At 74.8% G+C, this 113,089-nt stretch carries 103 protein-coding genes, 1 tRNA gene and 2 riboswitches (2 of these 106 running past the window's edge); of the genes, 60 read left to right on the top strand and 44 right to left on the bottom strand.

Going from position 1 to position 113,089, the window contains the following annotated elements; translation table 11 throughout:
• On the bottom strand, positions 1-423 hold the beginning of the coding sequence (locus tag ABGB11_RS09260) for a helix-turn-helix domain-containing protein (RefSeq protein WP_347630870.1). Its footprint begins 3,291 nt before the window's first position; the window shows 423 of its 3,714 coding nt (coding positions 1-423); it begins with the start codon at positions 421-423; its stop codon lies off the left edge, out of view.
• Between the two features lie 260 nt (positions 424-683).
• Between ABGB11_RS09260 and ABGB11_RS09255 the strand changes: the two genes are divergently transcribed.
• From ABGB11_RS09255 to ABGB11_RS09210, 10 genes are all read left to right on the top strand, one after another.
• Positions 684-5,225 carry a tetratricopeptide repeat protein gene (locus ABGB11_RS09255; protein ID WP_347630868.1) on the top strand — a complete coding sequence of 1,514 codons (4,542 nt, stop codon included), beginning with the start codon at positions 684-686 and terminating at the stop codon, positions 5,223-5,225.
• An 8-nt stretch (positions 5,226-5,233) separates the two neighbouring features.
• A complete protein-coding gene (locus ABGB11_RS09250) occupies positions 5,234-6,211 on the top strand; it encodes a sigma-70 family RNA polymerase sigma factor (protein WP_347630866.1) in 978 nt (325 codons plus the stop codon).
• A gap of 121 nt (positions 6,212-6,332) precedes the next feature.
• Complete coding sequence (gene pcaH / locus ABGB11_RS09245) at positions 6,333-6,998, top strand: protocatechuate 3,4-dioxygenase subunit beta (protein WP_347630864.1); 666 nt, start codon at positions 6,333-6,335, stop codon at positions 6,996-6,998.
• Positions 6,999-7,550 (top strand): protocatechuate 3,4-dioxygenase subunit alpha, encoded by a 552-nt coding sequence (gene pcaG, locus ABGB11_RS09240; RefSeq protein ID WP_347630862.1) that lies wholly within the window; start codon positions 6,999-7,001, stop codon positions 7,548-7,550. It begins immediately after the preceding gene.
• Entirely contained in the window at positions 7,540-8,721 is a 1,182-nt protein-coding gene (gene pcaB, locus ABGB11_RS09235) for a 3-carboxy-cis,cis-muconate cycloisomerase (protein WP_347630860.1), read from the top strand. Before pcaG ends, pcaB begins: the two co-directional genes overlap by 11 nt.
• Positions 8,718-9,494, top strand: a complete 777-nt coding sequence (gene pcaD, locus ABGB11_RS09230; RefSeq protein ID WP_347630858.1) for a 3-oxoadipate enol-lactonase — start codon at positions 8,718-8,720, stop codon at positions 9,492-9,494. The genes pcaB and pcaD overlap by 4 nt, the downstream gene beginning before the upstream one ends.
• Entirely contained in the window at positions 9,491-9,880 is a 390-nt protein-coding gene (gene pcaC / locus ABGB11_RS09225) for a 4-carboxymuconolactone decarboxylase (protein WP_347630856.1), read from the top strand. Before pcaD ends, pcaC begins: the two co-directional genes overlap by 4 nt.
• Before the next feature lie 28 nt (positions 9,881-9,908).
• A complete protein-coding gene (locus tag ABGB11_RS09220) occupies positions 9,909-10,721 on the top strand; it encodes an IclR family transcriptional regulator (protein WP_347630854.1) in 813 nt (270 codons plus the stop codon).
• Positions 10,722-10,780: 59 nt separating this feature from the next.
• Entirely contained in the window at positions 10,781-11,938 is a 1,158-nt protein-coding gene (locus ABGB11_RS09215; protein ID WP_347630852.1) for a 4-hydroxybenzoate 3-monooxygenase, read from the top strand.
• Positions 11,939-12,132: 194 nt separating this feature from the next.
• Positions 12,133-12,918 carry a phosphatase PAP2 family protein gene (locus ABGB11_RS09210; RefSeq protein WP_347630850.1) on the top strand — a complete coding sequence of 262 codons (786 nt, stop codon included), beginning with the start codon at positions 12,133-12,135 and terminating at the stop codon, positions 12,916-12,918.
• Here ABGB11_RS09210 and cphA read toward each other — a convergent pair.
• Positions 12,915-15,554 carry a cyanophycin synthetase gene (cphA, locus tag ABGB11_RS09205; RefSeq protein WP_347630848.1) on the bottom strand — a complete coding sequence of 880 codons (2,640 nt, stop codon included), beginning with the start codon at positions 15,552-15,554 and terminating at the stop codon, positions 12,915-12,917. The two genes, ABGB11_RS09210 and cphA, sit on opposite strands and share 4 nt — an antisense overlap.
• A 2-nt stretch (positions 15,555-15,556) precedes the next feature.
• Positions 15,557-16,390, bottom strand: coding sequence for a cyanophycinase (locus tag ABGB11_RS09200; protein ID WP_347630846.1), 834 nt, complete (start codon positions 16,388-16,390; stop codon positions 15,557-15,559).
• 92 nt (positions 16,391-16,482) lie between these two features.
• On the opposite strand from ABGB11_RS09200, the gene ABGB11_RS09195 reads away from it, so the two are divergent.
• Positions 16,483-17,130: a QsdR family transcriptional regulator gene (locus tag ABGB11_RS09195; RefSeq protein WP_347630844.1), complete on the top strand. Its 648-nt coding sequence runs from the start codon at positions 16,483-16,485 to the stop codon at positions 17,128-17,130.
• A 91-nt stretch (positions 17,131-17,221) separates the two neighbouring features.
• Positions 17,222-18,580: an AarF/ABC1/UbiB kinase family protein gene (locus tag ABGB11_RS09190; RefSeq protein ID WP_347630842.1), complete on the top strand. Its 1,359-nt coding sequence runs from the start codon at positions 17,222-17,224 to the stop codon at positions 18,578-18,580.
• Between the two features lie 76 nt (positions 18,581-18,656).
• Here the strand turns inward: ABGB11_RS09190 and ABGB11_RS09185 are convergent, their stop codons facing one another.
• Both ABGB11_RS09185 and ABGB11_RS09180 read right to left on the bottom strand, forming a co-directional pair.
• Positions 18,657-19,502 carry a siderophore-interacting protein gene (locus ABGB11_RS09185; RefSeq protein ID WP_347630841.1) on the bottom strand — a complete coding sequence of 282 codons (846 nt, stop codon included), beginning with the start codon at positions 19,500-19,502 and terminating at the stop codon, positions 18,657-18,659.
• A gap of 76 nt (positions 19,503-19,578) precedes the next feature.
• Positions 19,579-20,691: a serine hydrolase domain-containing protein gene (locus tag ABGB11_RS09180; RefSeq protein WP_347630839.1), complete on the bottom strand. Its 1,113-nt coding sequence runs from the start codon at positions 20,689-20,691 to the stop codon at positions 19,579-19,581.
• Between the two features lie 221 nt (positions 20,692-20,912).
• Here ABGB11_RS09180 and ABGB11_RS09175 point away from each other — a divergent pair, with 221 nt between their 5' ends.
• From ABGB11_RS09175 to ABGB11_RS09155, 5 genes are all read left to right on the top strand, one after another.
• Positions 20,913-21,686: a cyclase family protein gene (locus tag ABGB11_RS09175; protein WP_347630837.1), complete on the top strand. Its 774-nt coding sequence runs from the start codon at positions 20,913-20,915 to the stop codon at positions 21,684-21,686.
• The gene (locus ABGB11_RS09170) at positions 21,683-23,362 is read left to right on the top strand and encodes a thiamine pyrophosphate-binding protein (protein ID WP_347630835.1); all 1,680 of its coding nucleotides are present in this window, start codon (positions 21,683-21,685) and stop codon (positions 23,360-23,362) included. Before ABGB11_RS09175 ends, ABGB11_RS09170 begins: the two co-directional genes overlap by 4 nt.
• 191 nt (positions 23,363-23,553) lie before the next feature.
• On the top strand, positions 23,554-24,390 hold the full coding sequence (locus ABGB11_RS09165; RefSeq protein ID WP_347630833.1) for an MIP/aquaporin family protein: 837 nt from the start codon (positions 23,554-23,556) through the stop codon (positions 24,388-24,390).
• 37 nt (positions 24,391-24,427) lie between these two features.
• Positions 24,428-25,945 (top strand): glycerol kinase GlpK, encoded by a 1,518-nt coding sequence (gene glpK, locus ABGB11_RS09160; protein ID WP_347630831.1) that lies wholly within the window; start codon positions 24,428-24,430, stop codon positions 25,943-25,945.
• Positions 25,945-26,817, top strand: coding sequence for a serine protease (locus tag ABGB11_RS09155; RefSeq protein ID WP_347630829.1), 873 nt, complete (start codon positions 25,945-25,947; stop codon positions 26,815-26,817). Before glpK ends, ABGB11_RS09155 begins: the two co-directional genes overlap by 1 nt.
• A gap of 12 nt (positions 26,818-26,829) precedes the next feature.
• Here the strand turns inward: ABGB11_RS09155 and ABGB11_RS09150 are convergent, their stop codons facing one another.
• Positions 26,830-27,618: a SigB/SigF/SigG family RNA polymerase sigma factor gene (locus ABGB11_RS09150; RefSeq protein ID WP_347630827.1), complete on the bottom strand. Its 789-nt coding sequence runs from the start codon at positions 27,616-27,618 to the stop codon at positions 26,830-26,832.
• A gap of 167 nt (positions 27,619-27,785) precedes the next feature.
• On the opposite strand from ABGB11_RS09150, the gene ABGB11_RS09145 reads away from it, so the two are divergent.
• From ABGB11_RS09145 to ABGB11_RS09125, 5 genes are all read left to right on the top strand, one after another.
• Positions 27,786-28,217: an SRPBCC family protein gene (locus tag ABGB11_RS09145; protein ID WP_347630825.1), complete on the top strand. Its 432-nt coding sequence runs from the start codon at positions 27,786-27,788 to the stop codon at positions 28,215-28,217.
• Positions 28,218-28,344: 127 nt separating this feature from the next.
• On the top strand, positions 28,345-28,830 hold the full coding sequence (locus ABGB11_RS09140; RefSeq protein ID WP_347630823.1) for a CrcB family protein: 486 nt from the start codon (positions 28,345-28,347) through the stop codon (positions 28,828-28,830).
• Positions 28,827-29,189 carry a fluoride efflux transporter CrcB gene (gene crcB, locus ABGB11_RS09135; RefSeq protein WP_347630821.1) on the top strand — a complete coding sequence of 121 codons (363 nt, stop codon included), beginning with the start codon at positions 28,827-28,829 and terminating at the stop codon, positions 29,187-29,189. Before ABGB11_RS09140 ends, crcB begins: the two co-directional genes overlap by 4 nt.
• A 216-nt stretch (positions 29,190-29,405) precedes the next feature.
• Positions 29,406-30,299 (top strand): polysaccharide pyruvyl transferase family protein, encoded by an 894-nt coding sequence (locus tag ABGB11_RS09130; protein ID WP_347630819.1) that lies wholly within the window; start codon positions 29,406-29,408, stop codon positions 30,297-30,299.
• A gap of 55 nt (positions 30,300-30,354) precedes the next feature.
• Positions 30,355-30,756 (top strand): DUF2267 domain-containing protein, encoded by a 402-nt coding sequence (locus ABGB11_RS09125; RefSeq protein WP_347630817.1) that lies wholly within the window; start codon positions 30,355-30,357, stop codon positions 30,754-30,756.
• Here the strand turns inward: ABGB11_RS09125 and ABGB11_RS09120 are convergent, their stop codons facing one another.
• Genes ABGB11_RS09120 through ABGB11_RS09075 form a run of 10 tightly spaced genes read right to left on the bottom strand, consistent with a single transcriptional unit; the run spans position 30,757 to position 41,381 of the window.
• Positions 30,757-31,713, bottom strand: coding sequence for an NAD-dependent epimerase/dehydratase family protein (locus ABGB11_RS09120; RefSeq protein WP_347631316.1), 957 nt, complete (start codon positions 31,711-31,713; stop codon positions 30,757-30,759).
• 10 nt (positions 31,714-31,723) lie between these two features.
• Complete coding sequence (locus tag ABGB11_RS09115) at positions 31,724-32,677, bottom strand: glycosyltransferase family 9 protein (RefSeq protein WP_347630815.1); 954 nt, start codon at positions 32,675-32,677, stop codon at positions 31,724-31,726.
• Positions 32,668-33,345, bottom strand: coding sequence for an SDR family oxidoreductase (locus ABGB11_RS09110; protein WP_347630813.1), 678 nt, complete (start codon positions 33,343-33,345; stop codon positions 32,668-32,670). The genes ABGB11_RS09115 and ABGB11_RS09110 overlap by 10 nt, the downstream gene beginning before the upstream one ends.
• Positions 33,342-34,739: a PfkB family carbohydrate kinase gene (locus ABGB11_RS09105; protein WP_347630811.1), complete on the bottom strand. Its 1,398-nt coding sequence runs from the start codon at positions 34,737-34,739 to the stop codon at positions 33,342-33,344. Before ABGB11_RS09105 ends, ABGB11_RS09110 begins: the two co-directional genes overlap by 4 nt.
• A complete protein-coding gene (locus ABGB11_RS09100; protein ID WP_347630809.1) occupies positions 34,736-35,338 on the bottom strand; it encodes an SIS domain-containing protein in 603 nt (200 codons plus the stop codon). Before ABGB11_RS09100 ends, ABGB11_RS09105 begins: the two co-directional genes overlap by 4 nt.
• Positions 35,338-36,555: a glycosyltransferase gene (locus ABGB11_RS09095; RefSeq protein ID WP_347630807.1), complete on the bottom strand. Its 1,218-nt coding sequence runs from the start codon at positions 36,553-36,555 to the stop codon at positions 35,338-35,340. The genes ABGB11_RS09100 and ABGB11_RS09095 overlap by 1 nt, the downstream gene beginning before the upstream one ends.
• The gene (locus tag ABGB11_RS09090; RefSeq protein WP_347630805.1) at positions 36,552-37,547 is read right to left on the bottom strand and encodes a glycosyltransferase; all 996 of its coding nucleotides are present in this window, start codon (positions 37,545-37,547) and stop codon (positions 36,552-36,554) included. The genes ABGB11_RS09095 and ABGB11_RS09090 overlap by 4 nt, the downstream gene beginning before the upstream one ends.
• On the bottom strand, positions 37,544-38,566 hold the full coding sequence (locus ABGB11_RS09085) for a glycosyltransferase family 9 protein (RefSeq protein WP_347630804.1): 1,023 nt from the start codon (positions 38,564-38,566) through the stop codon (positions 37,544-37,546). The genes ABGB11_RS09090 and ABGB11_RS09085 overlap by 4 nt, the downstream gene beginning before the upstream one ends.
• The gene (locus tag ABGB11_RS09080; protein WP_347630802.1) at positions 38,563-40,092 is read right to left on the bottom strand and encodes an HAD-IIIA family hydrolase; all 1,530 of its coding nucleotides are present in this window, start codon (positions 40,090-40,092) and stop codon (positions 38,563-38,565) included. The genes ABGB11_RS09085 and ABGB11_RS09080 overlap by 4 nt, the downstream gene beginning before the upstream one ends.
• Complete coding sequence (locus ABGB11_RS09075) at positions 40,089-41,381, bottom strand: carbamoyltransferase C-terminal domain-containing protein (protein WP_347631314.1); 1,293 nt, start codon at positions 41,379-41,381, stop codon at positions 40,089-40,091. Before ABGB11_RS09075 ends, ABGB11_RS09080 begins: the two co-directional genes overlap by 4 nt.
• 117 nt (positions 41,382-41,498) lie before the next feature.
• Between ABGB11_RS09075 and ABGB11_RS09070 the strand changes: the two genes are divergently transcribed.
• The 4 genes from ABGB11_RS09070 to ABGB11_RS09055 all read left to right on the top strand — a co-directional run bounded on the left by ABGB11_RS09070 (position 41,499) and on the right by ABGB11_RS09055 (position 44,125).
• Positions 41,499-41,557: transfer RNA gene (locus tag ABGB11_RS09070), tRNA-OTHER, on the top strand.
• Positions 41,558-41,955: 398 nt separating this feature from the next.
• Positions 41,956-42,843, top strand: a complete 888-nt coding sequence (locus ABGB11_RS09065) for a glycosyltransferase (protein ID WP_347630800.1) — start codon at positions 41,956-41,958, stop codon at positions 42,841-42,843.
• 10 nt (positions 42,844-42,853) lie between these two features.
• A complete protein-coding gene (locus ABGB11_RS09060; protein ID WP_347630798.1) occupies positions 42,854-43,696 on the top strand; it encodes a glycosyltransferase family 2 protein in 843 nt (280 codons plus the stop codon).
• A 24-nt stretch (positions 43,697-43,720) separates the two neighbouring features.
• Positions 43,721-44,125 carry a hypothetical protein gene (locus ABGB11_RS09055; protein ID WP_347630796.1) on the top strand — a complete coding sequence of 135 codons (405 nt, stop codon included), beginning with the start codon at positions 43,721-43,723 and terminating at the stop codon, positions 44,123-44,125.
• Between the two features lie 22 nt (positions 44,126-44,147).
• Here ABGB11_RS09055 and ABGB11_RS09050 read toward each other — a convergent pair whose 3' ends face one another.
• Together ABGB11_RS09050 and mgrA are read right to left on the bottom strand one after the other, a co-directional pair.
• Complete coding sequence (locus tag ABGB11_RS09050) at positions 44,148-44,414, bottom strand: DUF6343 family protein (RefSeq protein ID WP_347630794.1); 267 nt, start codon at positions 44,412-44,414, stop codon at positions 44,148-44,150.
• Positions 44,415-44,474: 60 nt separating this feature from the next.
• The gene (mgrA, locus tag ABGB11_RS09045) at positions 44,475-45,500 is read right to left on the bottom strand and encodes an L-glyceraldehyde 3-phosphate reductase (protein ID WP_347630792.1); all 1,026 of its coding nucleotides are present in this window, start codon (positions 45,498-45,500) and stop codon (positions 44,475-44,477) included.
• Positions 45,501-45,599: 99 nt separating this feature from the next.
• On the opposite strand from mgrA, the gene ABGB11_RS09040 reads away from it, so the two are divergent.
• The 3 genes from ABGB11_RS09040 (at position 45,600) to ABGB11_RS09030 (ending at position 52,059) form a co-directional block, all read left to right on the top strand.
• The gene (locus ABGB11_RS09040; RefSeq protein ID WP_347630790.1) at positions 45,600-48,914 is read left to right on the top strand and encodes a HEAT repeat domain-containing protein; all 3,315 of its coding nucleotides are present in this window, start codon (positions 45,600-45,602) and stop codon (positions 48,912-48,914) included.
• A gap of 90 nt (positions 48,915-49,004) precedes the next feature.
• Positions 49,005-51,062: a phenylacetic acid degradation bifunctional protein PaaZ gene (gene paaZ / locus ABGB11_RS09035; protein ID WP_347630788.1), complete on the top strand. Its 2,058-nt coding sequence runs from the start codon at positions 49,005-49,007 to the stop codon at positions 51,060-51,062.
• Positions 51,063-51,132: 70 nt separating this feature from the next.
• The gene (locus ABGB11_RS09030) at positions 51,133-52,059 is read left to right on the top strand and encodes a LysR family transcriptional regulator (protein ID WP_347630786.1); all 927 of its coding nucleotides are present in this window, start codon (positions 51,133-51,135) and stop codon (positions 52,057-52,059) included.
• Here ABGB11_RS09030 and ABGB11_RS09025 read toward each other — a convergent pair.
• From ABGB11_RS09025 to ABGB11_RS09015, 3 genes are read right to left on the bottom strand one after another with little or no spacing between them, the layout of a single operon-like run.
• Complete coding sequence (locus ABGB11_RS09025; protein ID WP_347630784.1) at positions 52,037-53,179, bottom strand: Glu/Leu/Phe/Val dehydrogenase; 1,143 nt, start codon at positions 53,177-53,179, stop codon at positions 52,037-52,039. The genes ABGB11_RS09030 and ABGB11_RS09025 overlap by 23 nt on opposite strands.
• A complete protein-coding gene (locus tag ABGB11_RS09020) occupies positions 53,172-54,317 on the bottom strand; it encodes an FAD-binding oxidoreductase (protein WP_347630782.1) in 1,146 nt (381 codons plus the stop codon). The genes ABGB11_RS09025 and ABGB11_RS09020 overlap by 8 nt, the downstream gene beginning before the upstream one ends.
• An 8-nt stretch (positions 54,318-54,325) precedes the next feature.
• Entirely contained in the window at positions 54,326-55,864 is a 1,539-nt protein-coding gene (locus ABGB11_RS09015) for an aldehyde dehydrogenase family protein (protein WP_347630780.1), read from the bottom strand.
• Positions 55,865-56,074: 210 nt separating this feature from the next.
• Between ABGB11_RS09015 and ABGB11_RS09010 the strand changes: the two genes are divergently transcribed.
• Positions 56,075-58,201, top strand: a complete 2,127-nt coding sequence (locus ABGB11_RS09010) for a thiamine pyrophosphate-dependent enzyme (protein WP_347630778.1) — start codon at positions 56,075-56,077, stop codon at positions 58,199-58,201.
• Here the strand turns inward: ABGB11_RS09010 and ABGB11_RS09005 are convergent.
• The 4 genes from ABGB11_RS09005 to ABGB11_RS08990 are packed head-to-tail and all read right to left on the bottom strand — an operon-like array spanning position 58,185 to position 62,820.
• A complete protein-coding gene (locus tag ABGB11_RS09005; protein WP_347630776.1) occupies positions 58,185-58,919 on the bottom strand; it encodes an ABC transporter ATP-binding protein in 735 nt (244 codons plus the stop codon). The genes ABGB11_RS09010 and ABGB11_RS09005 overlap by 17 nt on opposite strands.
• The gene (locus ABGB11_RS09000) at positions 58,916-60,694 is read right to left on the bottom strand and encodes a branched-chain amino acid ABC transporter ATP-binding protein/permease (protein WP_347630774.1); all 1,779 of its coding nucleotides are present in this window, start codon (positions 60,692-60,694) and stop codon (positions 58,916-58,918) included. The genes ABGB11_RS09005 and ABGB11_RS09000 overlap by 4 nt, the downstream gene beginning before the upstream one ends.
• On the bottom strand, positions 60,691-61,590 hold the full coding sequence (locus tag ABGB11_RS08995; protein WP_347630772.1) for a branched-chain amino acid ABC transporter permease: 900 nt from the start codon (positions 61,588-61,590) through the stop codon (positions 60,691-60,693). The genes ABGB11_RS09000 and ABGB11_RS08995 overlap by 4 nt, the downstream gene beginning before the upstream one ends.
• A 24-nt stretch (positions 61,591-61,614) precedes the next feature.
• Positions 61,615-62,820, bottom strand: a complete 1,206-nt coding sequence (locus tag ABGB11_RS08990) for a branched-chain amino acid ABC transporter substrate-binding protein (RefSeq protein WP_347630770.1) — start codon at positions 62,818-62,820, stop codon at positions 61,615-61,617.
• Between the two features lie 160 nt (positions 62,821-62,980).
• Here ABGB11_RS08990 and ABGB11_RS08985 point away from each other — a divergent pair, with 160 nt between their 5' ends.
• The 7 genes from ABGB11_RS08985 (at position 62,981) to ABGB11_RS08955 (ending at position 69,445) form a co-directional block, all read left to right on the top strand.
• Positions 62,981-63,958: an ornithine cyclodeaminase family protein gene (locus tag ABGB11_RS08985; RefSeq protein ID WP_347630768.1), complete on the top strand. Its 978-nt coding sequence runs from the start codon at positions 62,981-62,983 to the stop codon at positions 63,956-63,958.
• A 79-nt stretch (positions 63,959-64,037) separates the two neighbouring features.
• Positions 64,038-64,649 (top strand): XRE family transcriptional regulator, encoded by a 612-nt coding sequence (locus tag ABGB11_RS08980; RefSeq protein ID WP_347630766.1) that lies wholly within the window; start codon positions 64,038-64,040, stop codon positions 64,647-64,649.
• Between the two features lie 87 nt (positions 64,650-64,736).
• Entirely contained in the window at positions 64,737-65,894 is a 1,158-nt protein-coding gene (locus tag ABGB11_RS08975; RefSeq protein WP_347630764.1) for an FAD-binding oxidoreductase, read from the top strand.
• Complete coding sequence (locus ABGB11_RS08970) at positions 65,891-66,157, top strand: (2Fe-2S)-binding protein (RefSeq protein WP_347630761.1); 267 nt, start codon at positions 65,891-65,893, stop codon at positions 66,155-66,157. The genes ABGB11_RS08975 and ABGB11_RS08970 overlap by 4 nt, the downstream gene beginning before the upstream one ends.
• The gene (locus tag ABGB11_RS08965; RefSeq protein WP_347630759.1) at positions 66,154-67,506 is read left to right on the top strand and encodes an NAD(P)/FAD-dependent oxidoreductase; all 1,353 of its coding nucleotides are present in this window, start codon (positions 66,154-66,156) and stop codon (positions 67,504-67,506) included. Before ABGB11_RS08970 ends, ABGB11_RS08965 begins: the two co-directional genes overlap by 4 nt.
• On the top strand, positions 67,503-68,444 hold the full coding sequence (locus ABGB11_RS08960) for a dihydrodipicolinate synthase family protein (RefSeq protein ID WP_347630757.1): 942 nt from the start codon (positions 67,503-67,505) through the stop codon (positions 68,442-68,444). The genes ABGB11_RS08965 and ABGB11_RS08960 overlap by 4 nt, the downstream gene beginning before the upstream one ends.
• On the top strand, positions 68,444-69,445 hold the full coding sequence (locus ABGB11_RS08955; protein ID WP_347630755.1) for a proline racemase family protein: 1,002 nt from the start codon (positions 68,444-68,446) through the stop codon (positions 69,443-69,445). The genes ABGB11_RS08960 and ABGB11_RS08955 overlap by 1 nt, the downstream gene beginning before the upstream one ends.
• A 4-nt stretch (positions 69,446-69,449) precedes the next feature.
• On the opposite strand, the gene ABGB11_RS08950 is transcribed toward ABGB11_RS08955, so the two are convergent.
• From ABGB11_RS08950 to ABGB11_RS08935, 4 genes are all read right to left on the bottom strand, one after another.
• On the bottom strand, positions 69,450-70,829 hold the full coding sequence (locus tag ABGB11_RS08950; protein ID WP_347630753.1) for an NADP-dependent succinic semialdehyde dehydrogenase: 1,380 nt from the start codon (positions 70,827-70,829) through the stop codon (positions 69,450-69,452).
• A gap of 69 nt (positions 70,830-70,898) precedes the next feature.
• Positions 70,899-71,930, bottom strand: a complete 1,032-nt coding sequence (locus ABGB11_RS08945; protein ID WP_347630751.1) for a lactonase family protein — start codon at positions 71,928-71,930, stop codon at positions 70,899-70,901.
• Positions 71,931-72,020: 90 nt separating this feature from the next.
• Positions 72,021-73,010 (bottom strand): hypothetical protein, encoded by a 990-nt coding sequence (locus ABGB11_RS08940; RefSeq protein WP_347630749.1) that lies wholly within the window; start codon positions 73,008-73,010, stop codon positions 72,021-72,023.
• An 11-nt stretch (positions 73,011-73,021) separates the two neighbouring features.
• Positions 73,022-73,825: an acyl-CoA thioesterase domain-containing protein gene (locus tag ABGB11_RS08935; protein ID WP_347630747.1), complete on the bottom strand. Its 804-nt coding sequence runs from the start codon at positions 73,823-73,825 to the stop codon at positions 73,022-73,024.
• A 194-nt stretch (positions 73,826-74,019) separates the two neighbouring features.
• On the opposite strand from ABGB11_RS08935, the gene pgi reads away from it, so the two are divergent.
• On the top strand, positions 74,020-75,651 hold the full coding sequence (gene pgi / locus ABGB11_RS08930) for a glucose-6-phosphate isomerase (protein ID WP_347630745.1): 1,632 nt from the start codon (positions 74,020-74,022) through the stop codon (positions 75,649-75,651).
• 59 nt (positions 75,652-75,710) lie between these two features.
• Here the strand turns inward: pgi and ABGB11_RS08925 are convergent, their stop codons facing one another.
• The 6 genes from ABGB11_RS08925 to ABGB11_RS08900 all read right to left on the bottom strand — a co-directional run bounded on the left by ABGB11_RS08925 (position 75,711) and on the right by ABGB11_RS08900 (position 79,807).
• Positions 75,711-75,968 carry an EF-hand domain-containing protein gene (locus ABGB11_RS08925; RefSeq protein WP_347630743.1) on the bottom strand — a complete coding sequence of 86 codons (258 nt, stop codon included), beginning with the start codon at positions 75,966-75,968 and terminating at the stop codon, positions 75,711-75,713.
• Positions 75,969-76,068: 100 nt separating this feature from the next.
• Complete coding sequence (locus tag ABGB11_RS08920; protein ID WP_347630741.1) at positions 76,069-76,806, bottom strand: sugar isomerase domain-containing protein; 738 nt, start codon at positions 76,804-76,806, stop codon at positions 76,069-76,071.
• Complete coding sequence (locus ABGB11_RS08915) at positions 76,799-77,236, bottom strand: PTS sugar transporter subunit IIA (protein ID WP_347630739.1); 438 nt, start codon at positions 77,234-77,236, stop codon at positions 76,799-76,801. The genes ABGB11_RS08920 and ABGB11_RS08915 overlap by 8 nt, the downstream gene beginning before the upstream one ends.
• Positions 77,233-77,535 carry a PTS sugar transporter subunit IIB gene (locus ABGB11_RS08910; protein WP_021598663.1) on the bottom strand — a complete coding sequence of 101 codons (303 nt, stop codon included), beginning with the start codon at positions 77,533-77,535 and terminating at the stop codon, positions 77,233-77,235. Before ABGB11_RS08910 ends, ABGB11_RS08915 begins: the two co-directional genes overlap by 4 nt.
• 28 nt (positions 77,536-77,563) lie before the next feature.
• Entirely contained in the window at positions 77,564-79,000 is a 1,437-nt protein-coding gene (locus ABGB11_RS08905) for a PTS ascorbate transporter subunit IIC (protein ID WP_347630737.1), read from the bottom strand.
• Positions 79,001-79,102: 102 nt separating this feature from the next.
• The gene (locus ABGB11_RS08900) at positions 79,103-79,807 is read right to left on the bottom strand and encodes a GntR family transcriptional regulator (protein WP_347630735.1); all 705 of its coding nucleotides are present in this window, start codon (positions 79,805-79,807) and stop codon (positions 79,103-79,105) included.
• 224 nt (positions 79,808-80,031) lie between these two features.
• Here ABGB11_RS08900 and ABGB11_RS08895 point away from each other — a divergent pair, with 224 nt between their 5' ends.
• Together ABGB11_RS08895 and ABGB11_RS08890 are read left to right on the top strand one after the other, a co-directional pair.
• The gene (locus ABGB11_RS08895; RefSeq protein ID WP_347630733.1) at positions 80,032-81,363 is read left to right on the top strand and encodes a hypothetical protein; all 1,332 of its coding nucleotides are present in this window, start codon (positions 80,032-80,034) and stop codon (positions 81,361-81,363) included.
• Positions 81,364-81,432: 69 nt separating this feature from the next.
• On the top strand, positions 81,433-82,548 hold the full coding sequence (locus ABGB11_RS08890) for a carbohydrate kinase family protein (protein ID WP_347630731.1): 1,116 nt from the start codon (positions 81,433-81,435) through the stop codon (positions 82,546-82,548).
• Between the two features lie 29 nt (positions 82,549-82,577).
• Here the strand turns inward: ABGB11_RS08890 and ABGB11_RS08885 are convergent, their stop codons facing one another.
• On the bottom strand, positions 82,578-83,522 hold the full coding sequence (locus ABGB11_RS08885) for an AraC family transcriptional regulator (RefSeq protein WP_347630729.1): 945 nt from the start codon (positions 83,520-83,522) through the stop codon (positions 82,578-82,580).
• Positions 83,523-83,603: 81 nt separating this feature from the next.
• On the opposite strand from ABGB11_RS08885, the gene ABGB11_RS08880 reads away from it, so the two are divergent.
• Positions 83,604-84,452: an NAD(P)H-binding protein gene (locus ABGB11_RS08880; protein ID WP_347630727.1), complete on the top strand. Its 849-nt coding sequence runs from the start codon at positions 83,604-83,606 to the stop codon at positions 84,450-84,452.
• Between the two features lie 32 nt (positions 84,453-84,484).
• The gene (locus tag ABGB11_RS08875) at positions 84,485-84,988 is read left to right on the top strand and encodes an anthrone oxygenase family protein (protein ID WP_347630725.1); all 504 of its coding nucleotides are present in this window, start codon (positions 84,485-84,487) and stop codon (positions 84,986-84,988) included.
• Between the two features lie 7 nt (positions 84,989-84,995).
• On the opposite strand, the gene ABGB11_RS08870 is transcribed toward ABGB11_RS08875, so the two are convergent.
• A complete protein-coding gene (locus tag ABGB11_RS08870) occupies positions 84,996-86,429 on the bottom strand; it encodes a prolyl oligopeptidase family serine peptidase (RefSeq protein ID WP_347630723.1) in 1,434 nt (477 codons plus the stop codon).
• An 80-nt stretch (positions 86,430-86,509) separates the two neighbouring features.
• On the opposite strand from ABGB11_RS08870, the gene ABGB11_RS08865 reads away from it, so the two are divergent.
• Positions 86,510-87,076 carry a winged helix-turn-helix domain-containing protein gene (locus ABGB11_RS08865; protein WP_347630721.1) on the top strand — a complete coding sequence of 189 codons (567 nt, stop codon included), beginning with the start codon at positions 86,510-86,512 and terminating at the stop codon, positions 87,074-87,076.
• Positions 87,077-87,110: 34 nt separating this feature from the next.
• Positions 87,111-87,974 carry a metallophosphoesterase gene (locus tag ABGB11_RS08860; protein ID WP_347630719.1) on the top strand — a complete coding sequence of 288 codons (864 nt, stop codon included), beginning with the start codon at positions 87,111-87,113 and terminating at the stop codon, positions 87,972-87,974.
• Here ABGB11_RS08860 and ABGB11_RS08855 read toward each other — a convergent pair.
• From ABGB11_RS08855 to ABGB11_RS08845, 3 genes are all read right to left on the bottom strand, one after another.
• Entirely contained in the window at positions 87,971-88,558 is a 588-nt protein-coding gene (locus ABGB11_RS08855; protein ID WP_347630717.1) for a TetR/AcrR family transcriptional regulator, read from the bottom strand. The genes ABGB11_RS08860 and ABGB11_RS08855 overlap by 4 nt on opposite strands.
• A gap of 110 nt (positions 88,559-88,668) precedes the next feature.
• Positions 88,669-90,393 (bottom strand): phosphomethylpyrimidine synthase ThiC, encoded by a 1,725-nt coding sequence (thiC, locus tag ABGB11_RS08850; protein WP_347630715.1) that lies wholly within the window; start codon positions 90,391-90,393, stop codon positions 88,669-88,671.
• Positions 90,389-90,502, bottom strand: a riboswitch (TPP riboswitch). It overlaps the preceding gene by 5 nt.
• A 95-nt stretch (positions 90,503-90,597) precedes the next feature.
• Positions 90,598-91,644, bottom strand: coding sequence for a hypothetical protein (locus tag ABGB11_RS08845; RefSeq protein WP_347630713.1), 1,047 nt, complete (start codon positions 91,642-91,644; stop codon positions 90,598-90,600).
• Between the two features lie 182 nt (positions 91,645-91,826).
• Here ABGB11_RS08845 and ABGB11_RS08840 point away from each other — a divergent pair, with 182 nt between their 5' ends.
• From ABGB11_RS08840 to ABGB11_RS08830, 3 genes are all read left to right on the top strand, one after another.
• Positions 91,827-92,447, top strand: a complete 621-nt coding sequence (locus ABGB11_RS08840; RefSeq protein ID WP_347630711.1) for an ATP-binding protein — start codon at positions 91,827-91,829, stop codon at positions 92,445-92,447.
• A gap of 103 nt (positions 92,448-92,550) precedes the next feature.
• On the top strand, positions 92,551-93,255 hold the full coding sequence (locus ABGB11_RS08835; protein ID WP_347630709.1) for a CDP-alcohol phosphatidyltransferase family protein: 705 nt from the start codon (positions 92,551-92,553) through the stop codon (positions 93,253-93,255).
• Entirely contained in the window at positions 93,252-95,750 is a 2,499-nt protein-coding gene (locus ABGB11_RS08830; protein ID WP_347630707.1) for a mannose-1-phosphate guanyltransferase, read from the top strand. The genes ABGB11_RS08835 and ABGB11_RS08830 overlap by 4 nt, the downstream gene beginning before the upstream one ends.
• A 23-nt stretch (positions 95,751-95,773) precedes the next feature.
• Here the strand turns inward: ABGB11_RS08830 and ABGB11_RS08825 are convergent, their stop codons facing one another.
• Positions 95,774-97,114, bottom strand: a complete 1,341-nt coding sequence (locus ABGB11_RS08825) for a PLP-dependent aminotransferase family protein (RefSeq protein ID WP_347630705.1) — start codon at positions 97,112-97,114, stop codon at positions 95,774-95,776.
• 92 nt (positions 97,115-97,206) lie between these two features.
• On the opposite strand from ABGB11_RS08825, the gene ABGB11_RS08820 reads away from it, so the two are divergent.
• The 8 genes from ABGB11_RS08820 (at position 97,207) to ABGB11_RS08785 (ending at position 103,050) form a co-directional block, all read left to right on the top strand.
• Positions 97,207-97,845, top strand: coding sequence for a LysE family translocator (locus ABGB11_RS08820; protein ID WP_347630703.1), 639 nt, complete (start codon positions 97,207-97,209; stop codon positions 97,843-97,845).
• A 42-nt stretch (positions 97,846-97,887) separates the two neighbouring features.
• Entirely contained in the window at positions 97,888-98,766 is an 879-nt protein-coding gene (locus ABGB11_RS08815; protein ID WP_347630701.1) for a DUF881 domain-containing protein, read from the top strand.
• Between the two features lie 22 nt (positions 98,767-98,788).
• On the top strand, positions 98,789-99,121 hold the full coding sequence (locus ABGB11_RS08810; RefSeq protein WP_347630699.1) for a small basic family protein: 333 nt from the start codon (positions 98,789-98,791) through the stop codon (positions 99,119-99,121).
• Positions 99,118-99,879, top strand: coding sequence for a DUF881 domain-containing protein (locus tag ABGB11_RS08805; protein ID WP_347630697.1), 762 nt, complete (start codon positions 99,118-99,120; stop codon positions 99,877-99,879). The genes ABGB11_RS08810 and ABGB11_RS08805 overlap by 4 nt, the downstream gene beginning before the upstream one ends.
• A gap of 312 nt (positions 99,880-100,191) precedes the next feature.
• Positions 100,192-100,722 (top strand): FHA domain-containing protein, encoded by a 531-nt coding sequence (locus tag ABGB11_RS08800; protein WP_021599255.1) that lies wholly within the window; start codon positions 100,192-100,194, stop codon positions 100,720-100,722.
• Positions 100,723-100,749: 27 nt separating this feature from the next.
• Complete coding sequence (locus tag ABGB11_RS08795; protein ID WP_347630694.1) at positions 100,750-101,481, top strand: MerR family transcriptional regulator; 732 nt, start codon at positions 100,750-100,752, stop codon at positions 101,479-101,481.
• Positions 101,482-101,623: 142 nt separating this feature from the next.
• Complete coding sequence (locus ABGB11_RS08790; protein ID WP_021599257.1) at positions 101,624-102,094, top strand: bifunctional nuclease family protein; 471 nt, start codon at positions 101,624-101,626, stop codon at positions 102,092-102,094.
• A gap of 350 nt (positions 102,095-102,444) precedes the next feature.
• Positions 102,445-103,050, top strand: coding sequence for a MerR family transcriptional regulator (locus tag ABGB11_RS08785; RefSeq protein ID WP_347630693.1), 606 nt, complete (start codon positions 102,445-102,447; stop codon positions 103,048-103,050).
• A gap of 27 nt (positions 103,051-103,077) precedes the next feature.
• On the opposite strand, the gene ABGB11_RS08780 is transcribed toward ABGB11_RS08785, so the two are convergent.
• Positions 103,078-105,579 carry a lysylphosphatidylglycerol synthase transmembrane domain-containing protein gene (locus tag ABGB11_RS08780; RefSeq protein ID WP_347630691.1) on the bottom strand — a complete coding sequence of 834 codons (2,502 nt, stop codon included), beginning with the start codon at positions 105,577-105,579 and terminating at the stop codon, positions 103,078-103,080.
• Positions 105,580-105,848: 269 nt separating this feature from the next.
• A riboswitch (glycine riboswitch) is annotated at positions 105,849-105,943 on the top strand.
• 167 nt (positions 105,944-106,110) lie between these two features.
• Here ABGB11_RS08780 and gcvP point away from each other — a divergent pair.
• Together gcvP and ABGB11_RS08770 are read left to right on the top strand one after the other, a co-directional pair.
• Complete coding sequence (gene gcvP, locus ABGB11_RS08775) at positions 106,111-108,981, top strand: aminomethyl-transferring glycine dehydrogenase (RefSeq protein ID WP_347630689.1); 2,871 nt, start codon at positions 106,111-106,113, stop codon at positions 108,979-108,981.
• Positions 108,982-109,074: 93 nt separating this feature from the next.
• On the top strand, positions 109,075-110,205 hold the full coding sequence (locus ABGB11_RS08770) for a tetratricopeptide repeat protein (protein ID WP_347630687.1): 1,131 nt from the start codon (positions 109,075-109,077) through the stop codon (positions 110,203-110,205).
• Here the strand turns inward: ABGB11_RS08770 and ABGB11_RS08765 are convergent.
• The gene (locus tag ABGB11_RS08765; protein ID WP_347630685.1) at positions 110,202-110,627 is read right to left on the bottom strand and encodes a PPOX class F420-dependent oxidoreductase; all 426 of its coding nucleotides are present in this window, start codon (positions 110,625-110,627) and stop codon (positions 110,202-110,204) included. The two genes, ABGB11_RS08770 and ABGB11_RS08765, sit on opposite strands and share 4 nt — an antisense overlap.
• Before the next feature lie 50 nt (positions 110,628-110,677).
• Here ABGB11_RS08765 and ABGB11_RS08760 point away from each other — a divergent pair, with 50 nt between their 5' ends.
• Positions 110,678-111,295, top strand: coding sequence for an alpha/beta family hydrolase (locus tag ABGB11_RS08760; RefSeq protein WP_347630683.1), 618 nt, complete (start codon positions 110,678-110,680; stop codon positions 111,293-111,295).
• 97 nt (positions 111,296-111,392) lie between these two features.
• Here ABGB11_RS08760 and ABGB11_RS08755 read toward each other — a convergent pair whose 3' ends face one another.
• Entirely contained in the window at positions 111,393-111,596 is a 204-nt protein-coding gene (locus ABGB11_RS08755) for a DUF5999 family protein (protein WP_347630681.1), read from the bottom strand.
• Positions 111,597-111,876: 280 nt separating this feature from the next.
• On the opposite strand from ABGB11_RS08755, the gene ABGB11_RS08750 reads away from it, so the two are divergent.
• Positions 111,877-112,605, top strand: a complete 729-nt coding sequence (locus ABGB11_RS08750; protein WP_347630679.1) for a (Fe-S)-binding protein — start codon at positions 111,877-111,879, stop codon at positions 112,603-112,605.
• 95 nt (positions 112,606-112,700) lie between these two features.
• Positions 112,701-113,089: the 5' portion of a lactate utilization protein B gene (locus tag ABGB11_RS08745; protein ID WP_347631312.1), read on the top strand. Its footprint extends 988 nt past the window's final position; the window shows 389 of its 1,377 coding nt (coding positions 1-389); the start codon lies at positions 112,701-112,703; its stop codon lies beyond the right edge, outside the window.

The raw sequence follows: 113,089 nt of genomic DNA, 5'->3' as shown, positions 1-113,089 counted from the left end.
GCCGTCGAGGTCACGGACGCGCTCCACCAGGGCGGCCGTCAGGGTCTCGCGGCCGAAGTACCAGGCGGCGTCCTCGGACTCGAAGCGGGCGAGGCCGCGGTACGGGACGACCGCGGGCCGGCGTCCCGGCGTCCGCCGGACCCTGCGCAGCGCGTCCAGCCAGGACTCGGCCTCGGCGCCGGTCACCCCGCAGGCGCGCAGCAGCGCCGGGAGCCGGTCGGGCCGCGGCGGCGGAAGGTGGCGGCCGGCGAAGTAGTCGCCGGCGCTCGCGTCGGGGATCCCGGACGCCCGCGCGACCTGCCGGACGGTCAGGCCCGCGGCCTCCCGGAGCAGGGTGAGCTGCGCCGCGAAGTCCTGCCGGGTCACGATCCGCCGGGGGTCGGGTCCGCCCGTCCCGTCTTCCGCCGGGTTGCGCGCCGCCATGTGCACCCCCGTGGTCAGCCGGTGCCGTCCGCCGCACCGATTGACACACGGAGTCAGGCGCCCTGTCTGGGGCGGATGACACATATCGTCCGCTCCCGGCCACGACTCTCCGTGCCCGGGCGGCGGCGTTCGCGTGACGGCCGCTGTACGGGGTTGTACGGGCATTCGGGGCGGCGTTGCCATCGCCGCAGGCAGGGCGGTCTGCTGAGGAGGACCCCGCTCATGACAGGTGAGGCCGCACCCGGCCATGAGGAGGCGACGTGATCGACGCCACGGACCCCGACGACGGCGCGGAGACCGCGCCGGACAGCCCGCACGCACCGGCGCCCCGCCCGACCGCCTGCTTCCACGACCAGGTCCACGCCGACGACCTCGTCGCGGGCGACAAGATCGTGCACTATCCGGCGCCGCGGTTCGCGCCGCCGATCCGCCAGCTTCCCGCGGCGCCCCGCGACTTCGTCGGGCGGGAGGAGGAGCTCGCCGCGCTGGACGCCGCCTTCGCCTCGGCCCGGGAGCGCGGCTCGGCGACCGTGGCGCACATCCACGGGATGGCGGGCGCCGGGAAGACCGCGCTCGCCCTGCACTGGGCCCACCAGCACGCGGGCCGCTTCGACGACCAGTTCTTCCTGGGCATGGACGGGCCGGCAGCGCGGACGCCCGGACGGGCGCTGCGGCGGTTCCTGGAGGACCTCGGCGTCGCGGCCCGCGACATCCCGTCCGACGAGGCCCGGTGCGCCGCGCTCTTCCGCTCCCTGGTCGCCGACCGCCGCGTCCTCGTCGTCCTCGACGACGCGGCGGACGCCGACCAGGTCGTGCCGCTGGTCCCGGGCGGCGCCGGGTCACTCGTCGTGGTCACCGGGCGGACGCGGCTGGAGGCGCTGAGCGCCCGCTTCGGCGCCGTCTCGATCCCGGTCGGACCGCTGTCCATCGCCGACTCGTGGCGGCTCCTCGCCCGGCTGCTCGGCGGCGAGCGCGGCAGGCGGGAACCGCGGGCGATGGCCGACCTCGCGGAGTCCTGCGCCCGGCTGCCGCTGGCGATCAGGATCGCCGCGGTCGGGCTGGAGGCGGGCCCCTTCGACTCCGTCGCCTCCCTCGTCGGGGAGCTGACGTGCGGGGGCAGGCTGGACGCCCTGGCGCTCGACGGCGATCCCGAGCTCGCCCTGCGCTCCGCGTTCGACCTGTCCTACGACAACTTAACGGACCGCGAGCAGGACGCGTTCAGGCTGCTCGGCCTCATGCGCGGCCTCGACTTCGGCGACGAGAGCTTCGCGGCGCTCCTGGCCGTGACCGTCCGGGAGGCCCGGGGGGTCCTGCGGGGCCTCATCCGCAAGCACCTCGTCGAGCCCGGGACGGCCGGCCGGTTCCGCCTGCACGAACTGCTGGCGGAGTACGCCGCGGAGCGGCTCGCCCGCGAGGACGGGCCGGGGGCCGAGGCGGCCGCCGGGCGGCTCAAGCGCTGGTACCTGACCCGGCTGCGCGAGGCGGCCGCGGCGATCGCGCCCACGGCGGGCGGGCCGGCGTCCGGGGCGGCGGGGGGAGCCCCGCGCCCGGCCGAGCCGGCGCTCGCCTGGTTCGAGCGGGAGCGGGTGGCCGTCATCGCCGTCGCCCGGCGGGCGGCCGAGGGCGCCGGGGCGCACCTGGCCTGGCAGTTCGCCGACGCGCTGTTCCAGCTGCTCCGGCGCGACAAGCACGCCGCCGACAACCTGGCGATCCACCGGCTCGGGCTGGCCGCGGCGCGCGCCGCCCGGGACCGGCACCCCGAGGCGCTGATGCTCGACCAGCTCGCCGTCGTCCACTGCGACGCGGGGGACCACGCGGAGGCCGCGAAGGAGGCGAAGGAGGCCTACGAGATCTTCACCGAGCTCGGCGACCACCGCCGGGCCGGCTGGGCCCTCAACACCCGCTCGCGCGTCGAGCGCCAGTGCTCCCGCTACCAGGAGGCGCTGGAGTACGGCGAGCGGGCGCTCGCCGTCCTGACCCGGGAGGGCGACCGGCACGGCATCGCCCAGGCCCTGGAGCAGATCGCGCAGGTGCACTGGCGGCTCGCCCACTACCGGACGGCGCTGCGCCACGCCCGCGAGTCGCTGCGCGTCCACCGGGAGCTGGGCGGCGTCGCGGGGGAGGCCGACGCGCTGGACATGATCGCCCGCATCCTGCGCCGGCTCGGCCTGACGGGCCACGCCCTCCGCTACGCCGAGCGGGCGCTGGCCGCCCGCCGCCGCCTCGGCGACCGCCGCGGGCAGGGCGCGGTCCTCGACGGCATGTGCCGCGCCCTGCGGCGCGGCGGACGGCTGAAGGAGGCGCTGGAGTGCGCGCGGGAGTCGGTCGCCGTCCGGGAGGACATCGGCGACCTCACCGGGCTCGCGGCCAGCCTGCTCGGGCGCGCCCAGGTCCTGGAGAACCTGGGGGACTGCCCGGCGGCCTTCGACGACGCCTCCCGCGCCCTGCGGATCTGCCGGGACGTCGGCGACCTGTACGGGGAGGCGGAGTCGCTCTGCACCATCGCGGTCTTCCACCACGACTCCGGGCAGTACCAGGCGGCGATGCGGCACGCCCGGCACGCCCTGGCCATCAGGAAGCGGATCGGGGACGAGCACGGCGTCGCCTCCGTGCTCAACCTCATCGCCCTCGTGGAGCGGCGGCTCGGCCGGCACGCCGACGCCCGCCGCGACGTCGAGGCCGCCCTCGCCCTCCAGCGGAGGATGAAGGCCGGCTCCGGCCTCGGCAGGACGCTGAACAACCTGGCCGAGATCGAGCGCAGCGCCGGCCGGTACGGCGAAGCCCTCGCCCACGCCCGCGCCGCGCTCGAACGGCACACCCGCAAGGGCGCCGGCCGCGCCGCCCGCATCGGCCAGGGGGAGAGCCTCGCCACCATCGCGCGGATCCAGTGCCGGATGGGCGAGCACCGGGCGGCCCGCCGCCATGCGGAGGAGGCGCTGCGCCTCCAGCAGGACACCGGCGACCGGCCCGGCCAGGGCGTGACGCTGGACGTCCTCGCCCGGCTCGCCATACGCACGGGCCGGTACCGCGAGGCCGCCCAGCACGCCAAGGAGTCGCTGCGCATCCGGCGCGAGATCGGCGACCGCCGCGGGGTGGCCGAGAGCATCGCCAAGATCGCGCTCGTCCGCTGGCACCAGAGCCGCTACGACGAGGCCCTCGCCCGCGCCGAGGAGGCCCTGGCGATCCAGCGCGAGATCGGCGACCTCGCCGGGGCCAGCCACGCCCTGTACGTCCTCGCCCGCATCCACGCCCGCACCGCGCGCTACGCGCGGGCCCGCGAGTGCGCCCAGGAGTCGCTGGAGATCTGCCACCGGACCGGTGATCGGCACGGGGAGACCGACGACCTGCTCACGCTGGCGCACATCGACCGCAGGCAGGCCCGGTACGCCCGCGCGCTGCGGACGGCCCTCGGCGTCCTGGACGCGAAGCGGGAGATGGACGACCGCGCCGGGGAGGCCGAGGCGCTCGCGCTCATCGGGCGGCTCCAGGAGCACCTCGGGCACCACGACGAGGCGCTCGCGCGCCTGGGCGAGGCCCTCGCGATCCAGCGGGAGGCCTGCGACCGCAACGGCGAGGCGGAGACCCTGGAGGCCATCGGGTTCGTCCACTACCGGCTGGCCGACTATCCGGCGGCCCGCCGCGTCATGAAGAGCGCCCTGCGGATCGAGCGGGCCATCGGCGCGCCGGCCGCCGAGGGCCGGACCCTCATCCTCCTCGCCAGGGTGTGCCGGCGGCAGGCCGCGCTCCGGGCCGCCGTCCGGCACGCCCGCCGGGCCATCGGGATCGAGCGCAGGATCGGCGACCTCGACGCCGAGAGCGCGGCACGCGACGTCCTCGCCGGGGTCTACTACGTCCTCGCGCGGTACCGGAAGGGCCTGCACCATGCCGGGCTCGCGCTGCGCATCCGCACCGAGACCGACGACCGGCCCGGCCAGGCGGAGAGCCTCGACACCCTGTCGCGCGGCCACCGCAAGCTGGGCCGCAACGACCGCGCGGTCGGCCTCGCCGAGCGGGCGCTGGCCCTGCACCGGGAGATCGGCGACCGGCGCGGCGAGGCCGACAGCCTGAACACCCTGGCCCACGCCAGGTGGCGGCTCGGCGAGGAGGACGCCGCCCTCGCCGCGGGCCGCGCGGCGCTGCGCCTCCACCGCGAGACCGCCGACCAGTACGGGGAGGGCGAGGACCTCGACCTGCTCGCCCGCATCCACCGCAACGCGGGGCGGTACTCCGAGGCGCTCGAACACGTGACCCGGGCCCTGGCGCTCCGCCGCGAGATCGGCGACCGGCGCGGCGAGGGCGACAGCCTCAACACGATGGCCCGGCTCAAGCGGCGGCTCGGCGACACCGGCGAGGCGCTCGGCTACGCGCGCAGGGCGCTGGCCATCCGGTACGAGATCGACGACCGGCGCGGCGCGGCCGACACCCTCGACAACATCGCCCGGGCGCACGTCGACGCCGGGGACCACGAGGAGGCGCGCCGCCACGCGCTGAGCGCCCTGGAGATCCAGGCCGGCATCGGCGACCGGTGGGGCCGCGGCCGGAGCCTGCTGCTCCTCGGCCGGATCCACCTGGCGCTCGGCCGGCCCGGGGAGGCGCGCGAGCATCTCGCGCAGGCGGAGATCGTCTGCCGCCGGACCGGGGACCGGACCTCGGCCGGCGAGGCGAGGAGCCTGCTGGAACCGCTGCTCGGCCGGGGTGACGGGCGTACCATCGAAGGCGACGCACGTGTTCTGTCGGTGGGGTCGCCTACGGTCGGGGGCGACGGGGCCCGCCGTCCGGGCGATACCGCCGAGCAGAGGTGACGACCACCATGGCGAACAGCACCATCGAGACAGACCGCGACTTCCAGAAGCTCGCCGACCCCTACCGGCGCGAGCTGCTGGCGCACTGCTACCGGATGCTCGGCTCGATCCACGACGCCGAAGACCTCGTGCAGGAGACCTACCTGCGGGCCTGGCGCTCCTACGGCGACTTCGAGGGCCGGTCCTCGCTGCGGACGTGGCTGTACCGGATCGCCACGAACGTCTGCCTGACCGCGATCGACCAGCGCGGCCGGCGGCCCATGCCGACCGGGCTCGGCGGTCCGAGCGACGAGCCGGAGCGGCCCGTCGTGGCCTCCGACGAGGTGCCCTGGCTGGAGCCGGCCCCCGACGGCGTCCTCGGCGCCGACGCCGCCGACCCCGCCACGATCGTCGCCGCCCGGGAGAGCACCCGGCTGGCGCTCATCGCCGCCATGCAGCACCTGCCCGCCAAGCAGCGGGTCGTGCTGATCCTGCGGGACGTGCTGAAGTGGAAGGCCGCCGAGGTCGCCGAGCTGCTCGACACCTCCACCGCCGCGGTCAACAGCGCGCTGCAGCGCGCGCGGGCGCAGCTCGAGGAGCACGCCCCCGTCCGGGACGAGCTGATCGAGCCCACCGACCCCGACCAGCGCGACCTGCTGGAGCGCTACGCCAAGGCGTTCGAGGACGCCGACATCACCGGGCTCATCGAGCTGTTCAAGAAGGACGTCGTCTGGGAGATGCCGCCGTTCCCCGAGTGGTTCGTCGGCGCCGACCACGTCGTCCGCCTCATCATCGCCCAGTGCCGCCCCGCCCCCGGCGACATCAGGATGGTCCCCGCCGCCGCGAACGGGCAGCCGGCGTTCGGGATGTACAAGCTCGACGAGAACGGCGTCCACAGCCCGTACCAGCTGCAGGTGCTGAGCATCACCGACGAGGGCGTCACGCACGTCTCGGTGTTCTTCGACACGAGCCTGTTCCCCGTGTTCGGGCTCCCCGAGCGGCTCTGATCACGCCCCCTTCCCTTCCGCTGACCGGAAACCCGGTGCCGGGGCGCGCGGTGCGGGCTGCCAGTGTGGTGGTCGGCGGCGGTCCCATGGGTACGTCCGCCGGACAGAAGGGAAAGAGCGCATGACGCATCCGCCGTACCTGTACCCGGGATACAAGAGCACTGTGCTCCGCGCGCCCTCGCAAGAGCTGATCATGCCGAAGCTCGGCCCGGACAGCGTCGAGCTGACCTCCCCCGTCTTCGGCCACCAGGAGCTCGGCCGTCGGGACGAGGACCTCACCGCCCAGCACAGCGGCGAGCCCCTCGGCGAGCGGATCATCGTGACCGGCCGGGTGCTGGACGGCGCCGGGCGCCCGGTGCGGGGCGCCCTCGTGGAGATCTGGCAGGCGAACGCCGCGGGCCGCTACGACCACCTCGGCGACGTCCACCCGGCGCCGCTCGACCCGAACTTCACCGGGGCCGGGCGCTGCCTCACCGACGACGACGGCCGCTACCGGTTCGTCACGATCAAGCCCGGCGCCTACCCGTGGGGCAACCACCGCAACGCCTGGCGGCCCGCGCACATCCACTTCTCGGTCTTCGGCACCGCGTTCACCCAGCGGCTCGTCACCCAGATGTACTTCCCCGGCGACCCGCTGTTCGCCTACGACCCGATCTTCCAGTCGATCCCGGACGAGAAGGCCCGGGAGATGCTCGTCTCCCGGTTCGACCTGGACACCACCGTCCCGGAATGGGCGCTTGGCTACCAGTGGGACATCGTCCTCGGCGACACCCCGATGGAGGCCTGAATGAGCACGCCTTCCCTCACCACGCCGTCCCAGACGGTCGGCCCCTTCTTCGGCTTCGCGCTCCCGTACGCGGCGGGGCCGGAGGTCGTCCCCCCGTGGCGGCCCGACGCGATCAGCATCCGCGGGCGGGTGCTGGACGGCGCGGGCGAGCCGGTGCCGGACGCGCTGCTGGAAATCTGGCAGGCCGACGGGGACGGCGAGATCCCGCGGCGGCCCGGCGGGATCGCGCGGGCCGGGCACGGGTTCTCCGGCTTCGGCCGGTGCGGCACCGACGCGGCCGGCGGCTACTGGTTCAGCACCGTCAAGCCCGGCGCGGTCGGCGACGGCGCCCCCTACATCGCCGTGCTGGTCTTCGCCCGGGGGCTGCTCAAGCCCGTCTTCACCCGCCTCTACTTCCCCGAGGACGAGGCCGCCCGCGCGGGCGACCCGCTGCTCGGCGCCGTCCCGGAGGACCGCCGCGGCACCCTGGTCGCCGAACGCGAGGACGAGCGGGAGTACCGGTTCGACGTGCGCCTGCAGGGAGAGGGGGAGACGGTCTTCCTTGGCTTCTGAGGAGCGCGGCCCCGCGCCGGACGCGGGTCTGCTGTCCCCCGTGCGGGCGGGCACGGAGGCGGAGGCCGCCACGAGCGACCTCGCCTTCCTGACCGCGATGCTGGACGCGGAGGCCGCGCTGGCGCGCGCGCAGGCCCGCATCGGGATCGTTCCCGGCGCCGCCGCCGAGGCGATCACCGGCGCGGCCGAGGCGAGCCGGTTCGACCTCGCCGGGATCGCCCGCCGGGCGCGCGCCTCCGGCAACCCCGTGGTGCCGCTGGTCGCCGACCTGCGCGTGCTCGCCGGAAGCGCCGGCGAGCACGTCCACAAGGGCGCCACCAGCCAGGACATCGTCGACACCGGCGCCATGCTCGTCGCGGCCCGCACGCGGCACGTCGTCCTCGCCCATCTCGACCGTGCCCTGGACGCGCTGGCCGGGCTCGCGGCGCGGTACCGCGACACCCCGATGGCGGCGCGCACCCTCGGCCGCCAGGCGCTGCCGACGACGTTCGGCGCCAAGGCCGCGGGCTGGCTCCTCGGCTGCCTGGAGGCCCGCGAGCGGCTGGCCGCGGCCGTGCTGCCCGTCCAGCTCGGCGGCCCCGCCGGGACGCTCGACGCGTTCGGCGACCGGGCGCTCGACCTCGTCGCGGCCTACGCGGAGGAGACCGGGCTGGCGCGCCCCGTCCTGCCGTGGCACACCCGCCGCACCCCGGTCGCCGGGCTCGCCTCGGCGCTCGCGCTGGTCGCCGGCGCGCTCGGCAAGATCGCCACCGATGTGTGGCTGCTGGCGCAGAGCGAGGTCGCCGAGGCCGCCGAGGCCGCGGGCGGCGGCCGGGGCGGCTCGTCGTCGATGCCGCACAAGCGCAACCCGGCGCGGTCCACGCTGATCCGCTCCGCGGCCCTGCAGGTCCCGGCGCAGGTGCAGGTGATCCTCGCCGCGCAGGCCGCCGCGCACGAGCGGCCCGCGGGGGAGTGGCACGCCGAGTGGCAGCCGCTGCGCGAGTGCCTGCGCCTCACCGGCGGCGCCGCGGAGACGGCCGCCGAGCTGCTCGACGGCCTGGAGGTGTCCCCCGAGCTGATGCTGGCCGACCTGGACGACCTGCTCGACGTGCTCGGCGGCGACCCCGGGCCGGGTGCCGCCGCCGTCCTCGTCGGCCAGGCCCTCGACGCCTACCGCAGGAGCCGCACATGACCGCCGCGCCGCCCCGGTACCGCCTGGACGGCCCGCCGGACGCGCCCGTCGTCGTCCTCGGCCCGTCCCTCGGCACGTCCATGGACCTGTGGCTGCCGCAGCTGCCCGTGCTGACCCGCGAGTGGCGCGTGCTGCGCTACGACCTGCCCGGCCACGGCGGCGCGCCGCCGCCGGACGGGCCGGTCACCGTCGAGGGCCTCGCCGGCGGGATCGCCGCGCTCCTGGACGAGCTCGGCGTGGACCGGGCCGCCTATGCCGGGGTGTCCCTCGGCGGCGCGGTCGGGACGGCCCTCGCGCTGCGCGCCCCGGAGCGCGTCGCCGGGCTGGTCCTGTGCTGCACCTCCCCGCGCTTCGGCGATCCGGGGCCGTGGCGGGAACGGGCCGCGCTCGTCCGCCGGGAAGGGGTCGGCCCGGTCGCCGACACGGCGGCCGGACGCTGGTTCACGCCGTCCTTCACCGGGGCGGAGCCGTACGTCGAGATGCTGCGCGCCACCGCCCCGGAGGGCTACGCCGCCTGCTGCGACGCGCTGGCCCTGTTCGACGCGACCGCGCGGCTCGGCGAGATCTCCGCGCCGACCCTGGTGATCGCCGGGGCGCGGGACGTCCCCACGCCGCCGGAGGGCCACGCCGCGCGGCTCGCCGCCGGGATCCCGGGCGCCCGGCTGACCGTGATCGAGGGCGCCGGGCACCTGGCGAACGCGGAGCGGCCGGCGGAGGTCACCGCGGCGATCACCGAGCATCTGGACCGCGTCCGGAGGGGAGCAGGCCGATGAGCGAGGGCATGACCGACGGGAAGCGCCGTGCGCAGGGCATGAGGACGCGGCGGGAGGTCCTCGGCGACGCGCACGTCGACCGTGCCGAGGCCCGCAAGGACGGCTTCACCGCCGACTTCCAGGACATGATCACCCGGTACGCGTGGGGCGAGATCTGGACCCGCCCGGGCCTGGACCGCAAGACCCGCAGCTGCATCACCCTGACCGCGATGGTCGCCGGAGGCCACCTGGAGGAACTGGCCATGCACGTGCGCGCCGCCCTGCGCAACGACCTCACCCCCGACGAGATCAAGGAGGTGCTCCTGCAGACGGCGATCTATTGTGGAGTACCCGCCGCGAACTCGGCCTTCGCCGTCGCCCAGCGGGTACTCACCGAGCAGGAGTGACGGGCGGGAGCCCGGGCGGAGGGGCCAGGTGACGGGTCACAGGGCGGAGCGGGCGCGGCCGGTCAGCGTGGCCGGCAAGGTGATGGCGATCCTGAACGCCTTCGCGCAGGGCGGCGTCCGCCTCAACCTGAGCGAGATCTGCCGGCGGGCGGGGCTGCCGCTCGCGACCGGGCACCGGCTCGTCGGCGAGCTGGCCGCGGGCGGGTTCCTGGAGCGGGTCCCGGACGGGACGTACCGCATCGGCACCCGGCTGTGGCGCATCGGCAGCCAGGCCCCCGCCGTCACCGGGCTGCGCGAGCTGGCCCTCCCGCACATGGAGGACCTGTACGAGGCCACGCACGACAACGTCCAGCTCGGCGTGCTCCGCGAGGACCGCGTGCTCATCGTCGAGCGGCTGCGCGGCACGCGGTCGGTACCGGTCGTCACGCAGGTCGGCGCCATGCTGCCGCTGCACACCACCGGCGTGGGCAAGGTTCTGCTGGCGTACGCGCCGCCCGAGGTGCAGGAGAAGGTGCTGGGCGGGGAGCTGCCCCGGTACGCGGTGCGCACCATCACCGACCCCGCCGAGCTGCGGCGCTGCATCGAGCGGGTCCGCCGCGCCGGGTACTCCCTCACCCGTGACGAGATGACGCTCGGTGCGTCGTCCGTCGGTGCCCCGGTGCGGGACGGTGCCGGCGAGGTGGTGGCGGCGATGTCGCTGGTGGCGGGCTCCCGCGGCGCCGACCTGCGGCGGCTGCTGCCGCCGCTCACCACGGCGGCGCGGGCGCTGTCGCGGGACGTGGCGGCGCACTGGCACGGGCATCCGGACATGTTTTCCGCCGAGCGGAAGACCGGCGCCTGAAGCGGCCGCGACGGGCGCGAGCATCGGCGGGTGAGCGGCGCCGACCACGAGGAGGATCGATGCGTACCCAGGTGGCGATCATCGGAGCGGGCCCCGCGGGGCTGCTGCTCTCCCATCTGCTGCGTCTCCAGGGGATCGACTCGGTGGTGCTGGAGAGCAGGGACCGCGCCTACGTGGAGCACCGGCAGCGTGCCGGGATGCTGGAGCAGGGCACGACCGACGTCCTGCGGGAGAGCGGGGTGGGGGAGCGGCTCGACCGCGAGGGCCTCGTCCACCACGGGCTCGAGCTGCGGTTCGGCGGCGCGGGGCACCGGATCCCGCTGACCGACCTGACCGGCCGGACGGTCACCGTGTACGCGCAGACGGAGATCGTCAAGGACCTGGTCGCCCGGCGGCTGGCGGACGGCGGCGACGTGCGGTTCGAGGCGGAGGCGGTGCACCTGGACGCGTCCGCGCCCAGCGTGACGTTCCGCAGCGGCGGCGCGACGCACACCCTCGACTGCGACTACATCGCCGGCTGCGACGGCTTCCACGGCGTGAGCCGCCCGGCGGTGCCGGAGCTGCGGACGTTCACCCGCGACTACCCGTTCGCCTGGCTCGGCATCCTCGCCGACGTCGCCCCGTCCACCGACGAGCTGATCTACGCCCACCACGACCGAGGGTTCGCTCTGCACAGCCTCCGCTCGCCGCACGTGAGCCGCCTGTACCTCCAGGTGGCGCCGGACGAGGACCTCGCCGCCTGGCCCGACGCCCGGATCTGGGACGAGCTGGCGGCGCGGTTCGCCACCGACGACGGCTGGAAGCTGCACGAGGGCCCGGTCACCGACAAGGCGGTCACGCCGATGCGCAGCTTCGTGGCCGAGCCGATGCGCCACGACCGGCTGTTCCTCGCCGGGGACGCCGCCCACATCGTGCCGCCGACGGGGGCCAAGGGCCTGAACCTCGCGGTGTCCGACGTGATCGTCCTGGCGCGGGCGCTCGCCGAGAGGTACGCGACGGGTTCGGAGACGCTGCTGGACGGCTACTCCGACGCGTGCCTGCGGCGGGTCTGGCGGGCCGAGCACTTCTCGTACTGGATGACCGCGCTGCTGCACACCGACCCGGCCGCGAGCGACTTCGAGCGGCGGCTCCAGCGCTCCCACCTGGACTACGTGGTGTCGTCGGAGGCGGCCAAGACCTCGCTGGCCGAGAACTACGTGGGCCTTCCGATCACCTAGGGAGGACATGCCCGCCCGGGCTTCGCGCGGCCTCCCGGTGAGATGCACGTCACGTAATTTGGCAGCTTCTGCATTTTTGCCGCCTAAGCAAATTTGGTCTATCGTTGGCGTGTCACGCGTCGTTTCCAACGTGGGCGTGGAAGGTGAGAGGCTTCGGCATCTCCTCGACGACGCCGATCCGCGAAGGACACGCAGTGAGCCTCCTCGACCAGCCGCGCAGGGCCCCCGGCGCGCTGTCCCGGCTGCGCAGGCCCGCACGCCCCGGGGCGTCCGGGATCCGCCCCGGCGGGCGGCCGCGGCCCGTCCGCGAGCTGCTGCTGATCATCGTGCTGTTCGGCGCCTACAAGCTCGGACGGCTGCTGGCCAACGGGCGCGTCACCGAGGCCTTCGACAACGCCCACCGGATGTGGCGCCTCGAACGCGTCCTCGGCCTTCCGGGCGAGGCCGGTGTCCAGCACGGCCTGCTGCACAGCGAGTTCCTCGTGTACGCGGCCAACTGCTTCTACGCCTACGTCCACTTCCCGGCGACGGGGCTGTTCCTGCTCTGGGTCTACCTGCGCCGGCCCGTGCACTACCGGTGGGTGCGGCGGGTCATCGTGGCGCTCACGGCGGTGGCGCTCGTCCTGCACCTGCTCGTGCCCCTGGCGCCGCCGCGGATGCTGCCCGCCACGGGGCTCATCGACACCGCCGCCCGCTTCGGCCCCGCCGTGTACGGCGCGCCCGAGACGGACACGATCTCCAACCAGTACGCCGCCATGCCGTCCCTGCACATCGGCTGGGCCGCCGTCATCGCCGTCGGGCTCGTCCTCGCCTCCCGCACGCGGTGGCGGTGGCTGTGGCTCCTGCACCCGGTGACGACCTTCGCGGTCGTGGTCGCCACCGCCAACCACTACTGGATGGACGGCATCGTCGTGCTGATGCTGCTGGCCGTCACCGTCCTGCTGCTGCGGCCCCCGGCGCCGGACGCCCCGCCCGCCTAGCCGGCGGGCTCCGCGCCCAGCGTCTCCAGCAGCTCGGTGACCGGCTCCAGCTTCTCGTACAGCAGCAGGACGGGCTCGCCCGGTCCCGCCATGTCCAGCGCCGACGTCAGCGCGCCCTTCAGGTCGCCCGCCGCGTGGTGGTGCACGTCCGGGCGCCGCTCCCGCAGCCCGTGGACGATCAGCCGGGTCATCTCGCCCGAGCGGCGGCCCCGCAGGTCCTCGTCCTCGTAGACGACGACGCGGCCGAACGTCGCCGCCAGCGCACGCGCGGTCTCGCCGACCAGCTCGTCGGACCGGTCGCCCGGCAGCGTCACCGCGGCGACGCCGGCGGCCCCCCAGCGCCGCTCGACGAACGCACCGACCGCCGCCACCGCCGCGGGGTTGTGCGCGTAGTCGACCAGGACGGGGTTGTCGCCCACCTGGTAGACGCAGCCCCGGCCCGGATTGCGGGTGTGCGGGTCGAACGTCCGCAATGCCCGCGCCACCGTCTCGACCGGGACGCCGAGGGCGCGGGCCGCGGCGGACGCGGCGAGCGCGTTGGCGATCACATGGTCCGCCTGCCCGCCGGAGGAGCCCGCCACCTCGCGCGCCGGCAGGATCCGGGTCGTGCGGTCGCCGCGGACCTCGGTCAGCCAGCCGTCCGCCACGCAGTAGCCGGTGCCTCCGGCGCGGACGTGGCCGGCGAGGACGGGCGCGTCCGCGGCGGGTGCGAAGAACCGGAGCACCGGGTCGCGCCGCAGCACCGCGGGCCGCCGGGCCAGGCCGGCCGCCGCCTCGTCCGCGGCGTTGAGGACGACGTGGCCGCCGCGCCGGACCTCCTCGGCGACCAGGGCCTTGATGTCGACCAGGTCGTCCAGCGACTCGGTGCCGTCCACGCCGAGGTGGTCGCGGGTGATGTTGGTGACGACCGCGACGTCGGCGCGGTCGTAGCCGAGGCCGCGGCGGACGATGCCGCCCCGCGCGGTCTCCAGCACCGCCGCCTCCACCGACCGGTCGCCGAGCACCATCTCCGCCGAGCGCGGCCCGGACGCGTCCGAGGCGTGCACGAGCCGCCCGCCCACGTACACGCCCTCCGTGCCGGTCATGCCGGTCCGCCGCCCGTCCAGCTCCAGCATGCGGGCGATCATCCGGACCGTCGTGGTCTTGCCGTTGGTGCCGGTCACCGACACGACCGGCACCCGCGACGGCGTCCCCGGCGGGTACATCAGGTCGACGATGTCGCCGGCGACGTCCCGTCCCGCGCCCTCGTGCGGCGCCAGGTGCATCCGCAGGCCCGGCGCCGCGTTGACCTCCAGCACGCCGGCGGCGCCCGGCTCGGCGGGCGGCGGCGAGGCGACGTCGGGCAGCCGCAGGTCGATGCCGCACACGTCCATGCCGACGGCCGCCGCGGCGCGCACGCACATCGCGGCGACGTCGGGGTGCACCTCCCCGGTCACGTCCCGGCTCGTGCCGCCGGTGGACAGGTTCGCGTTGCGCCGCAGCCACACCCGCTCCCCGGCCGCGGGCACCGACCCGGGGCCGTGCCCCTGCCGCGCCGCCGTCGCCAGCTCGGTCGGGCCGAGGACGAGCCGGGTCAGCGGCCGGCCGTGGCCCTCGCCGCGCGCCGGATCGGCGTTGACCCGCTCCACCAGCGCCGCCACCGTGCTCGACCCGTCGCCGGTCACGCACGCCGCGGTCAGCTCGGCCGCCGCCGCGACCCGCCCGCCGGCCACCAGCACCCGGTAGTCCCTGCCGGGGATGTAGGACTCCACGAGGACCTCGCCCGCGTCCCCGGCCGCGGACGCGAACGCGGCCACCACCTCCGGCGGCGTGGTCAGCTCGATGTGGACGCCCTCGCCCTGGTGCCCGGCCAGCGGCTTGACGACCACCGGCCCGCCGATCGCGCGCAGCGCCTCCAGCGCCTCGGCCGGCGACGCCGCGACGCGCCCCTCGGGCACCGGGACGCCGGCGTCGGCGAGCACCCGGTGCGCGAGCCGCTTGTCGCCCGCGACCTCCATGCCGATGGCCGACGTGGCGTCGGTCATCGCCGCCCAGACCATCCGCCGGTACCGCCCGTACCCCAGCCGCAGCAGGTTGAGGCCGCCGACCCGGCGCACCGGCACCCCGCGCTCGCGCGCCGCCCGCGCCAGCGCCGCGGTGCTCACCCCGAGCCGCTCCTCCTCGTGGACGGCGGCGATCCGCGCCAGCTCGCCGGACGGGTCGGGCACGAGCCCGGCGAGCGCCCCGTTCACCAGCCGGATCGCGAGGGTGATCAGCCGCTCCACCACCGGGCTGCCCGCCGGCTCGTCGTCCGGGCACTCCAGGATCACCTCGTAGTCGCCCGGCCCGCCCGCGCGCACGGTGCGGCCGAAGTACACCTCGCGGCCGATCCGCCCGGACAGCTCCAGCGTGACGTGCTCGGTGACATGGCCGAAGTAGGTGCCGCGCGCCATCGCCTCCAGCAGCCCGCCGGGGCGGCCGGCCGAGCAGTGGTGCCCGGCCAGGCCCGGCAGCGCGTCCACGAGCCGCTCGGCGAACCCGGGATGGTCGGTGGTCTCGTGACCGGTCAGGCCCTGCAGGTCGAGCCGGGCGATCGCGACCGGGCGGGGGAGGTAGACGTTCGGGCCGCCCAGACGGCGGACGTGGTCGAGGCGCACCGCTACCCCTCCTCGGGCCCGCGCATGGCGCCGATCGCCGGCAGCTTGTCGTTCATCTGGAACGCGCAGCCGGCCGGCAGCAGGTGCAGCGACACGTCGAACATCGCCATCGGCTCGTCGTCGGAGGCCGCGTAGGCGACCGTCGACTGCCCGGCGTCCACGACCGTCACCACGCCCGTCCCGACCACGTCGAACTGGCCGTCGCCGACGACGATCGCGGTGTCCTCGTCGATGCCGACGCCGAGGAGCCGGGTGTCCAGCGCGATCCCGCTCATCAGCCTCGGCAGCCGGCCGCGCTCGTTGAAGTGCATGTCGATCAGCACGTTGTCGAGCAGGCCGAGCCCCGGGCCGACCTTCACGCTGGAGGCCGCGACCTCGTGGCCGTTGCCGCCGAGGATCATCCAGTGGCCCATCGCGGTGGCGCCCGCGCTCGTCCCGGCGATCACCAGGCCCTCCTGGTCGAGCCGCCGCTTGAGCAGGTCGTTGGTCCGCGAGCCGACCAGGGTGCGGATCCGCGACTGGTCGCCGCCGCTGAACAGCACCCCGGTCGCCGTCTCCAGCGCCCGCAGCGTGGCCGCCGCGTCGGCGGCGGCCCGGCCCAGCAGCCGCAGCTCCCGGACCGAGGACACCCCGAGCCGCCCGAACACGGCGGTGTACTCCTCGGCGACCTCCTCGGGCACCTCGGTGGCCGTCGTGATGACGACGATCCGCGCGTCCTCGCCGCCCGCCAGCTCGGCGAACGTCTCCAGCGGACCGGCGCCGCACGTCCGGTTCTCGGCCCCGCCGATGATCAGCAGCCGGCCCTTGCGTCCGGCGCCCCCCTGTTTCTCGTTCACACCTGCCCATTACCCCCGTTCACCCCTGGTAGTCGTCCGATCGCGACATGTCATCGGATCGGCCATCGCCCCGCCTGTGACATGCTGTGCTGATGAGCGGCCTCGCAGCTCCGGACGACCGCGTCCGGCCGCCGTCCTCGCCGTCCGGCCGCCCGGCCGGGCCCGCGGCCGCGCTCGCCGCCGCGTCCGCCCACTACCTGCGCGGCGAGCCGATCGACATGTCGGCGCTCGCGGCCGAGCTGGGCGTCGGGCGGGCCACCCTGTACCGGTGGGTCGGCAGCCGGGAGCAGCTCCTCGGGGCCGTCCTCGGCGAGATGACCGAGCGCACCTACCGGGTCGCCGCGCGGGGCGTCGGCGGCTCCGGCGCCGCGCGGATCCTCACCCTGCTGGACCGGTTCATGCGGGCGGTGGTCGAGGCCGAGCCCCTGAAGGCGTTCACCGAGCGCGAGCCGCGGCTGTTCATCCGGCTGGCCACCATGCCCGGCACCATCGAGGACCGCGCCACCGAGCTGATGGCCAAGGAGCTGCAGGCGGAGATCGACCGCGGGGAACTGCGCGTCCGGCTGCCGACCCGGACGCTCGCACAGGCGATCGTCCGGGTCGCCGACTCGTTCATGTACGCGCACTACCTCGGCGGGAACCGGCCGGAGATCGACCAGGCCCTGGAGGTCGTCGAGCTGCTGCTGCGCCCGTGCGGCACGTCCGGGTGCCGGGAATCCCAGGACGCCTCCGGACGCTGAATCTCTGGCGGGGACGAGTCGTTCCCCGCCGATGGCCTCCGTGAGAGGCTGTATTCATTGGACGCATCGTCGAAAAGAGGACGGCCGGGCCGTGAGTGACATCCCCCGCCGCGCGGTGACGCGCACCGCCAAGCTGGCGAGCCTCCCTCTCGGGTTCGCCGGCCGCACCGCCCTCGGCTTCGGGAAGCGGACGTTCGGGCGGCCCGCCGAGGCCGTCGCGCTGGAGGTGCAGCGCCGCACCGCCGAGCAGCTGTTCGCCGTGCTCGGCGAGCTCAAGGGCGGCGCCATGAAGGTCGGGCAGTTGCTGTCGATCTTCGAGGCCGGGCTGCCCGAGGAGATCGCCGGGCCGTTCCGCGCCAGCCTGACCCGCCTGCAGGAGGCGGCGCCCCCGATGCCCGCGTCCACCACCCATCAGGTCCTCGCCGAGGGCCTCGGCGAGGACTGGCGCGAGAAGTTCGCCGAGTTCGACGACCGGCCCGCCGCGGCGGCGTCCATCGGCCAGGTCCACAAGGCCGTCTGGCACGACGGCCGCACGGTCGCGGTCAAGGTCCAGTACCCCGGCGCCGCCCAGGCGCTGATGAGCGACTTCAACCAGATCTCCCGCCTCAGCAGGCTGTTCACCCCGCTGTTCCCGGGCGTCGAGGTCAAGCCGGTCGTCGCCGACCTCAAGCGGCGGCTGGAGAAGGAGCTCGACTACGTCGACGAGGCTCGCGCCCAGACCGCGTTCCACGACGCCTACGACGGCGACCCCGACTTCGTCGTCCCCGCCGTCGTCGCCCAGTCGGGCAACGTGCTGGTCACCGAGTGGCTGGACGGCACCCCGCTGGCGAAGGTCATCGCCGAGGGCGACCAGGACCGCCGCGACCGCGCGGGCCTGCTGCTCTTCCGCTTCCTGCTGTCCGGCCCCGCCCGCTGCGAGATGATCCACATCGACCCGCACCCGGGGAACTTCCGGCTGCTGGACGACGGCCGCCTCGGCGTCATGGACTTCGGCGGCGCCGCCCGCGTCCCGGCCGAGCTCCAGTGGTCGATCGGCCGGCTCACCCGCATCGGCACCCTCGGCGACCCCGCCGAGATCGTCGACGCGCTCCGCGAGGAGGGCTTCCTCGTCCCGGACGCCGACGTGGACCCCGAGGAGGTCGCCGACCTCATCGGCCCGCACGCCGCCCCGTTCGCCGTGGAGCGCTTCCGCTACTCGCGCGAGTGGCTCCGCGAGCAGACCGCCCGCGGCATCGGGATCGCCTCCGACATGCGCCCGAACGCCCTCGCCCGCCAGTTCCGCCTGCCGCCGCAGTACCTCGCAGTCAGCCGCGCCCTGTCCGGCTGCGGCGGCGTCCTCTGCCAGCTGGAGGCCGAGGGCCCCTTCCGCGCCGAGGTCGAACGCTGGCTCCCCGGCTTCGCCGACGACGACGGCCCCGACCTGGACGGCCGCACCGAAGCCACCGCCTGAACCGCGCTTGACGCCGTGACGAGGGCGAGCCGGACGAGGCGACCGGAGTGAGCGCAGCGAGCGGAGGGTGCCTCTTCTAGGTGAGGGCCTCGGCTTCTTCCCGTTCCATTCGGCGGTTGAAGTCGCGCTTGCCGGACTGCCAGCCGTCCTCGTCGCGGCCGCGGCGCCAGTAGCCGGAGATGGACAGGCGGTCCAAGGGCAGGCCCCGGTCGACGCGCAGGTGGCGGCGGAGCGTCTTGACGAAGTTCGCCTCGCCGTGGACGAAGGCGTGCACCTCGCCGTCCGGGAAGTCCAGCTTCTGGACGGCCTCGGTAAGCAGGTCGCCGACCTGGCCGCCGCCCCGGTGCAGCCAGACGATCTCCGCGGCGCCGGGGGTGGGCAGCTCCTGCTCCTCCTCCGGGCCGGCGACCTCGACGAAGGCGCGGACGGGGGCGTTCTCCGGGACGCGTTCGAGGGAGGCTGCGATGGCCGGCAGGGCGCTCTCGTCCCCGGCGAACAGGTGCCAGCCGGCCTCCGGGCTCGGGGCGTAGGCGCCGCCGGGGCCGTTGAAGTAGAGGTCCTCGCCCGGCCGGGCGGCCGCCGCCCACGGGCCGGCGATGCCCTTGTCGCCGTGGTGGACGAAGTCGATCGTCAGCTCGGCGGACGCGGGGTCCCACGCGCGGACGGTGTAGGTCCGCGTGGCCGGCCACCGCTCGCGCGGCAGCTCCGCGCGGACCCGCTCCATGTCGAACGGCTCCGGATACTCGACGCCGGGGCGGCGGAACACCAGCTTCACGTAGTGGTCGGTGAACTCGCCGGCACCGAACTCCGCGAGCCCTTCGCCGCCGAGGACCACGCGGATCATGTGCGGGGTGAGGCGTTCGGTGCGCAGCACCGTCCCGCGGTGAAGCCTGCGTCCCCTGCGTGCCGGTTCCGTCGCCATGCGCCCTCCGATGATCCGGATCACAGTACTTAGGTCACCCTAACCTGCGATCCGGCCGGAATGTTCCGCCCGGCGCTCATCCGCGGGTGCGGGCGACCTCCGCGGCGACCGCCTCGAACGCGGCGTCGGTCTCCTCCGCGCCGAGGACGGTCGCGAGGGTCGACTTCACGATGACGACGCCGTACCGGGGCGAGACCCAGATGTGCTGGCCGCCGAGGCCGTTGGCGGAGAAGCCGCCGTCCTCGCCGAGCCACCACTGGAACCCGTACCCCTGGTTGAAGGGCGCCGACGGGCGCGTCGAGAGGGCCACCCAGGAGGCGGGGACGACCTGCCGCCCGTTCGCCTTCCCGCCGTTCAGGTACAGGAGGCCGAACCGCGCGAAGTCGCGGTCGGTGGCGTAGTAGCAGCAGTACCCCATGCTGTTGCCGTTGGAGTCGCTGCCCAGATACGCCTTGGACGCCATCCCCGCCGGCGCCCAGATCTTCTTCTGCACGTAGGCGTGGTACGGGACCCCGGTCGCCTCGGCCACGACCCAGGAGAGGACGAACGAGTTCATGCTGGTGTACTCGAACCGCGTCCCCGGCTCCCAGCCGCGCTTCTGCCGCCTGGCCAGCTCGGGCAGCGGATATCCGAGGCTCGCCGCCACGTGCACGAACGGGACGTCGGATGTCTCGTTCCAGGCGATGCCCGACGACATCCGCAGCAGGTCCCGCAGCGAGACGCCGTCGTAGCCGGAACCCTTCAGCTCCGGGACGTACCGGGTGGCCGGGTCGTCGATCGAGTCGATGAAGCCCTCGCCGAGCGCGATGCCGACGGCCGCGGACGTGAACGACTTCGCCATCGACCACGACTGGAAGAGGGTGTCGCGGTTGGTGGTGACGTAGCGCTCGAAGACGATGTCCTTTCCGTCGAGGACGACGAAGCCCTGCGTACCCGTTCGCGCCAGGTAGTCGTCGAGCGTGTGCCGGCGGCCCTCGTAGGCGTAGGTGACCGAGAGGGGCCGGTACGCCTCGCGCAGCTCGACGGGGTCGGACGCGGGGACCAGGGGGTCGAAGCCGGCCGGGCGCTCGGTGACGGAGGCCGGCGGGGGCGCGGGTGGCGTGGGAGGAGCGGCGTGGGCCGGGGGAGCGGTGAGGGCGGCGGTGACGGCGGCTGCGGCGAGCGCGACCGTCCAGGGCCTGCGGCGCATCGGACCTCCGTGGGGCATGATCGGCCGGGGTTCCGCCCCCGATGGTGAGCGCGCGGCGACGCTGCGTCCATGGCGTGATCACACGAAAAGCCGACCCGGATGTGGGGTTTCGGCGAACGCCCTGCGGGCCTGCGCCGGGTGACCCTCCGAACAGGGCCATCTGCGATACGTTCGTTGAGCCCCGCGCGCCCCCTCAGCCGCCCGTGCCGCCCGGAGGAACGATGTCCGTGCTCGCCCAGTTGCTCACCGCCGTCGCCGACGGCTCGGTGGAGATCGTCGACCTGACCGCCCCCCTGTCGGAACGGACGCCGATCCTGCGGCTGCCGGAGCCGTTCGCCAACACCGTCCCGTTCAGGCTGAAGGAGATCAGCCGGTACGACGACCGCGGTCCGGCCTGGTACTGGAACGACATCGAGACCGGCGAGCACGTCGGAACGCACTTCGACGCGCCGGTGCACTGGGCGACCGGCCGCGAGGGCGAGGACGTCTCGCAGGTCCCGCCGGGCCGCCTCGTCGCCCCCGCGGTGGTGCTGGACGCGTCCGCGCACGCCGCCGCCGACCCCGACTTCCTGCTGGAGATCGACCACGTCCGCGACTGGGAGAAGGCGAACGGCCCGCTTCCGGACGGCGGCTGGCTGCTCTACCGGACGGGCTGGGACGCGCGCTCCGGCGACCAGGAGTCCTTCCTCAACGCCGACGAGAACGGCCCGCACACGCCGGGGATCTCGGCGGAGTGCGCCCGGTGGCTCGCCGAGGAGACCCCCGTCCTCGGGCTCGGCACGGAGACGGTCGGCACCGACGCGGGCGGCGCCCATGCGTTCGACCCGCCCTTCCCGTGCCACTCCTACTTCCTCGGCGCCGGGAAGTACGGCCTCACGCAACTGCAGAACCTCGAACGGCTGCCGGCCCGCGGCGCCGTGCTGGTCGCCTCGCCGCTGCCCATCGTCGGCGGCTCGGGCAGCCCCGCCCGCGTGCTCGCGCTGATCGAGCGATGAACGTCGCGCAGGCCGTGGGGGAGGCCCTCGCGCGGCTCGGCGCCGGCACCGTCTTCGGGGTCGTCGGCAGCGGGAACTTCCACGTGACCAACGCGCTCGTCGCGAGCGGCGCCCGGTTCGTCGCGGCCCGGCACGAGGCCGGCGCGGCGACGATGGCCGACGCGTACGCGCGGGTCGGCGGCGGCCTCGGCGTGGTGACCGTCCACCAGGGCCCCGGCCTCACCAACGCGGTCACCGGCATCGCGGAGGCCGCGAAGAGCCGCACGCCGCTGCTGGTCGTCGCCGGCGAGGTCGCCGCCGCGGCGGTCCGCTCCAACTTCCGGGTCGACCAGGCGGCGATCGCGGCGGCGGTCGGCGCCGTCCCCGAGCGGGTCCACACGCCGCAGACCGCGCTGGCGGACGTGGCGCGGGCCTGCCGGACGGCGGTCGCCGAGCGCCGCACCGTCCTGCTGGGGCTGCCGCTGGACGTGCAGGGCGCCGACCTCCCGGACGGCGCGCCGCCCCCGTCCGCGCGGAGCCGGGGGAGACAGGTGCCGCCGCTGCCGGTCCCGCCGCCCGCCGCGATCGCGAGCCTCGCCGACGCGCTGCAGGCGGCACGCCGGCCGGTGTTCATCGCCGGCCGGGGCGCGCGGCTGGCGGGCGCCCGGGACGCCCTCGCCGAGCTCGCTGAGCGCTGCGGCGCGCTGCCCGCGACGTCCGCGGTCGCGCGGGGCCTGTTCACCGGCGACCCGTTCGGCCTGGACGTCAGCGGCGGGTTCGCCACCCCGGCCGCCGCGGAGCTGATCCGCGGCGCGGACCTGGTCGTCGGCTGGGGCTGCTCGCTGACCATGTGGACGACGCGGCACGGCGCCCTCATCGATCGGCGGGCGAAGGTCGTGCAGGTCGACGTGGACGCCCGCGCCCTCGGCGCGCACCGCCCCGTCGACCTCGGCCTGATCGGAGACGCCGCCGAGACCGCGCTGGCGGTGACCGCCGAGCTGGAGGCGCGCGGCCACCGCGCCACCGGCTACCGCACGCCCGAGGTCGCCGAGCGGCTCGCCCGGGAGGGCCGCTGGCAGGACGTCCCGTACGAGGAGCATCCCGAGGACAAGGACGGGGACGGCCCGCGCATCGATCCGCGGACCCTGACGATCGCGCTCGACCGCATGCTGCCGCGCGAGCGCACGGTCGCCGTCGACTCCGGCAACTTCATGGGGTATCCCGCGATGTTCCTGGACGTCCCGGACGGCGACGGCCTCGTGTTCACCCAGGCGTTCCAGTCGGTCGGGCTCGGCCTCGCCACCGCGATCGGCGCCGCGGTGGCCCGGCCCGACCGCCTCACGGTCGCCGCGCTCGGGGACGGCGGTGCGCTGATGTCCGTCGCGGAGCTGGAGACGGCCGTCCGGCTGGGGCTGGGGATGCTCGTGCTCGTCTACGACGACGAGGCCTACGGGGCGGAGGTGCACCACTTCGGGCCCGCCGGGCATCCGCTCGACACCGTCACGTTCCCGCCCGCGGACCTGGCCGCGATCGGCCGCGGGTTCGGCTGCGCGGCGGCGACCGTCCGGCGCCCGGCCGACCTCGCCGCGGTGGCGGACTGGCTCGCCGGCCCGCGGGACCGCCCGATGCTCGTGGACGCCAAGGTCAACCGGGGGAGCCCGGCCTGGTGGCTGGCGGAGGCGTTCCGCGGGCACTAGCACCCACCTGCGATGACCCTGTGTAGTTGTGCGCTCACGGGGAACGATCCCCCTCACGATGATCTTCCAGGGGGTGTGATGGACGGCCCAGGGTGCCCGCATCGCTGTCATGTGTCGGTTGACCCGTCCCGCCGGGCGTACGTACGTTCACGGCGGCCGTGTCCCACGTCACGCGGGCGGGAGGGGACGGCATGACCATGACGCGTCGTCAGAGAATTCCCCAGCTCGCCGCGGAGATGCTCGCGGAGTTCGCCGGCACGATGATCCTCATCCTGTTCGGTGTGGCCGTCGTCGCGCAGGTCGTCGCGGGCGGCACCGCGCTGGGCGACCACGACAGCATCTCCTGGGCCTGGGGCATCGGCGTGACGCTGGGGGTGTACGTCTCCGCGCGGATCAGTGGCGGCCACATCAACCCGGCCGTGACGCTGGCGCTCGCGGTCTTCAAGGGCTTTCCGTGGCGCAAGGTCATTCCGTTCTGGTTCGCCCAGTTCCTCGGGGCGTTCGTCGCGGCGCTGCTCGTCCGGTGGAACTACACCGAGGTCCTGCACAAGTTCGACCCGGGCCTGACGATCAAGTCGCAGCTCGTGTTCTCCACGCTGCCCGGCAACGGGGCGCTGCCAGTCCACACCTGGGGCGCGTTCCGCGACCAGATCATCGGCACCGCGATCCTGCTGTTCCTGGTGCTCGCCCTCACCGACCTGCGCAACGCACCCCCGCTGGCCAATCTCGGCCCGTTCATCATCGGGCTGGTCGTGGTCGGGATCGGGATGGCGTGGGGCACCAACGCCGGGTACGCGATCAACCCCGCCCGCGACCTCGGCCCCCGGCTGGCCCAGTACCTCACCGGGTACGGCGGCGCGTGGCGGGACCAGTACGGGGACTTCTACTTCTGGGTACCGATCGTCGCCCCGCTCATCGGCGGTGTGCTCGGCGCGGGCCTGTACCTCCTGCTCGTGGGCCGGCACATCCCCGAAGAGGAGGAAGGCCCCGGCGGGACGAGGCCAGAGCCGGAGTACGACGTTACCTGACGGGGTTCCCGGCCCCTCCAGCAGAAAGGGAGAGTCCATGCCCGACTTCGTCGGAGCGCTCGACCAGGGCACGACCAGCACCCGTTTCATGATCTTCGACCACGGCGGCAACGAGGTCGCCCGGCACCAACTCGAGCACGAGCAGATCCTGCCGCAGGCCGGCTGGGTGGAGCACAACCCGACCGAGATCTGGGAGCGCACCCGCGCCGTCGTCCAGTCGACGCTGAACAGGGCGGACCTGAGCCACACCGATCTCGCGGCGGTCGGCATCACCAACCAGCGCGAGACCACCGTGGTGTGGAACCGGCGCACCGGCCGCCCGTACTACAACGCGATCGTCTGGCAGGACACCCGCACCGACCGCATCGCCTCCGCCCTCGAACGCGACGAGAAGGGCGACACGATCCGGTACCGCGCGGGACTGCCGCCGGCCACGTACTTCTCCGGCGGCAAGATCCAGTGGATCCTGGAGAACGTCGAGGGCGTCCGCGCGGCCGCCGAGAACGGCGACGCGGTGTTCGGCAACATCGACACCTGGGTGCTCTGGAACCTGACCGGCGGGACGGACGGCGGCGTGCACGTCACCGACCCGACCAACGCCAGCCGCACCATGCTGATGGACCTGGAGACGCTGAGCTGGGACGACGAGCTGCTGTCGTTCTTCGGCATCCCGCGGTCGATGCTGCCGGAGATCAAGCCGTCCTCGGCGCCGGACGCCTACGGGGTCACCCGCGCGGACGGCCCGCTCGGCGGCGAGGTCCCGCTCACCGGCATCCTCGGCGACCAGCAGGCCGCGACGGTGGGGCAGGTGTGCTTCTCGCCCGGCGAGGCCAAGAACACCTACGGCACCGGCAACTTCCTGCTGCTCAACACCGGTACGGAACTGGTCCGGTCCAAGGCGGGGATGCTCACCACCGTCTGCTACAAGTTCGGGACCGACGCCCCCGTGTACGCGCTGGAGGGGGCGATCGCGGTGACCGGGTCGGCCGTGCAGTGGCTGCGCGACCAGCTCGGCATCATCTCCGGCGCGGCGCAGAGCGAGTCCCTCGCGCGGCAGGTGGAGGACAACGGCGGGGTGTACTTCGTCCCGGCGTTCTCGGGGCTGTTCGCCCCGTACTGGCGGTCGGACGCGCGCGGCGCGATCGTCGGGCTGTCGCGGTTCAACACCAACGCGCACCTGGCCCGCGCCACCCTGGAGTCGATCTGCTACCAGTCCCGCGACGTCGTCGAGGCGATGCGGGAGGACTCCGGCGTCTCGCTGGACGTCCTCAAGGTCGACGGCGGCGTGACCGCCAACGAGCTGTGCATGCAGATGCAGGCCGACATCCTGGGCGTCCCGGTGTCGCGGCCCGTCGTCGCCGAGACCACCGCGCTCGGCGCCGCCTACGCCGCCGGCCTCGCCGTCGGGTTCTGGAACAACGTCGACGAGCTCCGCCAGAACTGGAACGAGGACAAGCGCTGGGAACCCACATGGAGTGAGGAGCAGCGGGAGCAGGGGTACGCGGGCTGGAAGAAGGCCGTCGAGCGCACCTACGGCTGGGTGGACGTCGACTGATGGGAGGAATCCGAGGGGTCCAGAGGCTCGGGTGCCTCGCCGCGGCCGTGATCGCCGCCGTGGCGCTGGCCGTCCCGGGCGCCGCGGCGGCCGCCGCGCCCGTATCCGCCCTGCCGGAGGCGCCCGGGAAGCACCGGGCGGGCGTCGACTTCACCGGGATCGTCGCGCTCAGCAACTGCTCGGGTTCGCTCGTCCGCGGGCCGCGCACGCGGGACACCGACGCGGCGCTGGTCCTGAGCAACGGCCACTGCCTGGAGTCGGGGATGCCGAAGGCCGGCGAGGTCGTGGTGTCCCGGAGGTCGTCGCGGACGTTCACGCTCCTCGACCCGTCCGGCGGGCGGACCCTGGGCTCGCTCCAGGCGACGCGGATCGAGTACGCCACCATGACCGACACCGACGTGAGCGTCTACCGGCTGGACACCACCTACGCCGCGATCCAGCGGCGGTACGGGATTCCCGCGTTGCGCCTGTCGACGGCCAGGCCGGCCGACGGCACGCCGATCCGCGTCGTATCAGGCTACTGGCGGACGATCTACGACTGCGCGATCGACGGGACCGTGCACCGGCTGCGCGAGGCCGGCTGGACGTGGAAGGACTCCCTCCGCTACACGCCGCGGTGCCAGACCGTCCACGGCACGTCCGGGTCGCCGGTCATCGACGCCGGGACCCGCCTCGTCGTCGGCGTCAACAACACCGGCAACGAGGACGGTGCGCGCTGCACGTTCAACAACCCCTGCGAGGTCGACCGCAACGGCGCCGTCACCGTCCGGCACGGCACGCACTACGGCCAGCAGACGTACCTGCTCGCCCGCTGCCTCGGCGCCGGCAACGAGGTCGTCCTGGGGAAGGGGTGCGCCCTGCCCCGGCCCTGACGGGCGGGGCGGTCACGACTCCGCCAGCAGGCCCGTGCGGAGCCGGTCCAGGGTGGCGCGGAGCAGCCGCGAGACGTGCATCTGGGACAGGCCGATCTGCTCGGCGATCTGCGTCTGGGTCTTGTTGCCGAAGAACCGCAGGAGCAGGATCGTCCGCTCCCGCTCGGGCAGCTCGTCGATCAGCGGGCGGAGGGCGTGGCCGTCGATGAGGGAGGCCAGGGCCGGGTCGTCCGATCCGAGGTACTCGCCGACGGTGCCGTTGTCGCCGCCCTGCGAGCCGTCGGCGGGCGCCTCCAGGGACAGCGGCCGGTAGGCGTCGCAGGCGATGAGGACCTCGGTGGTCTCCTCCTCGGTGATGTCCATGCGGCCGGAGATCTCCGCGGTCGTCGGGGACCGGCCGTGCTCGCGGGTGAACTCCTGGACCGTGCGCTGCAGGACCGGGCGCAGCTCCTGGATGCGGCGCGTCACGCGGATGCCCCACGTCTTGTCGCGGAAGTGCCGTTTCACCTCCCCGGTCACGACCGGGTAGGCGTAGGTGACGAACCGGTCGCCGATCTCCGGGTCGAACCGGTTGATGGCCTTGACGAGGCCCAGATAGGCGACCTGCTGGAGGTCGTCCAATGGCTCCCCTCGGTTGGCGTACCGGCGCGCCACCCCGCGGATCAGGGGCTCGTGGACGCCGACGATGCGCTCCCGCAGGCGTTCCCGCCGGGGATCGTCCTCCGGGAGCCGGTTCATCTCCGCCAGGAGAAGTTCTGTCTGTCCGTCGTCGAACCGGTGGGCGGACTGCGCCGACGTCATGCGGATGCCTTCCTGTGTCGAGGAGGCGGGCGAGGGCAGGGGGCGATCGCTCGGTCTGATCGCCCTACCCGACGATCGGCGCCTCACACGGACGGGCCGCGCCGCCTGGGACGCCGGGATGAACGAGGCCTGCACGGGTACCCGCCCGGGGGGAGAGGAGTTGGGCCGTGAGCACGATCAGCGAGTCGGTCAACGTCACCGTGCCGATCCGCGTGGCCTACGACCAGTGGACGCGCTTCGAGACGTTCCCGCAGTTCATGAGGGACGTCGAGGAGATCAGGCGGCTCGCCGACGGGACGCTGCACTGGACCGTCCGGATCGCCGGCGTGACGCGCGAGTTCACCGCCCGGATCACCGAGCTGCTGCCCGACGGGCGGGTCGCCTGGACGTCGCTGGACGGCCCGACCCACGCCGGCGTGGTGACCTTCCACCGCCTGGACGAGACGACCACCCGCCTCACCGTCCAGATGGAGATCGACCCGGCGGGCTTCGCCGGACGGGCCGGAGACGGGCCCGGGCCCCTCGGCCGGCGGGTGAAGGCCGACCTGCAGCGGTTCAAGAGGCTCATCGAGGCCCGGCACGCGGCGGGCCGCGGGTAGGCTGGCGGCGGTCCGGGCGACCGGACGGCGGCGGTGGGGCCCGCCGCGCCCGAACCGGGTGAACCGCGGAGCGATCCGCCGACGGTCCCTACCGGTGATCGTCAACGCTGCTGGTAGGAGTGGGCCCGTGTCCGTGCCCGGCCGTCCCGTCGACCCCGACGTCGATCTTCATGTCCCGGCGCAGCGCCGCGAGGTGCGCGAGGCGCCCTGGAGGACGCTCGCGGCGATCTCGGCCGGCGGGGTCCTGGGGGCGCTCGCCAGATCCGGGCTGAGCGACGCCTTCCCGTACCGGCCGGGCGGATTCCCCTGGGTCGTCTTCGGGGTGAACGTGTCGGGATGCCTCCTGATCGGGGCGCTGATGGTGCTCGTCACCGAGGCGGGACGGGCGCACCCGCTGGCGCGGCCGTTCCTCGGCGTCGGGGTGCTCGGAGGCTTCACCACGTTCTCGACCTATGTCGTCGACATCCAGGACGCGGTGACCGCCGGCGCGCCGCTGGTCGGCCTGGCGTACCTCGCCGGGACGCTCCTGGCCGCGCTCGCGGCCGTCTTCGCGGGCGTCCGCCTCACCCGCCTGGCGGCCCGGCGGCTGATCGGCGCGGAGGGCGGCGCGTGACCGTCCTGCTCGTCGCGCTGGGCGCCGCGCTCGGGGCTCCGCTGCGCTACCTGGCCGACCGCGTCGTCCAGGCGCGGCACGACTCGGTGTTCCCGTGGGGGACGTTCACCGTCAACGTCGCCGGGGCGTTCCTGCTCGGCCTCCTCGCGGCCCTGCCGGCCGGCGACGGCGTGCGGGCCTTCGCCGGGACGGGCTTCTGCGGCGCCCTGAGCACGTATTCCACCTTCGGCTACGAGACGCTGCGCCTCGCCGAGGACGGGGCGCGCGCGTACGCCGTGCTGAACGCGGCGGCCTCCATTGCGGCGGGGCTCGCCGCCGCCTGCGTCGGAATGATGATCGCCCGGTCGGCCGCGGGCTGAACGCCTGGTGCGGCCCAGGCTCGCGGCTGGGGGCACATGGCTCCGAGCCGGCGAGTGGGCCGCGAGGTCACTGTCCCCGTTCGCGCCAGTCCGTAAACCGGTAGGTGTCTCAACTGTCACCGCGGGGGGAGTGCCCTCTCCGTCCCTGCGTGCGCGGCACATGGGATGCAGGCCACCGGGTAGCAGCCGAGAGAGACGGCGGAAGGCGGCTGGGCGATGCGCGTGCTGGTGACGGGATGGCCGAGCTTCCTGAACGGCGAGGCGACGGCGGGGGACGTGCTGGCGATGGAGGCGGTGCGGGCGGCGCTCGCCGGGGCGGGGGTCGGCTGCGACCTGGCGTGGAGCCCGGTCTTCCGCCCGGGCGGCCTCGACCTCGACCGCGCCGATCCGGGGGCCTACACGCATCTGGTGTTCGCCTGCGGCCCGCTCCGCGGCCGGCAGATCGAGGATCTGCACCGCCGTTTCGCGCGCTGCACGCGGGTCGCCGTCGGCGTGTCGGTGATCGAGCCACATGACCGGGCGGTCACCGGCTTCGACGCCGTCCTCGCGCGGGACACCCCGGCGGAGGCGCCGCGGCACGACCTCGCGGCGCTGCCCGCGACGCCGTCGGTGCCCGTCGCCGGCGTCGTGCTCGCGCCCGGCCAGGCCGAGTACGGGCCGCGCCGGCGCCATTCCCAGGTCGAGAGCGAGCTGACGGAGTGGCTCGCGTCGCGCGGGTGCGCGCGGCTCCCGCTGGACACCCGGCTGGACCCCCGCGACTGGCGCCTGTTCACGACGGCGGCCGAGCTCGAATCGGTGCTGCGCCGGCTGGACGTCGTGGTCACGACGCGGCTGCACGGCCTCGTGCTCGCACTGAAGAACGGCGTCCCGGCGCTGGCCGTCGACCCGGTCGCCGGCGGCGCCAAGGTGGCCGCCCAGGCGCGGGCGTGGTCGTGGCCCGCCGTCCTGACCGTGCCCGCCTCGGAGCCGGACGGGCGGCTGCTGGACGTGCGGGAGCTGGACCGCTGGTGGGACTGGTGCCTGTCGGCCGAGGGGGCCGGGCGGGCCCCCGCGCTGCCGCCGGACGGGTCCGTGATCGGCGAGTTGCTGGACGTCCTCGGCGTGCGTTAGCCGCCGGACGATTCGGGCAGTCTCTGCATTTCACACGTAGAGAGGAGCGTCCGACATGCGGCACGAGGAGTTCATCGGACAGGTCCAGGACCGGGCCCGCCTCGGGGGGTGGGGCGAAGCCGAGCGAGCGTCCCGCGCGACGCTGGAGACGCTCGGCGAACGGGTGCCGGAGGGCCTCGCCGACAACCTCGCCGCCCAGCTGCCGCACGAGATCGGCGAGCATCTCCGCCGGACGGAGGTCTACGGCGGTGCGGGCTCCGGGGAGCGGTTCGACAGGCACGGCTTCATCGAGCGTGTCGCGATCAGGGCGGGCACGGACGAGGCGAAGGCCGCGTTCCTCGCGCGCAGCGTCCTCAGCGTGGTGGACGACGCCACCCAGGGCTCCATCACCGCCAAGGTACGCCACGCCCTTCCACCCGATATCCGCGACCTGCTGCCCGCAGGCAGCTCCGGCTGATCACGCGGGCTTGGCGACGGGCAGTTCCCGGGCGAACCAGTCGATCGTGGTGCGCAGGCCCTCCTCGATCGTGAAACGCGGCCGCCAGCCCAGCACCTCTTCGGCCAGCGAGGTGTCGGGGCGCCGGACGCGCGGGTCGTCCTCCGGGCGGTCCACGAAACGGATGCCGGACCGCGAGCCGGTCAGCTCGATGATCAGCCGCGCCAGCCCGGCCATGGACACCTCGTACGGGCTGCCGATGTTGACCGGGCCCGGATGCCCTGACGCGGCGAGCGCGAGGATGCCGCGGACGGTGTCGTCGACGTGGCAGATGGAGCGGGTCTGCGAGCCGTCCCCGGTGACGGTGAGGTCCTCGCCGGTCAGCGCCTGCCGCAGGAAGGTCGGTATGGCGCGGCCGTCGTCGGGGCGCATCCGCGGGCCGTAGCTGTTGAAGATCCGCACGATCGCGGCGTCGAGGCCGCGGGAGTGCCGGAACGCCGACGTCAGCGCCTCGCCGAACCGCTTGGCCTCGTCGTACACGCTGCGCGGCCCGACGGGGTTCACGTTGCCCCAGTACGACTCGGGCTGCGGGTGCACCAGCGGGTCTCCGTACACCTCGGAGGTGGAGGCGAGGACGAACCGGGCGCCCTTGGCCTCGGCGAGGTCCAGCGCGTTGCGGGTGCCCTGGCTGCCGACCTCCAGCGTCTGGATCGGGTACCGCAGGTAGTCGGCCGGGGAGGCCGCCGACGCCAGGTGGAACACGTAGCCGACCTCGCCCGGGACGGTCACCGGCTCGGTGAGGTCGCGCCGCAGGAACCGGAAGTCCCGCCGCCCGGTCAGGTGCGCGATGTTGCGCGACGTCCCGGTCAGCAGGTTGTCCAGGCACACCACCGAGATGCCCCGGGCGAGCAGCGCCTCGCACAGGTGGGAGCCGAGGAAGCCGGATCCTCCGGTGACGACGGCGCGTGGATGTCTCATCATGTCCCCTTCATCGGTTCTGGCAGGCGAGGGCTCTCCCGGCGGCCTCGACGACCCGCTCCGCGGGTATCTCCAGCAACCCCGGGCAGGGCTCGTGCCCGTGCGGGTCGCCGCGGCGTCCCGCCCACAGGACGCGGTGCTCGGCGCGGTCCGGCGGTCCCCACCGGCCGGGCGGCGTCGGGCCGAACAGCAGCACCGACGGCGTGCGGAACGCGGTCGCGAGGTGCGCGACGCCGGTGTCGCCGCAGACCACCAGCCGGGCGGCCGCGACGAGCGCGGCCAGCTCCGGCAGCGACGTGCGGCCGGCGAGGTCGGCCGCCCCGTCCAGCCCGGCGAGCCGGACGACGCGGCGGGCGAGGGACGCCTCGCCGCGCCCGCCGGTGACGACGACGCGCTCCCCTGCGTCCCGCAGCGCCGCCGCCACCGCGGCGAACCGCTCCGCGGGCCACCGGCGCGCCGGGAACGCCGCGCCCGGATGGACGACGGCGGCTCCCGGCGCGGGCGACGGCTCGGCGGGGACCGGCAGGTCCAGGTCGCCGGGGTCGGCGTCGAACCCGTACGCCGCGACGAGCCGGCACCATCGGTCCACCTCGTGCTCGGCGGGGTCCCATTCCGGCCCGCCCGGGTGGGCCGGGCGGCAGGCGAACGCCAGCAGCCGGCCCGGGACGAGGCCCGCGAGGAGCCGGTGGCTCTGCGGTCCGCTGCCGTGCAGGTCGACCGCCACGTCCACGGGGCCGGCGTGCCGCAGCGGGGCGTCCAGGCCGGACGCGGGCAGGACGCCGTCGACGGCGCCGGTGGCGCGGGCGAGCGGCGCGAGCGCGGCCGGCGCGGCGAGCGTGATCCGCGCCCGCGGCATCCCGCGCCGCAGCGCCCGCAGCGCGGGCACGGCGGTGAGCAGGTCGCCGAGGCCGAGCGCCCGCAGCACGAGCGCCCGGTCGGCGGTGCCGAGGCCTTCTACGGCCACGACGGTTCTTCGGAGGGGCAGACGACCAGCTCGCGCACCTCGCAGCCGGCCGGCTGGGAGAGCGCGAACACGATGGTCGCCGCGACGTCCTCCGGACGGTTCAGCCTGGCGTCCGGGCCGGGCTTGTACCGGTCGGCGCGGCCGTCGAAGAACGCGGTGTCCATGCCGCCGGGCACGACCATGGTGACGGCGACCCGTCCGGTCATCTCGGCGGCGAGCGCCCGGGTGAACCCGACGACGCCGAACTTGGACGCGCAGTACGCGGTGGCGTCGCTCACGGCACGGAACCCGAGCGTCGACGCGACGGTGACGACCCGCCCGTGCGGCTCGTTCTCCAGGTAGGGGAGCGCGGCCCGGACGACGGCGGCGGTGCCCAGCAGGTTCACCTGGACGACCCGTTCCCAGTCCTCGGCCGGGACCTCGCAGAGCGTCCCGCACGCGTCGATCCCGGCGGCGGTGACGACTGCGTTCAGCCCGCCCGCGGCGCGCGCCAGGCCGTGCACGGCGCGTTCCGCGCAGCGGCGGTCGGCGAGGTCGGCCTGCATGTGCTCGACGTCGTCCTTCGGCGGGTGCCGGTCGAGGACGAGGGGCCGGCCGCCGTCTTCGGCGATCCTGCGCGCGACGGCCGCGCCGAGTCCGGAGGCGCCGCCGGTGATGAGGACGTTCATGACGCGTTTCCCTTCGTCGTGGACAGCAGGCGCGTGGTGGAGCGCCCTTCCAGCAGAGGCAGCAGGACCACCTCGCCGTCGTGGGCCCGGACGGTCTCGGCCTCGGGCAGGTCCGCCCCGGCGTAGTCGGCGCCCTTGACCCACACGTCGGGGCGCAGCCGCTCCAGCAGGGTCGCGGGGGTGTCGTCGTCGAACACCAGCGCGGCGTCGACGTCGCTGAGCGCCTCCAGCACCCGGACGCGGTCGGCGGCGGGCGTGACCGGGCGCGAGGGCCCCTTGCGGCGCCGCACGGACGCGTCGGAGTTGACGCAGACGATCAGGCAGTCGCCGAGCCGCCGCGCCTGCTGCAGCAGGCTGACGTGGCCCGCGTGCAGCAGGTCGAAGCAGCCGCCGGTCGCCACGACCGTGCCGCCCGCCCGCCGCGTCCGCTCGACGACGTCCCACGCGTCCTCGCCCCGCTCGGGCACGAGCCGGGCGGTGCCGGACTCGGCGAGCCGCACCGCGACGGCCGCGGCGGCGCCGGCCCGGACGAACTCCGACGCCTGGCGGACGCCCTCGGTGACGGCGGCGGCCAGGCCGGCGCCGTCGGCGAGCGCTCCGGCGGCCCCGGCCGCGAAGCTGTCGCCGGCCCCGCACGTGTCGCCCCGCGCCGGCCGGGCCGGGGCGAGGAACGGCGCCTCCGACCCGTCGCACAGCAGGGCGCCCGCGGAGCCGAGCGTCACCGCGACGCCCTCGATGCCCCGGGAGCGGCCGAGGTACCGGCCGCGCCGCCCGGCGGCCGACAGTCCGGAGCCGGCGATGTCGGCGCCGTCCGCGGCGGCGAGCCGGGCCGCCTCCTCCTCGTTCGGGGTGAGCAGCCGGGTGCCCGCCACCGGCGGCTCGCCGCGCGGATGCGGGTCCCACACGACGGGCACGCCGGCGGGCAGGTCCTCCAGCAGGGACCGGACGGCGCGGTGCCGGGCGACGCCGCGGCCGTAGTCGGCGACCAGCACGGCGCCGGCCCCCGCGATCGCGTCGGCGACGCGCGGACCGACGGGCCCGTCGAGGGCCTGCCCCTCCCCGGCGTCCAGGCGTGCCACCGACTGGCCTCCGGACCGGATGCGCAGCTTGCAGGGCGTGCCGCCGTGCAGGTGGAACGCGGCGACCTCCACGTGGTCCTCCAGCATCGCGCGCAGCCGCCGGCCCGGCTCGTCGTCGGCGAGTGCGGTGACGAGCACCACCTCCCGGCCCCCGGCCGCCGCCAGCAGCGGCGCGAGGCCCGCGCCGCCCGGGCGGGGGCGCTCCTCGGCCTGCTCGACGACGGGGACCGGTGCGTCCGGGCAGAGCCGGCTGCTGCTGCCGACGATGTCGATGTCCAGCAGGACGTCGCCGACCACCACCAGCGGCGCGGTCACCGGGTCGCCCCGAGCGCCTCGTCGAGCACCCCGCACAGCAGGTGGATCGCGGCGAGGTGGACCTCCTGGACGGTGGAGGTGGCGCCGGCCCGCACGGAGACCGCGTCGTCGCACGCTTCGGCGAGCGGGTTCGGGCCCGGCCCGGTGAGCGCCCACGCGGTCATCCCGAGCAGCCGGGCCTGGCGCGCCGCCGCGACCACGTTGGGGCTGCGCCCGCTGGTCGACAGGCACACCAGCACGTCGCCGGGGCGGCCGTGCGCCCGCACCTGCCGCTCGAACACGCTGACCGGCCCGTAGTCGTTGCCGATCGCGGTGAACGAGGAGGTGTCGGCGTGCAGCGCGATCGCCGACAGCGGGCACCGCTCGTCCTCGAAGCGGCCGACGAGCTCGGCGGTCAGGTGCTGCGCCTCGGCGGCGCTGCCGCCGTTGCCGCAGGCCAGCAGCCGCCCGCCGGCGCGCAGCACGAGGGCCAGCCGGCGCCCCCAGGCCTCGATCGTGGGGACCCGCTCGCGGAACAGCAGCGCCGCCTCGGCGAGCGCCTCCAGCCGCCGGTCGTGGACGGTGGACGCGCGGGTCGGAAGGCTCGGCTCGGCGGTCATCAGGCGGCCACCCCGCTCAGCGCCGCGGCGCGCTGGTACACCTCGGCCGTGTCGGCCGCCACGCGCGCCCACGAGTACCGCTCGCACGCCCGGCCGGCGCTCGCGCGGCCCATCGCGGCGCGCGCGGCCGGGTCGTCCAGCAGCGCCCGGATGGCCGCGGCGGCCCCGTCCGGGTCGCGCGGCGGGACGAGGGCCCCGGTGACACCGTCGGCGACGGTGTCGAGGTGGCCCCCGACGGCGCTCGCCACCACCGGGACGCCGCAGGCCATGGCCTCCAGCGGCACCATGCCGAACGGCTCGTACCAGGGCAGTGCGACCACGAGGCTCGCCGACCGCAGCAGCGGCGGGACCGCGTCCCGGCCGAGCCTGCCGAGGAACTCCACCCGTGCGGACACGCCCGCGTTCCGCGCCGCCTTCCGCAGCCTGCGCACCTCCGGGTCGCGGTTCAGCTCGTCCTGCGGCGGGCCGCCGGCGACCGTGAGCACGGCGTCGGGGAGGTGCGCCAGCGCGCGGATCGCCGTGTCGACGCCCTTGCGCTCGACGAGCCGGGACAGCACCACCAGCCGGTGCGGCCCGTCCCCGCCCGATGCGGAGCCCTCGGGGGTGAACAGGCCGAGGTCGACCCCGCACGGCACCACCCGGACGCGGTCGCGGGGAACGCCCATTGCCGCCAGCTCGGCGACCTCGTCCGAGCAGGTCGCGATGACGGTGTCGGCGGCGCGCCCGATCGCGCGCTCCAGCCGGATGCGCGAGACGGGGCTGGTGTCCCTCCCGCCCTGGTGGCGGCGCTTGACGGTGCCGAGCGCGTGGTAGGTCTGCACCACCGGCACGCGCCGCACCCCGGCGGGCTGCGCGGCCTGGACCGCGGCGAGGCCGCTCATCCAGAAATGGGCGTGCGCGACGTCCGGCGGGTCCGCCGCCCAGCGCCGCTCCAGGTACGTCCCGAAGTCGCGCATCCAGGGGAGCAGGTCGTCCTTGGCGGCGGGCTCGGGCGGGCCCGCCGGCACATGCTCGACGGTCGCGCCGGGCGCGAGCCGCACCCGTTCGGGCAGGTCGCAGGAGTCACGCCGGGTGTAGACGGTGACGTCGTGCCCCTGGCGGCCGAGCTCGGTGGCCAGCTCCGCGACGAACACGTTCTGCCCACCGCCGTCGGCCCCGCCGAGGCCGCCGTCGGCGGCGAGGGGGCTGGCGTGCTCGGAGATCATGGCAATCCTCATCGCATTACCTCCTGGAGAGTTCGCCGCCAGTCCCGCAGGAAGCGCGGCAGGCCGTACCGTTCGACGGCGAAGGCCCGCGCCTCCTTGCCCATCTGGCGCGCGTGCGGCGGGTCGGCGGCCAGGGCCCGCGCCGCGTCCGCCAGGGCGGGGACGCGCGTGGACAGGACCCCGGCCTCCGGTGGCACCGCCTCGACCGCCTCGGTGGTGGCGAGCGCCACCACGGGCAGGCCGAGCATCATGGCCTCGATCAGGGCGAGGCCGAGGGACGTCCACCGGTAGGGGTGGACGTAGACGCGGCGGCGGGCGAGCTCCTCGTGCATGCTCGCCTGCGGCAGGTCCTCGAACGTCCAGAGCGACTCGGGCGGGATGCCGAGGCGGTCCGGGACGCCCGCGACGTTCATGCCGAACAGGTCGAGGGGGACGGCGGCGGCCAGCTCGGCGAGCAGGTCGGTGCCGCAGACGCGGCCCCGGCGCAGCGGGTCGTTGATGACGACGCCGGCCCGCGGCATGCCGGCGGTGTACCGGTAGCCGGGGTCGACGACGCCGTGCTCGATGACCGTGGTCGGCGCGCGGCCGCAGTTCCAGAACAGCCGGTTGAAGTGGGTGACGTGCACGACGGGGATGTCGGAGCGGTCGTGCAGGAAGTGCCGGCTGTCCGGGACGACCTCCTCCGGGAGCCCGATGTCGGACGGGGTGCGGCGGGGCGTGTCGTGCTCGACGTAGACCGCGGGGACGTCCCTCCCGGGGCGCCGCCCGAGCCACTTCTCGACGAGCCGCAGCTCGTGCGGGCGCTGCAGGACGACCGCGTCGACGTCCTCGTCGCGGAGCCGCTCCGGCGGGACCTCGATCGCGCGGTCGGGCCAGTGGAAGGTGTCGGGGCGGCCCTTGCCGTCCGGCCCGCGGCCGGGGGTGACGGGGACGAGCGTGGTCTGCGGGCCGTGCACGAACGACGTCGCCCACGAGCCGTGCACGTGCCACATCAGGACTCTCATCGGGCGGGCACCCCCTCCGCGGCCGGCGGGGCCTTGGCGACCACCTCCACCGCCGCCGCCACCTCCTCCGCGCCGACCGACGCCAGGCACGGGTGCCCGTCGACCGGGCACTCGCGGGCCCGGCTGTCCCGGCACGGCGCCCGCTGGTCGCCGAGCAGCGCCAGCGGGACGCCGAACGGCGCCCACCGCGCCGCCGGCACGGTGGGCGCGAACAGCGACACGACCGGCGTGCCCACGGCCGCCGCGAGGTGCGCGGGACCGGTGTTGCCGGCGACGACGGCGCGCGCGCCCGCCAGCACGGACGCCAGCTCCGGCAAGGTGGTGCGCCCGCCGAGGTCGAGCCCGTCCTCTCCGGCGACGTGCGCGGTGAGCTCCTTCTCGTCCCGGTGGCCCGTGACGGCCACCCGGTGCCCCGCCTCGGCCAGCAGCCGCACCGCCTTGGCGCAGTGCCCCGGCGGCCAGGCGCGCGCGGGCACGGACGTGCCCGGATGCACGACCACGTAGCCGGGCCCGCCGGTGAGGTGGCCGGTGTCGGGCAGCGGATCCCGGACGCGCAGCCGGGTGTCGGCGGGGGAGGGGAAACCGGCGTCCTCGGCGAGCGCGAGCATGCGCAGCGGTTCGGGGACGTCGGTGTCCGGCCGGTGCCGGAGGTCGAGCAGCGAGCCCGGGTAGTCCTCGCTGATGCCGCCGATCCAGGGCGTCCCCGCGAGGCGCAGAAGCAGCGCGAGCGGCAGCGGCGACTGGTGGAACGAGGTGAGGATCAGCGCCCGGTCGAACCCCCGCAGATCCTGGACGAGCCCGTCGATCGAGGCCCGCTCGACGGGGACGCGGTCGGGGTCGATCCAGGGCGCGCGCCACTCGATGACGCGGTCGACGCCGGGCAGCAGGTCGGCGGCGGCGCGCCCGCGCGGCCCGCAGAGCAGCACGACCTCGTCGGCTCGTCCGGCGACCGCCCGCACGGCGGGCCCGGCGAGCAGCACGTCGCCGAGGTTGTCCTGGCGTGCGACGAGGACCCTCATCGGTACCGCCTTCCGCCGAGGACCAGATCGACGGCGGCGTCCAGCGTCGGCGCCGTCTCGGCGGCCAGCGCGATCTCGGCGGCGCGGGTCCGGCCGGTCGGGACGAGGATGCCGCGCGCCCCGGCCGCCGCGGCGGCCTCGACGTCGCCGCCGATGTCGCCGATGACGGCGCAGTCGGAGGGCGCCACGCCGAGCCGCTCGGCCGCGCGCTCGATCAGGCCCGGGCGCGGCTTGCGGCACCCGCAGCCGTCGCCGCCGTCGTGCGGGCAGAACTCCCACACGTCGATGCGGCCGAGGAGCTCCTCGACGCGGGCGTTGACGTGCCGCACGTCGCCGGCCGTGATGCGCCCCTTGGCGACGCCCGACTGGTTGGACACGACGCCGATCCGCACGCCGTGCCGGCGGAGGCGGTCGAGGGCGCGGCGGGCGCCGGGCATCGGCTCGACACGGCCCGGGTCGCCGTTGTAGGGGACGTCCCTGATCAGGGTGTCGTCGCGGTCGAACAGCACGGCCCGCGGCCCGCCCCAGACCCGTGCCCGGCGGTGGACGGCGAGTCCCCGGAGCCGGTGCCGGACGGCGACCGGCGGGATCACGGCGCTGGTGACGAGCATCGTCGTGACCTCGCGGGGTGTCTTCGGGCCCGGCCGGATCCGCTCGGCGGCGAACCGTGCCGTCAGCGCCGTCCAGGCGGCTCCGGCGGCGAGCGCGACGGCCGCGCCGCCCCTGGCGCGAGGTGCCGCGGGGATGGCGGCCAAGGCGGCGAGCCCCGCCGCGGTGGTGAGGACGTGGCGGCGGAGGAGCCCCCGGCCCTCACCGGCCCTGGTACGCCAGGACGTGCCGTGCACGCGCCACATGAGGACGTCGTCGGCGTTCCCGGCCTGGGCCCGCACCGACGCCCAGAACCCGGCCGGACGGACCGGGTGGGTCACCCGCCGCTCCCCGCGGACCAGCGCGTGGCCGGCGTCCAGCGCGCGGAGCGCGAGGTCGGCGTCCTCCCGGTAGGCGCGGCGGAACCGCTCGTCGAAGCCGCCGAGGCCGGCGAGGACGCGGCGGCGGTAGGCCATGTCGGCGGTGATCCAGTCGGCGTCCGCGAGCCCCGCGGTGTTGCGCTCCCAGTCGGTCGGCGGCCGGTCGTCCGGCAGCGGGACGGTGACGCGGCCCTGCGAGCCGGCGGCCTCGGGCGGCAGGGCGGCCAGGTCGGCGGCCAGCCTGGCGGGCCACCCCGGTTCGGGCACGACGTCGTCGTCCAGGAAGGCGACCCACGGCGTCGTGGCGGCGCGCCAGCCGGCGTTGCGCGCGGCGGCGGGCCCGCGGCCCCCGGACCTGATCACCCGCATCTCCGGCCCCGCGGACGGCGGCAGCGGCAGCGGCGCGCCGGGCGCGGGGCGGTCGTCCACCACGATGATCTCGCGCGGCGCGGGTCCCGCCCCGTCCCCCGGGGCGGCGAGCAGCGCGTGCAGGGTCAGCCGCAGGCTCTCCCTGCCGAGCGTCGGGATGACCACGGTGATGACCACGGTGTGGTTCATCGGGCGTGCACCTCCCGGCGCCTCACCACGAACGGCCCGATGGCGAGCAGGTCGACCGGCGCGGAGCCGAAGCACTCCAGCGCGTCACGCGGGTCGTCCGCCATGGGGCGGCCGGCGGTGTTCAGGCTGGTGTTCACCAGGACGGGCAGGCCGGTGCGGCGGCGGAACTCCTCCAGCAGGCGGTGCGCCAGCGGCTCGTCCTCCGCGGCGACCGTCTGGATGCGGGCGGTGCCGTCCACGTGCACGACGGCGGGGATCCGCTCGCGCCACTCCGGTCTCACCCGGTGCACGAAGAGCATGTACGGGCTCGGCAGCGGCCCCTCGAAGATCCCGGCCGCGTGCCCGAGCGCGACCATCGGCGCGATCGGCCGGAACTGCTCGCGGCCCTTGACGTCGTTGAGGCGCTCGACGTTGCCCGCGTGCCCGGGGTGGGCGAGGAGCGAGCGGTGCCCGAGCGCGCGGGGGCCGAACTCCGAGCGGCCCTGGAACCACGCCACGATCTCGTCGCGGGCCAGCGCGTCCGCCACGGTGGCGGCGAGGTCGTCCGGCCGCGCGTAGGGGATCCCGGCGGTGTCGAGCCGGGCGGCGATCTCCCGGTCGTCCCACTGCCGGCCGAGGTCCGGGCCCCGCATCGCCGCGAGCGGGTCGCCGCCGGACCGGGCGACGTGGAGGGCGGCGCCGAGCGACGTCCCGGCGTCGCCGGCCGCGGGCTGGACCCAGATGTCCTCGTAGGGGCCGGCCTCGGCCAGGCGGGTGTTCGCGACGCAGTTGAGCGCGACGCCGCCGGCGAGCATGAGCCGGCGGGAGCCGGTCTGCCCGTGCAGCCATGCCGCGAGGTCGAGGAGCACCTCCTCCAGGCGCGCCTGGACGCTCGCCGCCAGATCGGCGTGGTCGCGGCTCCACTCGCCACCCGGCGGGCGGGCCTTCGCGAGGGCGCCCCAGTCGATCGGAGCGGCCGCGAAGCCCCCGTCGGCGGTCGCGCGCACGTGCTCGCGCAGCTCGTCCAGGAAGCGCGGCTCGCCGTAGGACGCCAGCGCCATGACCTTGTACTCGTCGCTGGAGCGCAGGAAGCCGAGGTGCTCGGTGAGGTCCTCGTACATGAGGCCCAGCGAGTGCGGGAGGCGCTGGGCGCGCAGCGGGGTCAGGGCGCCGCCCTCGTAGGTCCCGGCCAGGTGCGAGTGCGACTCGCCGCGGCCGTCGAGGACCAGCACGTCCCCGTCGCCGGGCCGGGGCGCGGCGAGCGCCGCGGACGCGGCGTGCGCCACATGGTGCGGGACGTACCGGACGATCCCGGGGTCGAGCCCCGGCAGCGCCGTCGCCAGGAAGTTCGGCGCGCGCCGCGCGTACAGGGTCCGCAGCCGCTCCCACTGCGCGTCGTGGCCGTCCAGACCGGGCTCGACGAGGGCGGGGTCGTAGGAGTAGGCGACGGCGTCGAGGTCGCCGGGTTCGAGTCCGGCCGACTCCAGGCACCACCGGGCGGCCTGCTCTGGCAGTTCCCATCCGGAGAACGGCACCGGGCGTTTCCCGTGCTTTCGGCGGCTGAAACGCTCCTCCTCGGCCGCGGCGACGACGGTGCCGTCCGACACCAGTGCCGCGGCCGGGTCATGGAAGATCGCATTGATTCCGAGCACGCGCATGGGAGCCCCGTTTCGGTGCAGCGTCCGGTGATCCGGCGGGTGCCTTCGTCGCAGACACCGGCCTCGAGCGGTCTCGCCGGGGATGTGAATTCCCTATAGGTGATTTCGGCATTGCCGAGAACCGTGGACCTAAACTCCGAAGTCAGAAAAGTCGCAGTTAGTCGAAGTAGCAGGTCATGCGGTATTTGCACACATAGACCGGAATCCGGCGGGTACTCGCGGATTCATGCGCTTCACCATCGTCGTGATCACCCGGGACCGCCGCCGGTCCCTGCGCGCCGTCCTCTCCCGCGCGCGGGAGATCGGGGAGCGGGGGCCGGTCGTCGTGGTGGACAACGCCTCGCGGGACGGGACCGCCGAGGCGGTCGCCGCGGAGTTCCCTGAGGCGGTCCTGATCCCGTCGCCGCGCAACCTCGGCGCCGTCGCCCGCAACCTCGCCGCCGACCACGTCCGCACCCCGTACATGGCGTTCTGGGACGACGACACCTGGTGGGAACCGGAGGCGCCCTCCCGCGCCGCCCGCCTGCTGGACGCGCACCCGCGGCTCGCCGTGGTCACCGGGCTGATCCTGGTCGAGCCCGGCGGCCGCGAAGACCCGATCGTTCCGGAGCTGCGGCACTCGCCCGTCCCCGGGCCGCCGTGGCTGCCGGGTCCCGCGCTCGGGTCGTTCCTCGCCGGCGCGTCCATGGTCAGGACGGAGGCGTTCCGCGCGGCCGGCGGGTTCTCCGCCCGGCTCTGGCTGGGCGGCGAGGAGGAGCTGCTCAGCGCCGACCTGATGGCGCTCGGATGGCATCTGTGCTTCGCCGAGGACGTCGTCGTCCACCACGAGCCGTCCCCGCTCCGCGACCCCCGTCTCCGGCGCCGCCACGGCATCCGCAACACGCTCTGGTTCACCTGGCTGCGCCGCCCCCTGCCCACCGCCGTGCGCCGCACGGCCGGCCTGCTGCGCACCCTGCCGCGCGACCGCGTGACGGCCGCCGCCCTCGCCGAGGCCGCCGCCGGTTTCGCCTGGGTGGCCCGCGAGCGCAGGACGCTCCCGCGCGACGTCGAGGACCGGCTCCGCAGCCTGGAGACGTCCCAGCGAGAATCCACCGCCCGCCGCTACGTCAGCTAGGAGACCCACCGTGCCCGACCCGACGAACGCCGATGTCACCGTCGTGGTCGCGACCCGCGACCGCGCCGGGGAGCTGCGCCGCAGCCTCCGCCGCCACGCGGCCCCGGTGATCGTGGCGGACAACGCCTCCCGCGACGGCACCCCGGCCGTGGCCGAGGCGGCCGGGGCCACCGTGCTCCGGCTGCCGCGCAACCGGGGCGCCGCCGCCCGCAACGCGGGGGCCCAGCTCGCCGCCACTCCCTACGTCGCCTTCGCCGACGACGACTCCTGGTGGGCGCCCGGCGCCCTGGAGCGGGCCGTGGAGATCCTCGACGCCCACCCCCGGACGGCGCTGCTCGCCGCGCGGATCCTCGTCGGCGAGGAGGAGCGGCCGGAGCCGGTGTCGGAGGAGATGGCCCGCGCGCCGCTCGGCCGCCCGGACGGGCTCCCCGGACCGGCCGTCCTCGGGTTCCTCGCCTGCTCCGTCATCGTCCGCCGGGACGCCTTCCTCGACGCCGGCGGCTTCTCCGACGTCCTGCACTTCGGCGGCGAGGAGGAACTGCTCGCGCTCGACCTGGCCGCCGCCGGGTGGGGGCTCGCCTACGTCCCGGAACTGGTCGTCCACCACCATCCGTCCGCGCTGGGCCGCGACCCGGCCGCCCGCCGGCGCCGGCAGGCCCGCAACCGGCTGCTGACCGCGTGGCTGCGGCGCCCGCTCCCGGTGGTCGCGCGGGCCGCCGCGTCCGCGCTCGGCAGCCGGGACGGCCGCGCCGCGCTGGCCGGTGCGGCGCGGGCGCTGCCCTCCGTCGCCGGCGCCCGCCGCCCCGTCCCGCCCGCGGTGGAGGCCGCCCGCGCCCGGCTGAGCGGGTACTGACGTTCGCCGCGGCCGCCCGCCGACATGCAGGCGATCCTGGACGGGCTCGTGCCGATGCCCGCCACGGTGGCCAACGACCGCTGCGACATCCTCGCGTGGAACGCCGCCTACGCGGCGATCCTGCCGCACGTGGCGACGGCCGGGCCGTGCGAGCGCAACTCGATGTGGATGGCGTTCACGCTCCCGCCGTGCTGCAACCCCGCCGTGAACTTCGAGGAGACGGCGCCCGGGCTCGTCGCGGTCTTCCGGCACCGGGCGGTGGGGGAGATCCGCACGCGCACCACGAGCATGGACATCACCGCGTCCCCAGGGGGCCCGGCTCGTCGTCTACACCCCGACCGACGACGAGAGCCGCGACCGGATCGGCTGGCTGCTCGCCAACCCCGAGGCCGCCGCCCCCGACCACCGCCACTGAGCTCCGGCCGCTGAGCACGGCCGGAGCGGGAGCGGTTCAGTGCCGGGTGCGCCGGGCGATGACGACGAGGTCGATCGCGGCGATCACGGCGACCGCCGCGCAGATGCCCGCCGCAGCCCACGTGCCGTCGTCCTCCGCGCCGACGGCGAAGACCATCGCGGCGGCGACCGCGGCCACCAGCGCCACCGCGGACAGGACCGCCCGCAGCCGCAGCGCGCTGCGGGCGTGCAGCGGCTCGTCGCCCCGCGGTCCGCCGTCGTGCCGGCCGGACCCGTCCCTGTCCATGTGCTGGTCGTGCCCCATTGCACCTGGTCGATGCGCACCCGGTCGATGCGTGCGGGGCCGATGCACGCCGGAGCGCGGTCATCCGGCGCTGGAGGCCGCCCAGATGTTGATTCCCGCCTCGACCGCGTCCCGGTCGATCGCGGCGAGCTCGTCCGCGCTGAAGTCGAGCCGGTCGAGGGCCGCGAGGTTCTCCTCCAGCTGCGCGACGCTGCTCGCGCCGATCAGCGCGGAGGTGACCCGCCCGTCCCGCAGCGACCAGGCGAGCGCCATCTGGGCGAGCGACTGCCCGCGCTCCTTGGCGATCTCGTTCAGCTTCCGGACGTGCCGCAGGTTCTCCTCGGTGAGCAGGCTGGAGGAGAACGAGGTGCCCTTGCTGGCCCGGGAGCCCTCCGGAATGCCGTCGAGATACCTGTCGGACAGCATCCCCTGCGCCAGCGGCGAGAAGGCGATGCAGCCGGCGCCCTCGCGTTCGAGCGTGTCGAGCAGCCCGCCCTCGATCCAGCGGTTCAGCATCGAGTAGGACGGCTGGTGGATCAGCAGCGGCGTGCCCATGTCGCGCAGGATCGCCGCGGCCTCGGCGGTGCGCTCGGGCGAGTAGGACGAGATGCCCGCGTACAGCGCCTTCCCGGACCGGACGGCCCGGTCCAGCGCGCCCATCGTCTCCTCCAGGGGCGTCTCCGGGTCGAACCGGTGGCTGTAGAAGATGTCGACGTAGTCGACGCCCATCCGGCGCAGCGACTGGTCGAGGCTGGAGAGCAGGTACTTGCGCGACCCCCACTCACCGTACGGTCCCGGCCACATGTCGTACCCGGCCTTCGTCGAGATGATGATCTCGTCCCGGTACGGAGCGAGGTCCTCCCGCAGGATCCGGCCGAAGTTGATCTCCGCGGACCCGTACGGCGGGCCGTAGTTGTTGGCCAGGTCGAAGTGCGTGACGCCGAGGTCGAACGCGCGGCGCAGGATGGCCCGCTGGACGTCCAGCGGGCGGTCGTCGCCGAAGTTGTGCCACAGGCCGAGCGAGATCGCCGGCAGCAGCAGCCCGCTGCGCCCGCACCGCCGGTAGGGAGTCCGCTCGTACCTGTCGGTGTCCGCCACATATGTCATGGTCACGAGTATTTCAGCAACGTGCGCTTGCCGGATCCGCCCCGCGTCGGCCATGATCGACCCCATGATCTTCAGGAAGGGCGGTCTCCGCCCGGGCCGTTGAGCCCCGCCGAGCCGGTGCTGGAACCGGCCCTCGAAACATTGCCCTGCCCGCTGCGCATGCGGGAGCTGGCACTGCGAGCCCGGCGCCTCGCCGGGACGCCCGAACTCCGCGATCTCCTCGCCGCCCTGTCCGCGGGCGGCCGCCACGAGCGCCGCACGGCCCTGCACATGGCCATGGCGGCACGCGACCTTCCGTACGTGGAGGGCGTCCTCGCCGGGCCCGACATGGCGCTGCGGCGCGCGGCGCTGCGGGCCGTCCGCACGCTGCCCGTCTCCGACGGCGCCGCCGCGGCGGTCCTGGACGACGCGCCGGCCGATCTGCGCCGTGCGTTCTACCGGATGCTCCGCCATTCCCGCCGCGCGGCGCTCGCCGACCGGCTCCTCCCGGACGTGCGCGCCCGCTGGGGCGACCGGGAGGCCGCGGCGCTGCTGCCCGCGTGCACCGGGGAGACGGTCGCGCGGCTCCTTCCCGAACTGGAGCACGCGGTCACCGCGTGGCGGGCCCTCGCCGACCGCCACCCCGGCCCGTTCCTCGCCCGTGCCCGCGACCGGGTCCCGGAATGGGCCTTCTGGCGGCGGTGCAGGGCGGGACTCCAGGCGCTGGGCCGCCGTGACCCCGCCGGACTGCTGGATCTGCTGGAAAGGCCCCGGTCCCCGTGGGCCGTGCGGCAGCTCCCGCAGGCGCTCGTCACGTCCCTGTTCCGGGTGGACGTGGTCCGGGCCGCCCGGTTGGTCCGCCTCACCGGGCGCCGGAACCGCCTTCCGCGCGCGTATTTCGACAACGTCGGCGGTCTTCCGCCGGAGGAGCTCGGCGAGTTCCTCCCGGGTGACCCGTACCGGTTGCGTGAGTTGCTCCAGCATGTACCACCGCGCCGCAGGGCCGAGGTGTACGACGCCGCGAAGGAACGCGCCCCCGATCGGTACAGAGGGCTGGGAGCCCTCCGACTGCTGCTTCTCCTCCCGCCGGAGCAGGCGGCCGGTGAGGCGCTCCGGATGCTCGAATGGCACGGCTCGGTGTGGCATTTGGCGCGGTCCAGGCTGGACGATCCCGAGATCCCGCTGAAGATCACGGCCCACCTCTCCTACGCGGAGGCGGTCGGACCCGTCCGGGAGGCGGCGTTCGAAGGGGACCCGAGGCGGCGCGGCCTCGCCCGCGGCCTCCTCATCGACCTGACCGTCCGCACCGGCGACCCCGCCCTCCTGCACGACCTCGTCGCCGAACTGGTGCGGCGGACGCGGCACGAGCGCGACCCGCACCGCGAGCAGCTGCTCGCCGCCCTGGCCTCCGTGCCGGCCCGGCTCCTGGACGACCCGCTCGCCGGGCCCTTCGCCGACCTCGCCGGCGCCGTCGTCGACGCGCGCGACTCCTCGGCGTCCGCCCGGCGGACGCTGCGCGGTCTCGCGGACCGGGTCCTGGCCCATTCCGGGTCGCCCGCGCTCACCCGCTGGGCGCTGGACGCCTACGCGCGGCTCGTCGCCGTGCACGGGACGGAGGTGCTCGACGGCCACCGACTCGACTGCGTGCTGCCACGCGGGCGGGAGCGCGATCTGGTCGACGTTCTACGCCCCCGCCTGCGGGGCCATGCGGCGGTGGTCGCGCTGGCGGGGGCGCTCGGCCGGCGGGCGTTCGCGCTGCCGGACGTCCAGGACGGCCTGCGCGCCGCGATCCTGGACGCGCCCGAGGACGTCGCCCGCCGCGCCGCCGGCCTGTGGCTGGCCGATCCCGCCCGGCGCGAGCGGCGGGCGGCCGAGCTGCTCGCGGCCGACGCGTCCGCGGTCGTCCTCCCCGGCGTCTGGCGGGCCGTCGCCGGCCGCCGCACCGACCTGCTCTCGCCCGTCCTCGACGGCGACCGCACGGGACGGTTCGAGACGGCGGAATGGGCGCCGCGGGTCGGGAGACAGGACGCGGGCCGCTGGACACCGGCCCAGATCGAGCGGGTGCGCGCGGCGCTCGCCGCGGCCGTGCGGGACGAGCGGCTCCCGGCCGCCGTCAGGACCGAGGCGGTGGCCTCGCTCGGCCTGCTGCCGGACGGCCTCCAGGATCTGGCCCCCCTGGCCGGCCGGCGGGACGACACCGTCCTCGCCGAGGCCGCCCTGGCGGCGATGGCGGCCACCGACCGGCCCGCCGACGCCCTGCCGGTGCTCCTGCGGCACGCCCGGGGAGACCGCTCGCCGGTGGCGACCGCCGCCCTGGGACAGTGCTGCGCGTCGGTCCGGCCGTCGCTCCTCGGGCCGGTCCTCGCCGAGGCGCTCACCGGACCGGACGGGAAGGTGACCGCGCGCAAGCAGGCCGCCCGGCTCCTGGAGAGGCTGCGGCCGCCGGGCGCCGCGGACGCCCTGCTCCAGGCGTGGAACGACCCCGGCCTGCACCGGGACGTGCGGATCGCCGTCGCGACCGCCCTGCGCCACATGCCGGAGGACCCGCGTGCACCGGCCGCGCTCGGCGACGCCGCGGGCCCGTACGCGTCGGAGCCGATGCTGCGCGCGCTCTTCCAGGCCGCGCCCTCGGAGTACGCGCCCGCGCACCGTCCCGCCTTGGCCGCCCTGGTCCGGCGCCTCGGCACGGCGGCGGACGGTCCCGGCGTCCGGTTCCGGGCGTCCAAGGCGTTCGCCGCGTGGGCCCCGTGGTACGCCGAGGGCTTCGACACGGTGTTCACCGCCGTCGCCGACCCCGCCGACCCGGCCGGGGACGCGGAGCTCTCCGTCTTGAACGCTCTGGTGAGAGCGGGTTCGGTGGGCGAGGAGGCCCTGGACGTGCTGGGCTCCCTCCTGGCCGCCGAGCCGGGCGACCGGGCACGCTCGCGTGCGGTGTCCATCGCGCAGACGATCAGCAACCTTCCGGCCGGCCATCGGCACGCGCCGCTGGCCCGCCGCGTGGTGCGGATGCTCGCCGAACGGCCTCTCTACATCGCCCAGGCCGTCGAGGCCGCGCTGGACTCCGGGCGGCTCGCGGAGGACGGCACCCGGGCCGAGCGGATCTCGGACGAGCTCGCCGCGGTGGCGGACCTCCTGCGCGACCGTCCCGCCCTGACCGCCAGGATCGCCGACCGGCGCCTGTTCTCCGCGCTCGGCGGCTACGGCATGCGCAGGGAAGGGGGAACCGCGCGGCTGCTGCCCGCCGCCCGGCTCCTCGCCGGACGCGACGACGCCGTGTCGCACCTGCTCGCCGTCGCCCTCGTCCGGCAGGCGGGCCCCGCCGCCGAGTGGCCGGACGGATGGCGGGACCTCCTGGACGGCCTGCGCCGCTCCGCCCACGTGGAGGTCCGCCAGGACGCCTGGGACGTCGCCCTGCCCCCGGCGGCGCGCGGCTGAAGGCAGCGAGTACACAAACCGCCCCCGGCCCGGCTGTCACCTCTGCGATGCGTGAACGTGGCCGGGAGGTGGCAAGAATGGTCAGGAGATATGGACGAGGAGGTCCCAGTGGTCGTGCTGCGCAGTTACGTGTCGGGTTCATGGCGTGCACCGGAGGACGAGGGGGCGCCGTTGCACGACGCCGTCACCGGGGAGGAGGTCGCCCGCATCTCCTCGGCGGGGATCGACATGCGCGCCGCCCTGGAGTACGGGCGGTCGACCGGCGGCCCGGTATTGAGAGAACTGACGTTCCACCAGCGCGCGGCGTTGCTGAAGGCCCTCGCCTCCCATCTGAGAGAGCACCGGGAGGAGCTGTACGCCCTGTCGGCCAGGACGGGCGCCACGCTGAACGATTCGAAGTTCGACGTCGACGGCGGCATCGGCGTCCTGTTCGGCTACGCGAGCAAGGGCAAGCGCGAGCTGCCGAACGACAGGGTGCTGGTCGAGGGCGACGTCGAGCCGCTCGGCAGGGGCGGCACGTTCGTGGCGCAGCACCTGTGCACGCCGTCCCACGGCGTCGCGGTGCAGATCAACGCCTTCAACTTCCCGGTGTGGGGGCCGCTGGAGAAGCTCGCCCCCGCCTTCCTCGCCGGGGTGCCGAGCCTGATCAAGCCGGCGAGCCAGACCGCCTACCTGACGGCCCGGCTGGTCGAGCTGGTCGTCGAGTCCGGCATCCTGCCCGAGGGCTCGGTGCAGATGGTGTGCGGCGACCCGCGGGACCTGCTCGACCACCTCACCGAGCAGGACATCGTCGGGTTCACCGGGTCGGCGTCCACCGCGCGGCTGCTGCGCACCCACCCGGTGATCGTGGCGAACGCGGTCCGGTTCAACGCCGAGGCCGACTCGCTCAACTGCTCCGTCCTCGGGCCGGACGCGACGCCCGGAACGAAGGAGTTCGACCTCTACGTCAGGCAGCTCGTCACGGAGATGACCGTGAAGGCGGGCCAGAAGTGCACGGCGATCCGCCGCGCGCTCGTCCCGTCCGAGCTGATCGACGACGTGACCGAGGCGGTCCGCGAGCGGCTGGCAAAGGTCACGGTCGGGAACCCGGCCGACCCGGACGTGCGGATGGGCGCCCTCGCGACCCTCGACCAGCGCGACGAGGTCCGGCGCTCCCTCAAGTCCCTCATGGACGCCGGGCGCGTCGTGTACGGCGACCCCGAGCGCGTCGAGGTCGTGGGCGCGGACGCCGAGCGCGGCGCCTTCATCTCCCCGATCCTGCTGCGCGCCGACGACCCCGGACGCGCCGAGCCGCACGAGGTCGAGGCGTTCGGGCCGGTCAGCACGCTGCTGCCGTACGACGGCGCCGAGCAGGCGGTCGAGCTGGCGGCGCGGGGCCGCGGCAGCCTCGCCGGGTCGATCGTGACCGGCGACGCCGAGTTCGCCCGCCGGGTCGTCCTCGGCACCGCGCCCTGGCACGGCCGGCTGCTGGTGCTGAACACCGAGGACGCCAAGGAGTCGACCGGGCACGGGTCGCCGCTGCCCCCGCTCGTGCACGGCGGCCCCGGCCGCGCCGGCGGCGGCGAGGAGATGGGCGGGATCCGCGGGGTCGTGCACCACATGCGGCGCACCGCCGTCCAGGCGGGCCCGGCGATGCTCACCGCGATCACCGGGCGCTGGGTCCCCGGCACCGACCGGACCGTCACCGACGAGCACCCGTTCCGCAAGCACCTGGAGGAGCTGCGCGTCGGCGACACCGCCGCCGGCGGGCCCCGCACGGTCACCCTCGGCGACGTGGAGCACTTCGCCGAGTTCACCGGCGACACCTTCTACGCCCACATGGACGAGGAGGCCGCGAAGGCCAACCCGTTCTTCGGGGGGCGCGTCGCGCACGGCTACCTCGTCGTGTCGTTCGCGGCCGGGCTGTTCGTGGACCCCGCCCCCGGGCCGGTCCTCGCCAACTACGGGCTGGAGAACCTGCGGTTCCTCACACCGGTCAAGCCGGGCGACGAGCTCACCGTCACGCTGACCGCCAAGCAGATCACGCCGCGCGAGGGCGCCGACTACGGCGAGGTCCGCTGGGACACCGACGTCACGAACCAGGAGGGGGCGTCCGTCGCCAAGTACGACGTGCTGACGCTGGTGGCGAAACGACCGCGGCACGGGTGACTATTAACCGAGAGGGAGGACGTCCGCGGGGAGACGGTCACGTTCAGAGATGAACGGGGTGCGCATTCTCATGATCAGTCCCCTGCACATCCAGACGGTGCGCGAGGTCGTCCGCACCGGCTCGTTCGCGGACGCCGCCCGCAACCTCGGGTACACCGCGTCCGCCGTCTCGCAGCAGATCGCGGCGCTGGAGCGCGCGTGCGGCCTGGTGCTCTTCGAGCGCCGGGCCCGCAGCGTGCGGCCGACCAGCGCCGCGTTCCTGATGGTCAGCAAGGGCAACGACGTGCTGTCGGCCCTCGACACGCTGGAGCGCGAGCTGCGCACGGTCGCCAGCGGCGAGCGCGGCGCGCTCCAGCTCGGCAGCTTCCCGACTGCCAGCGCCCGCATCCTGCCGCGGGTGCTGGCGGAGCTGTCCCGGGTCCGGCCCGGCATCGAGATCACGCTGTCGGAGGGCGAGCCGGACGAGCTGCTGCCCGAGCTGCTCGACGGCGACCTCGACCTCCAGCTCGTCTACCGCTACGACCTGTTCCCGCGCACCTGGCCCGACCAGATCGTGGAGACGCCGGTGATGGACGAGAACCTGGTGCTGTGCGTCCCGACGGAGCACCCGCTCGCCGAGGGGCGCACCGCCCGCCTGCGGGACCTGCGCACGGAGACGTGGATCGCGAGCCGTCCGGAGAGCTCCGGCGCGCAGGCGCTGCTGCGGCTGTGCAGCACCGCCGGGTTCACCCCCAACATCGCGTTCCGCAGCAACGACTACGCCGTGGTGTGCGGCCTGGTCGCGTGCGGGCTCGGCATCGCGCTCGTCCCGGCGCTCGGCTGCGTCCCGTCGCCGGGGCTGAAGATGCTGAGGCTCAGTCGCCGCAGCCCGCAGCGGCACGTCACCGTCCTGCGCCGCACCACCAACTCCAACCCGCTCGTCAAGGACGCCATGCGCGGCCTCACCGAGGTCGCCCGCAGCGTCGAGGCGGAGATCAGCGGCGCCACCGGCCCTTGAGCTCCATCGCGGTGCGGACGCGCTCCTGCGCCAGCGCGACCGCCGCCCGGTGCGTGGTGGTGCTCTGCGCGCGGGCCGTGTCGAGCACCGTCACGGTGTTCTCCCGCATCTTCGCCGACACCGCCGTGAACACCGCGTCGGGATCGGGGCGGAACGCCGAGTGGCGGGCGTCCATCGCGAAGCCCGCCGCGACGACGCCGCCCGCGTTGGCGACGAAGTCCGGGACGACCGTCACGCCCCGCTCGGCGAGGACGCGCTGCGCCTCCGGCGCGGTCGGAAGGTTCGCGCCCTCCACGACGATCCTCGCCCGCACGTCCGCGGCCACGCGCTCGTCGATGACGTCCTGCAGCGCGGCGGGCACGAGGACGTCCGCGGGGACGGTCAGCTCCGCGCCCACGTCCAGGAGCCGGCCGCCGTACTCCAGCACGGCGGCGTCGCCCGCCTCGGCCCGCAGGCCGAGCAGCTTGCCGACGTCCAGCCCGTCCGGGTCGTACAGGGCCCCGTGGACGGTCGAGACCGCCACCACCGCCGCGCCCAGCTCGTCCAGCCGCCGCGCCGCCGCGTGCCCGACCGCGCCGAACCCCTGCACCACCACCCGCGCGTCCCGGAGGGACGTGCCGGTATGCCGGGCGGCGGCGTCGGCGGCCTCCGCGACCCCGAAGCCCGTCACGCCGAGCTCGTCGTAGGGCATCCCGCCGAGCGCGTGCGGGGTGCCGACCGCCGCGCCCCGGTCGTCCAGCTCGTCCTGGACGATCGCCGCGTCCCGCTCCGACAGCCCCATGTCGAGGCCCGCCACGTACCGGCGCGGGATCTCCTGGGCCAGCGCCCGGACGAACGACCGCAGGATCGCCTCCCGGTCCGGCGACGCCGGGTCCGCCGCGATGCCGGCCTTCGCGCCGCCGAAGAACAGGTCGACGCCGGCCCACTTGTAGGTCATGACCCGGGCGAGCCGCGCCACCTCCGCGACGGTCACCCTCGGGCTCATCCGCATGCCGCCCTTGCCCATGCCGCGGGCGGTGTTGTCGATGACGAGGACGCCCCGCATCCCGGTCCGGGCGTCGGAGACGCACACGACCCGCTCGGGGCCCCACTCGTCCATCAGCGCGAGCAGGTCAGACACGGTTGATCTCCGGGCGGAGGAGGTCGCCGGCGAAACGCGCGGCGTGCAGGGGGCCGACGTCGGTGAACGGCTCCCGGCCGAGGTACAGGTCGCGGACGACCTCGCCGACCGCCGGCCCTTGCAGGAAGCCGTGGCCGGAGAAGCCCGTCGCGTACAGGAACCGGGACACCGTCTCCTCCTCGCCGATGAGCGCGTTGTGGTCGGGCGTGACCTCGTACAGGCCCGCCCAGCCGCCGGTGAGCCCCACGTCGAGGAGCCGCGGCGCGCGAGCGCCGATCGCCTCGGTGAGCCGGTGGAGCCAGGCGTCCGAGCGGTTCAGCAGGAACCCGGGCCGCTCGTCCGGGTCGGACATGCCGAGCATCAGCCCCTGGCCCTCGGCGTGGAAGTAGAACGACGTGGCGAAGTCGATGGTCATCGGCACCGGGCGGGGCAGGTCCGAGATCGGCTCGGTGAAGACGATCTGGCGGCGCAGCGGCTCCACCGGCAGGTCGACGCCCGCCATCCGGCCGACCGCCGCCGACCACGCCCCGGCCGCGCAGATCACGGCGCGCGTCCCGATGCGGCCCCGGGACGTCCGGACCGCCCGCACCTCGCCGCCCTCGGTCTCGATCCCGGTGACCTCGCAGTGCGTGGAGATCGTCGCGCCGTGCCGCCGCGCGCCGGCCGCGTACCCGAGGACCACCGACTCGGGCGTGCAGTGCCCGTCGTCGGGGGAGAACGCGGCGGCCAGCAGCCCGTCCGCGCTGATCATGGGGGAGAGCCGCCGCGCCTCGGCGGCCGAGACCATCCGGCTGGGGACGCCGAGTGCGTTCTGCAGGGCCACGCTCCGCTCGAACGACGCGACGTCCTCCGGCCGCGACAGCAGGAACAGGTAGCCGACCCGGTGCAGGTCGATCTCCTGCCCGGGGCGGTCGGGGAACCGGGCGAACGCCTCCAGGCTGCGGGCACCGAGCCGGATGTTGACCTCGTCGGAGAACTGGGCGCGGACGCCGCCCGCCGCCTTGCACGTCGAACCCGACCCCAGCTCGTTCCGCTCGAGGAGGAGCACGTCCCGCACGCCCGCCTCGGCGAGGTGGAAGGCGATGCTCGTCCCCATGACCCCGCCGCCGATGACGACGACCTCGGCCGCGCTCTCCACAGGCCCCCCTACAGCCGGAAGCCGAGGTCGGGGGAGATCTCCGGTACGTCCATCTGGGCCTTCTGCAGCCGCCCGGAGGTGTCCCAGTTCATCGACTGCCAGCGGGTGAACTGGTCGAGCACCCACACGCCGGACTGGCGGCTGCCGTTGCCCGACCGCCCGTTCCCGCCGAACGGCAGGTGCGCCTCCGCGCCGGACGTGGAGTTGTTGACGCTGACCATGCCGGCGGAGATCCGCCGCCGGAACGCGAACACCTTGGCCGGGTCGGTCGTGTAGATGGACGCGGAGAGCCCGTAGCCGGGCGCGTTGGCGAGCGCGATCGCCTCGTCCAGGCCGCGGTACGAGGCGACGCCGATGATCGGGCCGAAGGTCTCGTTCATGAACAGCTCGTCGCCGGGGCCGACGCCGTCCACGATCACCGGGTGGTAGTACAGGCCCTCCGCGGCGTCCCCGGCGAAGCCCTCGCGCGGCGCGGCGCCGGTGATCCGCCCGGTGGCGGACGACCCGTGCACGGTGTGGCCCGGCCCGATCCAGCCGAGGACCTTCTCGAACCCGTCCGCGAACCGCTCGCTGATCAGCGGGCCGTACAGGACGTCGCCCGCCGGGTGCCCGACCACCGCGGCCCGGGTCGCCTCGTCCAGCAGCCGGAGGAACTCGGCGTGCACCGACTCGTGGACGATCGCGGTCCCGAGGGACGTGCAGCGCTGCCCGGCCGTGCCGAACCCGGAGAACAGGGCGCCCTCGACCGCCAGCGGCAGGTCGGCGTCCTCCGCGACGACCATCGGGTTCTTGCCGCCGAGCTCCAGGCACGGCGTCTGGAGATGGCGCCCGCACAGCTCGCCGATCCGCGACCCGACCTCGGTGGAGCCGGTGAAGCCGACCTTGTCGACGAGCCCTTCGCCCAGCGCCTGCTCCAGGCCGCGGAACGTCTCCGCGCCGTCGGCGTACATGACGTTGAAGACGCCGTCCGGCAGGCCCGCGTGGGCGAACAGCGCGTAGAATGCCTCGGCGCAGGCCGCCGCGTACTCCGCCGGCTTCCACACGACCGCGTTCCCGCACAGCAGCGCCGGGACGATGTACCACGACGGCACCGCGACCGGGAAGTTCCCCGCCGTGATGACGGTGACGACGCCGACCGGGTCGCGGAACGTGAACAGCTGCTTGTCGGGCATCTCGGACGGGACGGTCTGCCCGTAGAGCCGCCGCCCCTCGCCGAGGAAGAACGCGCACGTGTCGGCGATCTCCTGGACCTCGCCGAGCGCCTCGGCGTACGGCTTGCCGACCTCCCGGGTCACGACGCGGGCGAGCGCCGCCTTGTTGTCCTCGACGAGCCGGCCGATCGCGGCGACCGCCTGCCCGCGGACGGGTGCGGGCACGTCCCGCCAGGCGTCCTGCGCGTCCCGGGCGGCGCGGCAGGCGCGGACGAGGTCGCCGGCGTCCGCGAGGGACACCTCCGCGACCGTCTCGGACGTGCGGGACGGATCGGTCGAGCGGTACGTACGCGGCCCCGCCGGGATCCGGGCGCCGCCGATGACGGAGGAGAGCACGCCTCCAGCGTGAACGGACCGGCGCGCCGGAGCCAAGATCGGGCAGAGCGCGGCTTCCTTATCGCGAGGCCAAGCCCGGCTGAGGCTCTCGCGGGCACGTCGTTAAGCGATCCTTGGCCAACTCCCAACCGGTTCGCGGCCTCCCGCGGGTTGGCTCCGGCCGGGCGGCGTCCGATGCTCGACACGCATTCCCTTCCCGCAGGAGCGCGCATGCCCGAGCCCGCCGACGTCCACTTCCTGGAGAAGGCCGCGACCCTCGAGGCGCCCGGCTCGCCGGCCCCGGACGGGCCGCTCACCGGCGAGCGCTGCCTGGAGCTGTTCGACGCCCAGCTCGGCAGCCGTCACCTGGACCTCGCGGCCCGCCACCTGCGGGCGGAGGGCCACGGCTACTACACGATCGGATCGTCCGGCCACGAAGGGAACGCGGCGGTCGCCGCCGTCCTGCGCCCGGACGATCCGGCCCTCCTGCACTACAGGTCGGGGGCGTTCTTCCTGGAGCGCGCTCGCCGGGTTCCCGGCCAGAACCCGCTCCGGGACGTGCTCCTCGGGCTGGTCGCCGCCGCCGAGGAGCCCATCGCGGGCGGCCGCCACAAGGTGTTCGGGAGCCGTCCGCTGCACATCATCCCGCAGACCTCCACCATCGCCTCGCACCTCCCGCGCGCGCTCGGCGTGGCCTTCGCCATCGAACGGGCCGCCCGCCTCGGCCTGGACGCGCCATGGCCGCGCGACGCCGTCGCGGTGTGCTCCTTCGGGGACGCCTCCGCCAACCACTCGACGGCCGCGGGCGCCATCAACGCGGCGATCAACTGCGGGTTCCAGGGCCTGCCCATGCCGCTCCTCCTCGTCTGCGAGGACAACGGGATCGGCATCAGCGTCCGCACCCCTCCCGGCTGGATCCACGCCGCGTACGGGTCCCGGCCCGGCCTCGCCTACTTCCACGCGGACGGCTGCGACCTCGCCGACGCGTACGCCGTGGCCGCGCAGGCGGCCGGCTGGGTCCGCGAGCACCGCCGCCCCGCGTTCCTGCACCTGCGCACCGTCCGCCTGATGGGCCACGCCGGCTCCGACGTCGAGTCGTCCTACCGGACGCCCGCCGAGATGGCCGCCGACCTCGACCGCGACCCCCTCCTCGGAACCGCGCGCCTCCTGGTCGAGCGCGGCGCGGCGACCGCCGAGGAGGTCGTCGGCCTCTACGAGGCCAAGCGCGCCGAGGTCATGGCCCTCGCCGGGGAGGTCGCCGGCGCGCCCCGCCTCGCCTCCGCCGCCGAGGTCATGGCGCCGCTCCGGCCCGCCGCCGCCGGCCGGGCCGAGGCGCGCGCGGAGGGGGAGCGGGTCACGCTGGCGCAGGCGATCAACCGGACGCTCGGCGAGCTGCTGGACGAGCGCCCGGGGATGGTCGTCTTCGGCGAGGACGTGGCGCGCAAGGGCGGCGTCTACGGCGTCACGCGCGGGCTGATGAAGCGTGCCGGGGCGGCGCGGGTGTTCGACACGATCCTGGACGAGCAGTCCGTCCTCGGCCTCGCGCTCGGCTTCGGGACGGCCGGGATGCTGCCCGTGCCCGAGATCCAGTACCTCGCCTACCTGCACAACGCCGCCGACCAGATCCGGGGCGAGGCGGCGACGCTGCCGTTCTTCTCGTCCGGCCGGTACGGCAACCCGATGGTCGTGCGGATCGCCGCCTACGCCTACCAGAAGGGCTTCGGGGGCCACTTCCACAACGACAACGCCGTGGCCGCGCTCCGCGACATCCCCGGCCTGGTCATCGCCTCACCGTCCCGCCCCGACGACGCCGCGGGGATGCTGCGCGCGTGCGCCGACGCCGCCGAGCGCGAGGGGCGGGTGTGCGCGCTGCTGGAGCCGATCGCGCTCTACCACGTCCGCGACCTGCACGAGGACGGGGACGGAGGCTGGCTCGCCCCGGCCGGGGGGACGGTCCCGATCGGGCGCGCCCGCTCCTACGGCGACGGGCGGGACCTCACGATCGTCACGTTCGCCAACGGGCTGCGCATGAGCCTGCGCGCCGCCCGCCGCCTGGAGGCCCGCGGCGTCGGCTGCCGCGTGCTCGACCTGCGCTGGCTGGCCCCGCTGCCCGTCGAGGACCTGCTGCGCGAGGCCCGCGCCACGGGCGCCGTCCTGGTGGCGGACGAGACGCGCCGCACCGGAGGCGTCGCGGAGGGCGTGCTGGCGGCCCTCGCCGACGCGGGCTTCCAGGGCAGGGCGGCGAGGGCCGCCAGCGAGGACAGCTTCATCCCCCTCGGCGACGCCGCCCGCCACGTCCTGCTGTCCGAGGACGCCATCGAGGACGCCGCCGGGAAGCTGCTCACGTCGTCTCGATGACCGGGTCGCCGCCGAGGTAGGCGGCCTTCACCCGGTCGTCCTGCGCGAGCTCGGCCGCCGGGCCGGACAGGACGATCCGGCCCGTCTCCAGGACGTGGGCCCGGTCGGCGAGCCGGAGCGTCTGGTGGGCGTTCTGCTCCACGATCAGGATCGTGGTGCCCTGGTCGCGGATCTCCCGGACGACCCGGAGCACCTGCTGCGCCGTCTGCGGCGCGAGCCCCATCGTCGGCTCGTCCAGGGCGAGGAGCCGGGGCCGCAGCATCAGCGCCCGGCCGATCGCGAGCATCTGCTGCTCGCCGCCCGACAGCAGCCCGGCGAGCTGCCCGCGCCGCTCGCCGAGGCGCGGGAACATCGCGTAGACCTCCTCCCGGCGGGCCGCGACGGCGGCCTTGTCGCGGCGCCGCAGGTACCCGCCGAGCAGCAGGTTCTCGGCGACGCTCAGGGCCGGGAACACCCGCCGCCCCTCGGGGACGTGGCCGAGCCCGGCCTCGACGACCCGGTGCGCCGCGAGCCGGGTGATGTCGCGCCCGTCGAACTCCACCCGCCCGGACCGGGCCCGGTGCAGGCCGGTGAGCGTGCGGAGCGCGGTGGTCTTGCCGGCGCCGTTGCTGCCGAGCAGCGCGACGATCTCGCCCTCGCCGACCTCGAACGAGATCCCGGCGAGCGCCTCGACCTGCCCGTACCGGCTGTGCAGGTCCTCCACGGCCAGTAGCGTCACCGCAGCACCTCCGTGACGAGGTCGGTCTCCGGGTCGTCCGGCACGCCGAGGTAGGCGGCGATCACCCGCTGGTCCTCCCGGATCTCGGCGGGCGGCCCGACGGCGATCGTCCGCCCGTACTCCAGCACGGTCACCCGGTCGGAGATCGACATGACCAGAGCGACGTCGTGCTCGATCAGCACCACGGCGGTGCCGAGCGCGCTGATCCGGCCGATCAGCTCCATCAGCGCCCGCTTCTCGGTCGGGTTCGCGCCCGCCGCGGGCTCGTCCAGCAGCAGCACCCGCGGGTCGCCCGCGAGCGCCCGCGCGATCTCCAGCCGGCGCCGGTCGCCGTAGGGCAGCCCGCCCGCCGGGCGGTCCGCGGCGTCCAGCAGCCCGGTGAAGTCCAGGCAGCGGCGGACCGCGTCGAGGTCGGCCCGCGACAGCGGGCGCAGCAGGCCGCGGTCCCGGGCGAACCGGCCGATCAGCACGTTCTCCGCCACCGTCATCTCGTCGAACAGCCGGATGCTCTGGAACGTGCGGGCCAGCCCGGCGGCGGCCACGCGGTGCGGCGCGAGGCCCCGGACGCTGCGCCCGCCGAGCACGACCGTCCCGGCCGACGGCGCGAGCATCCCGGTGATGCAGTTGAACGCGGTCGTCTTCCCGGCGCCGTTCGGGCCGATCACGCTCACCACCTGCCCGGCGCCGGCGCGCAGCGCGAACCCGTCCACGGCCGTGACCCCGCCGAAGGCCCGGGACAGGCCGTCCACCTCCAGCAGCGTGCCCGCCGCGGCCGGAAGGTCCGGCGCGGGCCCCGCCTCGGGCGGCAGCCGGAAGCGGCGCGGCCGGTACGGCCACACCCCCTGCGGGCGCAGGATCACGATCAGGATGAGCAGCAGCGCGAAGAACAGGCCCCGGTACTCCTGGACGGTCCGCAGCACCTCCGGCAGCGCGACGATCACGACGGCACCGATCATCACGCCGGGCCGGCTGCCCATCCCGCCGATGATCACCACGAGCAGGATCATCAGCGAGGTGAGGAACGTGAAGCTGGACGGGTCGACGGTGCCGAGCTGCGCGGCGTTCAGCGGCCCCGCGACCGCCCCGGTCACCGCGCCGAGCACGTAGGCGAGCAGCTTCACCCGCCGGGCCGGCACGCCGACCGCCTCGGCGGCGGTGTCGTCGGCCCGGATGGCCCGCCAGGCGTAGGCCAGCCGCGACCGCGCCAGCAGCGCCGTCGCGGCGAGGACGACGACGAAGAAGGCGAGCGCCAGGTAGAAGAAGTCCCGCGGCGTGACGATCTCCCGCCCGCCGACCGTGACCGGCGGGATCCCGGTCAGGCCGTTCGGCCCGCCGGTCACCTCCAGGTTCACCACCGTGATCCGGATGATCTCGCCGAAGCCGAGCGTGACGATCGCGAGGTAGTCGCTGCGCAGCCGCAGCGTCGGGTACCCGATGACCACGCCGGCCACCGCGGCGGCGGCGACCGCCGCCGGCAGGGTGAGCCAGAAGCCCCACTCCAGCTCCAGCATCAGCAGGCCGGAGGTGTACGCGCCGATCGCGAAGAACGCCGCGAACCCGAGGTCCAGCAGGCCCGCGTAGCCGACGACGATGTTGATGCCGAGCCCGAGGATCGCGTAGATCAGGATCGTGCCGGCGACGGTCAGCGCGTAGTCGTCGAGGGTCCCGCCCGCCACGAGCGCCGCCGCGATCAGCAGCGGCCAGCCGCCGTGGCGGACCGCCGCCTGCGCGCCCGCCGGCCGCGCCGCGAGGGACGCCCGGACCCGGGCCCTCACGCGCGCTCCACGACGCGCTCGCCGAACAGGCCGGTGGGTCTCAGCGCCAGCACGGCGATCAGCAGCCCGAAGATGATGACGTCCGTCCAGCGGGACGAGACGTACCCGGCGGAGAACGACTGGACGAGGCCGATGGCCACGCCCGCGACCATCGTCCCCGGCAGGTTCCCGATGCCGCCGAGGACCGCCGCGGTGAACGCCCGCAGCCCGATGAGGAAGCCCATGCCGAAGCTGATCTGCACGTAGTACAGCCCGTACATGACCCCGGCCGCGCCGGCGAGCATCGAGCCGATGAAGAACGTCGTGAGGATCAGCCGCTCGACGTTGATGCCCTGCAGCCGGGCGGCGTCGCGGTCCATCGCGAGGGCGCGCATCGCGGTCCCGGTGACGGTGCGGGTGACGAACAGCCACAGCGCCGCCATCAGCGCCACCGACAGCACGACCAGCGCGAGCTGGCCCCAGGTGACGCGGACGGCGCCGCTGAAGATCCGGCCGCCGTCCAGCGCGTGCGGGTAGGACTTGAACCGGGCGTCGGTGAGCACCTTCACGCCCTCCTCCAGCGCCAGCGAGACCCCGATCGCCGCGATGAGCAGCGCCAGCCGCGGGGACGCCAGCAGCGGGACGTAGGCGGCCCTGGCGATCCCGGTGCCGACCACGCCGGTGGTGAGGGCGCCGACCACCACCGCGGCCACGATGGCGGGCAGCGCCATCCCGCCGGTCGCGCCGAGCGTGGTCAGCGTCCCGAACCCGGCGAACGCCCCGATCATGAACACGTCGCCGTGCGCGAAGTTGATCAGCCGGACCACCCCGTAGATCATCGAGTAGCCCAGCGCGATCAGGGCGAGGAACGCCCCGATCGTCAGGCCGTTCACCAGGTACTGGACGAACTCGCTCATGGAACCCCGTTCGGCTGCGCCCGGTCAGGAGGCCTTGGCGTCCACCCAGGTGGAGCCGCTCCGGTCGAGTTTCTTGTAGGCGGTGAACCCTCCGTCCTTGACCTGCACGGTGATGTAGAGGGGGTCGGTCCGGTCGCCCTTGTCGTCGAAGGTGATGGGCCCGGTGATGCCCGGGAAGTCCTTGATCTTGTGGAGGGCCTCGGTGATGGCGGTGCCCTTGGTAGAGCCGGCGTCGTCGATGGCCTTCGCGACGACCTTGACCGCGTCGTACTCGTACACCGAGAACGGCCCGGGGTCGGCGTTGTTCGCCGACTTGTACGCCGAGACGAACGTCGCGGCGGCCGGCAGGTCCTTGGCCAGCGGCGCGGTCGTGGCGATATAGCCGTCGGCCGCCGAGCCCGCGGTCTTCAGGACGGTCGAGTCGGTCGTCGCGTCCCCGCCCATCAGCGTGAACTCGAGCCCGAGCTGCTTGCGCTGCTTCATCAGCAGGCCCGCCTCGGCGAAGTAGCCGGTGAAGTACAGCACGTCCGGCTTGGTCGAGGCCACCTTCGTCAGGACCGGGCTGTAGTCGGACTGGCCCGGTTGCAGCGCGTCCTCGTAGACCACCTGGCCGCCCGCCTGCTTCACCGAGTTCGCCGCCGCGTCCGCGAGGCCCTTGGCGTAGGTCGTGTTGTCGTGCAGCAGCGCGATCCGCTTCGCGCCGAGCGGCCCGGTCATGAACTTGGCCGCCACGAGGCCCTGGTTGTCGTCCCGCCCGCAGGTGCGGAAGACCTTGCCCTTGCCGGAGTCGGTCAGCGACGGGTTGGTGGAGGCGTCCATCACGAACGGGACGTTGCGCCGCCCGTAGATCGGGATCGCCGGCACCGCGGCGCCGGAGCAGTAGCCGCCCGCGACCGCCACGACCCCGCTGTTGAGCAGCTTCTGCGCGGCCTGCGCGCCCTGCTGGGCGCTGCACTGGTCGTCGGCCTCGACGATCTCGATCTTGCGGCCGTCCACCCCGCCGGCCTTGTTGATCTCGTCGGCGGCGACCTTGGCGGCGGCGAGGATGTCCTGGCCGGCCGAGGCGGAGTCGCCGCTCAGCGGCGCCGGCACGCCGATCTTGATCGCGCCGTCGCCGCCGGAGTCGCCCGAGCCGCAGGACGCGGCGAGCGGCGCGAGCAGCAGGCCGGCGCCGGCGGTGGCGATGAGGCGGAACCGGCGTCCGCGGTCCCGCGGGGTCAGCAGGGTCATCGGCGCCTCTCCGTCACTCGCGGCCAGGGATGGTGAAAGCCTGAAACGTCCAGGCACGGGCGTCGAGACGGGCAAGCATGCGATCTCATGTAGTGATCGGTAAGCACCGCTTGCCCTTTCGGCCTCGACAGCGCGGCGGCGCGGTCGCGAGGATCTCCCCATGGCCGGTGTCCTGCTGCTTTCCGCCGCCGACGTGGCCGCGGTGTTCGACCTGCCCGCCGCGATCGCCTCGCAGCGGGCCGCGTTCGCCGCGCTCGGCCGAGGGGAGGCGCGGCTCGCGCCCCGGGTGCTGCTGGACGGGCCGGACGGCGAGGTCGCGTTCAGCTACGTCTCCCGGCTGCCCGGCACCGGCGCCGTCGCCAAGTTCGGCAGCGTCACCCCGGGGAACGCGGCGCGCGGCCTGCCGACCGTGGCCGCGCTCGTCACCGTCCAGGACCCGGTGGACGGCCGGCCCGTCGCGGTCATCGAGGGCGAGGCCGTGACGACGCTGCGCACGTCCGCGGCGAGCGCGGTGGCGGCCGGGCACCTCGCGGCGCCGGACGCGTCCCGGCTCGCGGTGATCGGCTGCGGCGTCCAGGGCCGCGCGCACGTCCGGGCGATGGCGGCGGTCCGCCCCCTCGGCCGGGTCACGATGACCTGCCGCCATCCCGACACCTGCACCGCCGCCGCCGACCTCGCGGCCGAGCTGGAGCTGCCGGTCGAGACGGCGGCGTCCGCCCGCGCGGCCGTCGAGGACGCGCAGATCGTCGTCACCGCGACCACCAGCGCCGAACCGGTCGTCTCGGGCGAATGGCTCCGGCCCGGCTGCACGGTCGTCAGCGTGGGCTCCTTCGCGCCGGACCGGACGGAGGTGGACGGCGAGACCCTCACCCGCGCCGCGTCCGTCGTCGTGGACGACGTGCCGACCGCGCTGGAGCACGCCGGCCCCGTGGTGGCCGCCGTCCGCGACGGCCTGCTGGACCCGGGCGACGTGCGCCCGCTCGGCCCGGTCGTCGCCGGCCTCGCCGCCGGGCGCGCGTCCGAGGCCGACATCGTCTTCTACAACAGCGTCGGCGTCGGGGTGCAGGACACGGCGGCGGCCTCCGTCATCGTGGAGCGCGCCCGCGAGGCCGGGGTCGGGAGGCTGGTGGACCTCTGAGCCCGGCCGTCCCCGCCCGGTACACTGGCCGTTCGATAGAGCGAACGGCTGGACGGGTGACGGGACGGGGGCGGCGGGCGTGGACGCGTCAGGGGACTCGGTGCGGGACGTGCTGGCCGGCAACCTGCGCCGCGCGCGGCTCCACCTCGGCCTGTCGCTGTCGGAGCTGTCCCGCCGGTCGAGGATCGGCAAGGCCACGCTGTCCCAGCTGGAGGCGGGGGCGGGGAACCCCACCATCGAGACGGTGTTCAGCCTGTCCCGCGCGCTGGAGGTGCCCATCTCCGACCTGCTCGACCGCCGGGAGCCGTCCGGGCTCACCGTGGTCCGCGCGGCCGAGGTGGAGCCGCTGAGCGGCGAGGGCGTCGACCTGCGGCCGCTGCGGGGCATCGAGTCCGGCGGCGCCCTGGTCGAGGTGTACGACCAGGTCGTCCGGGCCGGCCGCAGCCAGGACTCGCTCGGCCACGTCGGCGTCGAGCACACGATCGTGCAGGCCGGGCGCCTCGCCGTTCGGGTGGACGACCGCGACGTGGAGCTCGGGCCGGGCGACTACGTCCGCTTCGACGCGCGGCTGCCCCACCGCTACACGGCCGCCGGGGGGACCGTCCGCTCCGTCCTCCTCCTGGAGTACAGCGCCGACCAGCGGCTTCACGCGTCCCCGGCCGCTCCGTCGCACCTGGTCGAGACCCCCTGACACCGGCCGGCGCTCCTTCGTTGACAGCGCGAGCGGCGCCCGCTTACGCTCGAAACCGTTCGGTTTAGCGAACGATTGGCGGGTCGCATGCGGGTCGTGGTGCTGGGCGCCGGGATCGTCGGCGCGGCCTGCGCCCGCGAGCTGGCCCTGGCGGGCTGCGCGGTCGTCGTCGCCGACCGCGGCGGGCCCGCGGCCGGGACCACCGCCCACGGCGAGGGCAACGTCCTGGTCTCGGACAAGGGACCCGGCCCCGAGCTGGAGCTGGCGAAGCTGTCGCGGGAGCTGTGGCCCGCCGTCCTGGACGGCGCCCCGGGCGCGGCCGGCGCCGAATGGGACGCCAAGGGCGGCATCGTCGTCGCGACCACCGCCGCCGGGGCGGGCACCCTGGCGGAGTTCGCCGGCGCCCAGCGCGCGGCCGGGGTCACCGCCGAGGACCTGGACGCCGCCGCCCTCGCCGCCGCCGAACCCCACCTCACCAAGGACGTCACCGGAGCCGTCCACTACCCGCAGGACGCCCAGGTCCAGCCCGCCGGAGCGGCCACCGCGCTGCTGGGCGCCGCGGTGCGCGCCGGGGCCGCCGTGCGCACCGGATGCGAGGTGCTCGGCGCGGTCCGGCGCGGCGGCCGCCTCACCGGGGTCCGGACCACCGGCGGGACGCTCGAGGGCGACGCGTTCGTCAACGCCGCCGGGCCGTGGTCGGGCCGGGTCGCCGCGCGGCTCGGCGCCCGCCTCGGGGTCGCGCCCCGCCGCGGCGAGGTCCTGGTCACCGCGCCGATGCCGCCGACCGTCTTCCACAAGGTCTACGACGCCGGCTATGTGGGCGCGGTCGGCAGCGCAGACGGTGATCTTCAGGCGTCCGCCGTCGTCGAGTCGACCCGGGCGGGGACCATCCTGCTCGGCTCCTCGCGCCGCCGCGTCGGGTTCGACGACCGGATCCGCCCCGAGGTGCTGTCGGTCATCGCCGCCAAGGCCCTGCGGCTGTTCCCGTCCCTGGCCGGGGTACCGGTCATGCGCGCCTACGGCGGGTTCCGCCCGTACGTCTCCGACCACCTGCCCGTCATCGGGGCCGACCCGCACCTGGACGGCCTCTGGCACGCGACCGGGCACGAGGGCGCCGGGGTCGGGCTGTCCACCGGCACCGCCGCCGTCCTGCGCGACCTGATGCTCGGCCGCGAGCCGGCCGTCGACGCGGAGCCGTTCCGCGCCGGCCGGCCCGCCGTCCGGTGCGAGGACGACGCCGCGTGAGCCCGCTGCGCATCACCGTGGACGGGGAGACCCTCGCCGGCAGGGAGGGCCAGACGATCGCCGGCGTGCTGCTGGCCTGCGGCCTCCGGTCCTGGCGGCGGAGCCCGACCGGCACGCCGCGCGGCGTCTTCTGCGGGATCGGCGTGTGCTTCGACTGCCTGGTCACCGTGAACGGCGTCCGGGACGTGCGGGCGTGCCTGCGCCGCGCCCGCGACGGCGACGCGGTCACCACCCAGTCCCGCGCGGGGGAGGATGCCCGATGACCTGGCACGTCGTGGTCGTGGGGGCCGGTCCGGCCGGGCTGTGCGCGGCGGCGGGAGCGCTGCGCGCCGGGGCGGAGGTGACCCTGCTCGACGCGGCGCCGGAACCCGGCGGCCAGAACCGCGCCTGGCACGGCTACGAACGGCTCCGCGACCACGTTCTCGGCCATCCGCGGTGCGACTGGTGGCCGCAGAGCGCGGTCTGGTCGATCGACCGCGCGGGGGACGGAGCGCCGGACGTCCATGTGCTGCGCGGGGAGATCGACGGGGCGGAACGGGACCGGCACGTCCTGCGCCCCGGCGCGCTGGTCCTCGCGCCGGGCGCGCACGACCGCGTCCTGCCGTTCCCGGGCTGGGAGCTGCCCGGCGTCTCCACCGCCGGGGCGGCGCAGGCGTTAGCGAAAAGGGAGGGGCTGCCGCCGGGCGGCCGGACGCTGATCGCCGGCTCCGGACCGTTCCTCCTGCCCGTCGCCGCGTCGCTGCTGGAGGCCGGGGCGAGCGTTCGGGCCGTGCTGGAGGCCAACTCCGCCGCGACCGTGGCGCGCGGCTGGACGCGCCGGCCCTGGGAGCTGGCGTCCCAGACCGGAAAGACCGCCGAGCTCGCCGGATACGCCGCGCTGCTGGCCCGGCACCGCGTCCCGTACCGGACGGGCCGCGCCGTGATCGAGGCCCGGGGCGACGGCCGCGTCGAAGAGGCGGTCACGGCACGGCTCCGCCCCGACTGGTCGGTCGTCCCGGGCACCGAGCGGGTCGTCGCGGTGGACGCGCTGTGCGTCGCCCACGGGTTCAGCCCCCGGCTCGAACTGCCGGTCGCGGCCGGGTGCCGCCTGCGCCGCGGCGCGTTCGTCGAGGTCGACGCCGACCAGCGCACCAGCGTCCCCGGCGTCCACGCCGCGGGGGAGATCACCGGGATCGCCGGGGCGCCCGCCGCCCGGGCCGAGGGCCTCCTCGCCGGCTGGACCGCCGGCCTCGGCTCCCCGGACGCCCCCGCCGCCGTGGCCGCGCGCCGCCGCCGCGACCGGGCGCGGGCCTTCGCCGCGCGCCTCGCCGCCGCCCACCCCATCGGCGCGGCCTGGCCCGGCTGGCTGCGGCCGGACACGATCGTCTGCCGCTGCGAGGACACCCCCTACGGCGCCCTGCTGCGCGCCGCCGGAACCGGCTCCGCGCACGCGGTGAAGCTCGCGACCCGCGCAGGCCTCGGCCCCTGCCAGGCCCGGATCTGCGGCCCGACGGTCGCCGAGCTGCTGCGGGGCGGGCACCCCCACCACCGGCCCATCGCCCAGCCCGTCCGGCTCGGCGAGCTCGCGAGGCCGCCCGTCGAGGACCCCGGCACGAAGGAGAGCTCCCCATGAGCGACAGTCGGACGCAGGGCGCGCCCCCGCCCCTGGGAGGCGTGATCGTCGCGGCGGCGCTGCCCTACCGCGAGGACGCCGCCGCCCCGGCCGGGCTCGCCGTCGACTACGACCGGTACGCCGAGCACTGCCGCTGGCTGGTCGCCGGCGGCTGCCGCGGCGTCGGCCCCAACGGTTCGCTCGGCGAGTACTCGGCGCTGACCGACGAGGAGCGCCGCCGCGTCGCCCGCACCGCCGTCGAGGCCGTCGGCGGCGACGGGATCGTCGTGGCCGGCGTCCACGGTCCCGGCTCCCACCAGGCGCGGCACTGGGCCGAGATCGCCGCCGAGGACGGCGCCGACGGCGTCCTGTGCCTGCCGCCGACGATGTACCGGGCCAACCCCGGCGAGGTCGTCGCGCACTACGAGGCCGTCGCGTCCGCCGGCCTCCCCGTGATGGTCTACAACAACCCGATCGACACCAAGGTCGACCTCACCCCGGACCTGCTCGCCGAGATCGCCCAGATCGACGGCGTGGTCGCCGTGAAGGAGTTCTCCGGGGACGTCCGCCGCGTCCTGGAGATCAAGGAGAGGGCGCCGGGCCTGGAGGTCGTCGCGGGCGCCGACGACGTCGTCCTGGAGTCGCTGCTGATGGGCGCGACCGGCTGGTTCGCGGGGTTCCCCAACGTGTTCCCCGCCGAGTCGGCGCTCCTCTACGAACTGGCCACCGCGGGGAGGCTCGCCGAGGCGCGGGACCTGTACGAGCCGCTCGTCGCCGCGTTCCGGTGGGACTCGCGGACCGAGTTCGTCCAGGCCATCAAGCTCGGCATGGACCAGGTCGGCCGGTACGGCGGCCCCTGCCGCCCGCCGCGCGGGCCGCTCAGCCCCGGGCACCGCGCCGCCGTCACCGCCGACATGGCCCGCGCGGTCGAGGCACTCGCGCGGCGGCGGGCCGCCTGATGCGGTCGGCCCGGTCGATCACCGCGGTCGACTCGCACACCGAGGGCATGCCGACCCGCGTCGTCACCGGCGGCGTCGCGCCCATCCCCGGCGCCACCATGGCCGAGCGGCGCCGGTACGCCGTCCGGCACCTGGACGGGCTGCGCCGCTTCCTGATGGACGAGCCGCGCGGCCACCCCGCGATGAGCGGCGCGCTGCTGCAGCCGCCCACCCGGCCGGACGCCGACTGGGGCGTCGTGTACATCGAGGTCAGCGGGTTCCTGCCGATGTGCGGGCACGGCACCATCGGCGTCGCCACGGTCCTGGTGGAGACCGGCATGGTCGAGGTGACCGAGCCGGAGACGACCGTGCGCCTCGACACTCCGGCCGGGCTCGTCGAGGCCCGCGTCGCCGTCCGCGGCGGTGCCGCGGAGCACGTCACGCTCCGCAACATCGCCTCGTTCGCCCTCCGGCAGGACGCGGTCGTGACCGTCCCGGGGCTCGGCGACGTCCGGTACGACATGGCCTACGGCGGCAACTTCTACGCCATCACCGACCTCGAATCGCTCGGCCTGCCGTTCGACCGGGCCCGCAAGGACGACATCCTCGCCGCCGGGCTCGCCATCATGGCGGCGATCGACGAGAGCGACCCTCCCGTGCACCCCGGCGATCCGCTGATCGCGGGCTGCAAGCACGTCCAGTTCCTCGCGCCGGGCTCGGACGCCCGGCACTCCCGCAACGCGATGGCGATCCACCCCGGCTGGTTCGACCGCTCGCCGTGCGGCACCGGCACGTCCGCCCGGATGGCGCAGCTGCACGCGCGCGGCGAGCTGCCGCTGCACACCGAGTTCGTGAACGAGTCGTTCATCGGCACCCGCTTCACCGGGCGGATCGTCGGCACCGCGGAGGCCGGCGGCCTGCCCGCGGTGGTCCCGGAGTTCACCGGGCGCGCCTGGATCACCGGGACCGCCACCTACCTGCTCGATCCCGGCGACCCGTTCCCCGAGGGCTTCGTCCTCTGAGGGGTCAGCCGGCCCAGACGGTCTTGGCGTTGCAGAAGGCGCGCAGGCCGTCCGCCGACAGCTCCCGGCCGTAGCCGGAGCGCTTCACCCCGCCGAAGGGCAGCTCCGGGTAGGACGTCACCATCCCGTTGACGAAGACCTGGCCCGCGTCCAGTTCCCGGACGAACCGGTCCCGCTCGACGTCGTCGCGCGTCCACGCGTTCGAGCCGAGCCCGAAGCCCGTCGCGTTCGCGACCTCGACCGCCTCCGACACCCCGCGGACGCGGAACAGCGACGCGACCGGCCCGAAGACCTCCTCGTGGTACATCCGCATCTCGGGCGTCACCCCGGAGAGCACGGTCGGCGGGTAGTACCAGCCGGGACCGTCCGGGCGCTCGCCGCCGCACAGCACCGCCGCGCCCTTGGCCACCGCGTCGGCCACCAGCTCCTCGACCTCGGCGCGCCCCTCCTCGCTGACCAGCGGGCCGACGTCGGTGGCCTCGTCCATGGGGTCGCCCACCTTCTTCGCCCGCATGTGCTCCACGAAGCGGCGCTCGAACTCGTCCGCGCAGCCGATGTCGGCGATGAACCGCTTCGCGGAGATGCAGCTCTGCCCGTTGTTGAGGCAGCGGGACTCCGCCGCCGTCCGCGCCGCGGCCTCGATGTCGGCGGACGGCATCACCACGAACGGGTCGCTGCCGCCGAGCTCCAGGACCGTCGGCTTGATCTCGTCCCCGGCGATCGCCGCGACGGACCGCCCCGCGGGCTCGCTGCCGGTGAGCGTCGCCGCCTTCACCCGCGGGTCCCGCAGCACCCGCTCGACCTTGGACGACCCGATCAGCAGCGTCTGGAAGGCGCCCTCGGGGAACCCGGCGCGGCGGAACAGGTCCTCCAGGAACAGCGCCGTCTGGGGCACGTTCGAGGAGTGCTTCAGCAGCCCCACGTTGCCCGCCATCAGGCCGGGGGCGGCGAACCTGACCACCTGCCAGAGCGGGAAGTTCCACGGCATGATCGCCAGGACGGGACCGAGCGGCTGGTAGCGGACATAGGCGTCCCGCGCCCCCACGTCCCGCGCCTCGGCGGGACGCCGGTCGGCGAGGAACTCCGCCGCGTGCCGGGCGTAGAACCTGCACGCCTTGGCGCACTTCCCCACCTCGGCCACGGCCGCCTTCAGCGTCTTGCCCATCTCCGTGGTGAGCATGGCGCCGATCTGGTCGGCCTCCCGGTCCAGGATGTCCGCCGCGGCGTTCATCCACTCTGCCCGCTGCTCCAGCCGCGTCGTGCGGTAGGAGGCGAACGTCTCCGCCGCCCGCGCGATGCGCCGGTCGACCTCCTCGTCGGCCAGCGCGTCGAAGGTCTTCTCGACCTCGCCCGTCGCGGGGTTGGTCGTGGCGATCGTCGTCATGTCGGGATGCTCCCTGCTCGTCCGCCTGTTCTCGGGGGACGTGCCCGAGGCGGGCGGCAGGAAACGCCCCTAGGCGGCGGGCCCGGCAGGCAGGACGCAGACCGGTGAGGGGACGCGCAGGGGTTCGCCGGCGGGCGCCGGGACACCGTCCGGGCCGATCCGGAAGGTCGCGATCGTGTCGCTCCGCTCGTTGGCGACGTGCATCCACGCGCCGTCCACGTACAGGTCGCGCGGCCAGTGCCCTCCGGACGGGACGTCGGCGATCGGCTCGAGCGCCGCGCCGCCGTCCAGCACGCGGTGGGCGGTGACCACGTCCGTACCGCGCATCGACGTGTAGGCGTACCGGCCGCCGGCGCCGAGCCTGATCGCCGCGCCCTGGGCGGCCTCGCCCGCCGGATCCGCCGTCGCGGGCGACTCGGCCACGAGCTCCAGCCGCGCGTACCCGTCCACCGGCCGCAGCACCATTACGGATGTGACCAGTTCGGCGAGCACGTGCACGTAGCCGCCGGGGTGGAGGACCAGGTGCCTCGGCCCGTGCCCGGCCGGCACGTGCGTCTCCCCGACCAGGCGCAGTGCGCCGTCCTCGATCCTGAAGGAGCGGATGAGATCGGCCCCCAGGTCGGTCGTGAGGACCGTCCCGTCCGGTGCGTGCACCGACGCGTGCGCGTGCGGGCCCTCCTGGCGGTCGGTGCGGGGCCCGCCTCCATGCCCTTCGGCCACCGCGGGCTCGCCGGCGAACCCTCCGTCTCGGTCCAGCCGGACGGCCCGCACCGTCCCGGAGCCGTAGTCGGCGACCAGCAGGTGCCCGGCGTCCGGTGTCAGGGACAGGTGGCACGGCAGCGCGCCCGCCGGGCGGGTCCCGGTCTCCCGCAGCCCCGAGGCCGCCACCTCGTAGGCGACGACCCCGCCCCGGTCCTCCTCTCTCACCGCGTAGAGGACGTTTCCGGAGGGATGGGCGGCCAGGTACGACGGGCACACGGCCTCGGTCACGAGCTCCGGCCCCTCCAGCGTCCCGTCCGCCCGCCGGGCCACCCGGTAGATACCGGCACCCCGACCGGCCTCTCCGGTGTACGTGCCCACCCAGAACGCCCGCTCGCTCACCGGGACTCCTTCCTCACGCGATCCCTCCCGCCCCTGGTGAGGCGGCCGAGAACGAGCCTAGTCCCGTCGCCTGGCGGTACCGGCGGGCGGTCAGGCCTGCGCGGCGAGGCGGGCGCGCAGTTCGGCGGCGCTGTCCAGGGCGGACCGCCATTCGTCGTCGTGGGCGTCGACCTGCCGGTGCGCGGTGAAGTACGGGTTCAGCTCGACCTCCCGGTCCCCGGCGTGCCGGCGGACGGTGTCCAGCATCCGCGGCACCGGGTCGTCCCCCCGCCGGCGGCCCAGCCGGGAGACCACCTCGTCGAGGGCGGCGGCCGGATCGTGGGCGGGGACGGTGACCGCGCCCCCGCAGCGGGCGAGCTGCTCCTCGTACCGGTCCTCCCAGAACTCCACGCGCCATCCCGGCCACAGCTCCTCCAGGGCGGGCACCAGTCCCGTGCAGGACGCGCCGATCCAGACGCCGGCCGTGCGGGCGGCGACGTCCAGGTGGAGGCCGCTGACCGGCACGTTCCGCAGATCCCGCCGCGCGAGTCCGCCGGCGGGCGGCCGGTCCGCCAGGCCCGGTCCCCGCCAGGCCGTGTGGAGCTCCCAGTACAGCGGATGGACGGTGATCCCCTCCGCCGTCCGGACGGTGAGCAGGTGGTGCATGTCGTCCGGGTCCGTCTCGGTCTCGTCCGGGACGGCGCGCTCGTCCAGGTCAGGGCTGCGGACGAGCGACCGGTCGAACCCGGCCGCCGCGGCGAGATCGCCGATGCCGTCGTAGGCCCACCGCACCGTCCAGTCGGGCCAGGTCAGGCCGAGCAGTGCCAGGAAGGCCCGCTTGCACGGGATCTCCAGCATCAGCTGGTCGCCGTAGAACACCAGCCGGCGGGCCGTGAAATCGACGACCGCGCCGCCCTCGGCCCAGCGGTCGTCCAGCCAGTCGCGGGCCGGGTCGGCGCAGCGGTGCTGGGCGGCGATGAACCGCCTCGCCGCCTCCGGGCCCGCGACCAGCGCGGAGCAGACCTGGTCCGCGCCCCAGTGGGAGTAGTACAGGCTCAGGCCGTCGGCGTCGATCAGCACGTAGTTCGCGCGAGCTCCCATGCACCGCGACCCTAGCCCGGCGCCGGGCGCAGCAGTGCCTCCTGGGCGATCGACGCCAGGAGCGTCCCGTCCTCGGTGTGCAGGGTGCCGCGCGCCAGGCCGCGGGCGCCGTGGTTGGTGACCGGGTGCACCGAGAACAGCAGCCACCGGTCGGCGCGCGGCGGCCGGTGGAACCACAGCGCGTGGTCGAGAGTGACCGCGGTCGCGAGCCGGCGCGGCGAGCCGGGGGCGCGGGCGCTGCTGACGACGCCCATGTCCGACAGGTAGGCGATCAGGCAGGCGTGCAGCGCGGGATCGTCGCCGACCGGTTCCGCCATCCTGATCCAGAACGGGTGCGCGAGCGGGAACTCGCCCTCCCCGCGCGGGTTCACCCGAACCTCGAACCCGGCCGGGTGCCGGAAGAACGACGGCAGCTCCGCCGCGGGCACCCCCTCCGGGCCGGGCGTGCCGGACGGCGGGGCGGCCTGCCAGTCGAACCCGGCTTCCGGGTCGTGGAAGGAGGCGATCAGCTCCAGGATCGGCTTGCCGCCCTGGCTCGCGGTCACGTGCCGGGTTGTGAACGAGCGGCCGTCGCGGGTGCGGGCCACGTCGAAGTTCAGCGGCTCGTCCGGCGACCCCGGGCGGATGAAATAGGCGTGCAGGGAGTGCGGCGGGCGCCCGCCGGCCGTCAGGCACGCCGCGCGCAGGCTCTGCCCGGCGACCTGCCCCCCGAACAGCCGGGGCCGACCGACCGGCGGCGACGTGGCCGTGAACGAGTCCGCGCCGAGCGGCGCCAGGTCGAACAAGCTCGTGATGCCGTGCTGGGCGTCGCTCATCCCGGGGAACCTCCTGCAACCTGCGGGCGACCCTACTCGCGCGCCGTGCGGGACCCCGCGATCGGGGCGGATCCCTCCGGCGCCGGGGACGCCCTGATACGGTCGCGCGCGGTCCGCCTATGATCGCCGGATGGGGAACGGCGGGGTGCCCGGGGGACGTTCGGCGCTCGCCCCGCGAGGAGATGAGAGAGGCAATGGCTGATATCACCGAGTCGCCCGAATGGTCCGCGCTGGCCGAGCACCAGGCGGCGCTCGCGGGCCGGCACCTGCGCGAGCTGTTCGCGGACGATCCGGGGCGCGCCGGCCGGATGGCCGTGACCGCGGGGGACCTGTACCTGGACTACTCCAAGCACCGGGTCACGGACGAGACGCTGGGGCTGCTCACCGCGCTCGCCGAGCGCGCCGGGCTCCGCGCCCGGATCGAGGCGATGTTCACCGGGGAGCACATCAACGTCAGCGAGGACCGCGCCGTCCTGCACACCGCGCTGCGCCTGCCGCCCGGCGAGGCCCTGACGGTGGACGGCCAGGACGTCGCCGGCGACGTGCACGCCGTCCTGGACAAGATGGCCGGGTTCGCGGGGCGCGTCCGCTCGGGGGAGTGGACGGGCTTCACCGGCAAGCGCATCACCACCGTCGTCAACATCGGCATCGGCGGCTCCGACCTCGGCCCCGCGATGGCCTACGAGGCCCTCCAGGACTACGTCGACGCGGGGATCTCCTGCCGGTTCGTCTCCAACATCGACCCGGCCGACATCCTCGGCAAGCTCCGCGGCCTCGACCCCGAGCAGACGCTGTTCGTCATCAGCTCCAAGACGTTCGGGACGCTGGAGACCCTCACCAACGCCAAGGTCGCCCGCCAGTGGCTCGTCGAGCGGCTCGGCGACGACAAGGCCGTCTCGCGGCACTTCGTCGCGGTCTCCACCAACGCCGAGCGGGTCGCCGACTTCGGCATCGACACCGCCAACATGTTCGGGTTCTGGGACTGGGTCGGCGGGCGCTACTCCTTCGACGGCGCCATCGGCCTCTCCCTGATGATCGCCGTCGGCGGCGAGGCCTTCCGGGAGATGCTCGCCGGGTTCCGCGAGATCGACGAGCACTTCCGCGCCGCGCCGTTCGAGGCGAACATGCCGGTCCTGATGGGCCTGCTCGGCGTCTGGTACACCGACTTCTTCGGCGCGCAGACCCGGGCCGTCCTGCCGTACAGCCAGCGCCTGTCCCGGTTCCCCGCCTACCTCCAGCAGCTCACCATGGAGTCCAACGGCAAGTCGGTGCGGGCCGACGGCGCGCCCGTCGTCGCGCAGACGGGCGAGATCTTCTGGGGCGAGCCCGGCACCAACGGCCAGCACGCCTTCTACCAGCTGCTGCACCAGGGCACCCGGCTCGTCCCCGCCGACTTCATCGGCTTCGCCGAGCCGTTCGAGGACCGCGCCGGCATGCACGACCTGCTCACCGCGAACCTTCTCGCGCAGACGTCGGCGCTCGCGTTCGGCAAGACCGCCGAGGAGATCGCCGCCGAGGGCACGCCCGCCGCGGTCGTCCCGCACAAGGTGATGCCCGGCAACCGCCCGACCAGCACGATCCTCGCGCCGAAGCTGACCCCGAAGACCCTCGGCTCGCTCGTCGCGCTCTACGAGCACGTCGTGTTCGTGGAGGGGACGATCTGGGGCATCGACTCCTTCGACCAGTGGGGCGTCGAGCTCGGCAAGGTCATGGCGATGGACCTTGCCCCCGCGCTCACCTCGGACGAGCCGCCCGCGCAGGCGCCCGACCCGTCCACGGCCGAGCTCGTCCGCCGGTACCGGTCGCTGCGGGGCCGCCGCGCCTGACCCTGTGGGGACGGGAAGGCCCGCCGGCCGCGCCGGCGGGCCCGTCGCCTCCGGCGTGATCAGGCGCGCGCGCCGGGCAGCGGCCCCTCGGCCCAGCCCTGGGCGTCCAAGAGCGCGCGGAACTCCTCGTAGGAGATGAACCCGTCGAGGTTGCCGTCCGCCTTCTCGAACCTGTCCTGCGTCTCGGCGCGCGTCCAGGCGAGCCCCAGCTCGTCCAGGACGAGCGTGAACTCCATCAGGTCGAGCTTCTGATCGCCGCCGAGGTCCGCGCGCGTGAACACGGCTAGAAGGTCGTCCCCGGTCGGTCTGGTCGTCATCTCGCTCCTCGTTCCGGTCCGATGTAAACCTCGCATCCTGTCATAGGGGGCGAGCCGGACCATATGAGAAACGCCGCGGGACCGGGCGGGGGTTCCCGGGCTAGCCGTCCCCGGCCAGTTCGGGGACGCGGTGCCGGTAACGCTCCAGCAGCGCGGCGTTCGCCTCGTCGCCGCCGGGGACGTTCGCGCTCGTCCAGCGCGGCAGGTCCACGCCGCGCGCCGCGGCGAGGTCGTCGAGCTCGGCCAGCACCCGCGCCCACGCGTACGCGCCGAGGACGGTTGAGACCGCGGCCGTGCGCGGCGCCGCCGCCGGGTGCAGCACGTCGCCGGGCGGGACCCGCGTGTCCAGCACGATCGCCGCGTGGTCGGCCAGCGCCGTGCCGGCCCGCGCCTCCGCGGCGCGCGAGGCCGGCGACGACATCACGGCGATCACCGGCACCCGCCGGGCCGCGCACTCCTGCGCGACCTCCACCGGGTACGGGTTGCGGCCGCTGGTGGAGAAGACGACCGCCACGTCGGGCGGGGCGGGCGCCGCCTTCTCGACCACGGCGCGCCCCACCCCGGCCCGCCGCTCCGCGCGGGTGCTGCGCACGGCGTGGTCGAGGGGGAACACGGCCGGGTCCCAGATCGGGCGGACGGCCGCCAGCCCGCCCGCCCGGTAGAACGTCTCGAACACCATCGCCAGGGAGTGGCCCGCCCCGGCGACGTGCACGATCCCGTCGGCCTCGACCGACGCCAGGATCAGGGCGGCGGCGTCGCCGGCCGCCTTTCCCGCGGCGGCGTCGAGCTCGTCCAGCAGGTGCCGCACCCGGTCGGGGAACCGCGCCGGGTCAGTCATCGGGGAGGGCCTCCTTCAGGTCGCGGGCCAGGCCGTCCTCGCCGGACGCCGCGCGGAGCCGGTCGGCCAGGCCGCCGGACAGCGCGCGCGCCAGCGCGGACAGGGTGCCGACGTGCGCGTCCGCGTCCGGGGTGCAGAACGCGAGCAGCAGGTCGACCGGGTCGTTGTCAGGATGGCCGAACCCGACCGGCGCCGCCAGCCGGGTCACCCCGACGCCGACCGCGAGGCCGCCCTCCTCGGGGCGGGCGTGGACGAGCGCGAGCCCCTTGGCCAGCACGATGTACGGGCCGTTCTCCTCGACGACCCGCACGCACGCCTCCGGGTAGCCCTCGCCCGCCGCGCCCGCGGCGACCAGCGCGGAGGCCGCCTTCCGGACGGCCTCCCGCCAGTCCGCCGCGGTCACGGCGTCGGCCGCGGCGACGACCGTCACGGCAGCCACCCCTGCTCGGTCAGGTGCTCCCTCAGCCGGGCCTCCAGCCCGTCCTTGTCGAGGAAGTCGCTGATCGTGATCACCACGGGGGCCAGATCGGCGATCTCGCCGGTGTGCATGCCCTGGCCGATCACCACGTCGGGCGACATCCCGCGGGCCGTGGACACGTCGGTGTTCTCGACCCGCGCGTCCACGCCGAGCGAGCGCAGCGCGTCCTCGGCGGTCATCTTGAGCATGAGGCTGGAGCCCATGCCGACCCCGCAGACCGCGAGGACTTCCAGTTGCCGGTCCAGTGCCATCTCGGCCTTTCCTTCGTCGTCGGTTCCGTCAGGCCTTCGCGGGGGCCTGATCCTCGTCCCCGGGCACCGCGTCCGTCGCGGCGGCCCGGCGCTTCTCGGCGCGGCCGAGGAGCAGCAGGGTGGCGACCATCGCGGCGAGCGCGACGGCGGGCACGAGCCAGACCGAGTTCTGGCCGACGACGGGGTCGACGGCCTTCAGCAGCCAGGCGATCGCGTACCAGTCGGGGTCGGCGAGGGTGGCCAGCTCGGGCGCGGTCCGCTCGTACAGGCCCCAGGTCACCGCCTGCCCGACCGCGAGGATCAGCCCGGTGATCACGCCGCCGAGCACCGCGCCGCGCCAGCCGGCCACCACGTTGCCGAACAGCGCCGCCGCGCCGCCCACGAAGAACAGCATGATCATGGGCGGGGCCAGGGTGAACCAGCCCGCGGCGGCGAACACGCCGAGGCACGCCAGGAACACCGCGGTGGACGCCACGAACCCGACCATGACGGCGGTCGGCGCGACGGGGAACACGGTCGGCGCGTCCAGCGCGGGACGGGTGCCGGGGATGACGCGGTCGCTGAAGCCCTTGAACGCCGGGACGATCTCGCCGAGGAACATCCGCACGCCGAAGAGCAGGATCGCGATGCCGCCCGCGAACCGCAGGCCGACCAGCAGCGCCCACACCCACGGGGACAGTTTGTCGTCCATCTCCGCGGCGGCCTTGGTCACCACGCCGTCGTCGGCCAGCGCGACCCCGATCAGCATGATCACCGAGATGATCAGCGCGGTGCTGACGTTGACGTCCTTGAAGAACGACAGCTGGCGGGGCAGCTTCAGCTTCTCGGTGTCGTGCTCCTCGCGGCTGCCGAGCGGGCGGGCCGCGTACCCGGTGACCAGGCAGGCGAGCGAGCTGGTGTGCGCGAAGCCGAACCGGTCGTCCGGCATGACGCGGCGCATCAGCGGCCGCATCCACAGCGGCTGGAGGGTCCAGTACGCGGCGACGAACCCGGCGCCGCACAGCACCAGCGTGAGCTGGTCGGCGCCGGGCGCGATCGTCACCAGCGACGCCACCGTGACGGTGCTGATCCAGAACATCAGGTGCCCGGTCAGGTACAGGTACCTGGCCGCCGGGAAGAGCCGGACGACGAGCACGTGGAGCAGGAACGCGACCGTGATGACGAGCGCGACCGTCCCGCCCTGGTCGGTGAGGAAGTCCGCGAGGGTCTTGTCCGCCTTCGGCGGCGTGGTGCCCATCGCGCTGGCGAGGACGGTCTGGAAGCTCGTCAGCCCGCCGGTGAACACCTCCACGCCGATGAACAGGATGACCACGCCGATGGTGGCGCGCAGGGCTCCGGCGAAGACGTCCTCGAACCGCTTGCGCTGCAGGATCAGCCCGATCAGGGTGATCAGCCCGATGAGGATGGGCACCTGGCCGAAGACGTTGTCGGCCAGGAACGTGAGGATGTCCTTGATGACGTCCATGGTGATGTCGCCTCACATCTCGGGGGATTGGTCGTGCGCTGTCGCCCCCGTCAGCGCGGATGGACGGTCGTGCGCCCCGGGCGCGGCGCCCGGGGCGGGCGGTCAGTGGGTAGGGGGTCGCAGGTCCAGTTCCAGCCGATACCGGTCGCCGCGGTAGACGGACCGGACGTACTCCAGGGGCCGCCCGCCCTCGTCCCGGGTGACCCGCTCGAACAGGAACGCCGGCGTGTGCACCGGGACGTCCAGCTCGGCGGCCTCCTCGGCGGTGGTGACGGTCGGCTCGATCGTCTCGGTGCCCGAGGCGATCACGACGCCGTGGCCGCGCAGCAGCTCGTAGAACGACCGCCCCTCCAGGTCGTTCCGGCGCAGGCCCGGGATCAGCGCCCGCGGCAGGTAGAGGGTCTCGATGGCCATCGTGGCGCCGTCCGCGAGGCGGAGCCGCCGAATGGTAAATACCTCTTCGGCCGGTGACAGGGACAGCCGCCTGCCGATCCGCGCCCCCGCGGGCTCGGTGCGGAACGACAGCACCCGGCCGCCCGGCTTCATCCCGCGCCGGAGCATGTCCTCGGTGAACGAGGTCATGGTCAGCGACACCGCGATGCGGGGCTCGGCCACGTAGGTGCCGCTCCCGTGCCGCCGGTCGAGCAGGCCGTCGGCGACGAGCCCGTCGATGGCCTGGCGAAGCGTCGGCCGGGACACCCCGAGCTCCTCCGCCAGCCGGCGCTCGGACGGCAGCGCGTCCCCGACGTCGAGCCCGTCCATCATCACGAGCAGCTCGCGGCGCACCGCCTGCCGTTTCGTGCTCATGGAGCGGGACTCGCCAGCGGATGGCACGCCCATCACCTCCTTCGGCGCTGTTCCTGTCGCCGCACACGGTATGTCCCATTGTGGCGACTGGTCAATACCACTTTTGGCGATGTTCGCCGTGGCCCGCGGCGGCCGGGCCGCCCTACCGTCACGGAAGATCGTCCTGACCGTCGATCGTGAACGTTCGAGGCCGCGCCCCGGTGCGCGGCGAGGAAGGCGGCGAGATGAGGAAGTTCGTGCGCGGCGCCGTGGCGATGGCGCTGCCGGTGCTCATGCCGGCGGCGCTGGCCGCGGCCCCGGCGAGCGCGGAGCCGGCCCCGCCCGGTGCCCGCGACGGATGGCGGCTGGTGTCGGCCGAGCCGTTCGACGGGCGTCTGGACGACGCCGGTTTCCCCTGGAAGGCGGACGGCGACGGCCCGTCCAGCCCCTACAACGTCGACATCTACGACAACGACGGCGCCTACTTCGACACGGTGGGCGGCCCGGCGTTCCGCACGCAGCTCGCCGCGATGAAGACCTATCGCAAGTCCTTCTCGTTCGGGAAGCACGGCTGGCTCACCGCCGAACTGGCCGCCCGCGACACCGACGGGGACGGCAGGCCGGACACGCCCCCGACGCTGACGTCCCGCGGCGGCGTCGCGCGGCTGGACGAGCCGAGCCACCAGGCCGGCGTCGTCATCCGCTCCACCCGCGACCTGCCCGCCGAGTACCGGGTCGAGATGACCCTGCGCGGCCTGGACTTCGGCGGCCGGCGGAACGGGCTCTGGGACTACCCGGACGGCCGGATCAACGGCTACTCGCCCGAAGGCTGCAAGACCAACTTCCCGTGGGCGTCGGGCGGCGACTTCGCCAGGCCGGAGTGCGAGTGGGCCGACGTGCGCACCGACTCCAACGGCTTCTACTACATGTCGATCATGGACTACCCGCGGGTGGCGCCGCACAACAACGTCTTCATCCACGGCCACCGCAAGGTCGCGATGGACGGCTACAACCGCTACAAGTACACCGGCAGCGGCCTGCTGTACTGCAACCCCGCCACCGGCCAGTACGAGCCGTACTCCGCCGGGACGGGCAACGGCGTCAACGCGATCTTCATGACCGACGACCGCCGGTACCCGACCATGCCGGGCACCGAGTACCTGATGGAGAGCGAGTGCGGGTTCAAGAAGGCCGGCGCGATCGTCTCGACCGTCGACCTGCGGCCCGAACTGCTGCCCAAGGAGTCCTACACGTTCGCGGTCGAGCGGCGCGACGGCGCCTACACGATGGAGATGTCCGGGGTCTTCGCGCACGTGGGCAGGGCGACGTTCCGGTACACGCGCTCGTTCGTCCAGGACGGCGAGCCGATCTGGCACTACAACCAGCGCCCGGACGAGTACGACGGCCGGTTCGACGCCGACTGGACCTGGACGGGGCCGGGCGGCACCCTCGTCGACCGGAACACCTGGCCGGCCGGGTCCGCCTACCCCGACCGGTTCATGATCGGTGATCCGCACATGAACTTCTACGAGGGATCCGCGCAGGTGGACGACATTCGGCTGTACGTTCCGAGGTAGGTGTCGTTGTCGGTGGCGCGGGCTAGGGTCCGTGGGAACACGTGCCCGAGCCGCGCCATGGGGGGCCTCGTGACTCAGCAGACCGCGCCGGGACGGGCGCCGGAGCCGTCCCTCGCCGATCCCTGCGCCGAGCGGGAGCCGGCGGGGGATCGGCTGCGCGTCCCGGGGGAGCGCCCGGGGCTGGACGTGTTCCTGTCCGGCCAGGTCTTCATGGACATGATCTTCACCGGGCTGCCGGGGCTGCCGCCGCCGGGCACCGAGATCGTCACCGACGGTCTCGGCTCCGCGCCCGGCGGCGTCGCCAACATCGCCGTCGCGATGAGCCGGCTCGGCCTGCGGGTCGGGCTGGCGGCGCCGTTCGGCGACGACATGTTCGGCTCCTACCTGTGGCGCACGCTCGCCGAGCAGGAGGGCGTCGACCTCGGGCTGTCGCGCCGGGTGCGGGGCTGGTCGACGCCGGTCACGGTCTCGATGGCCTACGACTCCGACCGCAGCATGGTGACGTTCGCCCGGCCGGTCCCGTCCCCGCTGGACGACCTCGGCGCGCCGCCGCCGGCCGCGCGGGCCTGCTTCGTGGACGTCGACCGGCCGGTGCCGGCGTGGGCCGACCGGATGCGCGAGCGCGGCGCGCTGGTCTTCGGCGACCTCGGCTGGGACCAGACCGGCGCCTGGCCGGCCGAGGTCCTCGACCGGCTCGCGTACGTGGACGCGTTCCTGCCGAACGCCGCCGAGGCGATGTCCTACACCCGCACCCGCACCCCGGCGGACGCCGCCGAGGCGCTCGCCGCGCGGGTTCCGGTCGTCGTGGTCAAGTGCGGCGGCGACGGCGCGATCGCCATCGACTCCCGCTCGGGGGAGCGGGCCGAGACGAGCGCGCTGCCGGTCGAGGCCCTCGACCCGACCGGTGCGGGCGACGTGTTCGCCGCCGGGTTCGTGTTCGCCACCCTCGCCGGCCTGCCGCTCGCCGAGCGGCTCCGGTTCGCCAACCTGTGCGCCGGCCTCTCGGTCCGGCACCGCAGCGGGTCGCTCGGCTCACCCTGCTGGGGCGAGATCGCCGCGTTCGGCGAGTCGGGGGAGGTGCCCGAGGCCGTCCTGGCCGAGTACGCGTTCGTCGTCCCGTTCATCCCGGACGCGGCCGACGACTCGCCCGTCCGCGCCGAGCCCACCCTCCGCCCGCAGCACTAGGCCCCGCGGGCATCGGGCCCCGGCGGCGCTCAGGCGACGGGGACCGCGCCGGTCCGGTACTCCTGCGGGCTGACGCCGTGCTCGCGCTTGAACGCGGTGCTCAGCGCGAACGCGTTGCCGTAGCCGACCCGGCGCGCCACGGCGTCCAGCGTGGCGTCGCTCTCCCGGAGCAGGTCGGCGGCCTGGGCGAGGCGGACGCCCGTCAGGTACGACATGGGCGGCTCCCCGATCTGCTTGGTGAACCGCTGCGCGAGAGCCGCGCGGGACACCCCGACCCTGGCCGCCAGGTCGGCGACCGTCCACGGGTGCGACAGGTCCTCGTGCAGCAGCCGCAGCGCGGGGCCGACGACGGCGTCGCCGTGGGCGCGGTACCAGCCGGGCGCCTCGGCGTCCGGCCGGGAGAACCAGGCGCGCAGCGTCCCGATGAGCAGCAGGTCGAGCAGCCGGTCGAGCACGACGTCCTGGCCGGGCTCGTCCTTGCCGATCTCCTCCTGCAGCACGCCGACGAGCGGCGACCGCCAGGTGTCGCCGCGGACGACCGCCATCGCCGGCAGCGCGGACAGCAGCCGCCGCGTGACGGCGCCGCGCATCTGGTAGGTGCCGATCAGCATCACGGCCGGCCCGTGGGGGTCGTTGCCCCAGGCCCGGACGCCGAGGTCCATTTCCCCCGACAGGCTCGTCCCGTCGGGCGTCGCGCAGTGCTGCCCGGGGTGGATGACGATCTGCGGCTCGGTCGCGGGGTCGTCGCTGACGGTGTAGGGGTCGGGCCCCCGGAAGATGACCATGTCGCCGGGCACGACGCGCTGCGGCTCCCCGTCGTCCGGGAGCAGCCACGCGTCGTCCCTGATCATCGAGAGCAGGGTCAGCGGCGCCTCGTCCTGGATACGGACCGACCAGGGCGGGGCGAGGGTGCAGCGCAGCATGAACGCCCCGCGGGCGCGCGGACCGTCGAGGAGATCGGCCAGAGCGTCCATGGCACCAGCGTAGACGCTCGCGTATGGAGGCGAGCTTCTCAACGATGGTCGTTGAAGGTGGGTCGCTGTTGACTCGAAGGCATGACGAACACGGCTGAGAACATCATCGAGAGCGGCCTCACCCTCGTCCTCGGCGGGACCGGGAAGACCGGCCGCCGCGTCGTCGAGCGGCTGGAGGCCAGGGACGTCCCGGTCCGGATGGGCTCGCGGTCGGCCTCGCCCCCCTTCGACTGGGAGGACGAGGGGACCTGGGCGCCCGTCCTGCGGGACGTGGAGAAGGTCTACCTGTCCTACTACCCGGACCTGGCCGCGCCGGGAGCGCCCGCGGCCGTCCGCGCGTTCACGGACGCCGCGGTGGAGGCGGGCGTCCGGCACGTGGTCCTGCTGTCGGGGCGCGGCGAGCCGGAGGCGCAGGAGTGCGAGCGCATCGTCCAGGACTCCGGCCTCGCGTGGACGGTCGTGCGGTCGAGCTGGTTCGCGCAGAACTTCAGCGAGGACTACCTCCTCGACGCGGTCCTGGCCGGCGAACTGGCCCTCCCGGTGGGCGACGTGCCCGAGCCGTTCATCGACGCCGGCGACATCGCGGACGTGGCCGTCGAGGCGCTCACGGGCGCCGGGCACGCCGGTGAGCTCCACGAGGTGACCGGCCCGCGGGCGCTCACCTTCGCCGAGGCCGCCGCCGAGATCGGCCGTGCCTGCGGCAGGGACATCGCCTTCGTCCGGGTCGGCGCCGAGGACTACGCGGCGGCGCTCGCGGGGGGAGGCCTCCCCGCGGAGCTCATCGAGTTCCTGACCTACCTGTTCACGACGGTCCTGGACGGCCGCAACGCCCGGCCCGCCGGCGGCGTCCGGCGCGCCCTCGGCCGCGAGCCGCGGGACTTCGCCGACTACGCGCGGGAGACCGCCGCCAGCGGCATCTGGAACCTCTGAGACCACCCCGTCCCACGGATCGGAGAAAGATCATGAGATCGGCTCTGGCGGGCGTCTCGGTGACGCTCTCCCTCATCATGGCGGCCGGCATGGCCGGCACGTTCTTCGGCTTCACCACCGGCGTGATGCCGGGCCTGAACGCCGCGAAGCCCCAATCGGCGATCGACGCGATGCAGGGCATCGACCAGAAGATTCAGAACCCGCTCTTCGTCGCGATGTTCACGCTGGTGCCCGTCGTGGCGGTCGTGGCGGGGGTGCTCCTGCTGACCATGGACCGGAAGCCGGCGGCCCTGCTGTTCTTCGTCGCCGCGGCCGTGTACTTCCTGGGCGCGTTCGTCCCGACGGTCGCGGTGCACATCCCGATGAACAACGCACTGGACGCCGTCGAGATCCCCGCGGACACGGCCGAGGCGGCGAAGATCTGGTCGGACCACTCCGGGCGCTGGACGGCCTGGAACACGGCCCGGGCGGTGTTCAGCTGGGCGAGCGTCCTCGCCATGAGCCTGGGGGTGTATTTCTGGGGGAAGGACGCCTGATCCGCGATCACGGCAGCAGGACGCCCCAGTGCAGGCCCCACGGGACCAGCACCGCGCCGGCGGCGACCAGGAGGCCGAGCCGGACCCGCTCGCCCGGCGGGACCGGCCCGGCCCGCCGCCACGCCACCGCGGTGCCGGCCGCCGCCACGACCGCGGCCACGGCGAGCGCCTGCAGGATCAGCCACGGCAGCGGCCGCCCGTCGAGGACGGGCCCGGGGTCAGGCGCGGAGCCGGCCACCAGGGAGAACAGGTAGACGACCGGGCCGAAGGCGGCGGCGAGACCGGCGGCGGGCAGCACCCGCGCCCAGCGGCTCACCGGCCGCACTCTCCGCCCGCGCACCTTCCGCACCAGCGCGACCAGCGGGTACGCGGCGAACCCCACGAGGAGCAGCACCGCCGCGGCGAGCTGCACCCACCGCGACTCCCACCACCTCAACGGCGGCAGATCGACGCTCCGGTACTCCTGCCGCGGCGGGGCGGCCGCGTCGGCCTCCGGCAGGTTCCCGCTCGTCACGTCCCGCACCCAGGTCGCGACGAGGTCGGCGTAGCCGGGGGCCAGTTCGGCGCCGCGGGTGACCCCGCGATCCGGCGTCCGGTGCGCGCCGTGGTCGGCGTCGGGGAAGAAGCGGAACGTGTAGTGGGTGTTCCCGCCCTTCCGCAGCGCCCGCGCGAACAGCGGCGGGTTGTCCTCGGGCGGGGTCTGCAGGTCGTACTCGCCCCAGATGCCGAGCAGCGGCTGCCGCACGCGCCGCAGGACGTCCTCGGCGCCGAAGTAGGCCTCGGAGAACAGGCCGACGTCGCCCGCGAGGCGCGCGAGGGCGGGCTTGCCGCGGTCGGTCAGCGAGCCGGAGACGCCCGCCCGGCGCAGCACGGACGTCTCGTTCCAGTTCTGCTGGCGGAGCGGCGTCATGGCGTTGCCGCCCACCACGATGACGAAGGCCGCCTCGGCCGAGCGGGACGCGGCCAGCGGCGCGACCCAGCCGCCCTCGCTGAGCCCCCACAGCCCCACCTTCGCGGGGTCGACGCCGGGCTGCGCGCGCAGGGCCCGCAGGCCCCCGAGCGCGTCGCCGGCGAGCTCGGAGTAGTCGCGGCGGAGCTTGGTGTACCCCTCCGACCTCTTGTCGTAGATCAGCACGGCGAGGCCCCGCCGCGCGAACTCGACGGCCTCGGTGAGCAGGTGCTCGCGCGGCACGCCGGAGCCGGACCCGGTGACGAGGACGACGCCGGGCCGGGCCGGGCCCTTCGCGGCCGGCGCCAGGACCGAGCCGCGCAGGGTCAGCCCGCCGGACCCGGTGAAGCTCACCTCGGTCGAGGTCAGGCCGGGCGGCGCCGGGACCGGGCCGGCCGCCGGAGGCCCGGCCTCCGGCGGCGCGGCCGCGGCGGGCGCCGCGCACAGGGCGCCGAGCAGGAGCGCCACGAGAAGGGTCATCGCTGTCTTCATGCCGGTGACCCTAGAACTACAGAGAAAACTCTGCAAAGAGTTCTCTGCAAATATCCGTCTGCGGTACTAGGCTTCTCCTCATGAAGGACGACGAGGAGCCCGTCATCCTGGACGATCCCGGGCGGATGAAGGCGCTGAGCCATCCGCTGCGGCGCCGGATCCTGCACCGGCTGCGGGTCCACGGCCCCGCGACGTCCACGACGATCGGGGAGGCGCTCGGCGCCAACACCGGCACGACCAGCTACCACCTGCGGCAGCTGGAGAAGTACGGGTTCATCGAGGAGATCCCGGAGCGGTCCGCCGGCCGGGAGCGCTGGTGGCGCCGGGCCGAGGGCCCGCGGGACGTCCGGATGCCCGACGCCGCATCGCTGCCGCCCGAGGACCGACCCGTTCTGGACGAGCTGCTCAGGGTCGGCCACGCCGAGGACGTGGAGCTGCTGCGCGGGCTGCCCGCGGCCTACGAGCGGGAACGGTCCTGGGCTCTGCTGTCGCGCGGCTTCGCCCACATGACGGAGGAGGGGCTGGCGGAGTTCTTCGAGGCCTACATACGGCTGCTGCACGAGCACGCCCACGGCCGCGAGGACGCCCCGCCGGGGGCCCGCCCCGTCCACATCCGCCTGTTCACCATGCCCGCCGACGGCGACTGAACGGCGGGAGGGCCGCGGGGAATACGATCCCTGGATGGGCGGCGTCTATGCGATCAGCGATCTGCACGTCGGATTCTCCGAGAACCGCGCGTTCGTCGAGGACATGCGGCCCGGGTCCGAGGACGACTGGCTGATCGTGGCGGGCGACGTCGCCGAGCGCTTCGGCGAGATCGAGTGGGCGCTCCGCACGCTCCGCGACCGCTACGCGACGGTGCTGTGGGCGCCCGGCAACCACGAGCTGTGGACCATCAAGGACGACCCGGTCCAGCTGCGCGGCGAGGCCCGCTACCGGAGGCTCGTCGACCTGTGCCGCGACCTCGGGGTGCTGACCCCCGAGGACCCGTACCCCGTCTGGGACGGCGAGGGCGGCCCGGTGACGATCGCGCCGCTGTTCATCCTGTACGACTACACCTTCCGCCCGGACGGGACGTCCACCAAGGAAGAGGCGCTCGAGGTCGCCCACGCGTCGGGGGTGGTGTGCACCGACGAGGTCTACCTGCACCCCGATCCGTATCCCACGCGGGACGCCTGGTGCGGCGCCCGGATCGCCTACACCGAGCGGCGGCTGGCCGAGCTGGAACCGGGGACGCGGACCGTGCTCGTCAACCACTGGCCGCTCGTTCGCGAGCCCACCCGCGTCCTCTGGTACCCCGAGTTCGCCCAGTGGTGCGGCACCGAGCGCACCGCGGACTGGCACGCGAGGTTCGGCGCGGTGTCCGTCGTGTACGGGCACCTGCACATCCCGCGGACGATCTGGACCGGCGCCGTCCCGCACATCGAGGTGTCGGTCGGCTACCCGCGCGAATGGCGCCAGTGGGCCGAGGCGCCCCGCGGCCCGCGGCGCATCCTGCCCGACCCGGAGACCGGCCGCCCCTACCCGGGCTTCCCCGGCGCCTAGCGCCCCTTGCCCGGCGCCACCCCCGTGGCCGCCAGCGACAGCAGCCGGCCGGCGGCCTCCGGCTCGCGCTCGGTGACCGCCGCGATCGCGCCCGCGAGCCTCAGCACGTCGGTGAACGGGACGCCGGCGGGCGCGTCGCCGGCCCGCTGCGCGCGGGCGAACAGCGCCCCGCCCGCCTCCTGCATCGCCCGGCAGGACGGCGACGGCTCCGGGCCCTCGTCGCGCAGCGCCACCATCGCCGACGCCGCCATCCCGGGGAACGCGGTGACCTCCGCGATGAACGTCCGCAGCCAGGTCATCAGCGCCTCGCCGGGCGCGGGCGAGGCCATGAGCCCGCGCGCCCGCGCGGCGAGCCGGTCGTAGACGTCGGCGAGCACCGCCTCCAGCAGATCCCGGCGGGTGGGGAAGTGCCGGTAGAGCGTCCCGATGCCGACGCCGGCGAGCCGGGCGACGCCCTCCAGGGACGCGCCGGCCCCGTCGCGCTGGAACGCCTCCCGCGCCGCGGCGAGCAGCCGGGCGCGGTTGCGGCGCACGTCCGCCCGTACCGGCCGGGCGCGGGCCTTCGGCGTGTCGTCGCTGGTCACCTGGGTCGTCGGTCCTTCCCGGCGGTAGGGCGGGCCTGCGGCGAGTCGAGGGGATCCGCGGCTTTGGAACGGTCCTTCGATCCTAGCCGCGGCCGTCCCGCGCCGGACGGTCAGGAGCCGCCGGGGGCGATCGGCAGGTAGACGCGCCCGCCGCCGGCCTTGAACTCCTCGGCCTTCTCCCGCATCCCGGCGGCGAGGGCCTCGTCCTCGGCCAGGCCCCGCTCGCCCGCGTACCGCCGGACGTCCCGCGTGATCTTCATCGAGCAGAAGTGCGGGCCGCACATCGAGCAGAAGTGCGCGGTCTTCGCGGGCGCCGCCGGGAGCGTCGCGTCGTGGAACGCGCGGGCGGTGTCCGGGTCGAGGGACAGGTTGAACTGGTCCTCCCACCGGAAGTCGAACCGGGCGTCCGACAGCGCGTCGTCCCAGGCCTGCGCGCCCGGATGGCCCTTGGCGAGGTCCGCGGCGTGCGCGGCGATCTTGTAGGCGATCACGCCGGCCTTGACGTCGTCGCGGTCCGGGAGTCCGAGGTGCTCCTTCGGCGTGACGTAGCAGAGCATCGCGGTGCCGTGCCAGCCGATCATCGCGGCGCCGATCGCCGAGGTGATGTGGTCGTAGCCGGGCGCGATGTCGGTGGTCAGCGGCCCGAGCGTGTAGAACGGCGCCCCGTCGCACCACTCCTGCTGCAGGTCGACGTTCTCCTTGATCTTGTGCATGGGGACGTGCCCCGGGCCCTCGTTCATCACCTGGTTGCCGTACTCGGCCGCGATCCTCGTCAGCTCGCCCTGGGTGCGCAGCTCTGCGAACTGCGCCTCGTCGTTGGCGTCGGCGATCGAGCCGGGGCGCAGGCCGTCCCCGAGCGACCACGTGATGTCGTACGCGGCGAAGATCTCGCACAGCTCGCGGAAGTGCGTGTAGAGGAAGTTCTCCTCGTGGTGCGCCAGGCACCAGGCCGCCATGATCGACCCGCCCCGCGACACGATCCCCGTCTTGCGCCGCGCCGTGAGCGGCACGTACGGGAGCAGCACCCCGGCGTGGACGGTCATGTAGTCCACGCCCTGCTCGGCCTGCTCGATCACCGTGTCGCGGAAGACGTCGTAGGTCAGCTCGGCCGGGTCGCCGCCGACCTTCTCCACCGCCTGGTACAGCGGGACGGTCCCGACCGGCACCGGCGAGTTCCGCAGGATCCACTCGCGGGTGGTGTGGATGTCCTTCCCGGTGGACAGGTCCATGATCGTGTCCGCGCCCCAGCGGGTCGCCCACGTCATCTTCTCGACCTCGTCCTCGATCGAGGACGCGACCGCCGAGTTGCCGATGTTCGCGTTCACCTTCACCAGGAAGTTCCGCCCGATGACCATCGGCTCGATCTCGGGGTGGTTGACGTTGGCCGGCAGCACGGCCCGCCCGGAGGCCACCTCGTCCCGGACGAACTCCGGCGGCACGCCCTCGCGCAGCGCCGCGAACTCCATCTCCGGCGTGATCTCCCCGCGCCGCGCGTAGGCGCGCTGGGTCACCGCGCCGCCGGTCGCGCGGCGCGGCCGGCGCGGCAGGAAGTCCTCCCGGACGGAGGCCGCCCGGCGCCCGTCGTCCTCGGGGCGCACCGCGCGCCCCTCGTAGGCGGCGGTGTCGCCGCGCTCGGTGATCCACGCCTCCCGCAGCGGCGGCAGGCCCCGGCGGACGTCGGTGTCCTGGCCGGGATCGGTGTACGGCCCGGAAGTGTCGTACAGGACGACGGCGTCGCCGCTGGTGAGCGCCACCTCCCGCATCGGCACGCGGATGTCAGGGCGCGAGCCCTGAAGGTAGGTCTTGCGGGCAGCTGGAACCACAGGTTCGGTCATGACGACTCGATCTCTCCCTACGCCGGCATTACCCGGTCAGGTTCATGCGGTCAGCGGCCGTCCCAGCCGCAATCTCAGCCCGGTTCGCCGGGCCCCCGCGATCTGTCGTCCCCGACGCTAACCCGGCGGCCCCCGCTTGCCGCAACCGGCGTCCGTGAGGTACAGGGGCCGCGGCCCGGGGCCCTCCACCTCACGGACCGCGGGTCAGAGCTGGCGGGTCATCCGCACCATCAGGGGGAGCGCCAGCACGAGGGTCCGGAGCGGGTCCGGGGCGGACGGCGAGCGTTCCAGGTACATGCGGCTGTCGTCGGCGGCGGACCTGGTCCGCAGCGTGGCCGACCTGCGCCCGTCGACACCGGTCACGGCGTAGCCGTCGCCGGAGGGCCGGGTGCTGCCGAGGAGCATGCCGTCGGTGGCGTGGAAGGACGGCTCCTGCCCCCCGCGCATGACCCCGAGGAGGTGGCCGTCCGCGTCGTGGACGCGCATGGCGCCGCGGCCCAGCAGCCGGGAGCGCCGTCTGAACACCAGGAGCGTGCGGGCGTGGGGGTCGCGCAGCACGACCGTCCGGCGACCGGCGGCAGGGTTCATCGGGAACATGCCCGACCTTCCCCCTGGCGGCTTGGCGAGCCTCCCGCAGGCCACGGCGAGCAGGGCTGCGCCGTTCTGGTCGCGGTACCGCCCCCTGCCGTCCACGAGGACGCAGCGGGCCGAAGGCAGCGCGTCCGCGCCGGGCGCCGGCACCTCCTCGCCCTCGTCGTCGACGACGCGCCAGGCGACGCCGAGGGTGCCGGTGGCCGCCGCCCGCACGGCCTCCAGCCATCCGGACGGGAGCGACCCGCTCCGCAGCAGCGTGACCGTGCAGCCGTCGGTCCTGGCGACGGCCGCCACGTCGGGGCCGGCCTCGGACTCCAGCCAGAGGGTCCAGACGGGGTCGGTGACCGGCCATGTGATCCCGACCGCCCGCAGGGTGCCGGCGGGGACGACGGCCTTCCGTCTCCCGCGGCGGAGGGTCACGCCCTTCTCGCCGATGGTCACGATGAGGCGGGCGCGATGGATCCGGAAGGCCCAGAGCACGGCGGCGAGGGCGACGAGCGCGGCTCCGCCGCCGTAGGCGGCGATGACCTGGCGGGCCTTCTCCGGGTCCCAGGCCTCGGCGTTGGAGCGGGTGGACAGCGAGACGGCGAGCCCGGCGGCGATCGCGACCAGGAAGACCCGGAGCGGCCATCGGTACGCTCTCCGGCCGAGCGTCATGCGGAGGTCCGGCGGGGGGACGGCTGGCGGGGGGACGGACAACTGTCAGCCCTTCGTGACGGGGTGTGCAGAACTATAGGACGGGGCGCGGAACGGGGCGGGGCGCACGAAGAGAGAGATCGTTTCCTCCCCCGAGCGCGGGGTGATGCGCGGGGGGCAGGGGGCTCCGGGACCGTGGGCGCGTGGTGACGGTGCCCCGGTCCGGTGTGACGGCGAAGGACGCTCTGCTCGCGACGCTCCTGGCGGGGGTCGCGGCGGGGGTCGCGGTGCTGTGGCCGGGCGTCCGGGATCTCGACGCGCCCGGGGCGCTGCTGCTGGCGGCCGCGCACCTACCGCTCGCGGTGATCAGGCGGTGGCCGGCGCCCGGCCTGGCCGCGCTCGTGGCCCCGGCGCTGCTGGCGCCGGGGGCGCTGCCCGGAGCGGACGGCATCGCCGGCCTGGCGCGGGACGCCCGCGCCGGCGGGCTCGACGTCGACCTCCGGGAGGGGGACGTGGGGCCGCTGCCGCCGGAGATCGGCGTCGCGGCGTACCGGATCGTCCAGGGGGCCCTGACGAACGCTGTCAAGCACGCCGCCGCGACGCGCGTGGAGGTGAGCCTGGCCCGGGACGGCGGGGACCTCGTCGTGCGGGTCGCCGACGACGGGAAGGGCCCGTCCGGCGACACGCCGGGAGGTTTCGGGATCCTCGGCATGATCGAGCGGGCGCGCGGCGTCGGGGGAATGCTCGACGCCGGTCCGGGTCCGAAGGGCGGGTTCGCCGTCACCGCCGTCCTCCCGCTCGCCGGCGCCGCCGCGCCCCGGTGACGCGGCGCTGGTGCCGCCGGCGCCACGTGTGGCCGTCCCGAGGGCTTTCCAACCCTTACCGGTAGGGTCAGGATCAAGGGGGACCAGGGGAGGCGACGCGTCGGTGAGCACACTGCAGGAGGCCCCGCAGGACCGGATCTTCACGGTGCCCAACATCCTGAGCCTGGCCAGGCTCGTGGGCGTCCCGTTCTTCCTGTGGCTCGTCCTCGTGGAGGCGGACTGGTGGGCGCTCGGCCTGCTGGTGTTCGCGGGCCTGTCGGACTGGCTGGACGGGAAGCTGGCCCGCGCGCTCGACCAGACCAGCAGGCTCGGCACGGTGCTCGACCCTGCCGCCGACCGGCTCTACATCCTGGCGACGCTCGTCGGGCTCACCATCCGCGACATCATCCCGGTGTGGCTGGTGGCCGTGCTGGTGGCCCGCGAGGTGGCGATCCTGCCGATCGCGCCGATCGTGCGGCGGCTCGGGTACGGCGGCACGCTGCCCGTGCACTTCATCGGCAAGGCCGCGACGCTGTGCCTGCTGTACGCGTTCCCGCTGCTGCTGCTCGGCGACCACGACGGCGGCGCGGCGACCACGGCGAAGATCGTCGGATGGGCGTTCGCCATCTGGGGGACGGGGCTGTACTGGTGGGCGGCCGTCCTGTACTGGGTGCAGACGCGGCAGCTGGTGCTGGCCGGCCGCGGTGCGCCCCCGGCCCTTGAGCCGGACGCCGCGGAGGACGCCGGTCCCCGGCCCGAGCGGGGGCGGCCCGATCCGGGCGCGGAACCGCCGGCCGGTGACCAGAAGGGAGCTGAGACCCCCCGATGAAGGCCGTCGTGATGGCGGGAGGCGAGGGGACGCGGCTGCGTCCGATGACCGCCAACCAGCCGAAGCCGCTCCTTCCGCTCGTCAACCGGCCGATCATGGAGCACGTGCTGCGGCTGCTGAAGAGGCACGGGTTCAGCGAGACCGTCGTCACCGTCCAGTTCCTGGCCGCGCTGATCCGCAACTACTTCGGCGACGGCGAGGAGCTCGGCATGTCGCTGAGCTACGCGACCGAGGAGGTCCCCCTCGGCACCGCGGGCAGCGTCAAGAACGCCGAGGAGGCGCTGCGCGACGACCGGTTCCTCGTCATCTCCGGGGACGCCCTCACCGACATCGACCTGACCGACATGGTGCGGTTCCACGAGGAGAACGGCGCGCTCGTCACCATCGGCCTGAAACGGGTCCCGAACCCCCTGGAGTTCGGGATCATCATCGTGGACGACGCGGGCCGCGTGCAGCGGTTCCTGGAGAAGCCCACCTGGGGTCAGGTGTTCTCCGACACCGTCAACACCGGCATCTACGTGATGGAGCCCGAGGTCCTGGAGCACGTCGCCGAGGGCGAGCCGGTCGACTGGTCCGGGGACGTGTTCCCGAAGCTGCTCGCCGAGGGCGCCCGCCTGTTCGGGTACGTGGCCGACTGCTACTGGGAGGACGTCGGCACCCACGAGAGCTACCTCAAGGCCCAGGCCGACATGCTGTCCGGCCAGGTCGGCATCGACCTCGGCGGGTTCGAGATGTCGCCGGGCGTGTGGGTCGCCGAGGGCGCGGAGGTGGACGCCGAGGCCGTGCTGAAGGGCCCCCTCTACATCGGCGACTACGCGAAGGTCGAGGCGGGCGTCGAGCTGCGCGAGTTCACCGTCCTCGGCAGCAACGTCGTCGTGAAGGAGGGCGCGTTCCTGCACCGGGCCGTCGTGCACGACAACGTGTTCGTCGCGCCGTCCACCAACCTGCGCGGCTGCGTCGTCGGCAAGAACACCGACATCATGGCGGGCGCCCGCGTGGAGGAGGGCGCGGTCATCGGGGACGAGTGCGTCATCGAGGCCGAGGCGTACGTCTCCAGCGGTGTGAAGGTCTACCCGTTCAAGACCATCGAGGCCGGAGCGGTGGTCAACACCAGCGTCATCTGGGAGTCGCGCGGGCAGCGCAACCTCTTCGGGCCGCGCGGCGTGTCCGGGCTCGTCAACGTGGAGATCACCCCCGAGCTGGCGGTCCGGCTCGCCAGCGCCTACGCGACGACGCTGAAGAAGGGCAGCACGGTCGTCACGGGGCGGGACGTCTCCCGCGCGGCCCGCACCCTCAAGCGCGCGGTGAACAGCGCGCTGACGGCCAGCGCGATCAACGTCCACGACCTGGAGGCGACGCCGCTGACCGTCGCCCGGTTCGAGACCGGCCGCGAGGACGCCGTCGGCGGCATCTACATCCGCACCACCCTCGGCGACCCGCAGGGCGTCGACATCCTGTTCCTCGACGCCGGCGGCGCCGACCTGTCCCAGGGAGCGCAGCGCAAGCTGGAGCGCGTCTTCGGCCGGCAGGAGTACCGCCGCGCGTTCCCCGGCGAGATCGCCGAGCTGACCTACCCGCCGCGGGTCGTGGAGACCTACACCCGCGACCTGCTGCGCCGCGTCGACATCCGCGGGGTCCGCGAGGCCGGGCTGAAGATCGTCCTGGACTGCGCGGGCGGCGTCGCCTCGCTCGTCCTGCCGAACCTGCTCGGCAAGGTCGGCGTGGAGGTCCTCACCCGCAACGCCGGGCTGGACGAGGCGAACCCGACCGAGACGCTCGCCGAGCGGATGCGCGACCTGGAGCGGCTCGGCGAGCTGGTGTCGTCGTCGCGGGCCGCGTTCGGCGTCCGGTTCGACCCGGTGGGGGAGCGGATCTCCCTGGTGGACGAGAACGGCGAGCTGGTCGGCGATGACCGGGCGCTGCTGGTGATGCTGGACCTGGTGGCGGCGGAGCGCCGCGGCGGCCGGGTGGCGCTGCCGGTGACGACGACCAGGGTCGCCGAGCAGGTGTGCCGGTTCCACGGCGTGCAGGTCGAGTGGACGTCCACGTCCCAGGACGTGCTCACCAAGGCCGCCGCGCAGCCCAGCGTGATCTTCGCCGGCGACGGGCGCGGCGGGTTCCTGATGCCGGAGTTCAGCGGCACCGTCGACGGGATCGCGGCGTTCGTCCGGCTCGTCGGCCTGGTCGCGCGGACCCGGCTGACGCTGTCCCAGATCGACCGGCGGATCCCCGACGCGCACCTGCTGCGGCGCTCGGTCCCGACGCCCTGGGCGGCCAAGGGCGGCGTGATGCGGCACGTCGTGGAGGCCGCGGCGGACCGCGCGATCGACACCACCGACGGGGTCCGCGTGGTCGAGGACGACGGCCGCTGGGTCCTCGTGCTGCCCGACCCCGCCGAGGCCGTCACCCACCTGTGGGCTGAGGGGCCGGACGCGGACGCCGCCCAGGCTCTGCTGGAGGAGTGGGCCGTGGTGGTGGAGCGCGCCGGTTCGTGACCGGCTCCGGGGGCCTTGGACGGTCAGTCGATGGACGCGTCATCCGGGCTGCCGGCGGCGATGCCGGCGAGGACGCCGAGCGCACGATCCAGGACGTCCAGGGGCGGTGAGGCGAGGCCGAAGCGGATCGCGCGGGGGGCGGCGGCGCCGCCGACGACGAAGGCGGCGGCGGGGGTGACGGCGATCCCGTGCCGCGCCGCCGCCGCGACGAACGTCTCCGCCCGCCACCGGGGCGGGAGCTCCCACCACCCGAAGTACGAGCACGGGCCCCACCGGACGTCGGCGCCGCCCAGGCGGTCGGCCGCGATCCGCCGCCGGGCGGTGGCGTCGGCGCGCTTGGCCGCCGTCACCGCCTCGACCGTCCCGTCGGACATCCAGCCGGCCGCCGCGTCCAGCGCGAAGCCCGCCGGGCCCCAGCCGCCCGAGCGCAGCGCCGCGGCGAGGCGTCCCGCCGGCTCCGCGGGCGGGACCGCGAACCCGAGGCTGAGACCCGGCGCGAGGCGCTTGGAGAGGCTGTCCACCAGCAGGGTGTGCCCAGGGGCGAACGCGGCGAGCGGTTCGGGCGCGTCCTCGGGCAGGAACGCCCAGATGCGGTCCTCGATCGCGTGGAGGCCGAGCCGTTCGAGGGTGCCGGCCAGGTCGGCGCGGCGCCGCGGCGGCATCGTCGTCCCGTACGGGTTGTGCAGTGTCGGCTGGACGTAGACCGCGCCGAGCGGCGCGCTGCGATGGGCCTCGGCGAGGGCGTCCGGGCGCAGGCCTTCCTCGTCCATCGCGACGGGGACCAGGGTGACGCCGAGCCTGGCCGCGACGCCCTTGATCACCGGATAGGTGAGCGCCTCGACGGCGAGCCGCCCGCCCGGCGGCACGAGCGCGGCCACGGCGCCCGCGATGGCCTGCCGGCCGTTGCCCGCGAACAGCACCCCGGCCGCCTCCGGCCGCCATCCCGGCGTTGCCAGCAGCTCGGCCGCGGCCTCCCGCGCGACCGCGGTCCCCGCGACGCCGGCGGGCCCGAGCACCGCGTCGAGGACGTCCGGCCGCCGCAGGCGCTCCAGCCCCGCGGCGAGCAGCGCGCTCTGCCCCGGGGCCACCGGGTAGTTCAGCTCCAGGTCGACGCGGGCCCCGGCGGGTTCGGCGAGCGCGGGACCGGGAGGGCGCTCCGCGGCGCGCACGAACGTCCCGCGGCCCACCTCGCCCACCACCAGCCCCCGCCTGGCCAGCTCCCGGTAGACGCGGCCCGCCGTGGAGGCCGCGATGCCGCGGCTCCGCGCGAAGGCCCGCTGCGGCGGCAGCCGGTCGCCGGGCCGCAGCCGCCCGGCCGCGATGTCGGCCGCCACCGCGTCGGCGACCCGCCGGAAATCCTCCATGTGAACCCCACATTGCACCGAGAGCAATATCTTTATTGCACTGAGCATACTCCGGCTTCTAGCCTGAGAGCATCTCTCTGACTGGAGTCCCGATGATCTCGTACACGGCCGCCGCGGCCATCGCCCTCTTCGCCCTCGGCCTCGTGCTCACCCCGGGGCCGAACATGATCTACCTGGTGTCCCGGACGGTGACGCAGGGGCGCCGCGCCGGCCTGGTCTCCCTCGCGGGCGTCGCCGCGGGCTTCCTGGTCTACGTCGCCGCCGCCACCGCCGGCCTCACCACCGTGTTCGCGCTCGTCCCGGCCCTCTACACCGCGATCAAGCTGGCCGGCGCCGGCTACCTGCTGTGGCTCGCCTGGCAGGCGCTGCGGCCCGGCGGCACCGGCGCGTTCGCCCCCCGGGACCTGCCCGCCGACCCGCCGCGCCGCCTGTTCGCCATGGGCCTCGTCACGAATTTGCTGAACCCGAAGATCGCGGTCCTGTACGTGTCGCTGCTGCCCCAGTTCGCCGACCCCGGCCGCGGAGGCGTCGCCGTCCAGATCCTGCTGCTCGGCTTCGTGCAGATCGCCGTCGCCGTCACCGTCAACGCCCTCATCGTGCTCGGCGCCGGGTCGGTCGCCTCCTTCCTCGCGAGCCGGCCCGGCTGGCGGCGCGTCCAGCGGTACCTCATGGGCTCGGTGCTCGCGGCGCTCGCCCTGCACATCGGCCTGTACCGTCCCGCCACGACCTGACCGCCCCGTCACGGCGGTGCCCGCGCTTGCCATGATGGGGCGGTGATCGCACGACGGAACGCCCCAGACCGGCGGCCGGACGCCACCATGTCGCTGCTCGCGGACCTGGTCGCCGGGCGGCTCGACCCCGGCTACGCCGCCGCGGCCGCGCGCCGGGCCGCCGCCGGCGCGCCGCTCCGGCGGGGGCGCCTGCGGGGCGGGGGCGTCCTGCTCGTCCTGGTGCTCACCGGGACGCTCGTCGCCGTCGCCGGCGCCGAGGCGCGCCGCGGCGAGCCCGTCGCGGCCGAGCGGCGCTCCCGGCTCATCGGCGAGATCCGCGCCCGCACCGCCGAGACCGACGCCCTGCAGGACCGCCTCGGCCGGCTGCGGGCCGAGACCGAGCGCCGCCGCGCCGCCGCGCTGGCCCGCACCGACGCCGGCCGCCGCCTCCGGCTGGAGCTGGCGCGCGCCGCCGCCGCGGCCGCCGCCGCGCCCGCCGCGGGGGAGGGCGTCGTCGTCACCCTGGACGACCCCCCGCGCGGCGCCGCGGCCGGGCACGCCGGGCCGGGCCGCGCCCCCGCCGGCGGCCGGGTCTATGATCAGGACCTCCAGGTGCTGGTGAACGGGCTGTGGGCGGCCGGCGCCGCGGCCATCGGCGTCAACGGCCTGCGGCTCACCCCGACCACGGCGATCCGCACCGCGGGCGAGGCGATCCTGGTCGACTACCGGCCGCTCGGCGGGCCCTACGAGGTGACCGCGCTGGGCGACCCCGGCCGCCTGCGGGACGCCTTCGCCGGCTCGGCCGCCGACCGGCGGCTCGACGCGCTGAAGGAGCGGTACGGCATCAGGTACGACGTGCGCCGGACGCCCCGGGCGCAGCTGCCCGCCGCGGGGACGTCCCTGCTGCGGTACGCCGTCCCGGGCGACGGGGCCGGCCGGTGAGCGGGGGAGAGGTGACCCGAGGATGATCGCGCTGATCGGGCTGGTGGCCGGCGTGGCGCTGGGCCTGCTCCTGCAGCCGGACGTCCCGCTCTGGCTCCAGCCCTACCTGCCGATCGCCATCGTGGCGGCCCTCGACGCGATGTCCGGCGGCGTCCGGGCCCGGCTGGAGGGCGTCTTCGACGAGAAGGTCTTCGCGGTCTCCTTCGTCGGCAACGCCGTCATCGCCGCGCTGATCGTCTTCCTCGGCGACGAGCTCGGCGTCGGCTCGCAGCTGTCCACCGGCGTCGTGGTCGTCCTCGGCATCCGGATCTTCTCCAACGCCGCGGCCATCCGGCGGAAGCTCTTCGGCGCATGACCGGCGGCGAGCGGGCGCGCGAGGAAGAGCCCGAGCGGGAGCAGCGCGAGGAGGCGGCCGCGGAGGCGCCGCCGGAGCCGGGCGGCCTGCGCGCCCTCGCCGCGCTGCTGCGCCCCCGGGGCGGCTCCGGCCAGGTCATGGCCGGGCTGCTCTGCCTGCTGCTCGGCTTCGCCGTCGTCGCCCAGGTGCGCTCGACCGAGCGCGACACCACCTTCGCCACCGCGCGCCAGGACGAGCTCGTCGGGATCCTGGCCGACCTGGGCCAGCGGTCCGAGCGGCTGCGCGGCGACCTGCGCGACCTGGAGGAGACGAAGGCCGAGCTGGAGCGGGACGCGCGGGGCGGGACCGCGCTGGAGGACGCGCGCGAGCGGGCGGCCACCTACGGCCTCCTCGCGGGCACCCTCCCGGCCGAGGGGCCCGGCATCGAGCTCGTGATCGGCGACCCGGACGGCCGGGTCAGGGCGCTCGGCCTGCTGGACGCACTGGTGGAGCTCCGCGACGCCGGCGCCGAGGTCATCCAGGTCAACGACGTCCGCGCCGGCGTCGACACCCACTTCACCGACGGCCGGGACGGCGTCCGGGCGGACGGCACGCTCCTCGCCGCCCCGTACCGCTTCCTCGCCATCGGGGACCCGCACACCTTGACCACGGCGCTCAACATCCCGGGCGGCGTCGTCCGGACGCTGGAGGGGGCCGGCGCCACCGTCCTGATCGCCCGGCGCGCGAAAGTGACCGTGGGCGCGATACGGTCTCCTTAGAGGGAACGGGGGAGACGTGAACCGGACGCCCGGCTGGGGCGTCGCGATCGCGGCCGTCCGCGCGGCGGCATGGACCTGCGATCATCGGCGAATGTAGTTTGGTGCAGCCGGTTCACCGTTCCAGTTGACCCCTCGGGTGATACCCGCGTAAGTTGCGGCGACCGTCGCGACAGCGAGCGGTGAGCAGGACCGTGGCCGGGGGGCGGTTCCCCGGCGCGTGGGTTGGGTGAAGGATGCGCGTGGCGCAGGCGGCTTCTCGTTGCGGCGGGACGCCGCGGGCGGCACGCCGATGGTAGGAGGCCGAGCCGATCGATGCCGAGCGTCTACTGCACGCAGTGCGGTCACGCCAACCCGGATGATGCCCGCTTCTGCTCGAACTGCGGCACTCCGCTGAGGAGCGCGGGGCCGCCGCCTCCCCGCGAGTCGCCGGGCGAGTCCACGTCCACGATCTCCATCGGCGGGTTCGAGGCCCTGGACACCGACACCGGCGCCGAGGAGCAGGTCGGCCCCGACCAGATGGCGATGGAGGCGCTCCCGCCGGGCACGGCGCTGCTCGTGGTCAAGCGCGGCCCCAACGCCGGCAGCCGCTTCCTGCTCGACAAGGACCGCACGTCCGCCGGGCGGCACCCCGAGAGCGACATCTTCCTGGACGACGTCACCGTCTCCCGCCGGCACGCCGAGTTCGCCCGCCAGGGAGGCACCTTCTCCGTCCGGGACGTCGGCAGCCTCAACGGCACCTACGTCAACCGGCAGCGGATCGACCAGGCCGGGCTGTCGGGCGGCGACGAGGTCCAGATCGGCAAGTTCCGGCTGGTGTTCCTGACCAACCCGGCGCACGGCTGACGGTACGCGGCGACGATGGGAGGGCCCTTGAACGCGGAGCCGGCCCGGTCCCCGATGACGATCGGGGACGTCCTCGGGCTGCTCAGGCCGGAGTTCCCCGACATCACGATCTCCAAGATCCGGTTCCTGGAGTCCGAGGGGCTCGTCGAACCGGAGCGCAGCCCCTCCGGCTACCGCAAGTTCTGCGACGCCGACGTCGAGCGCCTCCGGTTCGTCCTCACCGCGCAGCGCGACCACTACCTGCCGCTTCGCGTCATCAGGCAGCGCCTGGAGGCCCGCGACCGGGGGGAGGGCGCTCCGGCGCCCGCGACGCGCGACCCCGCCGCCCGCGCGCCGGAGCGGCGCCGTCCCCGCACGCTGGTCGCCGCCGACACCACCGCCGACGACCCCGCCGTGCGCCTCACCCGCCGCCAGCTGCTGGACGGCGCCGGGATCGACGAGGCCCTCCTCGCCCGCCTGGAGGAGTACGGCCTCGTCCGCCGCGCCGGGACGCACTACGACGGCGACGCGCTGAGCATCGCCCGCGCCGTCGCCGCGCTCGGCGAGTTCGGCTTCGAGGTCCGGCACCTGCGCGCCGTCAAGGCCGCCGCCGACCGCCAGGTCGGCCTCATCGAGCAGATGGTCGCGCCGCAGCTGCGCCGCCGCGGCCGCGGCGCCCACGAGGAGGCCGCCGAGACCGCGCGGGAGATCGCCGCGCTGTCGGTCCGGCTGCACGCGGCGCTGGTCGGCGCCGGTCTGCGTGAAAGCCTCGACCCCTGATCATGCGGGCCGCGGAGGATTTTCCCGCCCTCGCCGCCCCACGAGGTGTCCGGGCCTGGGTGTACGTTGGCTACATGGTTCGGTCAGGATTCGATCCGCTGCACGTGGTGATCGAGACAGCGAGAACCAGCAGGGAGCCGCAGTGAAGCAGATGGAGGTCGTCGGCGTCCGGGTCGAGATGCCCTCCAATCAGCCGATCGTCCTGTTGAAGGAGACGGAGGGCGATCGCTACCTGCCCATCTGGATCGGGGCGGTCGAAGCGACCGCGATCGCCTTCGCCCAGCAGGGGGTGCTGCCCGCCCGGCCCCTCACCCACGACCTGTTCCGCGACGTGCTCGACGCGCTGAGCGTCCAGCTCCGCACCGTCAACATCACCGACCTGCGCGAGGGGATCTTCTTCGCCGACCTGATCTTCTCCAACGGCGTCGAGGTCAGCGCCCGCCCCTCCGACTCCATCGCGCTCGCGCTGCGCACCGGCGCCACCATCTTCGCCAGCGAGGACGTGCTCGAGGAGGCCGGCGTGGCCATCCCCGACGAGCAGGAGGACGAGGTCGAGAAGTTCCGCGAGTTCCTCGACACGATCTCCCCGGAGGACTTCGGCAGGGCCGGCTGAGGCGCCGAGGCCGACCGGAGGCGCCGCCCCGGGTTTCGCCTGCTCGGGGCGCTGCCGCGGGCTGTGGGGAATGTCACGGTGGAGGCGGGGGTCATGCTCTGGGGTGATTGGTCGTGCATGGCCCTGGACCTGGCGGTTTTCTTTAGGGGACCATCGGGGTATGGAGTGCGTTGGCGGCGAAGGTGCGCAGTTTGCCCACGTGAAGCCGGTTCATCCGGGCATGCGACGCGCCGACGGTGAACGTTGACCACACCCTGACCGGCACCTACCGTGCTGGTGGAACACCCGTGGTGTAATTCGTCAAACCCCCTTGACGAAGCGCCACGGGATGATAGGAGCCGGAGGTCCGCGTGGCGGTGAGCAGCGGCGAGGGCAAGGCGACCCCCGAGAGGCATATCGCGTCCCGGCGTGCCGGAGAGCAGGGACTGCTCTTCGACACGCAGGTGTCGGTGCCACCGGAGGATGTCGGCTACCGCGGCCCGACGGCGTGCGCCGCGGCGGGTATCACCTACCGGCAGCTGGACTACTGGGCCCGCACCAAGCTGGTGGAGCCGGGGGTGCGGTCGGCGCACGGGTCCGGCAGCCAGCGGCTCTACAGCTTCCGCGACATCCTCGTGCTGAAGGTCGTGAAGCGGCTCCTGGACACGGGCGTGTCGCTGCAGCAGATCCGCACCGCGGTCACCCACCTGCGCGACCGCGGCGTCCAGGACCTCGCGCAGATAACCCTGATGAGCGACGGCGTCAGCGTCTACGAGTGCACCTCCGCCGACGAGGTCGTCGATCTCCTCCAGGGCGGGCAGGGCGTGTTCGGCATCGCCCTCGGACGGGTGTGGCAGGAGGTGGAGGGCAGCCTGGCCGAACTACCCGGTGAACGCGCCACCGCCGACGACGCGGACCCTAACGGACACCCCCACGACGAACTGGCCGACCGCCGGCGCGCCCGCCGGACCGGCTGATCCCCCTCTGAGCGCCTCACCGGCCCCCTAGAGCGCCTCCTTGCGCTGCAGGTAGGCGAACGCCCCCCAGCCCGGCAGCACCGGCAGCCACAGCGTCAGCAGGCGGTAGAGCAGGACGGCCGACGTCGCCGTCTCCGCCGACAGCCCCGAGATCGTCAGCGCCAGGGTGAGCGCGCCCTCGACGGCGCCGAGACCGCCCGGCGTCGGCGCCGCCGACCCGACCGCGTTCGCGGTCAGGAACACCAGCACCACCGTCGTCCACGGCAGCGACCCCCCGAACGCGCGGACCGACGCGTCCAGGCACAGCGAGAACGCCAGCGTCAGCAGCAGCGTCCCGCCCATCCCGGTGGCCAGCTTCCTGGGCGACTGCAGGACGTCCACCAGCCGCGGCACGACCCCCGAGAACATGCTCCGCAGCCGGGTCGTGACGACCCGGCGCACCCGCGGGACCGTCATCGCCAGCCCCGCGAGCAGCCCGAGCACCAGCACCGCGATGACGATCGTCCGGGACGGCGCCAGATCCTGCGTGGCCTTCGCCGTCGACCCCGTCAGGAACCCGAACAGCACCAGCAGCAGGATGTGCGTCACCAGCCCGACCAGCTGCGACGCGCCCACGCTCGCGACCGCGAGGGCCGGGCGGACGCCCGAGCGCTGCAGGTACCGGGTGTTGACCGCGACGCCGCCCACCGCCGCCGGGGCCACCAGCTTCACGAACGACGCCGCCAGCTGCACCAGCACCGTCCGCCCCATCGGCAGCCGCTCCGGGACGAAGCCCGCGAGCATCATCGCGGCCGCGACATAGGTCAGGGCCGCCCCGCCGAGCGCCGCCGCCACCCAGTGCCAGCTCGCCGTCGACGCCAGATGGCCGAGGTCGAGGCTCGCCACCTGCGGGATGACGATGTACGCCGCGACCGACAGCGCCACGATGCTGAAGATCGTCCGGGGCCTGAACCGTTCCAGCCGGGCCGGCGGCGCCTCGGTCTCCGGCTTGAGCCGGACGATCTGCTCCCGGATCCGGGTGAGCAGCTCCCGGTCGTGCCGCAGCGCCGTGCGCGTCGCCCGCGACAGCGCCACCCGCTGCAGCAGCGGCACCGCGGAGCCCAGGGCCTCCTCGCCCAGCACGGCGGCGGCCGTGCGGACCGCCCGCTCCGGGTCGGTCCGCAGCGCCAGCGTGGTGAGGAGCTGTGCGAGGTCCAGCCGCAGCGCGAGGTCGCCCGCCGCCGTCTCCCCGGACCGCAGGTCGGTGATGTAGGCGAGGCCGTCCTCGCCGACGAGGACCGCCTCCTCCTGCAGCCGGCGGTGGGCGAGCCGCCCCGCCTGCAGGGAGCGGAACTGCCGCCACACGTCGGTCAGCAGCTCGTCGGTGATCTCCTCGTCGGGGACGTCGCCGAGCCGCCGCCCCGGCACGTGCTCGTAGGCCAGCAGCGCCGCCTCCGTGCCGACCTCGCACGTCCCGGCGAGGCGGGGGGTCCGGGCGCCCGCGGCGTCCACGGCGTAGGCCATCAGCGACTCCAGTTCCAGGGAGCGGCGCAGCGACCGCAGCGTCCGCCCGGTGGTGGCGCCGCGCAGGCGCAGCATCCGCCAGATCCGGTAGAGCAGGCCGGCGGTCTGCTGGTCGCGGTCCAGGACGCGGACCTCCAGATCCCAGTCGCCGTGCACCCCGCGTCCCAGCGGCACCCGGCCGCCGAGCCCGCCACCGAGCCCGCCCCCGTGCTCGCCGGCCGGGTCGCGGGCGAGGACGACGCCGTAGCGGCGGGGCTCCTCGGCTCCGTCGGCGGGCTCGTCCAGCCGCGCGCCGCGCTTCGGGCGCAGCCCGAGCCGTTCGAGCGACGCGACGACCGTCCGGCCCGCCGGGCGGGGGTTCGGCGTGCCGACCGCGTAGAGGGTGCCGTGCCCGATGGCCCGGCCGAGCGCGTAGGTGGCCGCGAGCGCCGCGACCGACGCGTAGGACGCGGTGAGCCCCGTCAGCGCCGCCAGGCCGATCATCGCCCAGGTCGCGGCCTGCCAGCGGGCGCGGCCCGCCATCCCGACCGCGCTGACGAACGCGATCACCGGCGCGATGTCGGTGTGCACCGGGGCGGTCTCGGTGCCGCCCCAGATCAGCGAGTCCAGCACGCCGCCGGGCGCCGCCCGCACCACGAGGTCGTCCAGGCCCACCGTGATCCCGAACGCGATCACCGCGGCGAGCAGCGCGATCGCGACCCGCGTCCCGTCCTTGTGGAACAGCCGCTCGACGGCGAACGCGACCGGCACGGCCAGGACCCCGAAGCTCGACACCAGCGTCGCGAGCGTCAGCAGCAGCCGGGGCGCGTGCGCGGTGCCCTCGGCGATGTCGGTCTGCAGGCCGTGCGTGGTCTGCTGGGCGATCGAGACCAGGAGCATCACGACGGCCAGTCCCACCACCGACGCCGCGAACCTGATCGCGTCGGAGGGCCGGCGGATCCGGTCCGGCTGCGCGGGCTCGTCGACGGGCACGCCGGCCGCCGCGCCCTGCCTCGGCCGCACCGCGCCGTCGCGGGTCTGTGTCACGCCGTACCGCCGCCCTGACCGTCCGTCATCCTGATCAGCGTCCCAGGACCGGCGGCGCGCCGTCGAGCGACGGGCCGCCGGTCCGGCCGCGCGCGTCCACCCCACAGCCCATCTCCGCCCCCGGGCCCGAGCCCGTCCCGTCCCAGGTGAGTGTGCACAGCGTACTCGCCGGTACCGGGGTGGCGGAGCGGGACCGCCCCCTCCGCCACCTGGGGGCGGGACGATCGCGACATCCGGTCTTTGGGTAGGGTTTCTGGAGGAAATGCCGACGACCCTGTGCGGGAGAGACCCCACGCCGCCAGCGTGGGGCGCCGAAGGGGCAACCTCCCCGGAACCTCTCAGGCAAAAGGACCGCGCGGGCGAGGCACCTCTGGAAAGCAGGCGCCCGACCCATCGCGGGAGGGCGGCTCACCGAAGGGGAAACCCCGCCGCGCGGGCGAAGCTCTCAGGTGCCGATGACAGAGGGGGAGACGGCCGCCGGCCCGGGTGCCGGCGGTGGCCTGAGCGACCGCAGCAGCCAGGAGGCTCTCCATGACCGCCCAGTTCTTCGCCCCCGTGGCCTCGCCGCAGCATCCCCGGACCGTCTTCGCCGACCGGCATGTCGGCCCCTCCCCGGACGACCAGGCCCGGATGCTGGCCGCCATCGGCTACTCCGGCGTCGAGGCGCTGGTCGACGACGCGGTCCCGGCCGCGATCCGCACCTCCCGGCCGCTGGACCTGCCGCCCGCGCTGAGCGAGACCGCCGCGCTGGACCGGCTCCGCGAGCTGGCCTCGCGCAACACCGTGCTCACGTCCATGATCGGGCTCGGCTACCACGGCACGATCACACCCGGCGTGATCATGCGGAACGTGCTGGAGAACCCGGGCTGGTACACCGCCTACACCCCGTACCAGCCGGAGATCTCGCAGGGCCGCCTGGAGGCCCTGCTCAACTTCCAGACGGTCGTCGCCGACCTCACCGGGCTGCCGGTCGCGAACGCCTCCATGCTGGACGAGGGCACCGCCGCCGCCGAGGCCATGGCCCTGGCCCACCGCGCGTCCCGGCGCAAGGAGCCCGGGACGTTCCTCGTCGACGCCGACGCGCTGCCGCAGACGATCGAGGTCGTCCGCACGCGCGCGGTCCCGCTCGGCATCGAGGTGGTCACCGCGGACCTGTCCGGAGGGCTTCCGGACGGCGACTTCTTCGGGGTCCTGCTGCAGTACCCGGGCGCGTCCGGCGCCGTCCGCGACCTGGAGCCCCTGATCTCCCAGGCGCGCGAGCGCGGCGCCAAGGCGGTCGTGGCCGCCGACCTGCTCGCGCTGACGCTGCTGCGCCCGCCGGGCGAGTCCGGCGCGGACATCGCGGTCGGCTCCGCGCAGCGGTTCGGCGTCCCGTACGGGTTCGGCGGCCCGCACGCCGGCTACATGGCGGTCGCCGAGGGCCTCCAGCGGCAGCTCCCCGGACGGCTCGTCGGCGTGTCCGTCGACGCCGACGGCTCCGCCGCATACCGGCTGGCGCTGCAGACCCGCGAGCAGCACATCCGCCGGGAGAAGGCCACCAGCAACATCTGCACGGCGCAGGTCCTCCTCGCCGTGATGGCGAGCATGTACGCGGTCTACCACGGCCCCGAGGGGCTGGCCGCGATCGCGCAGCGGACGCACCGCCGCGCCGCGGAGATCGCCGCGGGGCTGCGCGCCGGCGGCGTCGAGGTCGTGCACGCCGAGTTCTTCGACACCGTGCTCGCCCGCGTCCCCGGCCGGGCGGCGGACGTGGTCGCCGCGGCCCGCGAGCGGGGCGTCAACCTGCGCGCGGACGGCCCGGACCTGGTGGGGATCGCCTGCGACGAGACGACGCTGCCGGAGCACGTCGCCGCCGTCCTCGGCGCGTTCGGCGTCCCCGAGGCCGGCGAGCCCGCCGAGGCCGTCCCGGCCGGCCTGCGCCGCGAGAGCCCCTACCTCACCCACCCGGTCTTCCACGCGCACCGCTCGGAGACCGCGATGCTGCGCTACCTGCGCAGGCTCCAGGACAAGGACATCGCGCTCGACCGGTCGATGATCCCGCTCGGCTCCTGCACGATGAAGCTGAACGCCACGGCGGAGATGGAGCCGATCACCTGGCCGGAGTTCGCGGACATCCACCCGTTCGCGCCCCTCGACCAGGCCGCCGGCTACGTCGAGCTGATCGGCGAGCTGGAGCGCAACCTCGCCGAGATCACCGGGTACGCGAAGGTGTCGGTCCAGCCGAACGCCGGGTCGCAGGGCGAGCTGGCCGGCCTGCTCGCCATCCGCGGCTACCACGCCTCACGCGGCGAGGAGCACCGGAACGTCTGCCTGATCCCGTCGTCGGCCCACGGCACCAACGCGGCCAGCGCCGTCATGGCCGGGATGCGCGTGGTCGTCGTCGCCTGCGACGAGGGCGGCAACATCGCCCTGGACGACCTGCACGCCAAGATCGGCGAGCACGGCGAACGGCTCGCCGCGATCATGGTGACGTACCCGTCCACGCACGGCGTCTTCGAGGAGACGATCACCGAGGTGTGCGCCGCCGTGCACGACGCGGGCGGCCAGGTCTACGTCGACGGCGCCAACCTCAACGCGCTGGTCGGCCTGGCCCGACCGGGCGAGTTCGGCTCGGACGTCTCGCACCTCAACCTGCACAAGACGTTCTGCATCCCGCACGGCGGCGGCGGCCCCGGCGTCGGCCCGATCGGCGTCCGCGAGCACCTCGCCCCGTTCCTGCCCAGCCACCCGCTCCGCCCGGAGGCCGGGCCGCGGACGGGCGCCGGCCCGATCTCCGCGGCCCCGTGGGGCTCGGCCGGCATCCTGCCGATCTCCTGGGCCTACATCGCGATGATGGGGCCGGACGGCCTGCGCGCCGCCACCGAGGGCGCCATCGTCGGCGCCAACTACCTCGCCGCCCGGCTCGCCCCGCACTACCCGATCCTCTACACGGGCCGCAACGGCCTCGTCGCGCACGAGTGCATCGCCGACCTGCGCCGGATCACCAAGGAGACCGGGATCACCGCCGAGGACGTCGCCAAGCGCCTCATCGACTACGGCTTCCACGCCCCGACCCTGTCGTTCCCCGTCGCCGGCACCCTGATGATCGAGCCCACCGAGTCCGAGGACCTCGCCGAGCTCGACCGGTTCTGCGACGCCATGATCGAGATCCGCCGGGAGATCCGGCGGGTCGCCGACGGCGGCTACGACCGGGAGGACAACCCGCTGAAGAACGCGCCGCACACGGCCGGCTGCCTGGTCTCCGACGACTGGAAGCACCCCTACACCCGCGAGGAGGCCGCCTACCCCGTCCCGTCCCTGCGCGAGGCCAAGTACTGGCCCCCCGTCCGCCGCATCGACCAGGCCTACGGCGACCGCAACCTGGTCTGCTCCTGCCCTCCCCCCGAGGCGTACGAAATGTGATCTTGCCGGGCTTTCGAGTGTCGCCGCGGGACGCGGCGGGCCACGGGTCGCTACGCTCGTCGCGGACCCCGACCCCCAGAGGGCAGAAGAGCGATGAGCGAGTCCCCGGATCCGGTATCCGACGACGCGGTGCGGCTGTGCGAGGAGGCCCGCGACCTCGCCGAGAACGGCGACGCGGTGCGGGCCGTACCGCTGTTCGAGAAGGTGCTCGCGCTCGGCGACACGCCGTGCCGGGCCCGGGCCGCGCTCGGCCTCGCGGTCGTCCTCGACGACGCCGGGGAGGTGGAGCGGGCCCGGGAGGCCGACCGGGCCGCCATCGCGACCGCCGACCCCGAGTACGGCCCCCGCGCCGCCTACCACCTGGCCCTGACGCACGAGCGCGCCGGCGAGCCGGAGCGGGCGGCGCCCGCCTGGCGGGTCGTGGTCGACTTCGGCAACCCCGCCTACCTCCCGCCGGCCCATCTCGCGCTGGCCAGGATCGCCGACGACGCCGGCGACTTCGAGACGGCGCGCGACCACTGGGAGGCGGTCATCGGCACCGGCGACGCCGAGTACGGGCCGCCCGCCGCCCATGACCTGGGCCAGCGGCTGCTGGAGCGGGGCGAGCCGGCGCGGGCGCAGCGGATCCTCGCCGCCGGCCTGCGGCTGATCGACCGCGGCGCCGCCCCCTACGCCTACGCCAGGCTCGCGGTCGCGCTCGGCATCTCCTACCTCGACCAGGCGATCGGCTCGTTCGGCGCGGCGCTGGAGGAGGACCCGTCCGACCCCGAGGTCGGGCCGCTCGCCACCGAGCTGCTGGCGCGGACGCTGCCGCTGCGGGGGCGCGCCGGCGAGGCGGCCGAGGTGTGGCGGCGCGGCCTCGGCGACCCGGGCGTGGCCGGGCAGGTGCGGGCGCGCCTGCGCCGCGACTTCGGCGACGCCGAGGACGACGGCGGCTCCGGCGACCCGTGGTGGGAGCCGGTCGTCGAGCAGGCCGTGTCGGACGGGACGCTGCCCGCGCTCGCCGGCGAGGCGTTCGGCGCCCTGGACCACATGTACGCGCTGCTCGCCGTCCGGTACGCCGACGAGCCGGGGGAGCGCCGCCCGGGGGAGACGCACGAGGTGCTCGGCAAGGCGGTGCGGGTCCCGAGCGGCTACCCGTGGGGCCCGCTGCTGCACGAGAGCTTCGCCGAGAGGCTCCGCCTGGCCATGGGCACGCCCGTCCCGAACTGGCCCGAGGGCTAGTCGGAGACGGCGCGCTCGGCGATGACCTTGGTGATGCGGGCGCGGACGAGGTACTCCGACGGGACGGCGTTGCGGCGCCCGAACTCCTCGGCCCGCCCGGGTCCCATGTAGCGGGCGCCGATGGCGGTGGCCCAGCGGAGCGACTCGTCCAGGTCCTCGATGATCTCCGCCTCGGCCTGGATCAGCACGTACGAGTAGGGCGGGGTCTGGTCGTCCACGCAGATGGAGATGCGGGAGTCGCGGGCGAGGACGCGGCCCTTGACGCTCTGGGCGCTGGTGTTGAACATCAGGGCGTCGCCGTCGAGGACGAACCAGATCGGCGTGACGTGCGGCGTCCCGTCCTTGCGGGTGACGCCGGCCTTGCCGGTGCGGGTGCCCTCCATGACGAACGCGCGCCATTCGGCGTCGGTCATCTTCTCCATGCGCCCAGTCTGCCGCAGGGACCGATCCGGCCGGGGGCTACGGTGGCCCTATGGAGGTCGCGACGTCGCAAGGGCCGGCCGAAGTGGTGGTGGACGAGGTCCCCCGGCCGGAGTTCCTGCTGGCCCTGACGCACGGGTCGAACGGCACCGTGGACGCCGCCGACCTGCTGGCGGTGCGGGAGACGGCGCTCGGGCTCGGCGGCGCCGTGGCGCGGGTGACGCAGCCGTTCCGGTTCGCGGGGCGCCGCGCGCCCGGCTCGCCGGCGAAGCAGGACGCGGCGTGGCTGGAGATCGCCGGGATGCTGCGGGAGCGGTTCGGGGACGTCCCGCTCGTGCAGGGCGGCCGGAGCAACGGCGCGCGGGTGGCGTGCCGGACCGCGGCGGCGGCCGGGGCCGCCGGCGTGCTGGCGCTGGCGTTCCCGCTGCGCCCGCCGCGCAACCCGGAGAGGACCCGGGTGGACGAGCTGCGCTCGGCGGGGGTGGAGGTCCTCGTCGTCAACGGCGACCGGGACCCGTTCGGGGTGCCCGGCCCGTCGGACGCGGCGGAGGTGGTGGTGCTGCCGGGCGAGCGCCACGACCTGAACCGGGACCCCGGGGCGGTCGGCCGGGCGGCGGAGCCGTGGCTGAGAAGATGGGCGGCCCGTCCGGTGCGGACGGGCCGGAGGTAGGTCGCTCCGGGTCCGGTGCGGACCCGGAGTCCAAAGGGCAGGTGGCCGTGGCCCCGAGGATGATCACCCGTTTGAACTAGTCCCCCGTGGAGACCGCTCAAGCGGCGGACGGCGCAGGCAGGTCCGTCGGCCGGTGCGGTGCGATGACTCCCCCGTCGGGCAGCAGCTCACCGGTGTCCTCGAAGAGCACGACACCGTTGCACAGAAGGCTCCACCCCTGCTCGGGGTGCGAGACCAGCGTGCGGGCGGCGTCGCGGTCGGGTGCGTCGTGGGAAGGACAAGGCGGCTGGTGCGGGCACATCGTGTGCCTCCGGTCTCAACTACTGGTCGGTTGTGATGCTTTCCTGTATGACGCACCCCAGTGTGATGTGGTTCGCCCCACACCGGCCATAGCCCGTTGGGACGGTTGTCCGTTGGTACCGGGGTACCGGACCGCTGTGATCCCTCTCACCCTGAGGTGCCAGGCGTAGCCGTACCTCCCGCGCGATAACGGGTGGAGAACGACACGCCACCGGGAGTTGAAACCCCTACGATGTTCGGCGGGGAACGGGCTTGCCGGGCGCGTGGGGGGAGTGAGGCCGGTGAGGGTCGCGCTGTCCGTCGCGTGCTTCGACGACGCGCTGTTCCCCGGCACCGGCAAGGCCGCCACCGTCCTGCTGGAGCGGCTCGGGCACGAGGTGGTGTTCCCGCCGGGGCAGACCTGCTGCGGCCAGATCCACTGGACGGCCGGCTACCACCGCGAGGCCGCGGGCCTGGCCCGCTCCTACGCCGCCGCGTTCGAGGGCTGCGAGGCCGTGGTCGCCCCGTCCGCGTCGTGCGCCGCGACGGTCCGGCACGCCTACCCGAAGATCGCGCGGGCGGCCCGCGACCCGGCGCTGGCGCGCGCCGCCGAGGGCATCGCCGTCCACGAGCTGTCGGAGTTCCTCGTCGACGTCCTCGGCGTCACCGACGTCGGCGCCTACTTCCCGCACCGCGTCACCTACCACCCGTCCTGCCAGTCGATGCGGGCGCTCGGCGCCGGCGACCGCCCGCTGCGGCTGCTGCGCGCCGTGCAGGGCCTCGACCTGGTCGAGCTGCCCGCCGCGGGGGAGTGCTGCGGGTTCGGCGGGGCGTTCGCGATGAAGAACGCCGACGTGTCGGTCGCGATGGTCGCCGACAAGGTCAGGCACATCCGGGACACCGGCGCGGACGTGGTCTGCGCCGTCGACGACGCGTGCCTGGCCCACATCGGCGGCGCGCTGTCGCGGCTGCGGGCGGGCGTCCGGACGATGCACCTGGCCGAGATCCTCGCCGAGACGAGGTCCCCGTGACGGCCTCCTCCCCGGGGACGACGCCGTCCTCCGCGGGGACCAGCGGGCCCGCCCCGCCGCCGAGACGGAAGTTCGCGGCGGCCGCGCGGCCGGAGCTGGCCGACACCCGGCTGCGACGCAACCTGCGCGGCGCCACCGCCGCGCTGCGCGGGCGGGAGGCCGCCGCGGCGGCCGAGATCCCCGACTGGGACGACCTGCGCGAGGCCGGGCGCGCCATCCGGGACCGGGCGCTGCTCGACCTGGACGTCCACCTGGAGGAGCTGGAGCGGGCCGTCACGGAGGCGGGCGGCACCGTGCACTGGGCGGCGGACGCGGCGGAGGCGCGCCGCATCGTCACCGGCCTGCTCCGGGAGACCGGGGCCAGGGAGGTGGTCAAGGCGGCGTCGGCGACGCTCCGCGAGATCCGCCTGGCGGAGGCGCTGGCTCGCGCGGGCGCCACCGTCCGCGAGACCGACGTCGCCGGGATGGTCCTCCAGCTCGGCGA

The organism is Actinomadura sp. B10D3 (assembly GCF_039871695.1).
GTDB lineage: Bacteria > Actinomycetota > Actinomycetes > Streptosporangiales > Streptosporangiaceae > Spirillospora > Spirillospora madurae.
This window is presented reverse-complemented; position numbering and strand designations above follow the sequence as displayed.

Excerpts from the sequence above, each read along its gene's own strand:
- thiC (WP_347630715.1), bottom strand. The coding sequence starts at position 90,393 with ATGACCGAACCTGTGGTTCCAGCTGCCCGCAAGACCTACCTTCAGGGC.
- ABGB11_RS08900 (WP_347630735.1), bottom strand. The coding sequence starts at position 79,807 with ATGAGCACGAAACGGCAGGCGGTGCGCCGCGAGCTGCTCGTGATGATG.
- ABGB11_RS08960 (WP_347630757.1), top strand. The coding sequence starts at position 67,503 with ATGAGCGACAGTCGGACGCAGGGCGCGCCCCCGCCCCTGGGAGGCGTG.
- ABGB11_RS09010 (WP_347630778.1), top strand. The coding sequence starts at position 56,075 with ATGCCCGAGCCCGCCGACGTCCACTTCCTGGAGAAGGCCGCGACCCTC.
- ABGB11_RS08940 (WP_347630749.1), bottom strand. The coding sequence starts at position 73,010 with ATGGGAGCTCGCGCGAACTACGTGCTGATCGACGCCGACGGCCTGAGC.
- ABGB11_RS08985 (WP_347630768.1), top strand. The coding sequence starts at position 62,981 with ATGGCCGGTGTCCTGCTGCTTTCCGCCGCCGACGTGGCCGCGGTGTTC.
- ABGB11_RS09110 (WP_347630813.1), bottom strand. The coding sequence starts at position 33,345 with ATGAACGTCCTCATCACCGGCGGCGCCTCCGGACTCGGCGCGGCCGTC.
- ABGB11_RS09130 (WP_347630819.1), top strand. The coding sequence starts at position 29,406 with ATGCGCGTGCTGGTGACGGGATGGCCGAGCTTCCTGAACGGCGAGGCG.
- mgrA (WP_347630792.1), bottom strand. The coding sequence starts at position 45,500 with ATGACATATGTGGCGGACACCGACAGGTACGAGCGGACTCCCTACCGG.
- ABGB11_RS08810 (WP_347630699.1), top strand. The coding sequence starts at position 98,789 with ATGATCGCGCTGATCGGGCTGGTGGCCGGCGTGGCGCTGGGCCTGCTC.
- ABGB11_RS08955 (WP_347630755.1), top strand. The coding sequence starts at position 68,444 with ATGCGGTCGGCCCGGTCGATCACCGCGGTCGACTCGCACACCGAGGGC.
- ABGB11_RS08800 (WP_021599255.1), top strand. The coding sequence starts at position 100,192 with ATGCCGAGCGTCTACTGCACGCAGTGCGGTCACGCCAACCCGGATGAT.
- ABGB11_RS09100 (WP_347630809.1), bottom strand. The coding sequence starts at position 35,338 with ATGACCGCCGAGCCGAGCCTTCCGACCCGCGCGTCCACCGTCCACGAC.
- ABGB11_RS08905 (WP_347630737.1), bottom strand. The coding sequence starts at position 79,000 with ATGGACGTCATCAAGGACATCCTCACGTTCCTGGCCGACAACGTCTTC.
- ABGB11_RS08950 (WP_347630753.1), bottom strand. The coding sequence starts at position 70,829 with ATGACGACGATCGCCACGACCAACCCCGCGACGGGCGAGGTCGAGAAG.
- ABGB11_RS08920 (WP_347630741.1), bottom strand. The coding sequence starts at position 76,806 with ATGACTGACCCGGCGCGGTTCCCCGACCGGGTGCGGCACCTGCTGGAC.
- ABGB11_RS09155 (WP_347630829.1), top strand. The coding sequence starts at position 25,945 with ATGGGAGGAATCCGAGGGGTCCAGAGGCTCGGGTGCCTCGCCGCGGCC.
- ABGB11_RS08805 (WP_347630697.1), top strand. The coding sequence starts at position 99,118 with ATGACCGGCGGCGAGCGGGCGCGCGAGGAAGAGCCCGAGCGGGAGCAG.
- ABGB11_RS08845 (WP_347630713.1), bottom strand. The coding sequence starts at position 91,644 with ATGACGCTCGGCCGGAGAGCGTACCGATGGCCGCTCCGGGTCTTCCTG.
- ABGB11_RS09165 (WP_347630833.1), top strand. The coding sequence starts at position 23,554 with ATGACCATGACGCGTCGTCAGAGAATTCCCCAGCTCGCCGCGGAGATG.
- ABGB11_RS09090 (WP_347630805.1), bottom strand. The coding sequence starts at position 37,547 with ATGAGAGTCCTGATGTGGCACGTGCACGGCTCGTGGGCGACGTCGTTC.
- ABGB11_RS08925 (WP_347630743.1), bottom strand. The coding sequence starts at position 75,968 with ATGACGACCAGACCGACCGGGGACGACCTTCTAGCCGTGTTCACGCGC.
- ABGB11_RS08995 (WP_347630772.1), bottom strand. The coding sequence starts at position 61,590 with ATGAGCGAGTTCGTCCAGTACCTGGTGAACGGCCTGACGATCGGGGCG.
- ABGB11_RS09095 (WP_347630807.1), bottom strand. The coding sequence starts at position 36,555 with ATGAGGATTGCCATGATCTCCGAGCACGCCAGCCCCCTCGCCGCCGAC.
- ABGB11_RS08990 (WP_347630770.1), bottom strand. The coding sequence starts at position 62,820 with ATGACCCTGCTGACCCCGCGGGACCGCGGACGCCGGTTCCGCCTCATC.
- ABGB11_RS08825 (WP_347630705.1), bottom strand. The coding sequence starts at position 97,114 with ATGGAGGATTTCCGGCGGGTCGCCGACGCGGTGGCGGCCGACATCGCG.
- ABGB11_RS08765 (WP_347630685.1), bottom strand. The coding sequence starts at position 110,627 with ATGGAGAAGATGACCGACGCCGAATGGCGCGCGTTCGTCATGGAGGGC.
- pcaG (WP_347630862.1), top strand. The coding sequence starts at position 6,999 with ATGAGCACGCCTTCCCTCACCACGCCGTCCCAGACGGTCGGCCCCTTC.
- pgi (WP_347630745.1), top strand. The coding sequence starts at position 74,020 with ATGGCTGATATCACCGAGTCGCCCGAATGGTCCGCGCTGGCCGAGCAC.
- ABGB11_RS09180 (WP_347630839.1), bottom strand. The coding sequence starts at position 20,691 with ATGCGCCGCAGGCCCTGGACGGTCGCGCTCGCCGCAGCCGCCGTCACC.
- ABGB11_RS08820 (WP_347630703.1), top strand. The coding sequence starts at position 97,207 with ATGATCTCGTACACGGCCGCCGCGGCCATCGCCCTCTTCGCCCTCGGC.
- ABGB11_RS08885 (WP_347630729.1), bottom strand. The coding sequence starts at position 83,522 with ATGGACGCTCTGGCCGATCTCCTCGACGGTCCGCGCGCCCGCGGGGCG.
- ABGB11_RS09125 (WP_347630817.1), top strand. The coding sequence starts at position 30,355 with ATGCGGCACGAGGAGTTCATCGGACAGGTCCAGGACCGGGCCCGCCTC.
- ABGB11_RS09185 (WP_347630841.1), bottom strand. The coding sequence starts at position 19,502 with ATGGCGACGGAACCGGCACGCAGGGGACGCAGGCTTCACCGCGGGACG.
- ABGB11_RS09085 (WP_347630804.1), bottom strand. The coding sequence starts at position 38,566 with ATGAGGGTCCTCGTCGCACGCCAGGACAACCTCGGCGACGTGCTGCTC.
- ABGB11_RS09175 (WP_347630837.1), top strand. The coding sequence starts at position 20,913 with ATGTCCGTGCTCGCCCAGTTGCTCACCGCCGTCGCCGACGGCTCGGTG.
- ABGB11_RS08935 (WP_347630747.1), bottom strand. The coding sequence starts at position 73,825 with ATGAGCGACGCCCAGCACGGCATCACGAGCTTGTTCGACCTGGCGCCG.
- ABGB11_RS09120 (WP_347631316.1), bottom strand. The coding sequence starts at position 31,713 with ATGAGACATCCACGCGCCGTCGTCACCGGAGGATCCGGCTTCCTCGGC.
- ABGB11_RS09215 (WP_347630852.1), top strand. The coding sequence starts at position 10,781 with ATGCGTACCCAGGTGGCGATCATCGGAGCGGGCCCCGCGGGGCTGCTG.
- pcaC (WP_347630856.1), top strand. The coding sequence starts at position 9,491 with ATGAGCGAGGGCATGACCGACGGGAAGCGCCGTGCGCAGGGCATGAGG.
- gcvP (WP_347630689.1), top strand. The coding sequence starts at position 106,111 with ATGACCGCCCAGTTCTTCGCCCCCGTGGCCTCGCCGCAGCATCCCCGG.
- ABGB11_RS08975 (WP_347630764.1), top strand. The coding sequence starts at position 64,737 with ATGCGGGTCGTGGTGCTGGGCGCCGGGATCGTCGGCGCGGCCTGCGCC.
- ABGB11_RS09170 (WP_347630835.1), top strand. The coding sequence starts at position 21,683 with ATGAACGTCGCGCAGGCCGTGGGGGAGGCCCTCGCGCGGCTCGGCGCC.
- ABGB11_RS09030 (WP_347630786.1), top strand. The coding sequence starts at position 51,133 with ATGATCAGTCCCCTGCACATCCAGACGGTGCGCGAGGTCGTCCGCACC.
- paaZ (WP_347630788.1), top strand. The coding sequence starts at position 49,005 with ATGGACGAGGAGGTCCCAGTGGTCGTGCTGCGCAGTTACGTGTCGGGT.
- ABGB11_RS09150 (WP_347630827.1), bottom strand. The coding sequence starts at position 27,618 with ATGACGTCGGCGCAGTCCGCCCACCGGTTCGACGACGGACAGACAGAA.
- ABGB11_RS09250 (WP_347630866.1), top strand. The coding sequence starts at position 5,234 with ATGGCGAACAGCACCATCGAGACAGACCGCGACTTCCAGAAGCTCGCC.
- glpK (WP_347630831.1), top strand. The coding sequence starts at position 24,428 with ATGCCCGACTTCGTCGGAGCGCTCGACCAGGGCACGACCAGCACCCGT.
- ABGB11_RS08875 (WP_347630725.1), top strand. The coding sequence starts at position 84,485 with ATGAGATCGGCTCTGGCGGGCGTCTCGGTGACGCTCTCCCTCATCATG.
- ABGB11_RS09080 (WP_347630802.1), bottom strand. The coding sequence starts at position 40,092 with ATGAACCACACCGTGGTCATCACCGTGGTCATCCCGACGCTCGGCAGG.
- ABGB11_RS08965 (WP_347630759.1), top strand. The coding sequence starts at position 66,154 with ATGACCTGGCACGTCGTGGTCGTGGGGGCCGGTCCGGCCGGGCTGTGC.
- ABGB11_RS09050 (WP_347630794.1), bottom strand. The coding sequence starts at position 44,414 with ATGGGGCACGACCAGCACATGGACAGGGACGGGTCCGGCCGGCACGAC.
- ABGB11_RS09055 (WP_347630796.1), top strand. The coding sequence starts at position 43,721 with ATGCAGGCGATCCTGGACGGGCTCGTGCCGATGCCCGCCACGGTGGCC.
- ABGB11_RS08870 (WP_347630723.1), bottom strand. The coding sequence starts at position 86,429 with ATGAAGACAGCGATGACCCTTCTCGTGGCGCTCCTGCTCGGCGCCCTG.
- ABGB11_RS08865 (WP_347630721.1), top strand. The coding sequence starts at position 86,510 with ATGAAGGACGACGAGGAGCCCGTCATCCTGGACGATCCCGGGCGGATG.
- ABGB11_RS08895 (WP_347630733.1), top strand. The coding sequence starts at position 80,032 with ATGAGGAAGTTCGTGCGCGGCGCCGTGGCGATGGCGCTGCCGGTGCTC.
- ABGB11_RS08760 (WP_347630683.1), top strand. The coding sequence starts at position 110,678 with ATGGAGGTCGCGACGTCGCAAGGGCCGGCCGAAGTGGTGGTGGACGAG.
- pcaD (WP_347630858.1), top strand. The coding sequence starts at position 8,718 with ATGACCGCCGCGCCGCCCCGGTACCGCCTGGACGGCCCGCCGGACGCG.
- ABGB11_RS08830 (WP_347630707.1), top strand. The coding sequence starts at position 93,252 with ATGAAGGCCGTCGTGATGGCGGGAGGCGAGGGGACGCGGCTGCGTCCG.
- ABGB11_RS08770 (WP_347630687.1), top strand. The coding sequence starts at position 109,075 with ATGAGCGAGTCCCCGGATCCGGTATCCGACGACGCGGTGCGGCTGTGC.
- ABGB11_RS08880 (WP_347630727.1), top strand. The coding sequence starts at position 83,604 with ATGACGAACACGGCTGAGAACATCATCGAGAGCGGCCTCACCCTCGTC.
- ABGB11_RS08755 (WP_347630681.1), bottom strand. The coding sequence starts at position 111,596 with ATGTGCCCGCACCAGCCGCCTTGTCCTTCCCACGACGCACCCGACCGC.
- ABGB11_RS09195 (WP_347630844.1), top strand. The coding sequence starts at position 16,483 with ATGAGCGGCCTCGCAGCTCCGGACGACCGCGTCCGGCCGCCGTCCTCG.
- ABGB11_RS08860 (WP_347630719.1), top strand. The coding sequence starts at position 87,111 with ATGGGCGGCGTCTATGCGATCAGCGATCTGCACGTCGGATTCTCCGAG.
- ABGB11_RS08910 (WP_021598663.1), bottom strand. The coding sequence starts at position 77,535 with ATGGCACTGGACCGGCAACTGGAAGTCCTCGCGGTCTGCGGGGTCGGC.
- ABGB11_RS09065 (WP_347630800.1), top strand. The coding sequence starts at position 41,956 with ATGCGCTTCACCATCGTCGTGATCACCCGGGACCGCCGCCGGTCCCTG.
- pcaH (WP_347630864.1), top strand. The coding sequence starts at position 6,333 with ATGACGCATCCGCCGTACCTGTACCCGGGATACAAGAGCACTGTGCTC.